Annotated in this window: 103 protein-coding genes (2 of these 103 cut by a window edge); 47 read left to right on the forward strand and 56 right to left on the reverse strand. The window is 71.4% G+C overall.

The features are described 5' to 3' along the window. On the reverse strand, positions 1–737 hold the 5' end (the start) of the coding sequence (locus AB0M35_RS12835; RefSeq protein WP_363744710.1) for a hypothetical protein. It extends 889 nt beyond the left edge of the window; the window shows 737 of its 1,626 coding nt (coding positions 1–737); the start codon lies at positions 735–737; its stop codon lies beyond the left edge, outside the window. A gap of 187 nt (positions 738–924) precedes the next feature. On the opposite strand from AB0M35_RS12835, the gene AB0M35_RS12840 reads away from it, so the two are divergent. After that, positions 925–1,965: a phosphatase domain-containing protein gene (locus AB0M35_RS12840; RefSeq protein WP_363744712.1), complete on the forward strand. Its 1,041-nt coding sequence runs from the start codon at positions 925–927 to the stop codon at positions 1,963–1,965. 71 nt (positions 1,966–2,036) lie between these two features. Here the strand turns inward: AB0M35_RS12840 and glgB are convergent, their stop codons facing one another. From glgB to glgA, 3 genes are all read right to left on the reverse strand, one after another. Further along, positions 2,037–4,139: a 1,4-alpha-glucan branching protein GlgB gene (glgB, locus tag AB0M35_RS12845; RefSeq protein WP_363744714.1), complete on the reverse strand. Its 2,103-nt coding sequence runs from the start codon at positions 4,137–4,139 to the stop codon at positions 2,037–2,039. Next, on the reverse strand, positions 4,127–6,223 hold the full coding sequence (locus tag AB0M35_RS12850) for a maltotransferase domain-containing protein (RefSeq protein ID WP_363744716.1): 2,097 nt from the start codon (positions 6,221–6,223) through the stop codon (positions 4,127–4,129). Before AB0M35_RS12850 ends, glgB begins: the two co-directional genes overlap by 13 nt. A gap of 198 nt (positions 6,224–6,421) precedes the next feature. Continuing rightward, positions 6,422–7,618, reverse strand: a complete 1,197-nt coding sequence (gene glgA, locus AB0M35_RS12855) for a glycogen synthase (protein WP_363744718.1) — start codon at positions 7,616–7,618, stop codon at positions 6,422–6,424. 71 nt (positions 7,619–7,689) lie between these two features. Here glgA and glgC point away from each other — a divergent pair, with 71 nt between their 5' ends. The 5 genes from glgC to AB0M35_RS12880 all read left to right on the forward strand — a co-directional run bounded on the left by glgC (position 7,690) and on the right by AB0M35_RS12880 (position 14,621). After that, positions 7,690–8,922: a glucose-1-phosphate adenylyltransferase gene (gene glgC, locus AB0M35_RS12860; RefSeq protein WP_363744720.1), complete on the forward strand. Its 1,233-nt coding sequence runs from the start codon at positions 7,690–7,692 to the stop codon at positions 8,920–8,922. Between the two features lie 109 nt (positions 8,923–9,031). Further along, positions 9,032–10,681 carry a phosphoglucomutase (alpha-D-glucose-1,6-bisphosphate-dependent) gene (gene pgm, locus AB0M35_RS12865; protein ID WP_363744722.1) on the forward strand — a complete coding sequence of 550 codons (1,650 nt, stop codon included), beginning with the start codon at positions 9,032–9,034 and terminating at the stop codon, positions 10,679–10,681. Between the two features lie 283 nt (positions 10,682–10,964). After that, on the forward strand, positions 10,965–12,185 hold the full coding sequence (locus tag AB0M35_RS12870; RefSeq protein WP_363744724.1) for a glycosyltransferase: 1,221 nt from the start codon (positions 10,965–10,967) through the stop codon (positions 12,183–12,185). Continuing rightward, positions 12,182–13,510 (forward strand): hypothetical protein, encoded by a 1,329-nt coding sequence (locus AB0M35_RS12875; protein WP_363744726.1) that lies wholly within the window; start codon positions 12,182–12,184, stop codon positions 13,508–13,510. Before AB0M35_RS12870 ends, AB0M35_RS12875 begins: the two co-directional genes overlap by 4 nt. Then, on the forward strand, positions 13,455–14,621 hold the full coding sequence (locus tag AB0M35_RS12880) for a polysaccharide pyruvyl transferase family protein (RefSeq protein ID WP_363744728.1): 1,167 nt from the start codon (positions 13,455–13,457) through the stop codon (positions 14,619–14,621). Before AB0M35_RS12875 ends, AB0M35_RS12880 begins: the two co-directional genes overlap by 56 nt. Here the strand turns inward: AB0M35_RS12880 and wecB are convergent. Next, complete coding sequence (gene wecB / locus AB0M35_RS12885) at positions 14,572–15,699, reverse strand: UDP-N-acetylglucosamine 2-epimerase (non-hydrolyzing) (RefSeq protein WP_363744730.1); 1,128 nt, start codon at positions 15,697–15,699, stop codon at positions 14,572–14,574. The genes AB0M35_RS12880 and wecB overlap by 50 nt on opposite strands. A 175-nt stretch (positions 15,700–15,874) precedes the next feature. Here wecB and AB0M35_RS12890 point away from each other — a divergent pair, with 175 nt between their 5' ends. Beyond that, complete coding sequence (locus AB0M35_RS12890; protein ID WP_363744732.1) at positions 15,875–18,043, forward strand: Gfo/Idh/MocA family oxidoreductase; 2,169 nt, start codon at positions 15,875–15,877, stop codon at positions 18,041–18,043. A gap of 79 nt (positions 18,044–18,122) precedes the next feature. Here the strand turns inward: AB0M35_RS12890 and AB0M35_RS12895 are convergent, their stop codons facing one another. The 3 genes from AB0M35_RS12895 to AB0M35_RS12905 all read right to left on the reverse strand — a co-directional run bounded on the left by AB0M35_RS12895 (position 18,123) and on the right by AB0M35_RS12905 (position 23,338). Further along, a complete protein-coding gene (locus AB0M35_RS12895) occupies positions 18,123–19,304 on the reverse strand; it encodes a glycosyltransferase family 4 protein (protein ID WP_363744734.1) in 1,182 nt (393 codons plus the stop codon). Continuing rightward, positions 19,301–21,361: a heparinase II/III family protein gene (locus AB0M35_RS12900; RefSeq protein WP_363744736.1), complete on the reverse strand. Its 2,061-nt coding sequence runs from the start codon at positions 21,359–21,361 to the stop codon at positions 19,301–19,303. The genes AB0M35_RS12895 and AB0M35_RS12900 overlap by 4 nt, the downstream gene beginning before the upstream one ends. A 99-nt stretch (positions 21,362–21,460) precedes the next feature. Beyond that, a complete protein-coding gene (locus AB0M35_RS12905) occupies positions 21,461–23,338 on the reverse strand; it encodes a polysaccharide biosynthesis protein (protein WP_363744738.1) in 1,878 nt (625 codons plus the stop codon). A 340-nt stretch (positions 23,339–23,678) separates the two neighbouring features. On the opposite strand from AB0M35_RS12905, the gene AB0M35_RS12910 reads away from it, so the two are divergent. Beyond that, positions 23,679–24,686 carry a glycosyltransferase gene (locus tag AB0M35_RS12910; protein ID WP_363744740.1) on the forward strand — a complete coding sequence of 336 codons (1,008 nt, stop codon included), beginning with the start codon at positions 23,679–23,681 and terminating at the stop codon, positions 24,684–24,686. 57 nt (positions 24,687–24,743) lie between these two features. Here the strand turns inward: AB0M35_RS12910 and AB0M35_RS12915 are convergent, their stop codons facing one another. The 4 genes from AB0M35_RS12915 to AB0M35_RS12930 form a co-directional block, all read right to left on the reverse strand. Continuing rightward, a complete protein-coding gene (locus tag AB0M35_RS12915; RefSeq protein ID WP_363744742.1) occupies positions 24,744–25,883 on the reverse strand; it encodes an aminotransferase class I/II-fold pyridoxal phosphate-dependent enzyme in 1,140 nt (379 codons plus the stop codon). After that, complete coding sequence (locus AB0M35_RS12920) at positions 25,880–26,503, reverse strand: sugar transferase (RefSeq protein WP_363744744.1); 624 nt, start codon at positions 26,501–26,503, stop codon at positions 25,880–25,882. The genes AB0M35_RS12915 and AB0M35_RS12920 overlap by 4 nt, the downstream gene beginning before the upstream one ends. Positions 26,504–26,701: 198 nt before the next feature. Next, the gene (locus AB0M35_RS12925; protein ID WP_363744746.1) at positions 26,702–27,124 is read right to left on the reverse strand and encodes a hypothetical protein; all 423 of its coding nucleotides are present in this window, start codon (positions 27,122–27,124) and stop codon (positions 26,702–26,704) included. 46 nt (positions 27,125–27,170) lie between these two features. Beyond that, entirely contained in the window at positions 27,171–29,597 is a 2,427-nt protein-coding gene (locus tag AB0M35_RS12930) for a Tex family protein (protein ID WP_363744748.1), read from the reverse strand. Between the two features lie 62 nt (positions 29,598–29,659). Here AB0M35_RS12930 and dgt point away from each other — a divergent pair, with 62 nt between their 5' ends. Beyond that, a complete protein-coding gene (dgt, locus tag AB0M35_RS12935; protein WP_363744749.1) occupies positions 29,660–31,171 on the forward strand; it encodes a dGTP triphosphohydrolase in 1,512 nt (503 codons plus the stop codon). Between the two features lie 9 nt (positions 31,172–31,180). Here dgt and AB0M35_RS12940 read toward each other — a convergent pair whose 3' ends face one another. From AB0M35_RS12940 to AB0M35_RS12965, 6 genes are all read right to left on the reverse strand, one after another. Further along, positions 31,181–31,864 (reverse strand): NeuD/PglB/VioB family sugar acetyltransferase, encoded by a 684-nt coding sequence (locus AB0M35_RS12940; protein WP_363744751.1) that lies wholly within the window; start codon positions 31,862–31,864, stop codon positions 31,181–31,183. 86 nt (positions 31,865–31,950) lie between these two features. Next, on the reverse strand, positions 31,951–33,102 hold the full coding sequence (locus AB0M35_RS12945) for an MBL fold metallo-hydrolase (protein ID WP_363744753.1): 1,152 nt from the start codon (positions 33,100–33,102) through the stop codon (positions 31,951–31,953). A 112-nt stretch (positions 33,103–33,214) separates the two neighbouring features. After that, complete coding sequence (locus AB0M35_RS12950; protein ID WP_363744755.1) at positions 33,215–34,399, reverse strand: zinc-dependent alcohol dehydrogenase; 1,185 nt, start codon at positions 34,397–34,399, stop codon at positions 33,215–33,217. Positions 34,400–34,801: 402 nt separating this feature from the next. Continuing rightward, positions 34,802–35,563: a succinate dehydrogenase/fumarate reductase iron-sulfur subunit gene (locus tag AB0M35_RS12955; RefSeq protein ID WP_363744757.1), complete on the reverse strand. Its 762-nt coding sequence runs from the start codon at positions 35,561–35,563 to the stop codon at positions 34,802–34,804. Next, positions 35,560–37,497, reverse strand: a complete 1,938-nt coding sequence (locus AB0M35_RS12960) for a fumarate reductase/succinate dehydrogenase flavoprotein subunit (protein WP_363744759.1) — start codon at positions 37,495–37,497, stop codon at positions 35,560–35,562. Before AB0M35_RS12960 ends, AB0M35_RS12955 begins: the two co-directional genes overlap by 4 nt. 2 nt (positions 37,498–37,499) lie before the next feature. After that, positions 37,500–38,192 carry a succinate dehydrogenase cytochrome b subunit gene (locus tag AB0M35_RS12965; protein ID WP_363744761.1) on the reverse strand — a complete coding sequence of 231 codons (693 nt, stop codon included), beginning with the start codon at positions 38,190–38,192 and terminating at the stop codon, positions 37,500–37,502. 77 nt (positions 38,193–38,269) lie between these two features. Between AB0M35_RS12965 and AB0M35_RS12970 the strand changes: the two genes are divergently transcribed. Next, positions 38,270–39,202, forward strand: a complete 933-nt coding sequence (locus AB0M35_RS12970) for a LysR family transcriptional regulator (protein WP_363744763.1) — start codon at positions 38,270–38,272, stop codon at positions 39,200–39,202. Between the two features lie 66 nt (positions 39,203–39,268). After that, a complete protein-coding gene (locus tag AB0M35_RS12975; protein WP_363744764.1) occupies positions 39,269–40,612 on the forward strand; it encodes an FAD-dependent monooxygenase in 1,344 nt (447 codons plus the stop codon). On the opposite strand, the gene hrpA is transcribed toward AB0M35_RS12975, so the two are convergent. Then, positions 40,579–44,637: an ATP-dependent RNA helicase HrpA gene (gene hrpA / locus AB0M35_RS12980; protein WP_363744766.1), complete on the reverse strand. Its 4,059-nt coding sequence runs from the start codon at positions 44,635–44,637 to the stop codon at positions 40,579–40,581. The two genes, AB0M35_RS12975 and hrpA, sit on opposite strands and share 34 nt — an antisense overlap. 141 nt (positions 44,638–44,778) lie before the next feature. Here hrpA and AB0M35_RS12985 point away from each other — a divergent pair, with 141 nt between their 5' ends. After that, positions 44,779–45,159 (forward strand): cytidine deaminase, encoded by a 381-nt coding sequence (locus tag AB0M35_RS12985; RefSeq protein ID WP_363744767.1) that lies wholly within the window; start codon positions 44,779–44,781, stop codon positions 45,157–45,159. Between the two features lie 124 nt (positions 45,160–45,283). Here AB0M35_RS12985 and AB0M35_RS12990 read toward each other — a convergent pair whose 3' ends face one another. From AB0M35_RS12990 to trmB, 4 genes are all read right to left on the reverse strand, one after another. Then, a complete protein-coding gene (locus tag AB0M35_RS12990) occupies positions 45,284–46,177 on the reverse strand; it encodes a hypothetical protein (protein ID WP_363744769.1) in 894 nt (297 codons plus the stop codon). A gap of 216 nt (positions 46,178–46,393) precedes the next feature. Then, positions 46,394–47,038: a hypothetical protein gene (locus AB0M35_RS12995; RefSeq protein ID WP_363744771.1), complete on the reverse strand. Its 645-nt coding sequence runs from the start codon at positions 47,036–47,038 to the stop codon at positions 46,394–46,396. Between the two features lie 138 nt (positions 47,039–47,176). Beyond that, the gene (locus tag AB0M35_RS13000; protein ID WP_363744773.1) at positions 47,177–49,681 is read right to left on the reverse strand and encodes a DUF3516 domain-containing protein; all 2,505 of its coding nucleotides are present in this window, start codon (positions 49,679–49,681) and stop codon (positions 47,177–47,179) included. Between the two features lie 138 nt (positions 49,682–49,819). After that, positions 49,820–50,461 carry a tRNA (guanosine(46)-N7)-methyltransferase TrmB gene (gene trmB, locus AB0M35_RS13005; RefSeq protein WP_363745209.1) on the reverse strand — a complete coding sequence of 214 codons (642 nt, stop codon included), beginning with the start codon at positions 50,459–50,461 and terminating at the stop codon, positions 49,820–49,822. 225 nt (positions 50,462–50,686) lie between these two features. On the opposite strand from trmB, the gene AB0M35_RS13010 reads away from it, so the two are divergent. Both AB0M35_RS13010 and AB0M35_RS13015 read left to right on the forward strand, forming a co-directional pair. After that, positions 50,687–51,280: a hypothetical protein gene (locus AB0M35_RS13010; protein WP_363745211.1), complete on the forward strand. Its 594-nt coding sequence runs from the start codon at positions 50,687–50,689 to the stop codon at positions 51,278–51,280. 363 nt (positions 51,281–51,643) lie between these two features. Continuing rightward, positions 51,644–52,312 (forward strand): class F sortase, encoded by a 669-nt coding sequence (locus AB0M35_RS13015; RefSeq protein ID WP_363744775.1) that lies wholly within the window; start codon positions 51,644–51,646, stop codon positions 52,310–52,312. Positions 52,313–52,352: 40 nt separating this feature from the next. Here the strand turns inward: AB0M35_RS13015 and AB0M35_RS13020 are convergent, their stop codons facing one another. The 3 genes from AB0M35_RS13020 to AB0M35_RS13030 all read right to left on the reverse strand — a co-directional run bounded on the left by AB0M35_RS13020 (position 52,353) and on the right by AB0M35_RS13030 (position 54,578). Beyond that, the gene (locus tag AB0M35_RS13020) at positions 52,353–52,664 is read right to left on the reverse strand and encodes an antibiotic biosynthesis monooxygenase (RefSeq protein ID WP_363744777.1); all 312 of its coding nucleotides are present in this window, start codon (positions 52,662–52,664) and stop codon (positions 52,353–52,355) included. 86 nt (positions 52,665–52,750) lie between these two features. Continuing rightward, a complete protein-coding gene (locus AB0M35_RS13025; RefSeq protein ID WP_363745213.1) occupies positions 52,751–53,548 on the reverse strand; it encodes an exodeoxyribonuclease III in 798 nt (265 codons plus the stop codon). 118 nt (positions 53,549–53,666) lie between these two features. Further along, positions 53,667–54,578: a PAC2 family protein gene (locus AB0M35_RS13030; protein WP_363744779.1), complete on the reverse strand. Its 912-nt coding sequence runs from the start codon at positions 54,576–54,578 to the stop codon at positions 53,667–53,669. Between the two features lie 191 nt (positions 54,579–54,769). On the opposite strand from AB0M35_RS13030, the gene AB0M35_RS13035 reads away from it, so the two are divergent. Then, on the forward strand, positions 54,770–55,540 hold the full coding sequence (locus tag AB0M35_RS13035) for an EcsC family protein (RefSeq protein WP_363744781.1): 771 nt from the start codon (positions 54,770–54,772) through the stop codon (positions 55,538–55,540). Here the strand turns inward: AB0M35_RS13035 and AB0M35_RS13040 are convergent. Next, positions 55,528–56,376: a GDSL-type esterase/lipase family protein gene (locus tag AB0M35_RS13040; protein ID WP_363744783.1), complete on the reverse strand. Its 849-nt coding sequence runs from the start codon at positions 56,374–56,376 to the stop codon at positions 55,528–55,530. The genes AB0M35_RS13035 and AB0M35_RS13040 overlap by 13 nt on opposite strands. A gap of 180 nt (positions 56,377–56,556) precedes the next feature. Here AB0M35_RS13040 and AB0M35_RS13045 point away from each other — a divergent pair, with 180 nt between their 5' ends. From AB0M35_RS13045 to AB0M35_RS13055, 3 genes are read left to right on the forward strand one after another with little or no spacing between them, the layout of a single operon-like run. Further along, positions 56,557–56,820 carry a DUF6343 family protein gene (locus AB0M35_RS13045; protein WP_363744785.1) on the forward strand — a complete coding sequence of 88 codons (264 nt, stop codon included), beginning with the start codon at positions 56,557–56,559 and terminating at the stop codon, positions 56,818–56,820. Between the two features lie 14 nt (positions 56,821–56,834). Next, positions 56,835–58,247 carry an NADP-dependent succinic semialdehyde dehydrogenase gene (locus tag AB0M35_RS13050; RefSeq protein WP_363744787.1) on the forward strand — a complete coding sequence of 471 codons (1,413 nt, stop codon included), beginning with the start codon at positions 56,835–56,837 and terminating at the stop codon, positions 58,245–58,247. 41 nt (positions 58,248–58,288) lie between these two features. Further along, positions 58,289–59,278 carry a TIGR03885 family FMN-dependent LLM class oxidoreductase gene (locus AB0M35_RS13055; protein WP_363744789.1) on the forward strand — a complete coding sequence of 330 codons (990 nt, stop codon included), beginning with the start codon at positions 58,289–58,291 and terminating at the stop codon, positions 59,276–59,278. Between the two features lie 101 nt (positions 59,279–59,379). On the opposite strand, the gene AB0M35_RS13060 is transcribed toward AB0M35_RS13055, so the two are convergent. Beyond that, positions 59,380–59,901, reverse strand: a complete 522-nt coding sequence (locus AB0M35_RS13060; protein ID WP_363744791.1) for a GNAT family N-acetyltransferase — start codon at positions 59,899–59,901, stop codon at positions 59,380–59,382. Positions 59,902–59,976: 75 nt separating this feature from the next. Next, positions 59,977–62,589, reverse strand: a complete 2,613-nt coding sequence (locus tag AB0M35_RS13065) for a glycoside hydrolase family 9 protein (protein WP_363744793.1) — start codon at positions 62,587–62,589, stop codon at positions 59,977–59,979. Between the two features lie 214 nt (positions 62,590–62,803). Here AB0M35_RS13065 and AB0M35_RS13070 point away from each other — a divergent pair, with 214 nt between their 5' ends. Both AB0M35_RS13070 and AB0M35_RS13075 read left to right on the forward strand, forming a co-directional pair. Next, positions 62,804–63,532, forward strand: coding sequence for a protein phosphatase 2C domain-containing protein (locus AB0M35_RS13070; protein WP_363744795.1), 729 nt, complete (start codon positions 62,804–62,806; stop codon positions 63,530–63,532). Between the two features lie 242 nt (positions 63,533–63,774). After that, positions 63,775–65,001 carry an epoxide hydrolase family protein gene (locus AB0M35_RS13075; RefSeq protein WP_363744797.1) on the forward strand — a complete coding sequence of 409 codons (1,227 nt, stop codon included), beginning with the start codon at positions 63,775–63,777 and terminating at the stop codon, positions 64,999–65,001. A 173-nt stretch (positions 65,002–65,174) separates the two neighbouring features. Here AB0M35_RS13075 and AB0M35_RS13080 read toward each other — a convergent pair whose 3' ends face one another. Beyond that, complete coding sequence (locus AB0M35_RS13080; protein ID WP_363744799.1) at positions 65,175–65,375, reverse strand: DUF397 domain-containing protein; 201 nt, start codon at positions 65,373–65,375, stop codon at positions 65,175–65,177. 43 nt (positions 65,376–65,418) lie between these two features. Next, the gene (locus AB0M35_RS13085) at positions 65,419–66,261 is read right to left on the reverse strand and encodes a helix-turn-helix transcriptional regulator (RefSeq protein ID WP_363744801.1); all 843 of its coding nucleotides are present in this window, start codon (positions 66,259–66,261) and stop codon (positions 65,419–65,421) included. A gap of 128 nt (positions 66,262–66,389) precedes the next feature. Between AB0M35_RS13085 and AB0M35_RS13090 the strand changes: the two genes are divergently transcribed. From AB0M35_RS13090 to AB0M35_RS13100, 3 genes are read left to right on the forward strand one after another with little or no spacing between them, the layout of a single operon-like run. Then, on the forward strand, positions 66,390–67,031 hold the full coding sequence (locus AB0M35_RS13090; protein WP_363745215.1) for a GPP34 family phosphoprotein: 642 nt from the start codon (positions 66,390–66,392) through the stop codon (positions 67,029–67,031). Positions 67,032–67,073: 42 nt separating this feature from the next. Then, positions 67,074–68,603: an APC family permease gene (locus AB0M35_RS13095; protein ID WP_363744803.1), complete on the forward strand. Its 1,530-nt coding sequence runs from the start codon at positions 67,074–67,076 to the stop codon at positions 68,601–68,603. Further along, entirely contained in the window at positions 68,600–69,199 is a 600-nt protein-coding gene (locus tag AB0M35_RS13100; protein ID WP_363744805.1) for a GNAT family N-acetyltransferase, read from the forward strand. The genes AB0M35_RS13095 and AB0M35_RS13100 overlap by 4 nt, the downstream gene beginning before the upstream one ends. A gap of 55 nt (positions 69,200–69,254) precedes the next feature. Here AB0M35_RS13100 and AB0M35_RS13105 read toward each other — a convergent pair whose 3' ends face one another. After that, the gene (locus AB0M35_RS13105) at positions 69,255–70,079 is read right to left on the reverse strand and encodes a SigB/SigF/SigG family RNA polymerase sigma factor (protein ID WP_363744807.1); all 825 of its coding nucleotides are present in this window, start codon (positions 70,077–70,079) and stop codon (positions 69,255–69,257) included. Between the two features lie 340 nt (positions 70,080–70,419). Between AB0M35_RS13105 and AB0M35_RS13110 the strand changes: the two genes are divergently transcribed. Next, positions 70,420–70,548, forward strand: a complete 129-nt coding sequence (locus tag AB0M35_RS13110; RefSeq protein WP_363744809.1) for a hypothetical protein — start codon at positions 70,420–70,422, stop codon at positions 70,546–70,548. Positions 70,549–70,602: 54 nt separating this feature from the next. Here AB0M35_RS13110 and AB0M35_RS13115 read toward each other — a convergent pair whose 3' ends face one another. The 5 genes from AB0M35_RS13115 to AB0M35_RS13135 form a co-directional block, all read right to left on the reverse strand. Then, positions 70,603–71,592: a pirin family protein gene (locus tag AB0M35_RS13115; protein ID WP_363744811.1), complete on the reverse strand. Its 990-nt coding sequence runs from the start codon at positions 71,590–71,592 to the stop codon at positions 70,603–70,605. An 11-nt stretch (positions 71,593–71,603) separates the two neighbouring features. After that, positions 71,604–72,080, reverse strand: coding sequence for a MarR family transcriptional regulator (locus AB0M35_RS13120; RefSeq protein ID WP_363744812.1), 477 nt, complete (start codon positions 72,078–72,080; stop codon positions 71,604–71,606). A 172-nt stretch (positions 72,081–72,252) separates the two neighbouring features. Further along, positions 72,253–72,840: a general stress protein gene (locus AB0M35_RS13125; RefSeq protein ID WP_363744814.1), complete on the reverse strand. Its 588-nt coding sequence runs from the start codon at positions 72,838–72,840 to the stop codon at positions 72,253–72,255. A 195-nt stretch (positions 72,841–73,035) separates the two neighbouring features. Beyond that, on the reverse strand, positions 73,036–74,421 hold the full coding sequence (locus AB0M35_RS13130) for a glycoside hydrolase family 6 protein (protein WP_363744815.1): 1,386 nt from the start codon (positions 74,419–74,421) through the stop codon (positions 73,036–73,038). A gap of 228 nt (positions 74,422–74,649) precedes the next feature. Then, a complete protein-coding gene (locus tag AB0M35_RS13135; RefSeq protein WP_363744817.1) occupies positions 74,650–76,767 on the reverse strand; it encodes a SpoIIE family protein phosphatase in 2,118 nt (705 codons plus the stop codon). A 189-nt stretch (positions 76,768–76,956) separates the two neighbouring features. On the opposite strand from AB0M35_RS13135, the gene AB0M35_RS13140 reads away from it, so the two are divergent. Continuing rightward, the gene (locus tag AB0M35_RS13140; protein ID WP_363744819.1) at positions 76,957–77,799 is read left to right on the forward strand and encodes a hypothetical protein; all 843 of its coding nucleotides are present in this window, start codon (positions 76,957–76,959) and stop codon (positions 77,797–77,799) included. 52 nt (positions 77,800–77,851) lie between these two features. Here AB0M35_RS13140 and AB0M35_RS13145 read toward each other — a convergent pair whose 3' ends face one another. From AB0M35_RS13145 to AB0M35_RS13170, 6 genes are all read right to left on the reverse strand, one after another. Next, positions 77,852–78,226, reverse strand: coding sequence for a DUF6401 family natural product biosynthesis protein (locus tag AB0M35_RS13145; RefSeq protein WP_363744821.1), 375 nt, complete (start codon positions 78,224–78,226; stop codon positions 77,852–77,854). A 254-nt stretch (positions 78,227–78,480) separates the two neighbouring features. Further along, the gene (locus AB0M35_RS13150) at positions 78,481–78,693 is read right to left on the reverse strand and encodes a hypothetical protein (RefSeq protein ID WP_363744823.1); all 213 of its coding nucleotides are present in this window, start codon (positions 78,691–78,693) and stop codon (positions 78,481–78,483) included. A gap of 114 nt (positions 78,694–78,807) precedes the next feature. Next, positions 78,808–79,065, reverse strand: a complete 258-nt coding sequence (locus tag AB0M35_RS13155; RefSeq protein ID WP_363744825.1) for a hypothetical protein — start codon at positions 79,063–79,065, stop codon at positions 78,808–78,810. A gap of 174 nt (positions 79,066–79,239) precedes the next feature. Then, positions 79,240–79,701 carry an SRPBCC family protein gene (locus AB0M35_RS13160; protein WP_363744827.1) on the reverse strand — a complete coding sequence of 154 codons (462 nt, stop codon included), beginning with the start codon at positions 79,699–79,701 and terminating at the stop codon, positions 79,240–79,242. Positions 79,702–79,750: 49 nt separating this feature from the next. After that, on the reverse strand, positions 79,751–80,167 hold the full coding sequence (locus tag AB0M35_RS13165) for a DUF2795 domain-containing protein (protein ID WP_363744829.1): 417 nt from the start codon (positions 80,165–80,167) through the stop codon (positions 79,751–79,753). A gap of 46 nt (positions 80,168–80,213) precedes the next feature. After that, positions 80,214–81,194, reverse strand: a complete 981-nt coding sequence (locus tag AB0M35_RS13170) for a YihY/virulence factor BrkB family protein (protein ID WP_363744831.1) — start codon at positions 81,192–81,194, stop codon at positions 80,214–80,216. A gap of 140 nt (positions 81,195–81,334) precedes the next feature. On the opposite strand from AB0M35_RS13170, the gene AB0M35_RS13175 reads away from it, so the two are divergent. After that, a complete protein-coding gene (locus AB0M35_RS13175; protein WP_363744833.1) occupies positions 81,335–81,736 on the forward strand; it encodes a ChaB family protein in 402 nt (133 codons plus the stop codon). Positions 81,737–81,816: 80 nt separating this feature from the next. Here the strand turns inward: AB0M35_RS13175 and AB0M35_RS13180 are convergent, their stop codons facing one another. Then, positions 81,817–83,250 carry an aldehyde dehydrogenase family protein gene (locus AB0M35_RS13180; protein WP_363744835.1) on the reverse strand — a complete coding sequence of 478 codons (1,434 nt, stop codon included), beginning with the start codon at positions 83,248–83,250 and terminating at the stop codon, positions 81,817–81,819. A 69-nt stretch (positions 83,251–83,319) separates the two neighbouring features. Between AB0M35_RS13180 and AB0M35_RS13185 the strand changes: the two genes are divergently transcribed. After that, entirely contained in the window at positions 83,320–84,933 is a 1,614-nt protein-coding gene (locus AB0M35_RS13185) for an NAD(P)/FAD-dependent oxidoreductase (RefSeq protein ID WP_363744837.1), read from the forward strand. A gap of 6 nt (positions 84,934–84,939) precedes the next feature. Here AB0M35_RS13185 and AB0M35_RS13190 read toward each other — a convergent pair whose 3' ends face one another. Both AB0M35_RS13190 and AB0M35_RS13195 read right to left on the reverse strand, forming a co-directional pair. Beyond that, positions 84,940–85,707: a polyprenol monophosphomannose synthase gene (locus AB0M35_RS13190; RefSeq protein ID WP_363744839.1), complete on the reverse strand. Its 768-nt coding sequence runs from the start codon at positions 85,705–85,707 to the stop codon at positions 84,940–84,942. A 131-nt stretch (positions 85,708–85,838) separates the two neighbouring features. After that, positions 85,839–86,285 carry an SRPBCC family protein gene (locus AB0M35_RS13195; protein ID WP_363744841.1) on the reverse strand — a complete coding sequence of 149 codons (447 nt, stop codon included), beginning with the start codon at positions 86,283–86,285 and terminating at the stop codon, positions 85,839–85,841. Between the two features lie 228 nt (positions 86,286–86,513). Between AB0M35_RS13195 and AB0M35_RS13200 the strand changes: the two genes are divergently transcribed. The 8 genes from AB0M35_RS13200 to AB0M35_RS13235 are packed head-to-tail and all read left to right on the forward strand — an operon-like array spanning position 86,514 to position 95,045. After that, complete coding sequence (locus AB0M35_RS13200) at positions 86,514–88,118, forward strand: HAD-IIIA family hydrolase (protein ID WP_363744843.1); 1,605 nt, start codon at positions 86,514–86,516, stop codon at positions 88,116–88,118. Beyond that, the gene (locus tag AB0M35_RS13205; RefSeq protein WP_363744845.1) at positions 88,115–89,086 is read left to right on the forward strand and encodes a glycosyltransferase; all 972 of its coding nucleotides are present in this window, start codon (positions 88,115–88,117) and stop codon (positions 89,084–89,086) included. The genes AB0M35_RS13200 and AB0M35_RS13205 overlap by 4 nt, the downstream gene beginning before the upstream one ends. Then, positions 89,077–90,294 carry a glycosyltransferase gene (locus tag AB0M35_RS13210; RefSeq protein WP_363744847.1) on the forward strand — a complete coding sequence of 406 codons (1,218 nt, stop codon included), beginning with the start codon at positions 89,077–89,079 and terminating at the stop codon, positions 90,292–90,294. Before AB0M35_RS13205 ends, AB0M35_RS13210 begins: the two co-directional genes overlap by 10 nt. Next, positions 90,291–90,998, forward strand: a complete 708-nt coding sequence (locus AB0M35_RS13215) for an SIS domain-containing protein (RefSeq protein ID WP_363745217.1) — start codon at positions 90,291–90,293, stop codon at positions 90,996–90,998. Before AB0M35_RS13210 ends, AB0M35_RS13215 begins: the two co-directional genes overlap by 4 nt. Before the next feature lie 10 nt (positions 90,999–91,008). After that, on the forward strand, positions 91,009–92,436 hold the full coding sequence (locus AB0M35_RS13220; protein ID WP_363744849.1) for a PfkB family carbohydrate kinase: 1,428 nt from the start codon (positions 91,009–91,011) through the stop codon (positions 92,434–92,436). Further along, a complete protein-coding gene (locus AB0M35_RS13225; RefSeq protein ID WP_363744851.1) occupies positions 92,433–93,128 on the forward strand; it encodes an SDR family oxidoreductase in 696 nt (231 codons plus the stop codon). The genes AB0M35_RS13220 and AB0M35_RS13225 overlap by 4 nt, the downstream gene beginning before the upstream one ends. Further along, entirely contained in the window at positions 93,125–94,078 is a 954-nt protein-coding gene (locus AB0M35_RS13230) for a glycosyltransferase family 9 protein (protein ID WP_363744853.1), read from the forward strand. Before AB0M35_RS13225 ends, AB0M35_RS13230 begins: the two co-directional genes overlap by 4 nt. Further along, positions 94,062–95,045 carry a DNA topoisomerase IB gene (locus tag AB0M35_RS13235; protein ID WP_363745219.1) on the forward strand — a complete coding sequence of 328 codons (984 nt, stop codon included), beginning with the start codon at positions 94,062–94,064 and terminating at the stop codon, positions 95,043–95,045. Before AB0M35_RS13230 ends, AB0M35_RS13235 begins: the two co-directional genes overlap by 17 nt. Before the next feature lie 42 nt (positions 95,046–95,087). Here AB0M35_RS13235 and AB0M35_RS13240 read toward each other — a convergent pair whose 3' ends face one another. Beyond that, the gene (locus AB0M35_RS13240; protein ID WP_363744855.1) at positions 95,088–95,843 is read right to left on the reverse strand and encodes a TetR/AcrR family transcriptional regulator; all 756 of its coding nucleotides are present in this window, start codon (positions 95,841–95,843) and stop codon (positions 95,088–95,090) included. Between the two features lie 95 nt (positions 95,844–95,938). On the opposite strand from AB0M35_RS13240, the gene AB0M35_RS13245 reads away from it, so the two are divergent. Then, complete coding sequence (locus AB0M35_RS13245) at positions 95,939–96,907, forward strand: ATP-binding cassette domain-containing protein (RefSeq protein ID WP_363744857.1); 969 nt, start codon at positions 95,939–95,941, stop codon at positions 96,905–96,907. Next, on the forward strand, positions 96,900–97,664 hold the full coding sequence (locus AB0M35_RS13250; protein ID WP_363744859.1) for an ABC transporter permease: 765 nt from the start codon (positions 96,900–96,902) through the stop codon (positions 97,662–97,664). The genes AB0M35_RS13245 and AB0M35_RS13250 overlap by 8 nt, the downstream gene beginning before the upstream one ends. Positions 97,665–97,759: 95 nt before the next feature. Here AB0M35_RS13250 and AB0M35_RS13255 read toward each other — a convergent pair whose 3' ends face one another. The 3 genes from AB0M35_RS13255 to AB0M35_RS13265 all read right to left on the reverse strand — a co-directional run bounded on the left by AB0M35_RS13255 (position 97,760) and on the right by AB0M35_RS13265 (position 100,988). Then, a complete protein-coding gene (locus AB0M35_RS13255) occupies positions 97,760–98,263 on the reverse strand; it encodes a hypothetical protein (RefSeq protein ID WP_363744861.1) in 504 nt (167 codons plus the stop codon). A 77-nt stretch (positions 98,264–98,340) separates the two neighbouring features. Further along, on the reverse strand, positions 98,341–99,972 hold the full coding sequence (locus AB0M35_RS13260) for a RecQ family ATP-dependent DNA helicase (RefSeq protein ID WP_363744863.1): 1,632 nt from the start codon (positions 99,970–99,972) through the stop codon (positions 98,341–98,343). A gap of 65 nt (positions 99,973–100,037) precedes the next feature. Further along, positions 100,038–100,988 carry a TIGR03557 family F420-dependent LLM class oxidoreductase gene (locus AB0M35_RS13265; RefSeq protein ID WP_363744865.1) on the reverse strand — a complete coding sequence of 317 codons (951 nt, stop codon included), beginning with the start codon at positions 100,986–100,988 and terminating at the stop codon, positions 100,038–100,040. 379 nt (positions 100,989–101,367) lie between these two features. Between AB0M35_RS13265 and AB0M35_RS13270 the strand changes: the two genes are divergently transcribed. Then, on the forward strand, positions 101,368–102,885 hold the full coding sequence (locus AB0M35_RS13270; RefSeq protein WP_363744867.1) for a glycoside hydrolase family 3 N-terminal domain-containing protein: 1,518 nt from the start codon (positions 101,368–101,370) through the stop codon (positions 102,883–102,885). On the opposite strand, the gene AB0M35_RS13275 is transcribed toward AB0M35_RS13270, so the two are convergent. Further along, positions 102,869–103,165 (reverse strand): GNAT family N-acetyltransferase, encoded by a 297-nt coding sequence (locus tag AB0M35_RS13275; RefSeq protein WP_363744869.1) that lies wholly within the window; start codon positions 103,163–103,165, stop codon positions 102,869–102,871. The genes AB0M35_RS13270 and AB0M35_RS13275 overlap by 17 nt on opposite strands. Before the next feature lie 61 nt (positions 103,166–103,226). Here AB0M35_RS13275 and AB0M35_RS13280 point away from each other — a divergent pair, with 61 nt between their 5' ends. The 7 genes from AB0M35_RS13280 to AB0M35_RS13310 all read left to right on the forward strand — a co-directional run bounded on the left by AB0M35_RS13280 (position 103,227) and on the right by AB0M35_RS13310 (position 107,469). Then, the gene (locus tag AB0M35_RS13280; protein ID WP_363745221.1) at positions 103,227–103,592 is read left to right on the forward strand and encodes a hypothetical protein; all 366 of its coding nucleotides are present in this window, start codon (positions 103,227–103,229) and stop codon (positions 103,590–103,592) included. A 60-nt stretch (positions 103,593–103,652) separates the two neighbouring features. Further along, a complete protein-coding gene (locus AB0M35_RS13285) occupies positions 103,653–104,474 on the forward strand; it encodes a DUF1206 domain-containing protein (protein WP_363744871.1) in 822 nt (273 codons plus the stop codon). Positions 104,475–104,579: 105 nt separating this feature from the next. After that, positions 104,580–105,776 carry a mechanosensitive ion channel domain-containing protein gene (locus tag AB0M35_RS13290; protein ID WP_363744873.1) on the forward strand — a complete coding sequence of 399 codons (1,197 nt, stop codon included), beginning with the start codon at positions 104,580–104,582 and terminating at the stop codon, positions 105,774–105,776. Between the two features lie 186 nt (positions 105,777–105,962). Then, positions 105,963–106,415: a phage holin family protein gene (locus AB0M35_RS13295; protein ID WP_363744875.1), complete on the forward strand. Its 453-nt coding sequence runs from the start codon at positions 105,963–105,965 to the stop codon at positions 106,413–106,415. Next, positions 106,412–106,732, forward strand: a complete 321-nt coding sequence (locus AB0M35_RS13300) for a DUF3618 domain-containing protein (protein WP_363744877.1) — start codon at positions 106,412–106,414, stop codon at positions 106,730–106,732. Before AB0M35_RS13295 ends, AB0M35_RS13300 begins: the two co-directional genes overlap by 4 nt. Continuing rightward, positions 106,729–107,001, forward strand: a complete 273-nt coding sequence (locus AB0M35_RS13305; RefSeq protein WP_363744879.1) for a DUF4235 domain-containing protein — start codon at positions 106,729–106,731, stop codon at positions 106,999–107,001. Before AB0M35_RS13300 ends, AB0M35_RS13305 begins: the two co-directional genes overlap by 4 nt. A gap of 264 nt (positions 107,002–107,265) precedes the next feature. Beyond that, positions 107,266–107,469, forward strand: coding sequence for a cold-shock protein (locus AB0M35_RS13310; protein WP_067306996.1), 204 nt, complete (start codon positions 107,266–107,268; stop codon positions 107,467–107,469). 191 nt (positions 107,470–107,660) lie between these two features. Here AB0M35_RS13310 and AB0M35_RS13315 read toward each other — a convergent pair whose 3' ends face one another. Both AB0M35_RS13315 and AB0M35_RS13320 read right to left on the reverse strand, forming a co-directional pair. Next, complete coding sequence (locus AB0M35_RS13315) at positions 107,661–107,855, reverse strand: hypothetical protein (protein ID WP_363745223.1); 195 nt, start codon at positions 107,853–107,855, stop codon at positions 107,661–107,663. Between the two features lie 56 nt (positions 107,856–107,911). Next, positions 107,912–108,895 carry an aldo/keto reductase gene (locus AB0M35_RS13320; protein ID WP_363744881.1) on the reverse strand — a complete coding sequence of 328 codons (984 nt, stop codon included), beginning with the start codon at positions 108,893–108,895 and terminating at the stop codon, positions 107,912–107,914. A gap of 235 nt (positions 108,896–109,130) precedes the next feature. On the opposite strand from AB0M35_RS13320, the gene AB0M35_RS13325 reads away from it, so the two are divergent. Beyond that, a complete protein-coding gene (locus AB0M35_RS13325) occupies positions 109,131–110,156 on the forward strand; it encodes an adenosine deaminase (RefSeq protein ID WP_363744883.1) in 1,026 nt (341 codons plus the stop codon). Between the two features lie 254 nt (positions 110,157–110,410). Here AB0M35_RS13325 and AB0M35_RS13330 read toward each other — a convergent pair whose 3' ends face one another. Beyond that, complete coding sequence (locus AB0M35_RS13330) at positions 110,411–111,805, reverse strand: HAMP domain-containing sensor histidine kinase (protein WP_363744885.1); 1,395 nt, start codon at positions 111,803–111,805, stop codon at positions 110,411–110,413. A gap of 29 nt (positions 111,806–111,834) precedes the next feature. After that, on the reverse strand, positions 111,835–112,524 hold the full coding sequence (locus tag AB0M35_RS13335; protein WP_363744887.1) for a response regulator transcription factor: 690 nt from the start codon (positions 112,522–112,524) through the stop codon (positions 111,835–111,837). A 74-nt stretch (positions 112,525–112,598) separates the two neighbouring features. Between AB0M35_RS13335 and AB0M35_RS13340 the strand changes: the two genes are divergently transcribed. After that, positions 112,599–113,519 carry an ADP-ribosylglycohydrolase family protein gene (locus AB0M35_RS13340; RefSeq protein WP_363744889.1) on the forward strand — a complete coding sequence of 307 codons (921 nt, stop codon included), beginning with the start codon at positions 112,599–112,601 and terminating at the stop codon, positions 113,517–113,519. Between the two features lie 6 nt (positions 113,520–113,525). Here the strand turns inward: AB0M35_RS13340 and AB0M35_RS13345 are convergent, their stop codons facing one another. Then, a protein-coding gene (locus AB0M35_RS13345; protein WP_363744891.1) for a DUF1775 domain-containing protein crosses the window boundary here: on the reverse strand, positions 113,526–113,876 show its 3' end. The gene runs 435 nt beyond the window's last position; 351 of the gene's 786 nt are visible here — the last part of the coding sequence; its start codon lies off the right edge, out of view; its stop codon occupies positions 113,526–113,528.

A 113,876-nucleotide genomic window follows, 5' to 3' on the forward strand; every position in this document is an offset into this window, starting at 1 on the left:
GGTGGGGCCACCAGGTTGTCGCGGATCATCGGGGCGATACCGACGCCGAAGCCTGCGATCAGCAGCAGACCGGCCCAGCCGAGCAGTTCCCGACGGAGTACCCAGAGCAGCGCCAGAGCCGCCACCGCCAGGTACGGCACGATCAGCCAGTCCGACCAGAGGGCCAGTCCGGCGAGCAACCCGAAGCCGCCGACCGCCCACCAGCGGTGCCGCAGCGTACCCCGGGCCAGTCCCACCACGATCAACAACATCGCCAGCACGGCGACCTTGACCTCCGGGCGACCACCGACCGTCGTCACCTGGTCCCGGATGACCCGCTCGGAGCCGAGCGCCAGCAGCCCGACGATCGTGGTGGCGAACCACGGTGAGCCGATCCGTCGGGTCAGCCGGTGGATCAGCCAGAGAAACAGCGCGTAGAGCGCGAGCACCGGCAGTCGCAGCGCCGGCCAACTCGGCCCGGTCACCGCGAGCAGGGGTGCGGCCAGGTAGGACTGCAACATGCCCATGTACCGCTGGCCGTAGAGGAAGACCGGATGTTCCCGGCCCTGCGCGATGTGCAGCGCGGCCAACCCGAAGGTCGCCTCGTCGCTGTTGGCCACCGGCACGGTGTTCAGCACCAGGTACAACCGGTAGCCGACCCCGAGGACGCCGAGGAGCAACGCGACGAGGGCGGGCCGGTCGAGCCGTGGCTGCCACCGTCCGCGCCGTCGCTGTGCTGTCGACCCTGCTCGTGGCACGACCTCGCCCCCGTCGCCGTCCCGACCGGAGTGTTTCACGGTCGGCAGCCGGCCCGGGTGCGGTTGCCCTTGATCGTCTTCATGCCACCGACTCCCGCCACGGCCGGTCGGGTCGCCCCAACGCAGACGATCAAGAAGCTCGGGTCTCGCGTGGCCGAGGTCGCCGGGGTGTGGCAGGGTTGCAGGCGTGCCACCCACACCCGCTGGCCAGTTGGCCGTACCAAACCTGCACCGGGCCGCGCGGATCGAGGACGCTGTGCACGCCCTGGTCGAGCGTCGACTGCGGCGGACGGGCTGGCGGACCAACATCATCGCCTACACCGGGTACGGCGCGCCCGGTTGGGTGCGGGTGATGTGCCGGGTGTTGCTGGGACGACCGGACACCCGCCAGCGGGGTCGGCTGGAGAAGGTCCGGGGCTGGCGAAGCTTCACCACCCTGCCGGCCAAGCATGTCACCGTGACCATCGAAACCGGCGGGGTGGTGCACGAGGCGCAGGCCGACCGCAGTGGCTTCATCGACACCACGGTCGAGGCGGAACTGCCACCGGGCTGGGGTTCGGTGCGGCTCAGCATGCCCGACGCCGAACCGGTCGAGGCGCCGGTGCGCATCCTGGATCCGGAGGTCCGCTTCGGCATCCTCTCCGACATCGACGACACGGTGATGGTGACCGCGCTGCCCCGCCCGCTGCTCGCCGCCTGGAACACCTTCGTCCTCGACGAGCACGCCCGAGCCGCGGTGCCCGGCATGGCCGTGCTGTACGAGCGGCTGGTCACCGCCCACCCCGGCGCGCCGGTGTTCTATCTGTCCACCGGCGCGTGGAACGTCGCCCCGACACTCACCCGCTTCCTGTCCCGGCATCTCTATCCGGCGGGGCCGCTGCTGCTCACCGACTGGGGGCCCACCCAGGACCGCTGGTTCCGCAGCGGCCGGGAACACAAGCGGGCCACCCTGGCCCGGCTGGCCAAGGAGTTTCCCGACGTACGCTGGCTGCTCGTCGGCGACGACGGCCAGCACGACCAGGAGATCTACCGCGAGTTCGCCGCCGCCCATCCGGACAACGTGGCGGGGGTGGCGATCCGCCGACTCTCACCCACCCAGGCGGTGCTCGCCGGCAGCCTGCCGGTGCCGCACGACCGGCCGACCGAGGGGCCGGTGGGGCAGAAGTGGCTCTCCGCCCCCGACGGCGCCGGTCTGTGGACCCTGCTGCGCGGCGCCGGCCTGGTCTGAGTCCGCCTGCTCTGATCCCGCTCTGAGCGGTCTGCTCTGGTACCCCGGCTGCTGTCGCCGGCGCTGCCCTTTCACGCCGGGCGCAGCCAGAGGGCGCCGAGCGGAGGGACGCGCAGCGCCACCGACGCGGGTTGGCCGTGCCAGGGCACGGGCTCGGCGTGGACGGCGCCGAGGTTGCCGACGCCGGAGCCGCCGTAGTGGTGGGCGTCGGTGTTGAGCACCTCCGTCCAGGTGCCGGCGGCCGGTAGCCCGATGCGGTAGTCCTCCAGGGGCAGGGCGGAGAAGTTGGCCACGCAGGCCAGGGTGGTGCCGTCGGGAGCGATCCGCACGAACGAGATCGTGTTGTTGGCGACGTCGTCACCGGCGAGCCAGCGGAAACCGGCGGGGGAAGTGTCCTGCGCCCACAGGGCGGGGGTGTCCCGGTAGACCCGGTTGAGGTCGCCGACGAGGCGTTGCACGCCGGCCCGCGCCGGATCGTGCAGCAGGTACCAGTCGAGGCCGCGTTCCTCGCTCCACTCCCGCTCGTCGGCCAGTTCGCAGCCCATGAACAGCAGTTGCTTGCCCGGGTGCGCCCACATGTACGCCAGCAGCACGCGTACGTTGGCCAGCCGTTGCCACTGGTCGCCGGGCATCTTGCCCAGCAGCGAGCCCTTGCCGTGCACCACCTCGTCGTGGCTGATCGGCAGCACGTAGTTCTCGCTCCAGGCGTACGCCAGAGAGAAGGTGAGCTGATGGTGGTGGTGCTGCCGGTAGATCGGGTCCTTCGAGGTGTAGAGCAGGGTGTCGTGCATCCAGCCCATGTTCCACTTGAAGCCGTAACCCAGCCCGTTGTCGTTGGTCGGTCGGGTCACCCCCGGCCAGGCGGTGGACTCCTCGGCGATCATCACCACGCCGGGGTGGTGTTTGTAGACCGTCGCGTTGGTCTCCTGCATGAACGCGATGGCCTCCAGGTTCTCCCGGCCGCCGTACTGGTTGGGCACCCACTGCCCGTCGGCGCGGGAGTAGTCCAGGTAGAGCATCGAGGCGACCGCGTCCACCCGCAGCCCGTCGACGTGGAACTCCTCCAGCCAGTAGAGCGCGTTGGCGACCAGGAAGTTGCGGACCTCGCGGCGGCCGAAGTCGAAGACGTACGTGCCCCAGTCGGGGTGCTCACCCCGGCGCGGGTCGGGGTGTTCGTAGAGCGGGGTGCCGTCGAAGCGGGCCAGGGCCCACTCGTCCTTGGGGAAGTGGGCCGGCACCCAGTCCAGGATCACCCCGATACCGGCGGCGTGCAGCCGGTCCACCAGGTGACGGAAGTCGTCCGGGTCGCCGAACCGGGACGTCGGGGCGAAGTAGCCGGTGACCTGGTAGCCCCAGGAGCCGCCGAACGGGTGCTCCATCACCGGCAGGAACTCCACGTGGGTGAAACCCAGCTCCACCACGTACGCGGCCAACTGCTCGGCCAGTTCCCGGTAACCGAGGCCCGGCCGCCACGAGCCGAGGTGCACCTCGTACACGCTCATCGGTTCCTGGTGCGGCTGCTGCTTCGCCCGCCGCGCCAGCCATTCCGCATCCGTCCACTCGTACGTCGACCGGTGCACCACCGAGGCGGTGGCCGGTGGCACCTCCGCGTACCCGGCGAGCGGGTCGGCCTTGTCCCGCCAGTAGCCGTCGGCGCCGAGGATCCGGTACTTGTACCGGGCCCCCACCTGCACCCCCGGTACGAAGATCTCCCACACGCCGGAGGCGCCCAGCGAGCGCATCGGCCAACCGTCGTCCGGCGCCCAGCCGGTGAAGTCACCCACCACGCGTACGCCCCGGGCGTTGGGCGCCCAGACCGCGAACGCCACCCCGCCGTCGAGTACGCGGGCGCCGAGCGCCTCCCAGAGCCGCTCGTGTCGCCCCTCGCCGATCAGGTGCAGGTCCAACTCGCCCACGGTCGGCGGGTGGCGGTACGGATCGTCGTGCGACTGCCCGTCCAGCTCTACCCGGTAGTCGAGCACCTCGCCGGGCACCGTCGCCTCGAACACGCCCACCTCGTGCACCCGGGTCATCGGGTAGCGGCGGTCGCCGACCAACAGACACACCTCGTCCGCGCCCCGCCGCAGGGTGCGGATCACCGTACGCCCGTTCGCCGGGTGGGCCCCGAGCACGGCGTGCGGGTCGTGGGTCTCCCCGGAGATCAGCTGGTCCATCGGGCGTCGTCCTTCGTCGCGGAGGCGGTGCCGCCGCGGGGACCGGCGGCAGTGGCGGGCACGGTGGTGGCGATCGGCGCAGGCGTGGCGGTGGCCGCCAGGGTCGGCGAGGGCGCGGCGTCGGGGCGCCGCAGGGTGAACACGTGGGCGGGTTGCAGGTACGGGTCGAGCCGCACCGCGTTGCGCTGCCCCCAGTCGTAGCCGGCGCCGGTCAGCTCGTCGTGCACGGTGAACCGGTCGTGCCAGTCCAGGCCCAGCGCCGGCATGTCGAGGGTGGTGTTGCCCCACTGCACGGTCTGCGAGTCGAACGAGCAGACCACCAGCACCGTGTTGCCGGTCGCCGGGTCGCGTTTGGACCAGCAGAGCAGCGCCGGATTGTCGATGTCGTGGAAGACCAGGTTGCGCAGCCGGTGCAGGGCCGGATTGTCCCGGCGCACCCGGTTCAGGGTGGCGATGAGCGGCGCCAGCGACCGCCCCTGCGCCTCGGCCTCGGCCCAGTCCCGGGGGCGCAGTTCGTACTTCTCGTTGTCCAGGTACTCCTCGGCGCCGGGGCGGGCGACGTGCTCGAACAGCTCGAAGCCGGCGTACATGCCCCAGGAGGGGGAGAGCAGCGCCGCCAGCACCGCCCGGATCTTGAACATCGGCGGCCCGCCGTGCTGCAGGCTCTCGTGCAGGATGTCCGGGGTGTTGGGCCAGAAGTTCGGGCGCATGTAGTCGGCCGCCGCCACCAGCTCCGCGCAGTACTCCCGCATCTCGATGGCCGAGGTGCGCCAGGTGAAGTACGTGTACGACTGGGTGAAGCCGACCTTGGCCAGCCCGTGCATCATCGCCGGCCGGGTGAACGCCTCGGCGAGAAAGAGCACGTCCGGGTCGGTCCGCTTGACCTCCCAGATCAGCCAGTGCCAGAAGTCGACCGGCTTGGTGTGCGGGTTGTCCACCCGGAAGATCTTCACGCCCTCGCCGACCCAGTGCCGCACCACCCGCAGCACCTCGGCGCGGATGCCCTCGGGGTCGTTGTCGAAGTTCAGCGGGTAGATGTCCTGGTACTTCTTCGGCGGGTTCTCGGCGTACGCGATCGAGCCGTCGGCGCGGGTGGTGAACCATTCCGGGTGCTCGGTCACCCAGGGGTGGTCCGGCGCGCACTGCAACGCCAGGTCCATCGCCACCTCCAGGCCGTGTTCGGCGGCGGCGACGACGAAGTCGCGGAAGTCCTGCGGCGTACCCAGGTCGGGGTGGATGGCGTCGTGCCCGCCCTCGGCGGCGCCGATCGCCCACGGCGAACCCACGTCGTGCGGCCCGGCGACCAGGCTGTTGTTGGGGCCCTTGCGGTTGACCCGGCCGATCGGGTGGATCGGCGGCAGGTAGAGCACGTCGAAACCCATCGCCGCCACCCCCGCCAGCCGCTCGGTGGCGGTGGCGAAGGTGCCGGAACGGGCCGGTGCGTCGACGGTGGCCGGGATCGCGCCCTCCGAGCGGGGGAAGAACTCGTACCAGGCGGAGTAGAGCGCCCGTTCGCGATCCACCCAGATGCGGTACGCCTCGCCGGTGGTGACCAGTTCCCGCACCGGGTACGCCCAGAGCAGCTCGGCCAGCTCCAGCGCCGGCTCCACCCGCTCCGGCAACGGCAACGTCGAGTCACCCAGGGCGGCCACGGCCTGCTCGATCCGGGCCCGCTTGGCCGCCGGCACCAGGTCGGCGGCGGCGGTCAGCCCGCGTACGCCCTCGGCGAGGTCATTGGCCAGGTCTTCCGTGCCCTGGCCGGCGGCGATCTTCTTGGTGACCGCGTTGTGCCAGGTCAGGTAGGGGTCGCTGAACGCCTCCACCGTGAAGATCCACTCGCCGACCGTGTCGGGTCTGATGGTGGCGTGCCAACGGTCATGGCCGGGCTCACCGGGGTGCATCCGGGTGAACGGGCGGGCCTGCCCGTCCGGGCCGAGCCAGACCACGTTGCAGCCGAGCGCGTCGTGCCCCTCGCGGTACGCGGTTGCCGCCACCGGCACCAGTTCCCCGACGACGGCGCGGGCCGGATAACGCCCGCAGGAGACGACGGGGGAGACGTCTTCGATCGGGAACCGTCCGCTCACCGCCTAAACCTACTGTGCGAGATCGCCTCGCGCTCGTCCGACCAGAAAACGAGATCTTGGACCCTTGATCCACACAGTTCCGGGGAAGTTGCTGCCTTCCGGACACCCTGACACCGCAACTTCGCCGAAACTGTGTGGATCATTCGATCCCGCCCAATCGAGAGGGCGCCGGTCAGGGGAGGGGTGGGTCGCCCCTCCTTACATCAGTGAGCGGTAGAGGGTGAGGGTGCGGGCGGCTATGGCGTCCCAGGAGAAGTGCTTGACCGCCCGGCGACGTCCGGCCCGGCCCAGGGCAGCGGCGCGCTCGGAGGAGGCCAGCAGCTCGTTCAGCCGCGCCGCCAGGTCGGCCTCGAAACGGGCCGGGTCGACCGGCGTACCGTCCAGCCCGGCCTGCTCGATCGGGACCAGCAGGCCGGTCTCACCGTCGGCGACCACCTCGGGGATGCCGCCGGTGGCGGTGGCCACCACTGCGGTTTCGCAGGCCATCGCCTCCAGGTTGACGATGCCCATCGGCTCGTACACCGACGGGCAGACGAAGATCGTGGCGTGGGTGAGCACCTGGATCACCTCGGGTTTGGGTAGCATCTCGGCCACCCAGATCACCCCGGACCGGCTCGCCCGCAGCTCGGCGACCAGACCCTCCACCTCGGCGGCGATCTCCGGCGTGTCCGGTGCGCCGGCCAGCAGCACGAGCTGCGTCTGCGGCGGCAGGGCGCGGGCGGCGCGCAGCAGGTGCGGCAGGCCCTTCTGTCGGGTGATCCGCCCGACGTAGACCACGCTGGGCAGGGCCGGGTCGATGCCGAGGCGCGCCAGCACGTCGGTGCCCGGGTCCGGGGCGTACTGCGCGGTGTCGATGCCGTTGTAGATCACGTGCACCCGGTCGGGATCCACCGAGGGGTACGCGGTCAGCACGTCCCGGCGCATCCCCGCGCTGACCGCCACGATCGCGTCGGCCGACTCGTAGGCGGTGCGTTCACACCACGAGGAGAGCGCGTAGCCGCCGCCGAGCTGCTCGGCCTTCCACGGTCGCAGCGGCTCCAGGCTGTGCGCGGTCACCACGTGCGGCACCCCGTACAGCAGCTTCGCGGTGTGCCCGGCCAGGTTGGCGTACCAGGTGTGGCTGTGCACCACGTCCGCACCGGCACACCCGGCGGCCATCTCCAGGTCCACCCCCATGGTCCGCAACGCCGGGTTCGCGCCGGCCAGGCCCGGCGGTTCGGCGTACGCCCGCACCCCCGGCTCGGTGCGCGGCGCGCCGAAGCAGTGCACCCGCACCTCGGCGAGTCGGCGCAGCTCACGGGCCAGGTACTCGACGTGCACCCCGGCGCCACCGTAGACCTCCGGTGGGTATTCCCGGGTGAGCAGGTCGACGCGCAGTCCGGTGGAGTCGGTCATGCCCGGCACCCTAGTGCAGAAGTGTGCCCGTACGAGTGGTGAAGCGGCACCGGGATGGATAGCGTCTGGGCATGGCTGCCAAGGTGCTCGCGATCGTCCTGGCCGGCGGAGAGGGCAAGCGCCTGATGCCGTTGACCACGGACCGGGCCAAGCCGGCCGTCCCGTTCGGCGGGATGTACCGCATGGTCGACTTCGTCCTCTCCAACCTGGCCAACGCCGGCTATCTGAAGATCGTCGTGCTGACCCAGTACAAGTCCCACTCCCTCGACCGGCACATCACCAAGACCTGGCGGATGTCGACGCTGCTCGGCAACTACGTCACGCCGGTGCCCGCGCAGCAACGCCGTGGCCCGTGGTGGTTCGCCGGCTCGGCCGACGCGATCTATCAGAGCTTCAACCTGATCTACGACGAGCAGCCCGACTACGTGATCGTCTTCGGCGCCGACCACATCTACCGGATGGATCCACGGCAGATGGTGGAGGAGCACATCGCCTCCGGTGCCAGCGTGACCGTGGCCGGCATCCGGCAGCCGTTGTCCACGGCCGACCAGTTCGGCGTCATCGAGGTCGGTGAGGACGGTCGCCGGATCCGGGCCTTCCGGGAGAAGCCCACCGACGCGGTCGGGCTGCCCGACGCCCCCGACGAGATCTACGCCTCGATGGGCAACTACGTCTTCACCACCCGGGCGCTGATCGACGCGGTCGAGCGCGACGCCGAGGACCGGTCCAGCAAGCACGACATGGGTGGCAGCATCATCCCGATGCTGGTCGAGCGGGGCGAGGCCAACGTCTACGACTTCCGCGACAACGAGGTGCCCGGCAGCACCGACCGGGACCGGGGCTACTGGCGCGACGTGGGGACGCTCGACTCCTTCTACGACGCCCACATGGATCTGATCAACGTCCATCCGGTGTTCAACCTCTACAACTTCGACTGGCCGATCTACACCGAGCAGCCGCCGTACCCGCCGGCCAAGTTCGTGCACCAGTGGGGCGAACGGGTCGGCCGCGCGGTCGCCTCGATGGTCTCGCCCGGCGCGGTGATCTCCGGTTCTCTGGTGGAGAACTCGATCGTCTCGCCGAAGGTGAAGGTGCACTCCTGGGCGCACGTGGACGGCTCGGTGTTGATGGAGGGCGTCGAGGTCGGCCGACATGCCGTGATCCGCCGGGCCATCCTGGACAAGAACGTCCAGGTTCCCGAGGGCGCCGAGATCGGCGTGGACCTGGAACGGGACCGACAGCGCTACACCGTCTCCGACAACGGCATCGTGGTCATCGGCAAAGGTCAGAAGGTGGAACCGTGAGCGCGAGGAGTGAGCTTGCGAGCCCCGCAGTCGCGAACGAAAGGCAGGCTCTGGTGAGTGCGAGGAGTGAGCTTGCGAGCCCCGCAGTCGCGAACGAAAGGCAGGCACCGTGAGTAGTCATCCCCGGGCCGGGCAGCCGGCCCAGCCCGCCGACCTGGTCGACGTGCCGCGACTGGTGACCGCCTACTACGCCGAGCATCCGGACCCGGCCGACCCGGCCCAGCAGGTCTCCTTCGGCACCTCCGGGCATCGGGGGTCGAGCCTGCGCAACGCCTTCAACTCCGACCACATCCTCGCCGTCACCCAGGCGCTCTGCGACTACCGCCGGGCCCACGGCGTCGACGGGCCACTCTTCCTCGGCCGGGACACCCACGCGCTGTCCGCGCCGGCCGCCGTGGACGCGCTGGAGGTGCTCGCCGCCAACGAGGTCACGGTGCTGCTGGACAGCCGCGACGGCTACACCCCCACTCCGGCGGTGTCGCACGCGATTCTCACCCACAACCGGGGCCGTACCGCCGGGCTCGCCGACGGCATCGTGATCACCCCGTCGCACAACCCGCCGGACGACGGCGGTTTCAAGTACAACCCCACCCACGGCGGTCCCGCCGACTCCGACGCCACGAAGTGGATCCAGGACCGGGCGAACGCGATCCTCGCCGCCGGGGGAAAGGAGGTGCGCCGCATCCCGTACGCGCGGGCCCGCGCCGTCGACACCACCGGCACGTACGACTTCCTCGGTGCGTATGTCGACGACCTGCCGGCGGCCATCGACATCGAGGCGATCCGCGCTGCCGGGGTCCGCATCGGCGCCGACCCGCTCGGCGGGGCCAGCGTCGCCTACTGGGGTGAGATCGCGCAGCGGCACCGCCTGGAGTTGACCGTGGTCAACCCGGCCGTCGACCCGACCTGGCGGTTCATGACCCTCGACGGGGACGGCAAGATCCGGATGGACTGCTCCTCGCCGAACGCGATGGCCTCGCTGATTGCGATGCGGGCCGAATACCAGGTGGCCACGGGCAACGACGCCGATGCCGACCGGCACGGCATCGTCACTCCCGACGCCGGGCTGATGAACCCGAACCACTACCTGGCGGTGGCGATCGCCCACCTGTTCCGTACCCGTGAGCAGTGGGGCCCGGACGCGGCGGTCGGCAAGACCCTGGTTTCCTCTTCCATGATCGACCGGGTGGCGGCCGACCTCGGGCGTCCGCTGCTGGAGGTGCCGGTGGGCTTCAAGTGGTTCGTGCCCGGGCTGCTCGACGGGACGGTCGGCTTCGGTGGTGAGGAGAGCGCGGGCGCCTCCTTCCTACGCCGCGACGGTGGCACGTGGACCACCGACAAGGACGGCATCCTGCTCTGCCTGCTCGCCTCCGAGATCATTGCGACGACCGGCCGGACGCCCAGCGAACACTGGGCGGAACTGGCCGAGCGGTTCGGTGCGCCCGCGTACGCCCGGATCGACGCGCCCGCCACCCGGGAGCAGAAGGCCGTGCTCGGCAAGCTCTCCCCGGAGCAGGTACGCGCCACCGAACTCGCCGGCGAGCCGATCACCGCCACCCTCACCACGGCCCCCGGCAACGGGGCACCGATCGGCGGGCTGAAGGTGACCACGGCCAGCGGCTGGTTCGCGGCCCGCCCCTCGGGCACGGAGGACGTCTACAAGGTCTACGCCGAGTCCTTTCAGGGCCCCGATCATTTGGCCCGACTCCAACAGGAGGCCCAGGATCTGGTGACCGAGGTGCTGAAAAAGGAAGGATGAATCGCTTTCGGTCAAGCCGATCTGCTCAACCGCCGCCCGACAATGCGAATTCGCGAAGGCATTTCGTCATGCGTGAATTGCGCGATATCGGGGAGGTGCGCTGTTAGGTTGGGTTGTCTTTCGGGCGCCGACCAGCGGAGGGCTTTCAATGGAACAAGAGCGCAGCCGCGTTCAGGTTCGACAGATACCTCGCCCGGTGCTCGCCGGTCGGCGCCGGTCGACAAGCCGGGCCGCCCGCGAGTCGGCCGGCGCTGGCGCCCATGAAGGACTCCGGATCGCTCTGGTGACCCACGGACTGCACCGCAACGGCGGGGTGGGCACCATCGTCAACTGGCTCTACGAGGGGCTCACCGCCACCGGGCGGCACACGGTGGACATCCACGACCTGGCCACGTCGGCGCGCGACGCGTCGAGTCGGCGGCTGCTGGCGCCCCGATCCTGGTGGCGACCGAGCCTGCGAGGCCGTCCGGACGCCCCACCACACGAGCGCTACTGGGGTGCCAACGCCGTCGAGTTGGAGTTCATGCGGTACCGCCCCCGACGTGAGTTGACCTCGGCACTGTCCGGATACGACTGTATCCAGGTCGTCTGCGGCACCCCCGCCTGGGCGGCGCCGGTGCTGTCGGCAGGTCCGCCGGTGGTGGTGCAGATGGCCACCCTGGCGCGGTGGGAACGGGGCTCGCACCCTCCGGCGCGCGGGCGGGCGGTGGGCGCGTGGCGGGCCGGCATGACCCGACTCACCGCGCGGATCGAACGCCGTACCCTCCGCGCGGTCGACGCGGTTCTGGTGGAGAACCAGGTGATCTTCGACTGGGTCGAGCAACTCGGTCAGCCCAATGTTCTGCTCGCGCCGCCCGGTGTGGACACCGACCGCTTCGTACCATCGCGGCACGGCTGGCGGGCCGACGGGCATCTGCTCACGGTCGGTCGGCTGGCAGAGCCCCGCAAGGGCCTCGATCGGATGGTCCGTGGCTACGCCGAGGCCCTGCGGACCCGATCCGACCTGCCCCCGCTGATCCTGGCGGGCAAGGGTCGGCCGGCGCCCTCGGTGTCGGCGCTCATCACCGAACTCGGGCTCGGCGGGCGGGTGCGGGTGCGATCCGACGTCCCGGCCGACGAGTTGGTGGGGCTCTACCAGGGCGCCTCCGTGTTCGTGCAGACCTCCTACGAGGAGGGGCTCGGCCTCGCGGCGGTGGAGGCGATGGCGTGTGGTGTCCCGACCGTGCTGACCGCCACGCACGGTGCGCGTGAGTGCGTGGCCGACGGGCTGACCGGCTGGCTGGTCCCACTGACGCCGACGGCCGAGGTCAGCCGGATGGTCGCGGCGCGCCTGCTCGACGTGCTGGACGGCTCCGGCGCCCGGATGGCGACGGCCGCCCGTACCCGTTGCGAGGCGATGTTCTCCCGGCAGGTCGCGCTGCGACGTTTCACCGACACGTACGACCGGCTCACCACCGACAGCGTCACCGACCTGCTCGACGAGCCCGCCCGGCCGGGGAAGTGACTGCGCCGGCCTCGACGAAGACCGTCACCCGTGCACGGCGCACCCCCGCCGGTCTGTTCGGCAGGCTGAAGAACCGGCGCGGGTTCGGCCGACGGGCCGTGGTCGCGTTGTCGGTGAACGGGCTGTCGAGCGTGGGCAACCTGATGGTCTCGATCTCCATCGCGCGCGGCGAATCGCTGTCGCGGTTGGGCCAGTTCGCCATCGCCTTCACGACCTACGTGATGGTCATCGGTCTGGTCCGTACGGCGATCACGGAGTCGGTCCTCGCCGCGCGGGCGGAGCCGGCCGCGAACGCCGCCGCCGACGGGGCGCGCCGGGCCTGCGCGATCGCCGTGCTGGTCGGCGCGGTGTCGGCGGTGATCGGGATCCTGCTCGGCTCGCCCTACCTCGCGATCGTCGGCTTGGCGCTGCCCGGGTTGGTGCTCTATGACTATGTCAAGGCGATCAGTCTCGGCATCGGCGAGAGCCGGGTCGCTCTGGTCCAGGAATGTCTCTGGACCGGCTGCGTGACGGCGGTCGTCGTCGCGGCCCTGGTCGCGCCGGTCGCGCCGGTCGCGATCTTCGCCGGTTGGGCGGTGGTCGGTGCCGGCACCGGAATCGTGGCTGCCCTGCGTCAGGGCTACGGCACGCTGCCCGGGTGGGGCCTCGACGGTCGGCAGACCCGGGTCGCCGCCACCTTCGCGGCCCAGTTCCTGCTCACCAAGGGATCGGCCCAACTGGCCCTCACCGGCCTGGCGGCGACGGCGGGCGTGGCCGTCGTCGGTGCCCTGAGCGCGGCCCGAACGATCTTCGGACCGGTGTCACTGCTGACGACCACGCTCTCCTCGCTGATCATTCCGTATCTGGCGCGGTCCCGGCCCACCACCGCGGGCACCCGGATCCGCACCGCCGGTCCCGTCATCGCCTTGACCGTCGGTCTGGTTTTTCCGCTGGTGCTCGTGGTGTGCCTGCTGCCGGACGAGGCCGGGCGGGCCGTGCTCGGTGACAACTGGAGCGCCGCCCGTCCGCTGCTGCCGCTGTTCGCTGTCGAAGCGCTGCTGGCGCCGGTCGCCCTGGTCGCGTTCGCCGGGCATCGGGTACAGGCGGCCAGCGCCCGGGCGCTGTTGATCGGCGGGGTACTCGGACCGATCCGGGTCGGGGCGATCGTCGCCGGTGGCGTCCTTTTCGGGGCCGGCGGGGCCGCCGCCACCATGGCCGTGATCGCTTTTCTGAGCGCCGGTTGTTGGTGGCTCAGCTATCTGTTGTTGGACGTGAGGAGCAATCAGCGCGATGAATCCGACCGTGGGAATGATCGGTCTCGGCGAAGCCGGGAACTTCGGCGATGACCTGATCATGATCGCCGGGGTGGCCGCGGCAGTCGCCGCCCGGCACGACGTCGAGGTTCGCTATCTGAGCCGTGGCAGAGCGATCGACTGGTCCGCCGTCTCGGCCCGACTGGGGATTGCGCTCGACCCCGTGCCGGTACGCCCGGGACGGGACCTGCCCGGCTCGCGTCGCAGCGAACTGAGCTTCCGGAGTTGCGCTGCGGTGCTGTTCGGTGGTGGTGGTCTGTTGCAGACCAGTCATCACCCGCACACCCCGTACAAGTGGCTGAGTTTCCTGCCTCGGCATCGGCCGGCAGTCCCGGTACTCGCCGTCGGACTGGGGCTGGGGCCGTTGAGCGACTACTGGCAGCGGCGACTACGCGAACTCGGCTCGCCGTTCGACGAGTGCTACCTACGGGACCCTGACTCGGTGTTGCTGGCCGAGCGGCAACTGGGCTGGCGCGTCCAGCGGTGCCGGGACTTCGTCGACCGCACCTTCCTCACCCAACTCGGTGTCCGGTCGAGCGAACCGGGCCGGTCGACGTCGCTGGGCGTGGCACTGCGCCGCTGGCCAGGGCTGGACGCCACCGCCACCGCTCGGCACGTCGGGCGGGTCGCCGAAGCCTGCGGCGTGGACGCGGTGCGGTTCTTCGTGTTGGAGGCGGGCGCCGGCGGACCGGATGTGCGCTTCACCGAGCAGGTGTGCCAGCAACTCGGTTCCCGCGACGCGACCGTTCTGCCGTACCGCGGCGTGGACCTGCTCGAATTCGCCACCGCGATGGCCGAATGCTCGATCGCGGTCTCGATGAAGCTGCATTCGAGCGCCCTGTGGGCGGCCCTGGACGTGCCGATGTTTCCCATCTCGTACGCGCCGAAGACCGCGGCCTTCTTCGGGCAGGCCTACGAAGGGCTGAAGGTCTACGAACGGGTGCTGGCTCCCGCTGTCGACGAGGACTGGGTCCCACGGGCCGCCGACGTGGTGGCCCCGTGGCTGCGGCGGGCTCTTTCCGGGCAGGTGCGTGTGACCCGTGCGGTGCTGACGAACGGTGACAAGCTGCGCCTGCAGACCTCGCGTACCGCGGTCAACGTCTACCGCCGGCTCGGTCGTTCGCTGACCGGCACGCGCAGCTGAGGAAACCGGCGATCACCTCGGCGATGCGCTCACCGGCCCGCCCGTCCCACAGCGGTGGTACCGGCCAGTCGCCGGCTCGCCGACCTGCCGTCAACAGTGCGCGTACCTCGTCGATCAGGCCCGCCCGGGTCACCAGTCGGTTCGTGCCGTGGGTGATGGTCACCGGGCGCTCCGTCTCGGCCCGCAGGGTCAGGCACGGCACACCGAGCACGGTCGTCTCTTCCTGGACGCCTCCGGAGTCGGTGACGACCGCCTGGGCGCCGCGGACGAGGCCGAGGAACTCCAGGTAGCCCAGAGGTTCGACGACCCGGATTCCGGGATGCGGGAAGAGACCCGCAGCGGCGAGTCGCTGCCGTCCGCGCGGATGCAGCGGCAGCACCACCTGGATCTGGTCGGCCACCCCGTGCATGGCCTTGGCCAGTTCGGCGGCGTCCGCCGGGTCGTCGACGTTCGCCGGCCGGTGCAGGGTGGCCACCACGTACCGCTCGGGTAGGCCCAACTGATCGCGGATGGTGGCCGCCTCGAAACGATCAAGATTGGCGAGCAGCGTGTCGATCATCGGGTTGCCGACGAAGAACACCTTCTCCGCGGCTATGCCCTCGTTGCCGAGGTGCACCAACGCGTCCGGGCTGGTGGCGAAGAGCAGGTCCGAGAGCCGGTCGGTGACCAGCCTGTTGACCTCCTCCGGCATGGACCGGTTGAAACTGCGCAGGCCCGCCTCCACGTGGGCCACCGCAATGGCAAGTTTGGTGGCGACCAGCGTCGCGGCCAATGTGGAGTTCACGTCGCCGTAGACGACCACCAGGTCAGGACGCACATCCTGGAAGTACGCCTCGAGCCGCACCATCATGTCGGCGGTCTGGCGGGCGTGGCTGCCTGACCCGACGGCCAGGTTCTCGTCCGGCTCGGGGAGCCCCAACTGCCGGAAGAAGACCTCGGACATGCGCTCGTCGTAGTGCTGTCCGGTGTGTACCAGACGCTGTGCGACGCCGTGACGGTCGAGCGCGCGGATCACCGGTGCCGCTTTCGGAAAGTTGGGACGGGCGCCCGTGATGTGCAGGACACTGACGGTAGACAAATATTCCTCGCACTAATCGACGGCAATTGTTCAATGGCGCGCCAATGATACAAGTTATCCGGTTTGATAACGGTATTCGCCGTACAGTTTGGAGTGACGGAGGCGTCGCTGCGTGCACCGCCTGAAGGGCTGGCTGTCGCCGACGCCAGGTGTTCACTCCCTGGAGGCAGGTCCCGTGAAGCAGGTCGTCCAGTCCGTGTCCGGTGGCGAGGTCAGGATCGTGGAGGTTCCGCGACCCGAGCCGGCCGCCACCGAGGTGCTCGTGGCCGTGCGTCGTTCCCTGCTCTCCGCCGGGACCGAACGCGCCGTTCGCGAGCTGGCGTCGGCGAGCCTGCTGAGCAAGGCGCGGGCGCGGCCGGACCTGGTCCGTCAGGTCGTGCACAAGGCACGCACCGACGGCGTCCGCACGACACTTGCTGCCGTGCGTGGCCGGCTGGACGAGGACATGCCCCTCGGGTACAGCGCGGCGGGTGTCGTCGTCACCGCCGGTGCCGCGACCGACGGCATTCGGCCGGGAACGCGGGTCGCCACGGCCTCGGCGGGGCACGCCGAGTATCAGGCGGTGCCCGGCCTGCTCGCGGTGCCCGTTCCTGACGCGGTGTCCGACCAGGCCGCCGCCTTCGGCGCGGTGGCGGCCATCGCCCTGCAGGGGCTACGGCAGGCCGAGGTGGGGGTGGGTGGCACGGTGGCCGTCGTCGGCCTCGGCCTGGTCGGGCAGCTGTCGGTGCGTCTGGCGCTGGCCTCGGGGCTTCGGGTCATCGGTGTCGACCTGCGCGGCTGGACGGCCGAACTGGCCACGAGTGGCGGTGCGACCGGCCTGGTCGAAGCGGGTGCGGCGACCACGGAAGAGATCATGGAGATGACCCGGGGGCGGGGCGTGGACGCGGTACTGATCACCGCGGCGACCCGCTCGTCAGGTCCGGTCACCCGCAGCGCCGAGATCGCCCGTGACCGCGCCCGGCTGGTGGTGGTGGGTGATGTCGGGCTGGAACTCGACCGGCGGACGTTCTACGAGCGGGAACTCGACCTGCGTTTCGCCCGCAGCTACGGTCCCGGTCGCTACGACCGGACGTACGAGGAGTGGGGCGTCGACTACCCGATCGGGCATGTGCGCTGGACGGCGCGCGGCAACATCGAGACATATCTCGACCTAGTCGCCAGCCGGCGCATCCAGGTCGACGACCTGGTCACGCACGTCTTCGAGGTGGAGCAGGCGAGCGCGGCGTACGAGGCGCTGGCCGCCGATCCGCGTTCGCTCGCGGTGCAACTGCGCTACGCGGCTGCCATCGAGCCCGCCGGTGAGACGGTGCTGATCCGTCCACGTCGCGGTTCGTCGCGTCCCCGGGCCGGGCTGATCGGGGCCGGGCTCTACGCCAGGGCCACCTTCCTGCCCGCACTCAAGGCGGCCGGGTGGGCGGCGGACCTCACCGCCGTCACCTCCGCCAAAGGTCTCACCGCCCGGCACCTCGCCGAGCGCAACGGCATCGCGTCGGTGACCGGGAGCGTGCCGGACCTGCTCGGCCGCGACGACGTCGACGTGGTGTTCATCCTCAGCCGGCACGACTCGCACGCCGACCTGGCCCGGCAGGCGCTGGACGCCGGCAAACACGTGTTCGTGGAGAAACCACTGGCGCTGACGCAGGACGAACTCGACGAGGTCTCGGCCGCCTATCACCGCAACTCCGGCCACCTGTTCGTCGGCTTCAACCGGCGGCACGCGCCGATGGTGAGCCACGCGAGGAGGATCCTGGCCGCCGGCGAGGGGCCGGTGACGGTCGCGTACCGGATCAACGCGGGGCGGTTGCCCGACTCGCACTGGTACCACGACCGGCGTCAGGGCGGTCGGATCCGCGGCGAGGTGTGCCACTTCGTCGACCTCGCGTCCTGGCTGGTGGGTCGGGAGCCGAGCGTCGTGCACGCGTACGGCAGCGGACGTGGTGAGCTGGGGCTCGAAGAGGACGTGAGCATCCTGCTCGGATATCCGGACGGGTCCACCGCGACGATCACGTACTGCACGCGCGGGAATCAGCAGACCTCGAAGGAGCGGGTGGAGATCCTCGGCCGCGGGCACACCGTGGTGATCGACGACTTCAGGCGCCTGGAGGTCGACGGCCGGGAGATCCGACGGGTGGCCGCGGGCAAGGGACACCAGCAACTTCTCGCCCAGGTCCGGCAGACCATCGTCGGGCAGCGTCCCGACGAGCGGGAGACCGAGGCGTCGTTCGCCACGACGCGGACCGTACTGGCCGTGATCGCGGCCCTGGCCGGCGGCCCCGGGCCTGGCTCGATCCCGCCCACGCGTACCGACGCCGAGGTCGGCGTGAGCGCCCGATTCGGCTCGTGACCTGCGAAGCCGGCCGCCGTGCGCAGACCCGGCGGCCGGCGTACGACAACCCGACAGGTGGGCGGGGGAGCGGGCGGGGTCAGCGTCCGCGCGGCTCGTCGACCAGCGGGGCGAGCAGCTGGCCGAGGGCGAGAGACATCGCGGTACGCGACTGGTGGGCCCGAATCCAACGCCGGCCGGACGCTCCCATTTTCGTCAGGTCGTCCGAGCCGGCCCGGACCAGCTGACCGAGACCGTGGGCGAGTTGGTCGGGCAGTGTCACGTAGCCACAGTTGGCGCCCATGACCAGATCGCCGACCACCCCCGGGCTGTTCGTGACGACGGGCAGCCCGGCGGCCAGATAGTCGAACACCTTGTTGGGGCTGACCGCGGACCGGAACAACTCGACGTCGGCGAGGACGTGCACGCCGATGTCCGCGGCGTGCAGCAGGTCGGGCAGCTCGGTCTTCGGAACGGGATCAAGAAACCGCAGGTTGCCGAGGTCGCTTGCCGCCTTTTGTAGCCGTGACTTCTCCACACCGGATCCGACGAGGACGACGTCGATCTCGGGCACCGCCCGGGCGGCGTCCAGGAGCAGGTCGAGTCCGTTGGCCGGGCCGTGCGCGCCGGTGTAGACGGCGGTGCGACGGGTGAACCCGTACCGCGACCGCAGGGTGTGGCGATCGGTGCTGGGCAGGAAGTCCTCCGGGTCGGCCGCGTTGGGAATGTAGGCGATCCGCTCGGGCGCGACCCCGGCGGCCTCGATGGCCTCCACCACGCCGGGTGCCATGACGACCACGCGGTCGGCCTGGCGGTAGAGGAACCTTTCCAGATGTGCCAGGGCCCGGTACGGCAGCGACGTCTCCGACAACGCACCCATGTCGGCGAGCACCTGCGGCCACAGATCCCGGACCTCCAGGACGAACGGGGTACGACGCAGGGCCGCCACCACCCATCCGGAGAGCCCGGCCAGCAGGTGCGGTGAGGAGGCGTACACCACGTCGGGGCGGGGTTGCCGCAGACCGGCGGCGGTGGCCGTCACCGCGTAGCTGGCCCAGTTGACGACGCGGCCGAGGCCGTTGTTGCGGTACGGCGTCACGGCGACCGGATGGAATCCCGGTTCCGCGCGCTGCGCAACACCACTGATCGGATTGCGCCGGCCGGCGATGATGACGTACTCCCAACCGGTCAGCCGGCCGAACAACTCGACGTGCCGGGTGCCGCCGGGGTAGCCGCGGGGTACGGCGAAATGGTTGAGCACGAGGATCTTGAGGTTTGTCATCGCGGCACTTCCATCCGCTGGACGTCCCCGGAGGCGAGGTCGGTGACGGCGAGGCAGGCGCCGCCGTGGTGCCAGGTCACCGCGAAGGCGAGGCCGTCGAGCGCGTGCGTGTCCGGCGGTGTGCCGGGGACCGCGCCGAGCGCCCAGACGGCGGTGTCGGCCTGGTCCTCGACCGTGATCCAGGTCGCCGGCTCCCAGGACCCGTAGGTACGGCTGTGCCAGCCCGCGAACGGTGTCGACCGACCGCGTGCCACGGTGTGCCCGGGCAGCCCGAGCAGGTCGACCTTGCTGCCGCCGGTGACGAGGGTGTTGCCGTCGATCGTCACGTCGGGGTGCAGCGGGATGGTGAGCGACCACGTTCTGCCGGCGGCCGGCGCGTCGGCGAACTCGACGATCGCCACGTACCCGTCGGCCACCACCACCGCGCGGCCGACGCGCACCGGTCGGGGGCCGCGCGCGTACGCGTCGTGCCAGCCGAACAGGATGGTGCGGTCCGCCAGGACGAGTGGCGCCCCGAGATGCCCGGATGCGGCGTTGAGCCAGCGGAACGCGCGGTGCGGCACGAGTTGGTCCTGGCCGTCGGGCCGGCGCACCGGGTGGGCGGCGGAGGTACGCAGCCCGTTGCGAACGTCCAGCGGCCCGTTGTAGGTGCCGGTGCCGGGGTCCGCGATCAGCCACCGGCCGTCGTGTTTGACCCAGACGGAGGTGAGGTCGGCATGCCCGTGCGACGGCCCGCCGGCCACCTTGAACCAGACCTGCCACGGGCCCCGGGTGACGTAGGCGATGCCGCCGGAGGCCACCGCACTCGGCCGACCCGTGGCGGCCTTCAAGCCCGGCCGACCGGTGGCGGCCCTTCGGCTCGGCAGACCGGTGGCGGCTGTCGTGATCGTGGCGGGGGCGGTGGTCACCGCCGGGGTGGGCGCGTACCACGCCAGTTCGTCGAAGTCGGCGTACCACTGCGCGGGCACCCGCTCGCCGCCGAGCGCCAGCCCGAGCGCGACCGAGCCGGCCACGTCGAGCGGGTCGCCGGACGACGCCAGGACGCGGCCCTCGTCCCAGTCGCCGTACTGCGGAAGGTCGCCGTCGAACACGCCGAGCCGCGCCAGGTGTCGGCTGGCCGAGTGCAGGTCACGTCGCAGGTGTGCCGGTGCGTTGCCGAGCAGCACCCGGACGACGAGCATCTCCAGGACGAACCGGTGGTACGACAGCGAGTCCTCGATCATCCGGCCGTCCGGGGCAAGGTGCCGACGCCACTGGGCGGCGAACATCCTCTCGCCGGTACGCGCCCACCACCCCGCCGGTCGTGCGGTGGGGAACATCCGCGCCAGCAGGATGAGCCCGAGCGCGTCGCCGAGCATGTGGTTGTTGCGCATACTGCTCAACGTGTACGGCAACTCGATCATCAGATGCCGGGCGCTGGCCAGCAACAGCCGCTCGGTGGCGGTCACCACCTCCGCCGGGAGCCGCTCGCCGACCAGCGTCAGGATCTGACTCCAGCCGATGGCACGTAGTGCGAGTTCGAGGCTTGAGTACCAGTTGACGCCCCGCTCCGGCGGGGACTGCTCGCACCAGGAGCGCAACAGCCCGGTGAGCCCGTCCAGCCACGGGCCGTCCGGGTCGAGGCGGGCCGCACGGGCGAGTACGACCAGGTCGCGGTGACGTCCCGCCTCCCAGCTGTACTTCACGTCGGACAGCCGTGCCTCGGAGCGGATGTCGATCCGCCACCACGGTCGGAGTGCCGGCCAGGGCTGTGCCGTCAGCGGGTCGGTGCACCAGGGTGCCGACACCCCGGTCGGTACCCGGTGGCCGAAGACCCGCAGCCCTTGTCGCAGTACGAGCCCGGCGTCGTCGAGGCAGCGCCGGTGTGCCTCATCGCTGCCCGGGATCAGGTTGGTCAGTGGCACCGGGACGGCGCGGTGGTGCCGAGGCACCCCGCCACGGAACAGCACATGGTGCAAGCCGCTCCGCTTGGACGCCTCGTACGCGGCGCGCAACGGCGCCGACCGGCCCAACGCCCGCAGGTCCGCGACGATGGTTCGGGTATCGGGTTTTTCCATCAGCTCCCCTGACGTGGACCAGCTGCGAACTTCCGGAACGAGACGAGTCACGGGAAGCGAGCCGGTTGGACGGGTCTCGGATGACAGGTGTGTCCACGGTCAGCGCGGTAGGGCCACGTCCGTCTGCTGCTCGGCGGCCGCCTCGCCGGGCAGATCGCCGCAGAGCCGGGCGAGTTGGTCGACGATCTTGTCAGGCTCGTCGAACGGATCCAGGCCGCTGATCTCCAACGGATCGAGCACGGGAACGGTCACGTGCGAGATCAGCGGATGCAACGGACGGTGATCGGTCTCGCCCTGACCCAGCAGATCTTCGTGCAACTTCTCGCCCGGTCGCAGCCCGGTGTAGACGATCGGCACCGGCGTGGTGGCCTGCGCGACCATCCGGCGGGCCAGGTCGTCGATGCGGACGGGCTCACCCATGTCCAGCACCAGGGCCTCCCCGTCGCGGCCGATGCTCGCCGCCTGGAGCACCAGGTGCACCGCTTCCTGCACCGTCATCAGGTACCGCGTCACGTCGGGATGGGTGACGGTCACCGGCTTCCCCGACTCGATCTGTCGCTGGAAGGCGGTGGTCACCGAGCCCCGGCTGCTGAGCACGTTGCCGAACCGCACACTGAGGAAGGTGCCCGGGTAGCTGGCCGCCGCGTGCGCGGTGAGCATCTCCGTGATGCGTTTCGAGTAGCCGAGCACGCTGATCGGCTTCGCGGCCTTGTCGGTGGAGATGTTGACGAAGCGTGCGACGTCGCGGCAGGCGTCGAGGAGCGCGACGGTGCCCCACACGTTGGTCTTGACCGCCTCACCGGGATGCCGTTGCAGCAGCGTCAGGTGTTTCAGCGCTGCGGCGTGGAAGACGATCTCGGGTCGGCGTTCCTGCATGATCCGGCGGATGCCTTCGTCGTCGCGCAGGTCGGCGAGGATGAGTTCGGGGCCGTCCAGCATCGCCTGCCCGGTGAGGGACAACTGGAGGCTGTGCAGGGCGGATTCGTCGCGGTCGAGCATCATCAGTTCGCCGGGGTTGGCGCGCATGATCTGCCGGCACAGTTCCGAGCCGATCGACCCGCCTGCGCCGGTGACCAGGATCCGACGTCCGGTGAGACCGTTGTCGTCCAGCGTCAGGTCGCCGACGACCTGCCGCCGGCCGAGCAGGTCGCTGCTCTGGACGTCCCGTACGTCGCTGACCGTGATCCGGTGGTCGACCAGTTCCCGAACCGAAGGAAGGATCTTGAAGGCGGCGCCGGTCTGGAGGGTCGCTTCCCGGATCTGACGGATCAGCGTGGCGTCGGCATTCGCCACCGCGAAGATCAGGGTGGTCGCACCGGTGCGGCGGATCGCGTCCGGCAGGTCGTGTTGGTTGCCCAGCACCGGCACCCCGGCGATGCGCAGGTCGCGCTTGTCCGGGTCGTCGTCGAGCGCCCCGACCGGTAGGTAGCGACCCTTCGGATCGCTGAGCATCGCGCGGATCAGCCCTTGCCCCGCCTCGCCGAGGCCGAAGAGCAGCACCGGGGTTGCCGAGCGGGCGTCGGGCCGTCGGGCGCGATCACGCCGATGCCGGTGCAGGAGGCGGAAGCTCAGCATCAGTAGCAGGGCCAGGCCGCCGCCGACCATGGGTGTGCTGGCGGGGATCGGACGGGTGTCGAGGAGCACGAGAGCGACCAGGACGATCGCCGCCGTGGTGGCGGTGGTGCCGGCGAGGCCCCGGACCTCTTCGATACTGCCGAGGGGCTGACGGCCGGCGTGGATGCGGCGGGTGGCGCTGATTCCGATGTGCAGTACGGCGGTGGCGGCTCCGAGCAGCACGGCGTTGGCGATCTGTTCGGGAGTGAGTGTCTGTTCGTACCGGGCCCAACTGGCGACCAGGAAACCCCCGACCCAGGCGAGGGCATCTACGCCGAGGAATCCGGCTGTCCGGCGACCAGCCCGTAGCCGCGCCCTGATCGTCGATTCCAGCTGCTGGCCACGCTGTATTTCCGGCGGCATGTACGACTCCCCTGTCCTGTCGTGGCCAGAGACGACCTGCGGCAGGTCGGGGGCCACGCACGTTCCCTAACTGCTTAGTCGAACGAGCACCCCTTGATCCTGGTTTTCGTATTTTTGGGTCCACTGTCCGATTCGTGAGTGAATTTCGCTGCTGTCAATGGACGGCGACGCGACCGCCCGCCCGGTGTCGGTCGGCTCGTCGCGCCGGGCGTGACCTGCCCGCCGGAGTAACCGCTGTCCGGCTCGTTCGTTCGTCCCGTCGACCGGTAGTTGCGCGGGCGCCGCAGAACGCCCGCGAAGAACGTCATGGACTTCGGCCGATCGATCGGGAGCCCCATTCGTGAACCTGGCCATCGACCTGTCCGGCGGGCCTTCCGGCGGTGCCGGACGTTTTCGGGAGCAGTGCCTGCGCTACCTGGCCGAGCCGGAGGCACCACCGGTGCGCGTACTTGCCGCTGACCGACGTGTTTCGGTGGGCTGGCTGCTCCGGCGGGAGTTGATCGTCCGGTCCAGCACCCGGGTCGTGGCGGCCAACAACATCGGCTTCGCGACCGGCGGCGGTGTCCGCGTCACGCTGGTCCGCAACGCGAACCACTTCCTCGCGCCCGACGAGTGGACCCGTACCAGGGGGCAACTCCCGCGGGGTTTCGCCGCCCAGATCGCATGGGTGCGCGCGAGCCTGCGGCGCGCCGATGTCATCGTGGCGCCAAGCTCATCGATGGCCGAGCGCGTCGTCCGCGCACTACCGCAGGTGCGGGACCGGATCGTGGTGCGTTTTCATCCGCTGCACCAGCCCGCGCGCACGGCCGGCAGTGGGGCGCAGCGATTCCTCCTCAGCCCGATCGTGGACTCACCGTTCAAGCGGATCCGGGGGCATCTGACCGAGCTGGCGCGGGTGCTGCCGCCCGGTGTGCGGGTGGTGTCCACCATGCTTCCCGACGCCGCGCCGCCGGAGCTTCGAGGCGACCCACGGTTCGAGTTCGTGGGGGTGTTGAGCCGCAGCCATCTTGCCGACTACTACGCCCGGTGTTGCGCGATCTACTACCCGACGACCGTCGAGTCTTTCGGATATCCGCTGGCCGAGGCCCGGTCGGCCGGCATCCCGGTGATCGCCCAGGACAGCGCGCACAACCGGGAGATCGCCGCCCGGGCCCTGCACCCCTTCGACCCGGGCCGGACCGCCAGCCTGCGCGACGCGGTCGAGGCGGCGATGGTCGCCACACCCACGCCCGATCCCGAGCCCTTCGCGCCGAAGTCCTACTTCGACTGGCTCTTCGACCACCGCACGCCGCCCGGCGACGCGGTCCAGGTCGGTCGGGACGTACCGGCGCGGGACGTACCGGCCTGACCAGCCGGCGGCAGGGGGTCTGCGTACCAGCTCAGCCGAGCGGTGGCGGCACGCCCGTCACGCCCCGGCCCGGGCGGTCAGAAAATCGTCGATCGTGCCGAGCACGTACGCGACCTGCCGCTCGGTGAGAGCGCTGCTGCTGGGCAGGGTCAGACCCTCGGCGAACAACGCGTCGGCGGCACCGGTGAGCAGGCTCTCCGAGCCCGCGTAGACCGGCTGCGCGTGCATGGGCTTCCACACCGGGCGGGTTTCGATCTCCTGCGCAGCCAGATGCGCGGCCAGGTCGGCCGCCCGCCAACCGGACTGCTCCGGGCGCACCCGGATGACCGTCAGCCAGCAGTTCGACTCGGTGTCCTCCGCGCCGACCAACTCGACGCCCGGTATCGGGGCGAAAAGCTTCGCGTACCGATCGCGCAGCTGCCGGCGGCGGCTGATCATGGCGTCCAACCGCGTCAACTGGGCCCGTCCAAGGGCGGCCAGCAGATTGCTGAGCCGGTAGTTGTAGCCGGTGTCCCGGTGCTCGTAGTGCACCGTGGGTTCCCGGGCCTGGGTGGACAGGTGCCGAGCCCTGGCCAACAACGCGATGTCGTCGGAGACGAGCATCCCGCCGCCGGAGGTAGTCATGATCTTGTTGCCGTTGAACGACAGTACCCCGGCCCGGCCGAACGAACCCGCCGCGTGGCCGTGGTGGGCTGCGCCCAGCGCCTCCGCCGCGTCCTCGACCACCGGCACGCCCATGTCCGCGCAGACCGGCAGCAGCGCGCTGTAGTCCACGCAACTGCCGAACATGTCGACCGGTACCACCGCGCCGAGGCGTTCACCGCCGGAGCGCAGCCGTCGCAACAGTTCGGCGACGAGCGCGACGTCCAGGTTGCCGGTGTGCTGGTCGCAGTCGACGAACACCGGCCGGGCCCCGGTGTACCGGACCGCGTTCGCGGTCGCGATGAAGGTCAGCGTGGGGACGACCACCGTGTCGCCCGGACCGACGCCGACCCCGAGCAGCGCCAGATGCAGGGCGGCGGTCCCCGAGTTGACCGCGACGGCACCCCGGGTACCGACCCGTGCGGCCACCTCCCGCTCGAAGGCGTCCAGATCCGGACCGACCGGTGCGACCCAGCCGGAGCGCAGCGCCGCGAGCACGTACGACTCCTCCAGCGGGCCGACGTCCGGTGCGGACAGGTGGATGGTGCGGGTCATCGTCGGCTCCCGAGGAACTCCGGTGCGGTCGCGTGGCCCTCGGCGGAGATCCCGTCCCGGCGCAGTGTCGTACCGACGGTGGCGACCAGAATCGACAGGTCGAGGCGGAGGTCACGGCGCTCGACGTACTCCACGTCGAGCGCGAGCTTGTCGTCCCAGTCGAGACAGTTGCGCCCGCGTACCTGAGCCAGGCCCGTGACGCCCGGCCGGACCTCGTGGCGCCGTGCCTGGGTGGGGGAGTACCGGCCCAGGTAGGCCGGCAGCAGTGGCCGGGGCCCGACGAGGCTCATGTCGCCGCGCAGCACGTTCCAGAGGGTGGGCAGTTCGTCCAGGCTGGTGGCGCGCAGCCAGCGACCGAGCGGAGTGAGTCGATCGGCGTCGCTCAGCAGGTCGCCCCGTGGCTCGCGCATCGAGCGGAACTTGACCAACTCGAACGGGCGCTCGTCGAGCCCGATGCGGCACTGCCGGAACAACACCGGTCGGCCCAGTCCGACGGCCACCGTCACCGCCACCGCCGCCATGAGGGGTGCGGTCAACAGCAGCAGCACTGCCGCCAGGACCACGTCGAACAGGCGCTTGCCCCGATCCTGCGAGCGAGGCGGACGAACTGGTGAAGCCACCGAGGATACGGACACAGTGCTGATCTCCGTCCGATAAGGGTCATTGTGCCGCAAAAGGGTTGTATCAACCCGGCTGCTCCCGTCGGGGACGAATGGCGACAGCAAGGCTGATCCCAGGCACAACAACGTGCGGAGAGATCGGAAGGATGCGCTTCACCGGCGCGTCGTACCGCGTTGCCGGTGTGTCGGACGGCTGGTTCAGGAGTCGGTGTCGAGCCGCCGTTGCAGCAGTGCCCGCAGCGGAACCGACTCGCCGTCGCGCCCGCCCTCGCCGACGATCAGGGGCGCCGGACTGGGCTGAGGATCGGCGCCGAGCAGCCGGGCGCGCAGCGTACGCGGCACGGTCAGCAGGTGAAATCGTCCGTCCACGTCGATGGCCCGGCTGCGCGCCCGGTCGACGTACCAACCGTGGAGCCGGGTCCGGTAGCGGGCGCGCCCGTCGGAGGACCGGGCGACGAGCCGGGTGGTGGCCAGCCCACGCCGTCGCGCCTCGGCGACGAAGTCGCTGACCAGCGTCGCCGCCTCGGCCTGCTCGGCGAGGCGGCGACGCTCAGCGGCAGCCGCGTGCGCCAGCACCGCGTGCTGTCGCACCTTCTGCCAGTCCGTACCGTCGTCGCCCACGACCTGACGGTACGCCCATCGACGACAACCGTGCCGGCGGGTCGACTCAGAGCAGCCCGGCGCGGCGCAGCGCGTCGGCCATCGCGCCGTCGGCGGGCGCCGATCCTCCGCCCCGACCCTGTCGTACCTGGCCGCGGCCCTGCCCGCCCTGGCCCTGACCACCGCGATCCTGCCCGCCCCGGCTCTGGCGGTCCTGCCCGCTCCGGTCCTGCCCGGCTCGGTCCTGCCCGGCTCGGCCCGACCCGCCGCGGCCCTGCCGGTCCTGGCCACCGCGCGCACCCGGCTCGGCGTCGTCGTCCAGCCGCAGGGTCAGCGAGATGCGCTTGCGGGGCACGTCCACGTCCAGCACCTTGACCCGGACCACGTCGCCGGATTTCACCACCTCGTGCGGGTCCTTGACGAAGGTGCGTGACATCGCCGACACGTGCACCAGACCGTCCTGGTGCACCCCGACGTCCACGAACGCGCCGAACGCGGCGACGTTGGTGACCACGCCCTCCAGCACCATCCCGGGCGTGAGGTCGCTGATCTTCTCGACGCCCTCGGCGAAGGTCGCCGTCTTGAACTCCGGGCGCGGGTCGCGGCCCGGCTTCTCCAACTCGGCGAGGATGTCGGTGACCGTGGGCAGACCGAAGGTGTCGTCGACGAAGTCGGTGGCGCGCAGCCCTCGCAGGATGGCGCTCTTGCCGATGATCGAGCGCAGGTCCTGACCCGTGGAGGTGAGGATCCGGCGCACCACCGGGTACGCCTCCGGGTGCACGCTGGAGGAGTCCAGCGGGTCGTCGCCGCCGGGGATGCGCAGGAAGCCGGCGCACTGCTCGAACGCCTTCGGGCCGAGCCGGGACACCTTCTTCAACTCGGCTCGGGTACGGAACGGGCCGTTGGCGTCCCGGTGCAGCACGATGTTCTCGGCCAGGCCGGCGCCGATGCCGGAGACCCGGGTGAGCAGGGGAGCCGACGCGGTGTTGACGTCCACGCCGACGGCGTTGACGCAGTCCTCCACGACGGCGTCCAGCGAGCGGGACAGCTTCACCTCGGACAGGTCGTGCTGGTACTGCCCGACGCCGATGGAACGCGGGTCGATCTTGACAAGCTCGGCGAGCGGGTCCTGCAGCCGGCGGGCGATGGAGACCGCACCGCGCAGCGAGACGTCCAGTCCGGGTAGTTCCTGCGCGGCGTACGCGGAGGCGGAGTAGACCGAGGCCCCCGCCTCGGAGACCACCAGCTTGGTCAGCTTCAACTCGGGGTGCCGCTTGATCAGGTCCGCGGCGAGCTTGTCGGTCTCCCGGCTGGCGGTGCCGTTGCCGATGGCGATCAGTTCGACTCCGTGCGCGGCGGCCAGCGTCGCCAGGGTGTGCAGGGACGCGTCCCACTGCCGGCGCGGCTCGTGCGGGTAGACGGTGTCGGTGGCGACCACCTTGCCGGTGGCGTCCACCACGGCCACCTTCACCCCGGTCCGCAGCCCCGGGTCCAATCCCATGGTGGGCCGGGCGCCGGCCGGCGCGGCGAGCAGCAGGTCACGCAGGTTGGTGGCGAAGACCCGGACGGCCTCCTCCTCGGCCGCCTGCCACAGCCGCATCCGCAGGTCCGCGCCGAGGTGGATGAGGATGCGGGTGCGCCATGCCCAGCGCACCGTGTCGGCGAGCCACTTGTCGGCCGGCCGCCCCTGGTCACTGACGCCGAACCGGCCGGCGATCGCGGCCTCGTACCGGGTCGGTCCGGTGACGACCGCGTCGGCGTCACTGTCGGTATCCGGGGCCATGGTCAGGTCGAGTACGCCCTCCTTCTCGCCCCGGAACATGGCGAGGATCCGGTGCGAGGGCAGCTTCGGGTACGGCTCGGCGAAGTCGAAGTAGTCGGCGAACTTCGCCCCGGCGCTCTCCTGCCCCTCGCGTACCCGGGACACCAGCCGGCCCCGCGACCACATCTGTTCGCGCAGCGTGCCGATCAGGTCGGCGTCCTCGGCGAACCGCTCGATCAGGATGGCCCGTGCCCCGTCCAGCGCGGCGGCGGCGTCGGCCACCCCCTTGTCGGTGTCGACGAATCCGGCCGCCACCGTGCGCGGGTCCTGCGTCGGGTCGCCGAGCAGCGTGTCAGCGAGGGGCTCCAGCCCGGCCTCGCGGGCGATCTGTGCCCGGGTCCGCCGCTTGGGCTTGTACGGCAGGTAGATGTCCTCCAGCCGGGACTTCGAGTCGGCGGCCATGATCTGCGCTTCGAGCGCCTCGTCCAGCTTGCCTTGGCTGCGGATCGACTCCAGCACCGCCGCCCGCCGCTCGTCCAGCTCACGCAGGTAACGCAGCCGCTCCTCCAGGGTGCGCAGCTGGGTGTCGTCGAGCAGCCCGGTGGCCTCCTTGCGGTACCGCGCGATGAACGGCACCGTGGCGCCGCCGTCGAGCAGCTCAACGGCCGCGCGTACCTGGTGCTCGGCCACGCCGAGCTCCCCGGCGATGCGCTGATGAACAGAGAGGGTCACGATGTCGCTCCGCCTTCTGGTGTGGGTTCCGTCGTGCATTCTGCCGGGCTACCGTGGCGATCATGGAAGCACCTGTGGAGCCTCGGGCGCGGCGACTGTTCGGCGGCAGCGCGCGTGCCCTCGGCGACCTGGCGACCAGCCCGTTCCGGGCCGATCGGGACCGCATCGTCAGCTCGCCGTTCTTCGCCCGACTGGGCGGAGTCACCCAGGTGGTGAGCCCGGGCGGATCCGGGCTGCTGGTGCACAACCGGCTCACCCACAGCCTCAAGGTCGCCCAGGTGGCCCGGGCGATCGCCGAGCACCTCACCGCCGACGGGTGGCAGCGCGACCTGGCGGAGAAGCTGGGCGGCTGCGACCCGGACGTGGTGGAGGGCGCCGCGCTCGCCCACGACCTCGGCCATCCGCCCTTCGGCCACCTGGGGGAGCGGGTGCTGGACCGGTTGGCCCGGCACCGGCTCGGCCTGCCCGACGGATTCGAGGGCAACGCCCAGTCGTACCGGATCGTCACCTCGACCGAGATCCGTGGCGCGGCGACCACCGGCCTGGACCTGACCGCGGCGGTGCGGGCGGCGATGCTGAAGTACCCGTGGACCCGGCTCGACCACCCCGACCCGCATCCGCGGCTGATGGACCCGCCGCCGCGCGGGGCCAGCCCACCGCCCGACGACCCGGACAGCGGCTCGGCGAAGTTCGGGGCGTACCGCACCGAGCTGGACGACCTGCGGCAGGCTCGGGCGCCGTTCGTCGGGCGGATCGCCGACTGGCAGCAGACCGTCGAGGCGTCGGTGATGGACATCGCCGACGACATCGCGTACGCCATCCATGACGTGGAGGACTTCTACCGGGTCGGGGTGCTCCAACAGGGCGCGGTGGCCGCCGAGCTGATGGCCTGGCAGCGCGAGGGTGGTCATCTGCGGGCCATCACCGACGCGGCGCTGGCCACCTCGGCCCGCCGGCCCGGTGCGGCGATCGAGCGACTGCGCCGGCAGCTGCACCGCAAGGACGGCTGGGTCGCTGACGACGACGCCTTCGCCTCGGCCGTCGAACACGTCCGGGAGGAACTGGTCGACGGGCTGCTCGCCGTGCCGTTCGACGGCTCGATCGAGGCGGAACAGTACGTGGCCCGCTTCTCCGCCCGGTGGACCACCCGGTTCGTCGACGCGATCACCCTCACCGAGAAGCCGTCCCTGCGCTCCGGGCACGTGCTGCTCGCCGCAGCGCAGTGGCACGAGGTGCAGGTGCTCAAGTTCGTGCACCACCGGTTCGTGCTGGCCCGCCCCGACCTGGCGTTGCACCAGCGCGGCCAGGCCCGGCTGCTCGGCACCCTGGTCGAGGCGCTGCTGGAATGGCTGCTCGACCCGGAGGAGGAGTCCCGGCTGCCTCGACGCCTGCACGACCTGGTCGAGTTGGCCGAGGCGGAACTGCATCCGCGTACCCCGGACCGGATCGGCAAGGCCCGGGGCCGCGCGATCGTGGACTTCGTGGCCCAACTGACCGACGGGCAGGCGGTGGCGATGCTCGACTCCCTCTCCGGCCGCTCCGGCGCACTGTGGACCGACGCGTTCGTGCTCTGAGGGCGGGACTCAACGAGCCGGTACGCCCTTGACGACGACGTCGGGCGGCACGTCGCGGACCACGCAGGCGCCGGCACCGACCGTCGCGCCGGCACCGACGCGCAGTCCGGGCAGCACCACGGCGCCCGCTCCGATCAGCGCGGCGGTACCGAGACGACAGTCGCCGGAGACGGCGGCGAGCGGGTGCAGCGACACATGGTCGCCGACCACACAGTCGTGGGCGAGGGTGGCGTTCTGGTTGACGTGCAGGTGCCGTCCGGCGGTGACGTTGGTGGTGATCCGTGCCCCGGCGAACACCACCAGGCCCTCGGCGCAGACGAGGTCGGCACCGACGGTGGCGTCCGGGTGCACGAGACTCGCCACGGGCAGGCCGAACGCGTCGATCCGGGTGGCCACGGTCCGCCGGACCCGCGGGTCGCCCAGGGCGAGCGTGACGTGGGTCTGCGGAGGCAGGTCCTTGAGAGCGGCGAGGGTGCCGAGGTACGGCAGGCCGGTCGCCTCCGCCCGCTTACGGTTGACTTCCGACGGGGCGTCGTCGACGAAGCCGACCGGCCGCCAGGCCAGCCGACCGACCGCCTCGTTGACCGCCGCCACCAGTTGGGCGATCTCCCGGCCATGGCCTCCGCAGCCGACGATGACAAGGTCCAGACTCGCCTGCGGAACCGCGACACCCGCGTAGCGGCGAACCTGCATGCTTCTCCTCCGAACGCCGACCGATCCGCGAACAGATTAGCCAATTTGCGCAGAAGGAGGAATTATCGCCCCGATCGTGGTGAGTCTCAGGCGATCGCCTGCCACCAGCCGTCGACCGGCGGCGGATCGTCGACCACCACCCGCTCGCCCGGGCGCGGCACGGCCAGCCGGACGTCGCGTGCCTTGGCCTCGGCCCAGAGCCGGTCCACCGGCTCGGACCAGTCGTGCAACGCGAGGTTGAACGTCGCCCAGTGCACCGGTACGAACAGCCCACCGCGCAGATCGACGTGGGCTTCGACCGCCTCCTCCGGAAACATGTGGATGCTCGGCCAGGCCCGGTCGTACGCGCCGATCTGCATGAGCGTCACGTCGAACGGGCCGTGTGCGGCACCGATCTCGGCGTAGCCGGCGAAGTAGCCGGAGTCGCCGGTGTAGTAGACCTTGCGCTGCCGACCGGCCACCGCCCAGGAACTCCACAGGGTGCCGTTGCGGCGCAGCCCCCGGCCGGAGAAGTGCTGGGCGGCGGTGCAGGTGATGTCCAGACCGGCCAGCCGGTGGGTCTGCGCCCAGTCCAGTTCGACGATCCGGTCGGCCGGCACTTCCCACCGGTCGAGATGGGCGCCGACGCCCAACGGCACCAGGAACGGCGCAGACTGGCGCGCCGTCAGTGCGCGCACCGTGGTCATGTCGAGGTGGTCGTAATGGTCGTGGGAGATCAGGATCGCGTCGAGGCGGGGTAGTTCGTCCAGGCGTACCGGCGGTTCGTGTAGTCGGCGTGGGCCGAGCGACGACGACGGCGAGCACCGCTCGCTCCACACCGGGTCGAGCAGCACCCGCCGTCCCTCGATCTCGATCAGCGTGGTGGCGTGGCCGTACCAGATCACGTTCAGCTCGCGTGCCGGGTCGATCGACGTCTCGGCGACCGGCCGGACCAGCGGCACGGGGGCGTTCGGCCGTCGCTTCTGCTTACCGAGGAGCAGCTCGCGGATCAGGTTGCGGTCCGGTGCGGGGGCCGTGATCGGGGTGCCCGGCCGGTTGTGGAAGACACCGTCGCGGAACTGCGGCGACCGGGCCGCCCGGGCTGCCCGGACACCGGCCAGCCGACCACCGAGCGCGGCCGGCACGTCCCGGGCCGCCCAGGCCAGACCGGCCAACCCGGCCAGGGCCGCGAGCCCCGCCATCGATCCACTGAGCCGTCGTCCGGTCCGCTGCCCGGTCGGCTCCTGTGACGCCCGCATGGCTCCCCCTCCGCTGATCCCGGCGTCCACGTTAGCCGTCGCTGTCCGCTTCAGCCGCCGTCACTGCGACGGTACGAATGGGCCCGCTGCCGGTGCGCCACCGCCGATGCGCTCACGGGGCGAGCACGACCTTGACGCAGCCGTCCTCCTTGCGCTGGAACATCTCGTACGCCTGCGGCGCCTGCGTCAGCGGCAGCCGGTGGGTCCGCAGGTCCTCCACGCCGAGCGGATCACCGTCGGCGGCGAGCAGCGGGATGATCTCGTCGGTCCAGCGTCGGACGTGACACTGGCCCATCCGTACCTGGATGCCCCGGTCGAACATCTCCATCAGCGGCAACGGATCCACCTCGCCGCCGTACACCCCGGAGATGGAGACGGTGCCACCACGCCGGGCGGCCTTCATCGCGGCCTTGAGCACGACGAGCCGGTCCACCCCGACCTTGTCGATCATCGGCCCGGCCAGCTTGTCCGGGAGCAACCCGGCGGCGGTCTGGGCGATCTTGCCCAGCGGTGCGCCGTGCGCCTCCATGCCGACGGCATCGATCACCGCGTCCGGCCCACGCCCGTCCACCAGGTCGATCAACGCACCGGGTACGTCGTCGAGTTGGCTGACGTCGAGCACCTCGATGCCGTGCCGACGGGCCATCGCCAGCCGCTCCGGCACCAGGTCGAGGCCGATCACCCGCTCGGCGCCGAGGTGCCGGCCGACCCGGGCACAGAGCTGGCCCACCGGGCCGAGGCCGAACACGGCCAGGGTGCCGCCGCGCGGGGTGTCGGCGTACTTCACGGCCTGCCAGGCGGTGGGCAGGATGTCGGACAGGTAGAGCCACCGCTCGTCCGGGCCGGTCTCCGGAACCTTGATCGGCCCGAACTCGGCGTGCGGCACCCGCAGGTACTCGGCCTGGCCGCCGGGCATGGAGCCGTACAGGGAGGTGTAGCCGAACAGTGCGGCGCCCTTGCCCTCGGCGGTGACCTGGGTGGTCTCGCACTGCGCGTACAACTGTCGGGAGCACATCCAGCATGAGCCGCAGGCGATGTTGAACGGCACCACCACCCGGTCGCCGGGCTTGAGCCGGGTCACCCCCGCGCCGACCTCCTCGACGATGCCCATCGGCTCGTGCCCCAGCACGTCGCCCGGCTTGAGGTACGGCCCGAGCACCTCGTAGAGGTGCAGGTCCGAGCCGCAGATCGCGGTGGAGGTGATCCGTACGATCGCGTCGGCCGGTTCCTCGATGCGCGGGTCCGGGACCTCCTCGACCCGTACGTCCCGCTTGCCCTGCCACGTCAGCGCCCGCATGCCCGCCTCCTCGTCGTCCGCATAGCGGACTGCTACCCCCACCGGCGGGCTTCAACCGGCCGGCTCACCTGGACCGGTCGAGGCGGCGCCGAGCCGGCGGTGCCGGGGTTACCGCGGTGGGTGGTCATCCCGGAGCGGATCAAGGGAGGTGGTCGAGAAGGAGTATCCGGCGATCGCAGACGCAAACCTCTTGATCGACGATGGGCGTCCGGCAGGAGGTGCGCCGGGCGGAGTCGACGACAGTGATGGAGCCCGATGGCGCAAGCGGCTCAGCTCGACAGCGTCCAAGCGGCGCAGCGTGCCTGTCCCGGCACCCGGCGGACGCGGTGGCTTGGGGCGGTGGTCCGGACGCGCGACGGCCGCCTCCGCCCGCAAATGGCGGAGGCGGCCGTCCACGGTGGGTCAGGTGCCGGGGGTGTCGCCTCGCTTGGAACTGGCGGTCAGGTAGTCGCGGTTGAGGCGGCCGATGGTGGACAGCGGGATGCCCTTGGGGCAGACGGCGGTGCACTCGCCGGCGTTGGTGCAGCCGCCGAAGCCGGCCTCGTCGTGCGCATCGACCATGCCGATGACCCGGGTGTAGCGCTCCGGCTGGCCCTGCGGCAGCAGCCCCAGCTGGGTGACCTTGGCGGCGGTGAACAGCATGCCGGAGCCGTTCGGGCAGGCCGCCACACAGGCGCCGCAGCCGATGCAGGCGGCCGACTCGAAGGCGGCGTCGGCGTTGGCCTTGGCCACCGGCACCGAGTGGGCCTCGGGCGCGCTGCCGGTGGGCGCGGTGATGTACCCGCCAGCCGCGATGATCTTGTCGAAGGCGTTGCGGTTGACCACCAGGTCCTTGATGACCGGGAAGGCGCGGGCCCGCCACGGCTCGATGTCGATCGTGTCACCGTCTTTGAACTGCCGCATGTGCAGCTGGCAGGCGGTGGTGCCGCGCTGCGGCCCGTGCGCGTTGCCGTTGATCATCAGGCCGCACATGCCGCAGATGCCCTCACGGCAGTCGTGGTCGAAGGCGACCGGCTCCTCGCCGGCGAGGATGAGCCGCTCGTTGAGCACGTCGAGCATCTCCAGGAACGACATGTCCGGGGAGACGTCCTCGACCTGATAGGTCACCATCCGACCCTTGTCCTGGGGACCGGACTGGCGCCAGATGCGCAGGGTCAGATTCACTTGTAGCTCCGCTGCGTGGGGTGGACGTATTCGAACTTCAGGTCTTCCTTGTGCAGCACCGAGGGCTCGCCGGTGGCGGTGAACTCCCAGGCGGCGACGTAGGCGAAGTTGTCGTCGTCGCGCTGCGCCTCGCCGTCGGGGGTCTGGTGCTCGGCCCGGAAGTGGCCGCCGCAGGACTCCTCGCGGTGCAGGGCGTCGATGCACATCAGCTCGGCCAGCTCGAAGAAGTCGGCCACCCGGCCGGCCTTCTCCAGCGACTGGTTGAGCCCGTCGGCGTCGCCGACGATCCGCACCCGCTGCCAGAACTGCTCGCGCAGCGCGCGGATCTCGTCGATCGCCTTGCGCAGCCCGGCGTCGGAGCGCTCCATGCCGCAGTGTTCCCACATGATCTGGCCCAGCTCGCGGTGGAACGAGTCCACCGTGCGGTCGCCGTTGACGGCGAGCAGCCGCTGGAGCCGGTCCTCCACGTCACGGCGCGCCTCGATCGCGGCCGGGTGGCTGCCGTCGATCTGCTCGAACGGGCCGGCGGCCAGGTAGTTGGCAATCGTGTTGGGCAGCACGAAGTACCCGTCGGCCAGCCCCTGCATCAGCGCCGAGGCGCCGAGCCGGTTCGCGCCGTGGTCGGAGAAGTTCGCCTCGCCGATCACGAACAGGCCGGGGATGGTGGACTGGAGGTCGTAGTCGACCCAGAGGCCACCCATCGTGTAGTGCACGGCGGGGTAGATCCGCATCGGGACCTGGTACGGGTCCTCACCGGTGATCCGCTCGTACATCTCGAAGAGGTTGCCGTACTTGGCCTCGATGGCCTTGCGGCCGAGCCGGTCGATGGCGTCGGCGAAGTCGAGGTAGACGCCGAGCTTGGTCGGGCCCACGCCGCGCCCCTCGTCGCAGACGTTCTTCGCGGCCCGCGAGGCGATGTCCCGGGGCACCAGGTTGCCGAAGGACGGGTAGATCCGCTCCAGGTAGTAGTCCCGCTCGTCCTCGGGGATGTCCCGTGGCGCGCGGTCGTCGCCCTTGGCCTTCGGTACCCAGACCCGGCCGTCGTTGCGCAGCGACTCACTCATCAGAGTCAGCTTCGACTGGTGGTCGCCGGAGACCGGGATGCAGGTCGGGTGGATCTGGGTGTAGCAGGGGTTGGCGAAGTACGCGCCCTTGCGGTGCGCCCGCCAGGTGGCGGTGACGTTGCAGCCCTTGGCGTTGGTGGAGAGGTAGAAGACGTTGCCGTAGCCGCCGGAGGCGAGCACCACCGCGTCGGCGAACTCGCTGGTGATCTCGCCGGTGACCAGGTCCCGGACCACGATGCCCCGGGCCTTGCCGTCGACGACGATCAGCTCCAGCATCTCGTGCCGGGAGTTCATCTCCACGTTGCCCAGGCCGATCTGCCGCTCCAACGCCTGGTACGCGCCGAGCAGCAGCTGCTGGCCCGTCTGGCCCCGGGCGTAGAAGGTGCGCTGCACCTGGGCGCCGCCGAACGAGCGGGTGTCGAGCAGGCCGCCGTACTCGCGGGCGAACGGCACGCCCTGTGCGACACACTGGTCGATGATGTTCGCCGAGACCTCGGCCAGCCGGTGCACGTTCGACTCCCGGGAGCGGAAGTCGCCGCCCTTGACCGTGTCGTAGAAGAGCCGGTGCACCGAGTCGCCGTCGTTGCGGTAGTTCTTGGCGGCGTTGATGCCACCCTGCGCGGCGATCGAGTGCGCCCGGCGCGGGCTGTCCTGGTAGCAGTACGACTTGACCCGGTAGCCCTGCTCGGCCAGCGTGGCGGCGGCCGAACCGCCGGCCAGGCCGGTGCCGACCACGATCACCGTCATCTTGCGCCGGTTGGCCGGGTTCACCAGCTTGGCCTCGAACCGACGGCGCTCCCAGCGGCTCTCGATCGGGCCGTCGGGAGCCCGGGTGTCGGCGACCGGGTCGCCCTCGATGTACAGATCCATGGTCAGGACACCAATCCGGTGAGTACGGCGAACGGGACCACGAGGTAGCCGGCGACGAGCGCCACGGCGAAGACCAGCGCCACCGCCCGCGCCCGCTGCTCGCCGCGCGGGGTCTGCTGGCCCAGGCTGCGCAGCGCACTGAACAAGCCGTGCCGCAGGTGGAAGCCGAGCGTGACGACCGCCAGGGTGTAGAAGAGCGTGACGTACCAGCGCTCCGGCGCGAAGCCGGCGACCACGTTGGCGTACGGCCGGGACGGGTCGCCGACCGGATTCAGCGTGCCGGTGGTCAGGTCCAACAGGTGGTAGATCACGAAGAGCAGGATGATCACGCCGCCCCAGCGCATGGTGCGGGCGGCATAGCTGCCCCGGACCTTCTTGCGGTGGGCGTAGCGCACCGGGCGGGCGGCGCGGGCGCGCAGGGCCAGCACCGTGGCGGCCCAGATGTGCCCGACCGCAGCGACCACGAGGCCGATGCGCATGAACCAGAGGAACCAGACGCCCGGCAGCACCGGCTTGCCGACCTCGCGCAGCCAGTGCGCGTACCCGTTGAACGACGAGTCGCCCGAGAAGACCTTCAGGTTGCCCAGCATGTGCGCGATGAGGAAGAACACCAGGAAGATGCCCGTCACCGCCATGACGGCCTTCAGGCCGACGTTGGAACGGATGGGCGACCGCGTTCGAGTCGTGACTACCACCCGACCGACGCTAGGAGCACTTTGATCAGTCGTCCAATGCATCGACACCGCAGGCTTGATAGCCATAAGCTATGTAGATGCAGCTCCATCAGCTCAAGTACTTCGTCGCAGTGGCTGAAGTACGACATTTCACCCAGGCGGCCGACGTCGTCGGCATAACCCAGCCTTCGTTGAGTAAGCAAATTCACGCCCTGGAGGACACCCTCGGCGCCCCGCTGTTCGAGCGGGTAAGGGGCAACATCACCCTCACTGCGGCCGGTGAGGTGCTGCTGCCCCTGGCCAAGCGGATCCTCGCCGACGTGGACACCGCCACCCGGGAGGTGCAGGAGCTGGTCGGCCTGCGGCGGGGCCGGGTCCGCCTCGGTGCCACCCCGAGCCTGGCCACCTCCCTCGCGCCGCCGGTGCTGCGCCGCTTCCGCGACGCCCACCCCACGGTCGACCTGAGGGTGGAGGAGGGCGGCTCGCAGGACCTGGTCCGCGACCTGCTCCGCGGCGACCTGGACCTAGCGTTGATCATCATGCCGGCCCAGGGCACCGATCCGGGGCTGCGCGCCGACCCGATCCTGACCGAGAGTCTGGTGGTCGCCTCGGTCGACCCGCTGCCGACCGCGTACCCGGGTGGTGACCTGCGCATCACCGACCTGCGCGACCAGCCGCTGGTGATGTTCCGCGAAGGCTACGACCTGCGCGACGCCACCCTCCAGGCGTGTCGGGCCGCCGGCTTCGAACCGACCCTGTCGGTCGACGGCGGCGAGATGGACGCCGTGCTCAGCTTCGTCGAGGCCGGGCTGGGCGTCGCCCTGGTTCCCGGCATCGTGGTGGCCCGCCGACCCGGCATCCGGGTCACCCGACTGGCCCCGCCCGGGGTGCGCCGCACCATCGCGGTGGCCCGCCGCCGCGACGTGGTACCCACCCACGCCGGGCGCGAACTGCGGCGCATCCTGCTCGACTACGTGCACACCGCCACCGCCGCCGACGAACTCCCGCCCGGAGTCGAGCCGCTGACCTGAGCGCGGCCCGGAATCGAGCACGAACGAAGCTGCCCCGCTCCGGAGCCCACCCATAGGCTGCCCCGCATGGCAGCCTCCGGTCGCGCCGTCGTCGTCGGAGCCAGTCTGGGCGGGTTGCTCGCCGCCCGGGCATTGGCGGACAGCTTCGCCGAGGTGATCCTGCTGGACCGGGACACACCGCCGACCGAGCCGGTGCACCGTCGGGGCGTCCCGCAGGGCCGGCACGTCCACGTCCTGCTCGACCGGGGTCGGCAGGCCCTGGAGAGCCTGTTCCCCGAACTCGGCGCCGAGCTGTACCGTCTCGGCGCCATGCCGGTCGACCTGCACGGTCAGGTGCACTGGTACAACGACGGCCACCGGATGCTCGCGGCCCGCTCCGACCTGACCGGCTTCGGCATGAGCCGACCGCTGCTCGAACAGGTGGTCCGGGAGCGGACCGGGAACCTTCCCGGCGTGACCGTGGTGCCCGACTGCGAGGTGACCGGGCTGCTCACGACGGCCGACCGCAGCCGGGTCACCGGGGTGCGACTCGCCCCGCGCGACGGCCGAGCACAGACCCTGACCGCCGATCTCGTGGTCGACGCCGGTGGCCGGGCCAGCCGCAGCCCGGTCTGGCTGGCCGAACTCGGATACCCGACGGTGGAACAGGAGCGGGTCGAGGTCGGGGTCACCTACGTGACCCGCCGTTACCGGCGGGAAGACGGCCAACTGGAGGAGAAACTCGGCGTACTCTCCAACGCGATGCCGGGACGCCCCCGCTACGGCGTGGTCGCACCGCAGGAAGGTGGGCGGTTCGCGGTCACCATGGCGGGCATCCTGGGCGAGGCGCCCCCGGTCGACGAAGCCGGATTCATCCGGTACGCCACCTCGCTGGCCGCCCCGCAGGTCGGGGAACTGGTCCAGCACGGGCAGCCGTTGGACGAGCCGGTGCTGATGCGCTTCCCGGCCAGCGTCCGGCGTCGCTACGAACGGCTGCCCCGGTTCCCGGACGGCTACCTGGTCTTCGCCGACGCGCTGTGCAGCCTCAACCCGGTCTACGGGCAGGGCATCACCGTCGCCGCCGTGCAGGCGTTGCTGCTGCGCCGCCTGCTCGCCCGAGGGCGCCACCGGTTGGCCCGGCGGTTCTTCCGGCGGGCGGCCCGGGTGATCGACGCGCCCTGGTCCATCGCCGTCGGCACCGATCTGCGCTTTCCCGGAGTCAACGGGCGGCGCACCCTGAAAGTCCGCTTCGTCAACGCCTACCTGGCCCGACTGCACGTCGCGGCCGCACACGACGCGGTGCTCGGCGCGGCCTTCCTGCGGGTGGTCAACCTGATCGACCCGCCGGCCCGGCTGCTCCGCCCGGACGTGCTGCTCCGGGTACTCCTCGGCGGGCGTCAACGCCCTTCGGCGTCGTCCATGGCGCGGTAGATGCGCTGCTCCGAAATCGGGTACGGGGTACCCAGGGCCTGCGCGAAGACGCTCACCCGCAGCTCCTCGATCATCCAACGGATCTGCCGCACCGCGACAGAACCGCGGCGGGCCGGGGGAAGCGCGGCGAGCATCTCGTCGTACTCCCGCTGAACCACCGCGATCCGGTCCTGCAACTGCTTGTCCCGGGGCGGATTGCCGGGCAGCCGGTCCATCCGCCGCTCGACAGCGGTCAGGTAGCGCAGCAGATCGGGCAGCCGCGCATAGCCGACCTCGGTGATGAAGCCGGCGTGCACCAGCCCGGTGAGCTGGTTGCGGATGTCGGCCAGGGCGGCGACCACGGCCAGGTTCTTCGTCGCGCCGAGGCGCTGCTGCACCACGTACGCGGCGGCGAGCACCGCCCGCACCCGCTCCATCACCTCCATCACGGTGTCCACCAGGTCGGCGCGGACCCTGTCCCGCAGCGCGGCGAAGCCCTCGGCGTCCCAGGCCGGCCCGCCGGCGTCGGCGACCAGCTTGTCGATCGCGGCACCCGTGGCGTCCTCGATCAGCGCCTGCACCCCGCCGTGCGGGTTGCGCGACAGGGCCAGCTTCGCCTCGTTGGACAACCGTCCGGCCAGGAACTTCGCCGGTGAGGGCACGGTCAGCCGCAGCAGCCGCCGGGTACCGGCCCAGTGCGCGGCCTCCTGCTCGGCCGGGGAGTCGAAGACCCGTACCCCGACCGTGGTCCCCTCGTCCACCAGCGCGGGGTACGCGGTCACCGCGTACCCCGCCCGGACCTGCTCGATGGTGCGCGGCAGGGTGCCGATCTCCCAGCCGGTCAGCCCGGTGCGGGCCACGTCCGGCGCGGCGGCGGCCACCACCTGACGTACCTCGGCCTTGAGTTGGCGTTGCAGGGCCGGCAGGTCCTTGCCCTCGGCGACCGGCTGGTCGTCGTCACCGAGCACCCGGAAGGTGACCCGCAGATGCGCCGGCAACTTGCCGACGTCCCAGGCCTCGCGGGGCACGGTCACCCCGGTCATCCGGCGCAGTTGCCGGGTCAGCGCCTCCAGCAGCGGCTCCTCGCCGGGGGTGATCGCAGCCAGCACGGCGCGGGCATAGTCCGGCACTGGTACGAAGTTGCGCCGCACCGGCTTGGGCAGCGAACGGATCAACGCGATGACGAGTTCCTCCCGCAGGCCCGGCACCTGCCAGTCGAAGCTCTCCGCGGGCACCTGGTTGAGCAGCGGCAACGGGATGTCGACGGTCACCCCGTCGGTCGGGGCGCCTGGCTCGAACGTGTACGTCAACGGCAGCTCGACACCTTCGGAGCGCCACTGGTCGGGGAAGTCGGCCTCGTCCACCCCGCCCCGACCGGCGTTGATCAGCAGCTCACGGGTGAAGGTGAGCAGGTCGGGCTGCTCCCGGCGGGTCTTCTTCCACCAGGTGTCGAAGTGCCGCCCGGAGACCACCTCGGCGGGAATCCGCTCGTCGTAGAACTGGAAGATCGTCTCGTCGTCGACCAGGATGTCCCGCCGTCGGGCCCGACTCTCCAACTCCTCCACCTCGGTGCGCAGCCGCTGGTTGTCGCGCCAGAACTGGTGGTGGGTGGACCAGTCGCCCTCGACCAGCGCGTGCCGGATGAACAGTTCCCGGCTGAGCACCGGATCGATCCGGCCGAAGTTCACCTTGCGCGAGGCGACCAGCGGTACACCGTAGAGCGTCACCTTCTCGTACGCCATCACCGCCGCCTGCTTCTTTTCCCAGTGCGGCTCGCTGTAGCTGCGTTTGACCAGGTGCTGGGCCAGCGGTTCGACCCACTCGGGTTCGATCCGCCCGTTAACCCGCCCCCAGAGCCGGGAGGTCTCCACCAGTTCGGCGGCCATCACCCAGCGCGGCGGCTTGCGGAACAGCGCCGAGCCGGGGAACAGCCCGAACTTCGCCCCCCGGGCACCCAGGTACTCGTGTTTCTGGGCGTCCTTGAGACCGACGTGCGACAGCAGGCCGGGCAGCAGCGACTGGTGCACCTTCGGCGTGTCGATCTCCTCCGGCAGGTCCGCGCCGGCCTGGCGGCGCCCACCTCCGCCGGCAGCGGCGTCGTCGGCGCCTCGCCGGCCGCGTCCCCGGCCGTCCGACTCGGCGGTACGCAACACCTGGCGCAACTGGCTGACGATGTCCTGCCACTCGCGTACCCGCAGGTAGTTGAGGTACTCGGCCTTGCACATCCGGCGGAACGCGCTGGAGGACAACTCCCGCTGCTGTTCGCGCAGATATCGCCACAGGTTCAGAAACGCCACGAAGTCGGACTCTTTGTCGGCGAACCGGGCGTGCGCCTGGTCGGCCTGAGCCTGTTTGTCGGCCGGTCGCTCGCGTGGGTCCTGGATCGACAACGCGGCGGCGATCACCATCACCTCGGTGGCGCAGCCGTTGCGCTCACCTTCCAGCACCATCCGCGCGAGCCGAGGGTCGACCGGAAGCTGGGCCAGCCGCCGGCCGAGCGGGGTGAGCCGCCGCGCCGGGTCGGTCTCGGTCGGGTCCAGGGCACCCAACTCGTGCAGCAGGTTGACCCCGTCGGTGATGTTGCGGCGGTCCGGCGGGTCGATGAACGGGAAGGCGGCGATGTCGCCCAGACCGATGGCGGTCATCTGAAGGATGACCGAGGCCAGATTGGTACGCAGGATCTCCGGGTCGGTGAACTCGGGCCGCGACTGGAAGTCCTGCTCGTCGTAGAGCCGGATGCAGATGCCGTCCGAGGTACGCCCGCAGCGGCCCTTGCGCTGGTTCGCGCTGGCCTGCGACACCGCCTCGATGGGCAGCCGTTGCACCTTCAGCCGCTGCGAGTAGCGGGAGATCCGGGCGGTACCGGGATCCACCACGTACTTGATGCCGGGCACGGTCAGCGAGGTCTCCGCGACGTTCGTCGCCAGCACCACCCGCCGGCCGCTGTGCGGGGCGAAGACCCGGTGCTGCTCGGCGACGCTCAGCCGGGCGTACAACGGCAGGATCTCGGTGCCGAGCAACGACCGCTTGTTCTGCACCAGCTTGCCCAGCGCGTCGGCGGTGTCGCGGATCTCCCGTTCGCCGCTGAGGAAGACCAGGATGTCGCCGGGGCCCTCGGCGGCCAGTTCCTCGACCGCGTCGCCGATGGCCTGGATCTGGTCGCGGACGTTCTCCTCGTCGGCGTTGTCCTCGTCGGTGTCCACCACCTCGACCAGCGGCCGGTAGCGCACCTCGACCGGGTACGTCCGCCCGGACACCTCGACCACCGGCGCCGGTACGCCCTCGGGATGCTCGTCGGTCGGCGGACCGGCGAAGTGCCGGGCGAACCGGTCGGTCTCGATCGTCGCCGAGGTGATGATCACCTTGAGATCGGGCCGACGGGGTAGCAGCTGCTTGAGATAGCCGAGAATGAAGTCGATGTTGAGGCTGCGCTCGTGCGCCTCGTCGATGATCAGCGTGTCGTACTGGCGCAGCATCCGGTCGGTCTGCAACTCGGCCAGCAGAATGCCGTCGGTCATCAGTTTGACCAGGCTCTGCTCGCTGACCTGGTCGGCGAAGCGCACCTTGAAGCCGACGACGTCGCCCAGTTCGGTGCCCAACTCCTCGGCGATCCGGTCGGCGACCGTACGCGCGGCCAGCCGACGGGGCTGCGTGTGCCCGATCAGCCCGCTGATCCCGCGCCCCAACTCCAAGCAGATCTTCGGCAGCTGGGTGGTCTTGCCCGACCCGGTCTCGCCGGCCACGATCACCACCTGGTGGTCCCGGATCGCGGTGGCGATGTCGTCCTTGCGCTCGCTGACCGGCAGCGCCGCCGGGAAGGTGATCTTCGGTAGCGCGGCCCGTCGCCGTTCCAGCCGATCTTCCGCCGCGGCCACCTCGGCCGCGATCTCGGCCAACGCCGGCTCACGCCGCTGCGGGTCACGCAGCCTGCGCACCCCGTCCAGCCGTCGCCGCAGGTGGCGTTGGTCGCGGAACATCAACGGGGCGAGGCGGCGCTGCAACGCGCGGATCGGATCGGTCGCGGCAGGTGAGACTGGATTCTGCATGTCGTGCCCAAGGATAGGCAGCCCGCTGCCGACCCGCCTCCGGGTTACCCCGTCGTCTCGCCAGCACTGTCGGCATACTCCACCCTGACGGCGGCGGTCTATGGTTGAGCGTCGAGCCGGGAGCGGAACGCGGGGACGCCGATGACGATGCGTGACACCGATCGGGCGCTGGTGCAGGCCGCCAGCGCGGTGGCGAAGCTGCGTTGTCGCAGCGCTGCCCACACTCTCGCCACGGCGGCCCGTACCGCCGACGGTCGGGTCGTCTCCGCTGTCAACGTGGTGCACACCACCGCAGGAGCCTGCCCCGAGGTGGTTGCGCTCGGTGCCGCCGTCACCCAGGGGGTGGGGGAACTGGAGACCATCGTTACGGTCGGCGACCGCGGCCGGTCCCTGGTCACCCCCTGTGAGCCATGCCGTCAGCTGCTGGGTGACCTGCTTCCGTCGCTGCGAGTGATCGCTGGCCCGATCGACGACCCTCGGGTCGTACCGATCGCCGAGCTGGCCGCAACCAACCCCCGCTAATTCCTCCTCCCACCCGTACCTCAGGGTGTGTGCAACTTCGGGGAAAATGCGGCCTCCGATAGCGCCGAGGCGACATCTTCCCCGAAGTTGCCCGGCGGGGGCGGTGGGTCGGCGTGGGCGTGGGTCAGCGGGTGCGGGTGCGGATTGCTTGGCGGAGTTCGGTGAGAAAGCCGTCGAAGTCTTCGCGGAGCCGTTGCGCCGTCACGTGTAACACGATCCAGTCCTCGCCGAGCAGGCGGTTGAGTCGGCGCCGGTCGCGGTGGAACTGCTCCGGGTTGTCGTGCCAGAGGCCGTCGTACTCGACCGCGATCTTCAGCTCCGGCCAGGCCAGGTCGACGCGCGCGACGAATCTACCGTCCCGCTGCACCACGAACTGGGTGACCGGCTGGGGGACGCCGGCCAGCACGATGCGCACCCGCAGCCGTGACTCCTGAGCCGACTCCGCGCCGGGGTCTGCCAACTGCGCCACCCGAAGCATGCGCTTCCAGCCCCGGGCACCGCGACGACGGTGTGCCAGGTCCCGCAGTTGGTCGGTGCGCACCAGCCGTCGGCCGAGCAACCGGTCCACCACGACCACGGCCTCTTCCACACCGAGCCATTGGGCCAGATCCCAGCAGGTCCGCAGCGGCGTGGTGACCGGCATCCCGGCGTGCGACAGGACCTCGAACCCGGCGACCTCGGCGGTGTGCACCGCGAGACCGGCGACCGGCCCGAAGCGTTGCCCGGCGGGCACCAGGATGTCCAGCGGGTCGGCGTCCTCGATGAACCCGGCACCGAACAGCGCTGCGGCGCTGCGCCCGGCGATTGCCGCGCCGGGCGGAAGCAGCCAGCGTGCCGCAGCCTGGCAACGGGTGCGGTGCGAGATGGTGAGCTGGGCGTCGGCGTACACGTCCCGGAAGACCGGGCGCCACGCCCTGCTACGCAGTTCACCCCGGGTCAGCAGCCCTCGGGCCACGGCCCGGGAACCTCGGAAGACGCGCCCACGTAGTTGCGGCGGGCGCCGAGCGGAAGTGGCCATGTCGTCCACTCTGGATGAGCGAAACCCAGTCCCGACACCCCCTGTGGATAACCCGTTCCCTCCCGCATCTTCACCACCACCACCGACGCGCAGCGGAGTGCAACTTCGGGGAAGATGTCGCCTCGGCGCGATCGGAGGCAGCATCTTCCCCGAAGTTGCACGGCGGGGCGGCGGGGTTGGGGTTAGGCGGCGGCGGCGGGGCGGCGGGGGTTGGGGTTAGGCGGCGGCGGACCAGATGGCGCGGAAGGCGGCGGCCTCGCCGGCGAGCCAGCGTTCGATCTCGTCGGACTTGGCGCCCTCGGGCATCCGGTGGGTGAGGCCCCGGCGTACGTCGACCAGGATCGGTTCGGCGTGCGGTAGCACGGCATCCATGTGCCGGGACATCAGGTGCAGGGTGGCGAGTGCGGCCTCGTCGCTGGGCGGGGTCTCGTCGAAGTGCAGCCGGACCGCCTCGGCGCGGCCATCGGCATGGCGTACGCCGAAGTGGGGATTGATCTTGACGGGCAGGTCGCCGAGCAGGGCGAGGGCGTCGCGGGTCTGGGCGAGATCCACCGAACGCGGCTCGCCCAGGGAGTGCAGCCAGGCCGTCGCGCCCGGCACCAGCGCCTGGTAGAGCGGGCGCCACCGGGGCTTGACCACGTCGATCACCTGCGCGAGATGGGTGCCGCCGGTGTGGAAGGCGATGTCGGCCTTGAGTGCCTTGACGAACTGGCCGTGCGGGTTGAAGCCGGAGCGGCTCGCCCGCTGTCGACGCAGACCGCCGACGAAGTTGGCCTTGGTCGGGCCGGTGCGGCCGACATACCTGGTGAAACCGAGGAGGGTGGCGTACGGCGTGAGGGGGGCGGAGATGGGCGCTGTCACGAGCATCCTCCCAGGTCAGGAACTCGATTAGTACATACATTCTAATCGACGGAGCTGACATCGCCCAGGGAAGATAAGGGGCCACCCGGACACTCCGGGTGGCCCCTTGAAAAGTTTCCGGCCGGGCGCCGGCCGACCTCAGAGCTGACCGACGTCGGTGATCCGGATGACCGCCGTGCCCGCCTCGTCCGAGGCGGCCAGGTCGACCTCGGCGCTGACACCCCAGTCGTGGTCGCCGTCGGGGTCGTCGAGGATCTGCCGTACCGTCCAGCGTTCCCGGCCCTGCTCGATCATGAGAAGTGCCGGGCCACGGGCGTTCGGCCCGGTGCCGATCTCCCCGTACGTCTCGAAGTAGGGCTCAAGCGCCTCGGCCCAGGCGTCGGCGTCCCATCCGGTGGCTGCGTCCAGTTCGCCGAGCGCGTCCCAGTGCCGTAGCGCGGCCAACTCGACCCGGCGGAACAGGGCGTTGCGTACGAGTACCCGGAAGGCTCGGGCGTTGCGGGTCACGGCCGTGGGGCGGTCCTCCAGGGCGGCGGCGACGTCCGGCAGGTCGGTCGGGTTGCGCAGCCGCTCCCACTCGTCGATCAGGCTGGAGTCGACCTGGCGGACCAGTTCGCCGAGCCACTCGATCAGGTCGATCAGCTCGTCGGTCTTGGCTTCCTCGGGCACGGTCTGTCGCAGCGTCTTGTACGCGTCGGCCAGGTACCGCAGCACCAGGCCCTCCGAGCGGGACAGCCCGTAGAACTGCACGAACTCGGTGAAGGTCATCGCCCGCTCGTACATGTCGCGGACCACCGACTTGGGGGAGAGTTGGTGGTCGGCGACCCACGGGTGGCCCTGCCGGTACATCTCGTACGCGTTGTTCAGCAACTCGGCCAGCGGCTTGGGCCAGGTCACCTCGTCGAGCAGTTCGAGGCGGGCCTCGTACTCGATGCCCTCGGCCTTCATCGCGGCGACCGCCTCGCCGCGCGCCTTGAACTGCTGCGCGGAGAGCACCTGGCGCGGGTCGTCGAGGATCGACTCGATTACGCTCAGCACGTCCAGGGCGTACGACGGGGACTCGCTGTCCAGAAGTTCGATGGTGGCCAGGGCCAGCGGCGACAGCGGCTGGTTGAGCGCGAAGTCGAGTTGCAGGTCGACGGTGAGTCGGACCCGCCGGCCGGTCTCGTCCGGCTCGGGCAACTCCTCGACCACGCCACCGGCCCGCAGCGCGCGGTAGATGGCGATGGCCCGCCGGATGTGCCGGCGCTGGGTCGCGGCGTCCTCGTGGTTGTCGGTGAGCAGGTGCCGCATGGCGGCGAACGCGTCACCGGGACGGCCGATGACGTTGAGCAGCATCGAGTGGCTGACCTGGAAGCTGGAGGTCAGCGGCTCCGGCTCGGCTTCGACCAGCCGCTGGAAGGTCGGCTCACCCCAGCCGATGGAACCCTCCGGCGGCTTCTTGCGCACCACCTTGCGTCGCTTCTTCGGATCGTCACCGGCCTTGGCGAGGGCCTTCTCGTTCTCGATCACGTGCTCGGGGGCCTGCACCACGACCCGACCGATGGTGTCGAAGCCGGCCCGGCCGGCGCGGCCGGCGATCTGGTGGAACTCGCGGGCCTTGAGCAGTCGGGTACGCACCCCGTCGTACTTGGACAGGCCGGTGAACAGCACCGTACGGATCGGCACGTTGATGCCGACGCCGAGGGTGTCCGTACCGCAGATGACCTTGAGTAGTCCGGCCTGGGCCAGGGTTTCCACCAACCGGCGGTACTTGGGCAGCATCCCGGCGTGGTGTACGCCGATGCCGTGGCGGACCAGCCGCGACAGCGTCTTGCCGAAGCCGGAGGTGAATCGGAAGCTCCCGATCGCCTGCGCGATCATGTCCTTCTCGGCGCGGGTGCAGACGTTGACGCTCATCAGCGCCTGGGCGCGCTCCAGGGCGGCGGCCTGGGTGAAGTGCACGACGTAGACCGGGGCCTGCTTGGTCTCCAGCAGTTCCTCCAGCGTCTCGTGCAGCGGCGTCATCGCGTACGAGAAGATCAGCGGGACGGGCCGCTCGGCCGAGCGGACGACGGCGGTCGGCCGGCTGGTGCGCCGGGTCAGGTCGTCGACGAACCGGGTGGTGTCGCCCAGCGTGGCCGACATCAGGACGAACTGCGCCTGCGGCAGTTCGATCAGCGGCACCTGCCAGGCCCAGCCCCGGTCCGGCTCGGCGTAGAAGTGGAACTCGTCCATGATCACCTGGCCGACGTCGGCCCGGGAGCCCTCGCGCAGCGCCAGGTTGGCCAGGATCTCCGCGGTGCAGCAGATGATCGGGGCGTCGGCGTTGACGCTGGCGTCGCCGGTGAGCATGCCGACGTTCTCGGCGCCGAAGACCTCGCAGAGTGCGAAGAACTTCTCCGACACCAGGGCCTTGATCGGCGCGGTGTAGAAGGTCGTCCGGTCGTCGGCCAGGGCGGCGAAGTGCGCGGCGATCGCGACCAGGCTCTTACCCGAGCCGGTCGGCGTATTCATGATCACGTTGGCCCCGGAGACGATCTCGATGACCGCCTCCTCCTGATGGGGATAGAGGTCAAGGCCGCGCTCGGACGCCCAACTGGCGAACGCGTCGTAGAGGGTGTCGGGGTCGGCGGTCTTCGGCAGCGCGGCGGTGAGTGTCATGGCCGGTCCATGGTGCCTGGATCATGCCCTCCGACGCCAACGGGGTGCCCGGTTTCGTCGGGTCGACGGTTGACAAGGGCCCCTGTACCACGCCCGGCGTTTAGCAGGGGCCCTTCCTTACCGTCTCATCACCGCCGGTCAGCGGCGGCGGTAGATCAGGTCGGCGATCGGGCGGCCGACGCGCAGCGCCCGCCGTTCGAACCGGGTCACCGGCCGGTGGGCAGGCCGAGGCGCATAACCGTCGTGCAGGTTGACCAGGCCCGGATCGGCGTCCAGGGTGACCCGCATCGCCTCGGCGTACTCCGCCCAGTCGGTGGCGCAGTGCAGCGTGCCGCCGACGGCCAGTCGGGAGCGCAGCAACGCGACGTGCGTCGGCTGGATCAGGCGCCGTTTGTGGTGCCGGGACTTGGGCCACGGGTCCGGGAAGAAGACGTGCACCGCGTCCAGCGAGTCCGGCGGGAGTCCCTTCATCAACTCCACGGCGTCGCCCTCGGCGACCCGGACATTGCCCAGTTCACGCCGGTGGAGCAGGTCCAGCAGGTTGGCGATTCCGGGCGTGTGCACCTCGACTGCCAGATAGTCTCGATCCGGGTCGGCGGCGGCCATCTCGACGGTCGTGTCGCCCATGCCGGACCCGATCTCCAGCACCAGCGGAGCCCGGCGACCGAAGAGCCCGGCAGCATCGAACGGCACGGCAGGATCGGACGACACGGCATCGCAGACGCGTAGGCCGTACACCGGCCAAAGCTGTTGCAGCGCCGTCGTCTGCCGGTCGCTCATTCGGCCGCGTCGCGGGTGGAAGGTACGGATCGCCCGCGCCGGGTGCGGCGCGGCGCCTGCGGAGATCGGTTCGGTGGAGGTCACAGCGAACCGAGCTTACGCGAGCACGATGCCGGATCGGATGTGATGTACGACCGGGGGTGAGACCATCATCCCGTACGGCAGACCGGGTGTCCGGCGGCGCCCGGCGACTGCTCTGTCGCGCCGGGAGGGGGCCTCGTGTCAGTGACCCGCACTCGTCCGGCGTTGTCGGTCGCCACGTTCGCGGCCCCGGCGCTCGCCCTCGCGACCGTCGCCCCGCTGCTCGCCGTCGCCCTGATGGGGGCCCCGACACCGGCCCGGGCCGCAGGCCCGGCCGCCACCACCCACGCCGTGCGAGCCGCGCTGCCGATCGCTGCGCCGCAGCCGCCCGGCCCCCACGTCTTCATCGAGGTCAGCCCGAGCACGGTTGAACCGGGGCACCTGGTCGGCCTGCGGGCCAGTTGCCAGGACAACTCCGTCGGCGCCATCGCCGTCTCGGACGCCTTCGGCCGGGTCGCCGTACAGCCGCAACGCGGGCTGCTGACCGGCACCGCACAGGTGAAGGACCGGGTGCTGCCCGGCAGCTACCGGGTCAAGCTGGAGTGCCGGGGCGGGGAGAGCGCCTCGACGATGCTCCAGGTGGTACGCACCGTCAAACCCAGCCGGGGACCGGCCACCGGGTTCGGCGGTGGCGCCGGAACCACGCCCGGCCTGCTGTTGCCCGGAGGGCTCGCGCTGACCGTCAGCGGGATGATCCTCTGGGCCGTGGCCGCCCGGCGACGCCGCACCGGCCGGTGAGCTGCCATGGCCGCCGCCCGAGCACCCCGCCCCACCGGCTCCGGCCGTACCGCCCGACCGGTCGACTCGGCGCGGGGGACAGGGACCGGACGGAGCATGCGTCCGGCTGGTAGCCCGCCGCGCCCCGGGCCTCGCCCCGAGGTGTTCGTGCCACCCGCCGGCAACACGGCACGACGTCCGGCCGGCCCCGCCGCATCTCCGGATCTCTTCGTACCGCCGGCCGCCGCGCCGCCCACCGGCCACCCGGCACGCGGCTCCGCGAGACCGGTCGCGGGCCATCCGACACGCGGCTCCGCGAGACCGCCCACCGGCCACCCGGCACGCGGTTCCGCCGGCCCGGCCCGCCGGACCGGTTCCGCCGGTGTGCCCCCGGCCGGCGGTCGGGTTCGCCGGGCCACACGGTCCGGTCGGAGTCCCTGGTCGCTGCCGCTGGCCGTGGTGCTCGTACTGCTCGGGATCTTCGTCACCGGTGCCGGGCTCGGGCGCAGCGTCGGCGATCCGCTGGAGTGGGCCACCGCCGCCGGTAGCGGCGACGAGGCACCGGGTCGCGGTGCGACCGCCGCGCGTGACGCACCCCGGCCGGTGAGCCTCACCGTCGCGGCGGTCGACATCTCCGCGCCGGTGAAGCCGGTCGGCGACGCGCCGGACGGCACGATCGCCGTACCGCCGTTGAGTCGGCACGAGGAAACCGGCTGGTACGACCGGGGGCCGGTGCCCGGCGAGCCCGGTCCCGCCGTCATCGTCGGCCACGTGGACACCAAGAGCGGCCCCTCGGTCTTCTACGACCTGCACAAGCTCCGTGTCGGCGACACGGTCGAGGTGAAGCGGGAGGACGGTTCGGTGGCGGTGTTCACCGTCGACTCCGTCGAACACTTCCCCAAGGACCAACTGCCGGCCGATCGGGTGTACGGCCACGACGGCCCGCCGGGCCTGCGGCTGATCACCTGCGGCGGTCAGTGGGTCGGTGGCCCGACCGGCTACGCCGACAACGTCATCGCCTTCGCCACCCACACCGCGACCCGCCCCGCCTGAGCAACGCCAAGCCTCACAAGGTGGTCAGGCGTGCCGTGGTTCAGGGAACCTGCTGGACGACCTCGAATTCGAGCAGGGTGGCGCCGGAGGCGACCGGTGGGCGCTGCTCGGCGCCGGGCGGGGCGGCGTGGGCGGCGCGGGCGGGCCCGGCGGCCCAGTCCTGGTAGGCCTGCTCGCTCTCCCAGCGGGTGTACACGAAGTATCGACTCTCGCCGGCGACCGGGCGCAGCAGCTCGAAACCGAGGAAACCGGGCGAATTCTGCACGGCGTGCGCCCGTGCGGCGAACCGCTTCTCCAGTTCCTCGCCGGCGCCCGGTGGTACGTCGATCGCGTTGATCTTCACAACTGCCATGCCCTCACCCTAGAGCCGTGCCCAGATCCCGGTACGGCGATGCCCGTCGGAAGTGGGTTCTCGCACCAGGATCGGGTGTGTTTCCCTCAGAAGGCTTCGACGACCGGGGTGGGGTCGGCGTCGACGACGACGGGGGCGTGATCGGAGGGCAACTTGCCCTTGCGGGCCTCCCGGTCCACGTACGCCGAGCGAACCGTACGGGCGAACGGCGCCGAGGCGTACACCAGGTCGATCCGCATGCCCTTGTTCTGGTGGAACATGCCGGCCCGGTAGTCCCAGTACGTGAACGGATGCGGCCCCTTCATCGGGGTGGGCACCACGTCGACGAGGCCGAGGTCCCGCAGCGCCGCCAAGGCGGCCCGTTCGGCCGGTGTGACGTGGGTCGACGTGGCGAACAGGGCGGGATCCCACACGTCGTCGTCGGTCGGGGCCACGTTGAAGTCGCCGCAGACCGCCAGGGCCGTGGCGTCGGTCAACTCGGCGTCCAGTGTGTCCCGCAGGGCAGCCAGCCAGGCCAGCTTGTAGGCGTAGTGCGGGTCGTCGGGAGTGCGTCCGTTCGGCACGTACACCGACCAGACGCGGACCCCGTCGCAGGTGGCGGCGATGGCTCGGGCCTCGGGCTCGGGAAAGCCCGGCTCGCCGGGAAAACCGACCGTGACATCGGCCAGGCCGATCCGGGACAGGATGGCCACCCCGTTCCACCGGCCGTCGCTGTGGCTGGCCACGGTGTAACCCAGGGCGCCCACCTCGGCCACCGGGAAGGCCCCGTCGGGGCACTTGGTCTCCTGGAGGCAGACCACGTCCGGCTCGGTGCCGGCCAACCAGTCGAGCAGCCGGGGCAGGCGGGCCTTCACCGAGTTCACGTTCCAGGTCGCCAGGCGCATGGTGTCAGCCTGCCGCATCCCGCCCCACCCTGCTTGCCGCCACCCGGCCACCCGCGAGGTTGTTAATAAGGGGCCCCTGCTCTGCACCAGGCGTTAACAAGGTGCCCTTCCTTGCATCTCATTCGTTGTTGGGGCGGGTTTGTTCGGCCAGGAAGCGTTCCAGTTCGGCGCCGAGTTCCTCCGCCGTGGGCAGGGGGCCGTTCTCCGCCGCGAGCAGGTTCTGACCGCTACGACCACGGGCGTACGCGTCGTACTGCTCCTCGAGTGCCTGGACCAGGGTGACGGCCTCCTCGCTCTGCGCCACCTGACGGTCGATCTCCACCCGGACCGCCTCGGCGGCCGAACGCAGCCCGTCGCGGGGCAGCAGTAGTCCGGTGCTGCGGGACACCGAGGCGAGCAGCACCTCGGCGGCGGCCGGGTACTCCGCCTGCGCCACGTAGTGCGGCACGTGTGCGGCGAAACCCAGCGCGTCCCGGCCGGCCTCACCCAGGCGGAACTCCAGCAGGTGGCCCACGCTGCCGGGCACCTGGACCCGTTGCAGCCACGGCTCGTAGCCGACGATCAGTTCACGGCGGGTGGCGTGCGCGGTCACTCCGGCAGGCCGGGTGTGCGGCACCGCCATCGGGATCGCGTTGAGCCCGACGGTGAGGCGTACGTCCAGCCGGGCGGCCAGCCCGGCGACGGCGGCGGTGAACCGCTCCCACTGCAGATCCGGCTCCGCCCCGGTGAGCAGCAGGAACGGCGTCTCGTCGTCGTCGTGCAGCAGGTGCAGCACCAACTCCGGAGTGTCATAGCTCTCCCAGTGATCCTCCACGAAGGTCATCACCGGACGGCGGGAGCGGTAGTCGAAGAGTTGGTCCAGGTCGAAGCGGGCGATCGGACGGGACTCCAGCGAGGTCAGCAACTGCTCGCGGGCCAGCCGACTGGCATTGCCGGCGTCGACGAATCCGGTGAGTGCCTGGATCAGGACCGGTTGCCCGAGGTTGGGCAGATCGTCGGTGAGTTCATAGAGCTCGTGTGGATCGAGCACCGGTGTGGCCTCCCTGATTGCGCGTAACGGGTTGCCCGGGTTGGCGGCCTCCCGATCGCCAGAACGTACCCGCCATCCTGACGCATTCCTGCCGCGCCGGTCCGCGCGGCCTGGATTCGTCCCAACCCTGCCCGAATAAGACGTTGCGAGCCGGGGGTACATATAAGTCGGCACCGTAGAAGGGAGAGGCGATGAGCGACCCGGCACCGGCCGACGGCCAGCCCGGTATCCCGGCGGCGTCGAACCCCCGACCCGCGGACGAGGCCACCGAGGCGCCACCGGTCAACCTCTGGGACCGGATGCGCCGGGACCCGCAGTACGCCCCGGAGCATCTCGCCCTGGAGGCGGTGCGTCGACTCGGTCCGGAGGCGGCCAGATGGGTCCGGCAGGCCCGGGTGGAGCAGCCCGCCGCCACCGCCGAATCCCTCGCCGAGCAGGCGGTACGCCGGTTCGTCAACCAGGCTCGGCTCTCCGGTGCCGTCTCGGGCGCCGCCGGGCTGCCCGGCGCGGTGCTCGATGTCGGCGTGCTCGCCTGGACCCAGGCCCGCATGGTGCTGCACATCGCCGCCGCCTACGGCGCGGATCCGGCGCACCCGGACCGCGCCACCGACCTGTTGGTCCTGCAGAAGGTGCACAAGGTGGCGGCGAGCGCCCGGCTGGCCCTGGGGGTGGCGGCCGGCCGGGAGCGGGCCGGGGCCCTGTTCGGCGGTGGCGGCCAGACGACGATCGGCCGGGCGATGCTTCGGCTCGGGGTCCGGCTCGCCCAGATGGCCGGGGTGCGGGCCGCGAAGCGGATTTTCGCCAAGGTCGTGCCGGGCGCCGCCATCATCCTGGGCACCTGGGCGAACTCCTCGGCCACCAAGAACCTCGCCGAACGCTCCCGCGCCCATTACCGTCAGCACGGCCACCCGCACATCCCGGCGCCTCGCCGTTCCCCTGAAGACGACGATCAGTCGGCGTAGCCGGAGGACCGCCAGGTCACCTCGGCGAGTCGGGACTGGCCGGCCGTGTTGGGGTGGAAGTAGTCCAACACGTTCACCAGGTCCAGGTCGAACTTGACCCGATGCACCGCGCCGCCGTCGTATCGACACCGGGAGCCGTACGCGCGGCAGGCGGCCGACAGTTGTCTGTTGTAGGCGGAGATCCGCTCCTTGAACGCTGTCCGTCGGGCCCGGTCGGCCGGTGCCGTCGAGGTCGGGTCGGCCAGCAGCGCCGGACAGACGCCGCGTCGCCAGGCCCGTGCCGCGCGTGAGTCGTCGTGGCCGACCTCCCAGAGCCGGTACAGGTTGGGGATGCTGACGACCAGCACGCGGGCCTTGGGGCGACCTTCGCGCAGCACCCGCAGCCCTCGGTCGATCTCGGCCCGGAATTCGGCCACCGGGGTCATCGTGTCGATCGTGCCCCGGCAGGCGTCGTTGGCCCCGATCAGCACCGTCACGTAGTCGGCGCGGTCGCGTACCGCCGCCTCCGCCTGGCCGGCCAGCGCGGCGGCCCGGGCTCCCGGACGGGCGTGGTTGTACGCCTTGTCCCGCAGTTTGGGGTTGCGGTCGAGCAGCCGGCGGTAGTGGCTGTCGACCCGCAGTCCCGACCCGGTCGACCAGGAGTTGCGCTCGCAGGAGGTGAGGACGAGGCAGGAGCCGAAGCCGGTGCTGATGGAGTCGCCGAGGGCGGCGACCACCTTGGGTGAGCCGGGCGGGGGAGTGCCGGTCGGTCGGGGGGTCGGCTCTCCGCCCGCCTCGCAGGCCAATGCGACCAACGCGAGCAGGCAGACGGCGGCGGTTGTCCAGCGTCCAGGCACGATTTCCCCAGCCTCATAGCGTGCAGCGACGGCATGGTGACTGTACGCGCGGGCCGGGAGGCGTTCATGCCGTCTTGTCGGAGATGTGGCAGAGCCCTGTCGCCGTGCCGACGAGCGTGCTAAGCGGCGCGCAATCCGTCGGCGACGGTTAGTCCGGGTGGTGGGGGGTAGGTGGGGGTGATGACGAGATCACAGCCCCGGCGTGCCCGCGGCACGGTCGGCCACGCGTACAGCGCGCTCAACCTGCGGCTCGTGCTGGCCAGCTTCGGGCTCGTCACCATGGTCGTTTTCGCGGTACTGGCGTTCCGTGCCGACCTGGCCTGGCTCGGCGTCGTCTGCGCGATCTTCGCGGTGGTCGCGGTCGTCGACCTGGCCGTCATCCAACGCCGCCGTGCCGCCCGCCGCCGTGAGGAGCCCGGTGTGCGGCACTCGCTCTTCGAGTGACGGGAGAAGCCCTGATGACCATCGCCACCACCAACCCCGTTACCGGCCAGGTGCTCAAGACGTACGAGCCGATGTCGGGCGAGCAGCTCAGCGGTGCGATCGAACGGGCCGATCTGGCGTACCGGCAGTTGCGCGGCACCACCATCGACCAGCGTGGGCGCTGGCTGAACGCGGCGGCGGACCTGCTGGAGGCGGAACGCGACGACATCGCCCGGCTGATGACCACCGAGATGGGCAAGACGTACGCCGCCGCCAAGGCCGAGGTCACCAAGTGCGCCGCCGCCTGCCGCTTCTACGCCGCCCATGCCGCCGAGTTCCTCGCCGACACCCCGGCCGCCGCCAAGGCGGTCTCCGCGACCCGGGCGTTCGTCCGCTACCAGCCGATCGGGCCGGTGCTCGCGGTCATGCCCTGGAACTTTCCGCTCTGGCAGGTCGTACGCTTCGCCGCCCCGGCCCTGATGGCCGGCAACACCGGGCTGCTCAAGCACGCCTCCAACGTGCCGCAGACGGCGCTGCTGCTGGAGGACGTGATCCGCCGTGCCGGCTTCCCCGAGGGCGCCTTCACCACCCTGCTGGTCGGCTCCGAGGCGGTCGAGCAGATCCTGGCCGACCCCCGGGTACGCGCCGCGACGCTGACCGGAAGCGAGCCCGCCGGCCGGTCCATCGCCCAGATCGCCGGCCGCGAGTTGAAGAAGACGGTGCTGGAACTGGGCGGCAGCGACCCGTTCGTGGTGATGCCCTCGGCCGACGTGGAACTGGCCGCCGAGGTGGCCACCACCGCGCGCTGCCAGAACAACGGTCAGTCCTGCATCGCGGCCAAGCGCTTCATCGTGCACACCGACGTCTACGAGGCCTTCGCCGAGGCGTTCGCGCACCGGATGTCGGCGCTGCGCGTCGGCGACCCGATGGACGACGACACCGATGTCGGGCCGTTGGCCAGTGAGCGGGGCCGCGACGAGGTCGACGCCCAGGTCCGCGACGCGGTCGACAAGGGAGCCACGGTGCTCTGCGGTGGGGAGAAGCCCGCCGGTGAGGGCTGGTTCTACCCGCCGACGGTGGTCACCGACCTCGATCCGACCATGCGGATGTGGGCCGAGGAGGTGTTCGGGCCGGTCGCCGGGCTGTACCGGGTGTCGTCGTACGACGAGGCGGTCGAGGTGGCCAACGGCACCGCCTTCGGGCTCGGCTCGAACGCCTGGACCCGGGACCCGCAGGAGCAGGAGCGCTTCGCCACCGACCTGGTGGCCGGGGCCGTCTTCATCAACGGCATGACCACGTCCTATCCCGAACTGCCCTTCGGTGGGGTGAAGAACTCCGGGTACGGCCGGGAGTTGTCCGCCCAGGGCATGCACGAGTTCTGCAACATCAAGACGGTCTGGATCGGGGAGGGCGTGGCCGGCGCCGGGGCCGGCGCCCACGCCGAGTAGCCCGGCTTACTTTCCTGCCGGCCTGGGTAGGGAAGCCGGGCATGACGGCGATCGGTTTCCACGCTTCCCACGAGCAGATCCATCCGCGCGCCCTGCTGGAGGCGGTGTGCCACGCCGAGCAGGTCGGCTTCGACGCCGCCATGTGCTCCGACCACTTCGCACCGTGGAGCGAGCGGCAGGGGCATTCCGGGTTCGCCTGGTCGTGGCTCGGTGCCGCACTACAGGCCACCGGGCTGTCGTTCGGTGTGGTCAACGCGCCGGGCCAGCGTTACCACCCGGCGATCATCGCGCAGGCGATCGGCACTCTGGCCGCGATGTACCCGGGCCGGTTCTGGGCCGCGCTGGGCTCCGGCGAGGCCGCCAACGAGCACGTCACCGGCGACGCCTGGCCCCGCAAGGACGTCCGTAACGCCCGGCTGCGCGAGTGCGTCGAGGTCATCCGGGCGCTGCTGGCCGGCGAGGAGGTCAGCCACGACGGCCTGGTCCGGGTCGACCGGGCCCGGCTCTGGACCCGCCCCGAGCAGCCGCCGGCGCTGGTCGGCGCCGCGGTCAGCGTCGAGACCGCCCGCTGGTGCGCCGAGTGGGCGGACGGGTTGATCACCGTGAACGCCTCGACCGAGCACCTGCGCCGCATCATCGACGCCTACCGGGAGGCCGGTGGTCGCGGGCCGGTGCACCTCCAGGTGCATCTGAGCTGGGCGAGCACGCAGGCCGAGGCCGAGGCGATCGCGTACGACCAATGGCGCAGCAACGTCTTCGCCCCGCCGGTCTGCTGGGACCTGGACACCCCCGAGCACTTCGACGTGGTCTCCGCGCAGGTGCCGATGGCCCGCCTGGCCGAGGTCGTCAACATCTCCGCCGACCTCGCCCGACACACCGCCTGGCTGGAGGATTACATCGACCTGGGCTTCGACCAGATCGCACTGCACCACGTCGGCCAGGACCAGCGCGGTTTCTTGGACGCCTTCGGCGACCAAGTCCTCCCCAAACTGCCCCACACCCCCCGACAGCTCCCCCCTGTCTCACGTTGATCATGAGGTTAGCTGTGCTTGGGAGATCGACAACTGCCGCTAACCTCATGATCAACGCGTGAGGGGTGGGGGTGGGGGTGGGTGGGGGGTGGGGGTGGGGGTTAGGGGTGGCGGGTTAGGAGTTGGCCGGGCCATGGGGGGTGGCCGGGGCGGTCCAGGGTGAAGCGGTCGGTGGGGGTGAAGCCCTGACGTTCGTACCAGCGCACCAGGGCGCCGTCGTCACCGGCGTAGCAGTCCACCCGCAGCAGGGTGACGCCGCATTGCCGGGCGAGGTCGGCGGCGTGCGCCAGCAGCCGGCCACCGATCCCCGATCCGGCGTACGCCCGGTCGGTGACCAGCAGGTTCACATAGAGTTCGGGTTCGGTGGCCGGTGGCACGTAGTCGTTGGCCGTGCCCACCACCAGCGCGCCGACCGGCCGTTCGTCCACCTGCGCCAGCCACAGCCCGCCGCCGCTGCCCCAGCCGTCGGCCTGGGCGATGCGGCGCGGGTCGGTCGAGGCCGGCTCGCTGCCCCACTGCCCGGTATGTCCTCGCGCAACCAGCCAGGCGGTGGCGTCATCGAGCAGCCGCAGCACCGCCGGCACGTCCGCCGGCCCTCCGGGGCGCAAAAGGAGATCGTCCACGGCCCCATCCTGCTATCCCCTCGTGGGGGTGGGGCCGGGTGGGGCGCCGGTCGCCGACGGCGCCCCACCCGGGGATCAGGAGACGGTGCAGGCCGCGCCGTTCACCGTGATCAGGTACGGGCCAGGGTTGGCACCGCTACCGGTGGTGGCGTTGAAGCCGAACATCGCCGTGCCGCCGGGGGCGATCCGGCCGTTGTACGACTCGTTCTTCGCGGTCATCGTGGCACCGGACTGCTTCACGTCGGCCATCCACGCCTCGCGCACCTTGGCGTCACCGGTGAACGCGAACTTGGCGGTCCAACCGTTCAGCGTGGTGGTGCCGGTGTTGCGGATGGTCAGCTGGCCGGTGAAGCCGGTGCCGCCCTGCCAGGAGCCGTAGTTGGTGTACGTCACCGAGCAGCTGGGTGCCGGCACCGCCGCCGAGTCGCCCTGGTCGGCGAGGAACGAGGCGATCCAGGACAGCGCGGAGTTCCAGTTGATCGCCACCTCGTTGGTCGAGTAGGAGGCGATGTCGTCGACGTAGCAGAACATCGGGGCGCAGCCGGCGAGCAGCTGCTCCACGAACGGGTCCTGCAGGTCGGCGTTGGGACCGCCGGCCAGCGAACCGGCGGGCGGCTTCGGCATGCTCGGGTCGAGCTGGTAACCGAAGATGCGGCTGTGCTGGTTCTGCGCCGCGTGCTCGCCCCAACCGGTCACGAACGAGATGTTCAGCGCGTTGCGGCCGAAGATGTAGTCCATCGTCTGCACGGCGCCGTCGCGGTACTTCGCCTGCCCGGTCAGGTCGAAGGCGGTGGCCATCACGATCGCGTTGTTGATCACGTTGCTGTTGCCGCCCCAGAAGTAGCTGCTGGGCTCACCGGGCATCGGCAGCCCGTACGCCTGCTGGGCGATCTCGGCGAGGTAGCCGTCGGCGGCGTCGGTGACCGACTTGCGGATGCGGGTCACCTCGGCGGTCGGCAGCCCGCTGGGCACGGTGGCCAGGTCGAGGCGGCCCAGTGCGGCCACGCTCTGCCAGCCGAAGCCACGGGCGTCGAACACGTCACCGGTGTGGTGCGGCGAGGCGGTCAGGTCGGCCAGGTAGGTGGCCCCGCCGGTGGTCAGGTACAGCTCGGCCGCCGCCCAGTAGAACTCGTCGGTGACGTTGCTGTCGTCGTACGCGCCGCCGCCGTTGCCGTCCGTCGGGCTGGCGTACCGGGTCGGGTTTGCCTTCGCCGCGGCGTAGGCGGTCTTCGCCGCGGTGCCGCAACGCTGCGCGAACGCCGCGTCGTACGGGGCGAACAGTCGGGCGCACTGGGCCGCGACGGCGGCCAGGTTCAGCGTGGCGGCAGTGGACGGCGGGTGCAGTTCCCGCAGCTCGTCGTCATCCTCGGGCTGCAACGGCAGCCCGGTCCAGTTCTGGTCGTGGATCTTGTGGTGGGCCATCCCGGCCAGCGGCTTGCCGGCCGGCACCTGCATGCGCAGCAGGAACTCCAGCTCCCAGCGGGCCTCGTCGAGGACGTCCGGTACCCCGTTGTCCCGCTCGGGCAGCCGCAGCGTGCCGTCGCCGAGAGCGGCGCCGAACCCGGCGGTGGCGGCGTTCTTGGTCCGCTCGAAGGTGCTCAGCAACTGGTGGGTGGCGATGCCGCCGTTGACCACGTACTTGCCGTGGTCGCCCGCGTCGTACCAGCCGCCACGTACGTCGAGCCGGTAGTCGCAGACGCCGGGCTGGCAGGGTACGTCGGTGTCGCCCTGGTTGGGTGCGACGCCCAGGTGGCCGGCCGGGCGGGCGTACTCCTCGCCGACCAGGTCACCGTCGATGGCGATGCCGCTGCGCTGGATGTAGAAGAACTGCAACGCGTCGGAGCGCAACTGCTCGTAGAGCGTGCCGGAGATGTCGAACGGGTGGCTGACCTCGCCGTCCACGGTCAGCGTCACGCCCTGCCCCGGGGTGCGGTACGACGAGAAGTCGACCGAGTGGACGTTCTGGGCCGACGCCGGGTCGACTCCGCGCGGGGTGGTGGTGCCGCTGGCCAGCACCGCACCGGAGGCGGACTTCAGCTGCCAGGGCAGCGCCTCGGTGGTGTCGGTGACCACGGTCGCGTTCTTCGGCCCGTGCGGCAGGTAGCCGACCTGGTTGACGCGCACCCGCGGGCCGGTGTCCGGCTCGTACGGCTCGGGAGGGTTACCACCGCGCAGCGAGACGTTGTCCAGGCAGACCGTCTGCTCCTGGGCGGCGCCACCGACCTGGAAGATCAGCTGGGCGCGGCTGTCGTCGGTCGGGGCGACGAAGGTCCGCTCGACGCGTTGCAGGGTGGGCGTGGCGGCCGCGATGACCGAGTAGTAGCCGGTGTAGGGCGCGCTACCGAGTTGCAGCACGGCGGTCACCGAACTGCCCGGAGTCGAGCGGACGTCGAAGCCGAGGGTGTACTCGGCACCGGCGATCAGCGGAACGCCGTCGTGACCGATGCCGGCGTCCCACGGGTTGGCCAGACCGCCGGCGACAGTGGTGCAGAGCTGGCCGTCGGTCACGCCGAGCGGGCCGGTGCCGAAGGAGAACCAGGGCGACGAGCCGTTGCTGAAATCGCCGTTGTTGATTTGTTCGGGGGCGTCTGCCGGGGGGTCGGCGTACGCGGTGCCGGCGGTGGTGCCGGCCAGCGCCACGGCGGTTGCCGCAGCGAGTACCGCGAGACGACGTCGGGGTGGCGTCACGGGGGATCCTTCCGACGAACGGGACGGGCGAATGGTGGCAAGAAATCTGGGAGCGCTCCCAGGTATCGGGCATGTTTCCAGGCACGGCCGACCGTGTCAATCGATCGCATCCGATCCTCTTCGGGGTCGGTCAGCAGTGAGATTCGGCGCGCCACGCCCGGTCGTCCCGATCTCCTAGAGACAACCGCGCCCTTCGCCTGGCAGGCTGCGTGCCATGACCCTGAAGCTACGTTCTGCCGGAACGAGCGACTGTGGGCTGATCCGCAGCGGTAACCAGGACGCCCTGCACGCCGGTGCCTGGCTGGTCGCGGTCGCCGACGGCATGGGCGGCATGGCCGCGGGTGACCTGGCCAGTTCGATCGCCATCGAGGCGATGGCGCCGCTGGACGTGGAGACCCCCGAGGACGCGTTGGTCGCCGCGTTGCAGAGCGGCATCCAACTGGCCAGCGGCCGGATCCGCCAGGCGGTCGTCGAGGATCCGCAGCGGCAGGGGATGGGTACCACGCTGACCGCGTTGCTGTTCGCGCGTACCGGCAGCTGCCTGGCGTTGGCGCACGTGGGCGACTCCCGGGCGTACCTGTTCCGTGAGGGCGTGCTCAAGCAGATCACCCGGGACGACACCTTCGTGCAGATGCTCGTCGACCAGGGGCTGATCACCCCCGACCAGGCCGGCAGCCATCCCCGCCGGGCCGTGGTCACCCAGGCCTTGCAGGGCGACGAGGTCTCACCGACGTACGCGACGATGCTGCCCTGGGCCGGCGACCGCTGGTTGCTCTGCAGCGACGGGTTGTCCAACGTCGTGAGCGCCGACACCCTGACCGAGGTGCTGGCCGACTACCCGGACCGTCAGGAGTGCGCGCGGCGGCTGATCGATCTGGCGCTGCGCGCCGGTGGGCCGGACAACGTCACGGTCGTCGTCGCGGACGTGGTCGACGAGGGCTGAGCCGGCCAAAGGGCGGTACCGCTTTCGGTATCTCGCCGAACACCGTGAGCGGGCACGGACGGGACGTTGCTCCGAGGGCGCTCGCCGTCACGGCGGTGAGACCTAGTGTTGGGCTGAGGCGGCCTGGTTCTCGACAACCGACCTGGCCGAGACAGCCGTCGTCTGCGGGATGCGCGCACGCGAAGGGCGACGGTCGGCAATCCCACCTGCGTGATCCTGATCGACGGGGACAGGAGACCTGCATGGCTGTCAAGACCGAAGCGCCGGTACGCACCGAGCAGATCCGGCCGTTCACGGTGCAGATTCCCGAGGCGGAGCTCGACGCGTTGCGCAGGCGCATCGCGGCCACCCGCTGGCCGGAGAAGGAGACCGTCGACGACCAGTCGCAGGGCGTGCCGCTGGCCACCATCCAGGCACTCGCGCGTTACTGGGAGAACGAGTACGACTGGCGCAAGGTCGAGGCGAGACTGAACGACCTGCCGCAGTTCCTGACCGAGATCGACGGCCTGGACATCCACTTCATCCACGTCCGGTCCCGGCACGAGGATGCGCTACCGCTCATCGTCACGCACGGCTGGCCCGGGTCCGTGATCGAGCAGCTGAAGATCATCGGGCCGCTCACCGATCCGACGGCGTACGGCGCATCCGAGTCTGATGCCTTCCACCTGGTGATCCCGTCGTTGCCCGGCCACGGCTTCTCCGGCAAGCCGTCGGTGCCGGGGTGGGGACCCGAGCATGTCGCCCGCGCCTGGACGCAACTGATGAGGCGGCTCGGCTACACCCGGTTCGTCGCCCAGGGCGGCGACTGGGGCGCGATCATCACCGACCTGATGGGGATGCAGGCGCCGGCGGAGTTGCTCGGCATCCACACCAACATGCCCGGCGCGGTGCCACCCGACCTCGACGCGTTGTTCCAGTCCGACATCTCCGGGGCGACCAACGCGCTCGGCTCCCTGCCGGCCGGTCTCAGTGCCGAGGAGAGGCACGCCAGCGAGCAGTTGGACTTCGTGTGGAAGCACGTCGCGTACGCCCTGATGATGGCGACCCGACCGCAGACGCTCACCGCGCTGGCGGATTCACCGGTGGGCCTGGCGGCGTTTCTGCTCGACCACGACGCCCGTAGCCTGGACCTGATCTCGCAGGCGTTCGCCGGGCGTCAGGTCGGCCTCACCCGCGACGACGTCCTGGACAACATCACGCTCTACTGGCTGACGAACACGGCGGTCTCCGCGTCCCGCCTGTACGCGGAGAACCCGCTTTCCTTCTTCGCCACCAAGGGGGTCTCCGTACCGGCTGCGGTGAGCGCCTTTCCCGACGAGCTGTACCAGGCCCCGCGCAGCTGGGTCGAGCGTGCGTATCCGAATCTCGTCTACTACCACCGGCTGGACAAGGGCGGGCACTTCGCCGCCTGGGAGCAGCCGGAGATCTTCGCCGAGGAACTCCGCGCCGGTTTCCGGTCGCTGCGCTAGCGATGTCATGAGCGCCGGCGGCGTCGCGGCGAGAGGTCCAGGCGCACGTCGAGGGAACCGCCCGAGTCAAACGCCATCGACGTGGCGCACGGCCGACTTCGGACAGCGGCAGTACCCCACAGAAGGGGTACTGCCGCTGTCCGAAGTCGGTATGCGTCTCGGCGTGGAACGGGTCAGCGATCGTCGGCGTCGTGCAGGCCGACGATGAAGGCGTTCCAGGCCGACGGTGGAAACGTCAGCACCGGCCCGCCGCGATCCTTGCTGTCCCGCACCGCGACCTGACCGTCGAGTGTGGCGACCTCCACGCAGTTGCCGTTACCCACACTGCGGGTGCTGGTGCGCCACTTCGCTCGGGACGGGTCGAGCGCGGTCATCGCGATCCCTTCATCGATACTGAGGGTGATCGCGCCTGCGCGATCACGTAAAGTAGCGAGAGGCTTCTTTGAGACGGATCAGGGACGCCGCAGGATCCAGCGCCAACCGCCGCAGCCTTTCGTGTACAAGGCTATACGAGCGCACCTGCGCGACCTCCTCCAGTGCCAGGCCTGTCGTGAGATTTTCCAGGTAGACCACAGCGGCGTCGGCGGCGTCGGCGAACGTGAGGATCACGTACGGCGAGTTCAGGGCGGGGTGCCCGCCCGCCTCGAACGGAAGTACCTGGATAGTGACGTTCGGTAACTGAGCGACATCCTCCAGATGGGACAGTTGTCCCGCCATCACGGCTCGATCGCTGACAGGGCGTAACAGGACGGCCTCGTTCAACACCACCGACAACTCGACCGGAGGGTCGCTGCGCAGCACGTCCTGCCGGCGTAGCCGGGCGGCGACCTTGCGGTCGAGGTCCTCCTCGCCGGCGGTCAGGCGGTAGACCTCCCGGGCGTACGCCTCGGTCTGGAACAGACCGGGTACCGCCTCGGCCTCGTACGTGCGCAGGGTGGCGGCCTCGGCCTCCAGGCCGACGTAGAACTCGAACCACTCCGGCAGTACGTCGCTGTAGTGCTGCCACCAGCCGCGTTGCTGGGCACCACGGGCGATCTCGATGAGTGCCTCGGCGTCGTTTCCGGTCACCTGGTAAAGCGCCAGCGCGGCGCGGACGTCGCGTGGCTTGATGCCGATCTGGGCGTTCTCGATGCGGGACAGGTTGCTCTTGGACATGTCCAGTTGCCGGGCGGCGACATCCAGGGTCATTCCGGTGCGTTCGCGCAATTGGCGTAGTTCCCGGGCGATGCGGCGGCGGCGGACAGTGGGGCTCGCGGTCACCCTCCGAGTCTGTCATGGGAAAAGTCGCAGGTCGGTCCAGCACGGAGTGCAACTGTCGAATCCGGGAGTTGCATTGCAGTTGCCCTGGGTGCATCCTTGCCCGGAGCCAGCGATCACAATGGACGGCGATTCGGGGAGGACGTTTGCTCATCGCCGACGAGTTCTTCCTGATCGCTCACAACGACGTCCGAGGCAGGGCGAAGCTGCATCCGGCGGCTACCGGCCTCGGACTGGCCGGCGGGCTGCTCGGTGAGCTGGTCCTCTATGGACACATCACCGTCACCAACGGCCAGGTCAACGTGATCGACCGCCGCCCGCCCGCCGACGCGTTGGCGCACACCGTGCTGGACCAGTTGATCGGTGAGGCACAGCACCAGTCGGTACGCACCTGGCTCAGCTTCCTCGCCCAGAGCGCGGTGACCTCGGTGGGAGAGCGGCTAGCCCGCGCCGGCGTGCTACGCCGGCAGGAGAGCCGGCGGCTGCTGCGCACCACCGTCAGCTACGTACCGATCGATCCCAACGTGGCCGCCTGGCCGGCCACCCGGCTGCGCGCGGTGCTGGAACGCGCCGACCCGCCCAGCGTGCCCGACGCGCTGCTGCTCGGTCTGGTCGCCTCCGCCGGGTTGACCCGGGAGGTGCTGTGGAGCGCCGGCCCCCGTGCCCATCACCGGCTCAATCTGATCATCCCCGCATTGCCGGCGCCGCTGAAGGAACTCGTGGCGCACACCGAGGCCGCGGTGGGCGCGGCCGTGCTGCGCGGCATTCCCTGAGCCGGCCTCCCTACACCCCCTCATTCTGAACCGGAGCAGTTCATGTCCTCCACCGTGACATCCCAGCGACCGAGCAACGTCTCCGAGGCGTTAGCCCGTGGCCGGCTCGGCGTACCCTCCGTGGTCTTCTTCGTCCTCTCCGCGGCAGCCCCGCTGACCGTGGTCGCCGGGGTGGTCACCACCGGCTACGGGGTCATCGGAGTGCTCGGCATTCCGCTGGCCTTCCTGGCGGTCGCCGCCGTGCTGGCCGTGTTCTCCGCCGGATACGTGGCGATGGCCCGCAGGATGGCCAACGCCGGCGCCTTCTACGCCTATGTCGCGCGGGGCCTGGGCCGTCCCGCCGGGGTGGGCGCGGCCTGGGTCGCGTTGCTCGCCTACAACGCGTTGCAGGTCGGCCTCTACGGCACCATCGGCGCGGCGGCCACGCCGGTGCTGGACCGGCTGTTCGGCATCACACCGCAGTGGTGGCTCGTGGCGCTGGTGGCCTGGGCGATGGTGGGGGCGCTCGGCCTGCTCAGGGTGGACATCAACGGCATGGTGCTGGCCGGGCTGCTCTGCGCCGAGATCGCCATCATCGTGCTGTTCGACCTGGGCCAGTTGAGTAACCCGGCCGCCGAAGGCGTCAGCTTCGCGGCCTTCTCGCCGGACAACTTCTTCGTGCCGGGCGTCGGCGCGGTCCTGGTGCTGGCGATCCTCGGCTTCGTCGGCTTCGAGGCCTCGGTGGTGTTCAGCGAGGAGAGCAAGGACCCGAAGCGGACCGTGCCGATGGCCACCTACCTGTCCGTGGCGATCATCGGTGTGGTCTACGCGCTCTCCTCGTGGAGCATGACCGTCGCCGTGGGGCCCGACCGCATCGTCGAGGAGGCCGGTACCCAGAGCATCGACCTGATCTTCAACCTCGCCGGGGCGCACCTGGGTGACACGGTGCTCACCATCGGGCAGGCGCTCTTCCTGACCTCGGTGCTGGCCGCCATGATCTCGTTCCACAACACCACCGCCCGCTACGCCTTCGCGCTCGGCCGGGAGCGGGTGCTGCCGGCGGTGTTCGGACGTACCTCGCCGGTCACCGGCGCGCCCCGGGCCGCCTCGCTGGCGCAGAGCGCGCTGGGCCTGGCGGTGATCCTGCTGTACGCGGTCAACGGCTGGGATCCGGTGCTTCAGCTGTTCTTCTGGCTGGGCACCAGCGGCGGATTCGGTGTGCTGCTGCTGATCGCGACGACCGCGATCGCGATCATCATGTATTTCGCGCGCAGTGGTGAGCAGGAGACCCTGTGGCGTCGGCTGATCGCCCCCGCCATCGCCGCCGTCGCGCTGATCGCGATCATCGTGCTGGCCGTGCAGAACTTCGCCAACCTGCTCGGCGTGGCGCCCGACTCGCCGCTGCGCTGGATCTTCCCGGCGGTCTACCCGGTGGCCGCCGTACTTGGTGTGCTCTGGGGCGTGGTGCTGCGTCGCAGCCGCCCCGACACGTACGCCCGGATCGGGCTGGGTGCGGAGAGCACCGCGGCGGTCGTGGGGCTGCCATCCATGGGCGACGAACCGCCGCGCCACACGGCGGAGGCGCGGCGATGAGCCGGGCGTACATCGAGCGGCTCGGCCCGGCCGACGCCAGGTGGGTGGCCGAACGGATCGCCGAGTCGTTCCTGGTGCTGGACGCGACCCGGTGGCTGGTGCCGGACGAGGCCAAGCGGGAAGCGGTGCTGGCCGACCAGTTCGAGATCGTGGTGGCACACGCCCTGCGGCACGGGCTGGTGTTCGGCACCGCGGGCCGTACCGGCGTGGCCGTGTGGCTGCCGTCGATCGGTGATCCGCTGCCCGTGCCGGAGGACTACGACGACCGGCTGGCCGCCGCGTGCGGGGAGTGGACGCCTCGTTTCGCGCACCTCGACGAGTTGTTCGCCGCGAACCATCCGCACTCCGACCACCATCACCTGGCGTTGCTGGCCGTGCGACCGGACCGTCAGGGCAAGGGCATCGGGAGCGCGTTGCTGCGACACCACCACGCCTGGCTGGACGCCAACGGCGTACCGGCCTACCTGGAGGCGAGCAGCGAGACCAGCCGGGACCTGTACGCGCGACACGGCTACCAGGTCTCCGAGCCGTTCCACCTGCCGGACGGCACGCCGTTCTGGCCGATGTGGCGGGAGCCGGTCACCGACCCGCTATGACCGTGGACACGACGGTGGCCGGGCCCGCCGGCCCGGCCACCGTCGCCACCCCCTCCTAGTACGTCCCGTCGAGCTGCCCCCGCAGCTTCGTCAGTGCCCGGGCCAGCAGCCGGGACACGTGCATCTGCGACACGCCGATCTGCTCGGCGATCTGCGACTGGGTCAGGTTTCCGTAGAAGCGCAGCGTCAGGATCTTCTGCTCGCGCTCGTCCAGCGTGGCCAGTGCCGGCCCCAACGCCACCCGCAACTCGGCCAGCTCGAACTCGCTGTCCTCGCCGCCGAGCATGTCGCCGAGTTCGGTCGCCCGGTCGCCGTCGCCGGTCGGCGTGGACAGCGACACCGCGTTGTACGCGCGGGCGCCCTCCAGGCCCTCCAGGACCTCTTCCTCGGTCAGCTTGAGGTGGGCGGCGATGTCGGCCACCGTCGGCGAGCGGCCCAGGGTTTGCAGCAGTGAGCTGTTGGCGTCCGAGATGGCCAGGCGTAGCTCCTGCAACCGCCGGGGCACCCGGATGTCCCAGGTGCGGTCGCGGAAGTGGCGCTTCAGTTCGCCGATGATGGTGGGGATCGCGTAGCCGGCGAAGTCGACGCCTCGCGTGGGGTCGAACTTGTCGATGGCCTTGATGAGGCCGACCGCCGCGGTCTGGGCCAGGTCGTCGGTCGGCTCACCCCGCCCGCTGTAGCGGTGTGCGAGGTGGTTGGCCAGCGGCAGCCATGCCTCGATGGCCCGGTCGCGCAGCGCGGCGCGGGACGGATGCCCGGCGGGCAGCGCGGCCATCGCGTTCAGCAGGTCGGTGGCGCTGTCGGTGAGTGCTCGCGGGTCCAGCTTCGTAGCCGCGGTTGCCGGCGCGGTCGCCGCTTCGCTGATCGTTGGCGCGGTCATGGTGGTCCTCCCTGCACCTCGTCCGCGGATAAAAGACGTGACGCTTCGGTTGGGCGCTGTTGGTACGTTCGGGAGTCACCATAGCCTGATAGTGCCGCAGAAATCTAGCCGAAAGTACGATGTCTTTAAGTGATTTAACATCTGATACTAGTGCAAATCGCCCACCACTGAGGAACTTCACCTCGTGGTGAACAGCCGTAGGTCGCTGCTATCCACGCGAGGTCGGCGGCTGGCGCGTGCGTGGGCTCGCGATTGGGTGGGGCGGTGAAGGTTTCCGGCGGCCCAGACGGGTAACTCAGGGCCGGATCGGCATTCACCCCTACCTCGAGGAGGCCGCACCATGCCCGGCGAGACGACGAGCGCCGTGACCGAGCACCGCGAGCAGGCGGTGGAGGGGGAGCGGGGAGCGCTGTTGGCCGTACTGGTGATGGTGCTACTCGGCGTGGCCGGCATCTTCGCCGTTTCCTGACCAGCGGGGGCGCCCCGGTCGCATCGGGCGCCCCCACCCCTGTCGGAGGTCGGGTCAGGGCCGCGAACCCTGGCCGTCGGTGTGCGGCAGCCGCTCCGCCGGGATCACCCCGAGTCGACCGGCCTGGTAGTCCTCGAAGGCCTGGATCAGCTCGTCACGGCTGTTCATCACGAACGGGCCGTACTGTGCCACCGGCTCCCGGATCGGCTGACCACCCATGATGTAGAGATCCAGCGTCGGAGTGCGGCTGTCCTGCCGGGCGTTGGCCTTGAACCGCAACGCGTCGCCCGGGCCGTGCACCGCCAGCTGCCCGGTCCGTACGCCCCGCCCGTTGGCGCCGACCGTGCCGCGCCCGCCCAGCACGTAGACCAGGGCGTTGAAGTCGGGCCGCCAGGGCAGGTCGACCTGCGCCCCCGGCTCGACCGTCACGTGGGCGACGGTGATCGGGGTGTACGTCGAGCCCGGTCCACGGTGCCCGGCGATCTCACCGGCGATCACCCGGATCAACGCGCCGCCGTCCGGCGTGGTGAGCAGAGCGGCCTCGTTGCCGCGGATGTCCTGGTATTTCGGCGGGCTCATCTTTGCCACCTTGGGCAGGTTGACCCAGAGTTGGGTGCCGTGGAACAGGCCGCCGCTGACGACCAGGTGCTCCGGCGGCGCCTCGATGTGCAACAGGCCGCTGCCTGCCGTCATCCACTGGGTGTCGCCGTTGGTGATCGTGCCGCCACCGCCATGGGTGTCCTGGTGTTCGAAGATCCCGTCGATGATGTAGGTGACGGTCTCGAACCCCCGGTGCGGATGCCAACTGGTGCCCTTCGGCTCGCCTGGGGCGTACTCCACCTCGCCCATCTGGTCGAGGTGCAGGAACGGGTCCAGCTCGCTGGTCGGTACCCCGGCGAAGGCCCGGCGCACCGGGAAGCCCTCGCCCTCGAAGCCGCTGGGTGCGGTGGTCAGCCGACGGACCGGGCGGATGACAGTGGTGGACTCGTCGAGCCTGGGCAGCCGGGGCAGGACGAGGACGTTGTCGACGGTGATCGCGGGCATCGAAGGCTCCTTCAACGGTCGCTGTGAGCGGGGCTGGCGGTTCCGTGCAGCCGCTGGCCGAGTCGGGTGAAAATCCTGGTCAGGAAGGCGATCTCGGCGTCGTCGAGGTCGTCCATCAGGTGCATGCGTACCGAGTGCAGGTGGTGCGGGGCCGCCTCGCGCAGGGCCAGCAGGCCGGCGGCGGTGAGCACCGCCTCGCTGCCCCGCCCGTCCTGCGGACACGGCTGTCGGGCCACCAGGCCACGCCGTTGCATCGACGAGATCTGGTAGGTCAATCGGCTGGGGGAGAAGACCAGCCGGCCGGCCAGCTCGCCCATCCGCAGGCGTTGCCCGGGAGCCTCGCTGAGCAGCACGAGCACGTGGTAGTCGGCGAGGCTCAGCCCGCTGGTGTCGCGCAGGTCGTCCTCCAGTCGGGTGAGCAGCCGCTGACTGGCCTCGATGTACGCCCGCCAGGCGGTGAGGCGGTCGTTGCTCAGGCTCTCGGTCATGGCCCCAAGGTAGCACGCTATTAAAATTTGAACAACATCGGTTGGTCCCTGGTCATCCCATGGTCAAGCGGAATCCAAGGAAAGGTGTTGAAGGTTTGAATGAGCCCCCGACCGCGCCCTGCCGGGGCGGTCGGGGGCGGTCGGACGCGGCCGCGTCCGTCGACGGGAGTACTCAACCCGCGGTCTGCGGGGCACGCCCACCCAGGTGCAGCCGGCCCAACAGTTGACGGGCCTGTTCGGCCACGTCCGCGTCGACGATCACGGCGTACTGGTTGGCGCGCAGCGAACTCGCGGAGGTGAAGTCCCGCTTGCCGCCCGTCATCGCGTGCGCGACAGCACCGAACACCGCGCCCCAGATGGCCCCGATGACCAGGCCGGCCAGGATCACCGCGATCCAGTTGCCGATGGTGAAGATGCCGAACAGCAGGCCGATGAACAGACCGAACCAGGCACCCGTGCCGGCGCCGATCAATCCCGCACGCGCGGTGGTCATCCGCCCCAGTACGGTCTCCACCAGGGTCAGGTCGGTGCCCACGATCGCGCTGCGCTCCACCGGGAACCGGTTGTCGGCCAGATGGTCCACCACCCGTTGGGCGGAGGGATAGTCCGGGTAGGCCCCGATCGTCACGGTCGGCTGGCCGACCTGCGGACCGTGTCCGTCGCCGCTGGGTGCCGCGGTCCGGCCACCCGGGCCCGACGGGAGGGTGCCGCCGCCGGTCACGCCCGGCTGCCAGGCCGGGGGATTCGACTGTGTGGTCATGGGTCTCCTCCTTCGTCGTCGAACGCGTTCCCGCCGGACGGCAGCGGTAACGCGCTCGCGCCGGCCGGCTGGCGGCACCGGCGCCGGAGGTGACCGGGGACCCGGATCCGTCGCCAGGAGGCCGACGGAGGTGAAAAGGGCGTAGGCCCCTCGCCGGTGCCCGAAGGCGGTGGCGAGGGGCCTACGCGGTTGCGATCAGGTGCAGTTGGTGCCGTTGAGGGCGAAACCGCTCGGTGCCGGCAGGCTACTGCCGCTGTAGGTGCCCTGGAAGCCGACGCTGAGCGTGCCGCCGCTGGGCAGGCTGCCGTTCCAGTCGGCGTTGCGGACCGAGATCCGGTCGCCGGACTGGCTCCACACGCCGTTCCAGCCGTTGCTCAGCCGCACCCCGGAGCCGGCCGTGAAGGCCAGGGTCCAGCCGTTCACCGCGCCACCGCGGTTGGTCACCCGGATCTCGGCGGTGAAGCCACCGGTCCAGGTGTTCGGGGTGAACGTCACCGTGCAACCTCCGCCCGGCGGCGGGGTGGTCGGCGGCGGGGTGGTCGGCGGCGGGGTGGTGGGCGGCGGGGGCGTGGTGGGGCCGGGCGTGGTGGGCGCGGGCGTGGTGGGCAGCGGCCCGGCCGCGATCGCCAGGTCGTACGCCCGCTGCGGCACGAACTGGCCGGCGGCGGCGATGCAGCCGTCAGCCTCGCCGGGCAGCTTCACCCAGAGGAAGGCGTCGATCGCCGAGTCGCCCGTGTTGGTGGTGCTCGGCGTGCCGATCGCCCGCCCCGGCGGGTCGCACCACTCCGAGCCGGCAGGCCCGTTGCCGTTGCGGCTGGTGTCGATGACCGCCTTCAGGCGGGAGATCCCGGTGGCCGCGATGATCGACTTGGCGTACGAGACCTCACCGGCGGTGCTCCGGTAGTTCGACACGTTCACCGAGATGCCGTCGGCGCTGTTGGCGATGTCCGCAGCGAGCAGCCGGTTGGCGGCCTCGCCGGCAGAGAGCCAGCCGCCGTGGCCGATGTCGTAGTAGACCTTCGCCGCCGAGGAGGCGCGCTTGAGGGCCTTGCCGGCGTACGCCATCGAGGCCCGGACCTCGGCCTGCTGGTTGCCGTCCATGCAGCTGGTCATGATGGGGAGCACGTCCGGCTCCAGGATGATGGTGGCCGGTCGGCCCTGCAGGCCGGCTGCCACCTGGTCCACCCACTGGCGGTAGGCGCTGTGGTTGGGCGCGCCGCCACCGCTGTGGTTGCTGCAGTCGCGGTTGGGGATGTTGTAGACCACCAGGATCGGGATCTTGCCCGCTGCCGCGGCGGCGCCGACGAACTGGCTCACCTCCCCCTGCACGGTCGAGGTGTTGGTGGTGGTGTACCAGCGGGGCTGCGGCACGCTGGCGATCCGGTCCCGGATCACGGCGGCCCGGGAGTCGTTCGGGTTGGCCGCCACCCAGCGGGCGGCGCTGGTCTGCGGGTCCACGTAGAAGGCGGAATCGGCAGCCGCGGCGGGTGCCGCCAACAGCGCGCCCACGCCGACGGTGGCAGCGACGGTGAGTGCCGTCGTCACCGCGCCGACCACGGCGAACGTGCTTCGGGGTCTCATGGTCTGCTCCTCGGATACATCGAAAAAGTTGCGTGGAAGCGCTCCCACATGTCCGCCAAGGTACGGGCCCGTTGCGAAATTGTGAAGACCTTCCGGAAGCATCGATGTCTTTCGGTGTGCGCCATGGCCTGGCCCGCCACCCGGATCGCGACCGCGGCCTGGCCCGGGGTACATAAGATCACCGGATGACTGCGGACCGGACAGGCGTCGTGGTGGAGTTGGCCTGAGCTACTGCGGCGGGGTCAGGATCTCGAACCAGACCGTCGATCCCCGCACGGTGGGATCGGTGCCCCAGGCGTCGCTCAACTCCTCGATCAGGCCCAGCCCACGGCCCCGGCTGCTCAGCGTGTCCGTCCGGGTCCGGGTGACGGTGCCGCGTGAGCCCGAGTCGGCCACCGACACGAGCAGGCGCTCCGGGCTGAGATCGATCTCCACCCGGGCCGCCGTGCCGGCGTGCAGCAGGGCGTTGGTGGTCAACTCGCTGGTGCACAGCACCGCCGCACCGATCACCGACTCGGCCACCCCCCACTCGGTGAGTTGGGCGGTCATCCAGTGCCGCACCCGGCTCGGCGCCGTCGGCTCGGCCGGTACCTCCATCCGGGCCGACCGGCTCGGCCGCAGCGCGTACTCGACGGCCAGCACGGCCACGTCGTCCTCGGTGGCACCGGGTACCGCGGCGGTGGCGGCGGCGCACAGCGCCCGGGGATCACCGCTGTGTGCCCCGGCCACCGACTCGGCCAGCCGGGCCAAGCCGCGCGAAAGCCCCTGGCGCCGCCGTTCCACCACGCCGTCGCTGAACAACAGCAACGTGTCGCCGGGCGGGAAGGCGACCGTGCAGGTCGCCGGGCGGTAGCCGACGCCCAGCGGCGCGCCGACCGGCACCTGCACGTACTCGGCTCTCGGTTCGCCGCCGGACGAGCAGCGCCGGATCAGCGGCGCCGGGTGCCCCGCGCTGGCCAGGGTGAGCAGTTCACGGGCGACGTCGATGACCCCGAACGCCACGGTGACGAACAGTTCGTGCGTGCCGGCCTCGGCACCCAGGCTGCTGACCAGACGGTCGAGCCCGATGAGCACCTGATCGGGGCGCGGGTCGTTGAGGGCCAGCGCCCGCAGGGCGGCGCGTACCTGACCCATCCGGGCGGCGGCCTGCACGTCGTGTCCGGCGACGTCACCGAGCACCACGCCCAGGTCACCGGTGGGCAGCACGAAGGCGTCGTAGAAGTCGCCACCCGCGGCGTTGCCGTCGACACCCGGGTCGTAGCGCGCCGCGATCCGTAGCCGGGGCAGGCCCGGCAGGTTCTCCGGCAGCATGCTGCGCTGCAACAGCTGGGCGGTACCGTGCTGGGTCTCGAAGCGGCGGGCCCGCTCGGTGGCCTGACCGACCAACTCGGCCGACGCCGCCAGCAACGCCCGCTCCTGCGCCGACCAGGGGTGCGCGGACCGATAGCCGACGGTGAGGGCGCCGCGTACCACGGCGGCGCTCAGCGGCACCGCTGCCAGGGCCCGGATCTTCTGGTCGTGGCGGTCGGCGGCGACCTCGCGCAGCGGCTCGCCGTCGTCGGTGTAGCCGGCCAACCCGGTGCGGGCGCTGGCCACCGCCGGGGCCTGCCAGTCCGCCGGCCCGCGCCGCCACAGCGGGGGGAGCCGTTCGTCGGCCTCGTCGACCAGTTCGCCCCGTACCCGCCGGGCCATCCGCCAACCGCCACCGTCGTCGACGGTGAAGCAGACCCGGTCGGCGTCGAACGAGGTGATCGCGTAACGCAGCGCGACCCGGGCGACGTCGTCCAGGGTGAGGGTGCCGGACAGTGCCGCGGCGAGCTCGCTGAGCCCCTGCAACTGGCGGATCGCCGGGTTGGTTTCGGTGATCACGGACAGCACCCCGACGATCCGACCACGGCTGTCCCGGACCGGGGAACAGGCCCGGACGTACACGGCCTGGTGTTGCGCGGTGGCCCGGCGCAGCGGCAGCGTCACCTCCCGCTCCAGGAACGGTTCGCCGGTGCGGTAGGTGTGCTCGACGACGTCACCGATGCCCGGCATCGGCCACACCTCGGCGAAGACCTGCGGCGCGGGCTGCCCGAGGGCCTGGGGATGCTTGTCGCCGATCAGGTCCGCGTACGCGTCGTTGTAGAGCAGGAAGAACTCGTCGCCCAGGTGCAGCGCCATCGGTGCGGGCGAGGCGAGCACGATCTCGGCGGCGGCCCGCACAGCCAGGTCCCAGTACTCCGGGGGGCCGAGCCTGCTGTCACTCCACCGGTGCCGGTCGACCATGCCGGTGACGCCGGGCACCCGCGCGCTCGGGACGGGGCCTGTTGGCGTGGGGACTCGCCCGACCGTTCCTGGCATGACAGCAGCCTAGTCCGGCCATCCGAACAGTGTTTCGATCATGCGTCGCGGTACCCGGTCCTCAGGACGTAAGTCCAGGTCAGGGCAGGTGTGTGGCGATCTGTCGAGAAAAAGGAGGCGATCGACGCGGCGTGCTGCCCGAGGGAAGGGGTAAGCGCGCGGGGCAGACCATGCGACAGGAGGGACATCATGCCGGAAACCTTCGCGGCCAGGCAGGTCGACATCGGCAACGCCGTGGCCGACATGTGGAGGTCGGTGCTGCTGTTCGTACCGAGGGCCATCGCGTTCATCGCGATCCTGGTGGTCGGATGGCTCATCGCCAGAGCCGTGCTCAAGATCGTCGATGCGGCCCTGGAACGGGTGGGGTTCGACCGGGCGGTCGAACGGGGTGGCATCAAGCGGGCACTGGAGCGAACGAAGTACGACGCCAGTGACATCCTGGCGAAGTTGGCGTACTACGCCGTTCTGCTGTTCACATTGCAGTTCGCGTTCGGCGTCTGGGGGCCCAACGCGATCAGCAACCTGATCTCGGGTGTGGTGGCCTGGCTGCCGCGCGCGTTCGTCGCGATCGTCATCGTGGTGATCGCCTTCGCGATCGCGAACGCCGTACGGGACATCGTCAGCGGGTTCCTGGGCGGCCTGTCGTACGGCAAGGTGCTGGCCGACCTGACAGCCTTCTTCGTGATCGCCCTGGGTGTGATCGCGGCGCTGAACCAGGTGGGCATCGCCACCACCGTGACCACGCCGGTGCTCGTCGCGGTACTCGCCACGGTGGCCGGCATCCTGATCATCGGCGTCGGTGGCGGTCTCGTCCGGCCGATGCAGAACCGCTGGGAGGACTGGCTGCGCCGGATCGCCGATGAGTCGCGGGCCGTTCGTGAACAGCGGCAGGGCGCTGCTGCCGGTCGCGGTGACACCCAGCGGCAGATGGCCGACCGGGCCGGTGCCGAGCGGAGTCAGGCGATGGCCGGTGGCCGGGCGACCCACCAGTCCGGCTCCGCGAGCGAGCAGACCCAGCAGTTTCGGACCTGAGGACGGCAGCGAACCGCAACGGGTGTCCGTCGACGGCGGGCACCCGTTGCCGTCACAGCGGCGGCGGCTGCGGGGCCGGGGTGTCGAGGGCGGCGGTCAACGCGCAGACGGCGAGCAGGCGCACCAGCACCCAGTCGGCCTCCGACCAGTCGACCGGGTCCGTTGGCGGCTGCCAGCCGTGTTCGCCGGCTGCGGCGCGTACGCCCTCGGCGTAGCCGGCGAGGGCGGCGGCGGTCAGCGGGCGCTGGTCACCGTGCAGGCTGGCGCGTACCGCGGCGGCGTGCTGGTCGACGACCGCGAGCAGCCCGGGCAGCTGGCTGGCGGCGGCCAACCCGTCGAGCCCGACGGCGTTGGCGAGCCCCACGAGGGTGGTTCGCGTCGCGTCGACAGCAGTGGAGGCGGGAACCTGGTCCGGGGGCACGCGCATGGGGAACGAATCTAACCAACCTGGACCGGCCGCGTCCTCGTCCACTCGGCTGGCCGGCGCATCCACCACTGGTCGCCGCCGGTTGTCCGGGCGTTCCAAGTCGGTGCGGACCGGGCACGGGACGCCGCCGCAGACGGTGCGTCCGGCCCCAGGAAGGGACGAAGCGGACCAGCGGCGACACCCCGGGCCGTCGGCCAGGGTGACCGATCACACAGCCCCCGACGACCCGGGTGGCCGGGCCTTCGGGGGGCGATTCAGTCGGACGAGCGGGCGTCAGCGGGACGCCGGCGGGCGGCGTCGTCGGCGATGATCACAGTGGCCACCATCAGCGCGACGCAGAGGCTGAACAGCCAGGAGCTGTCTGCGACCAACCGGGCGGAGACGGGTGCCTGCACGGCGGCGAGGAGGAAGCCGAGCCATGCCAGGCGGCGCTGACGCGTGGTGAGGAAGCCGGAGCCCTGATGCATTCCGAAAGTCTTGCGCGCATCGACGGCATTGCCGTCAGCCGAACGGCCGATTCTGGCCGAGCTGTCCGAATTTCCGACCGTCCGGCCGGAGTCTCCGCCCCGGCGGAGCGGGCATCACATGTTGTCGGGTCCGGTCCGGCCGGTGGTCGACGGGCGGTAACCCCGCTCCGGGTCCGTCGGCTCCAGGTTGCTGCCGGGCACGGCCCGGCCGCGATCGGCTGGCTCTGGGCCGTGCCCGAAGGCGGCCTCCTCACCGGCGTCGTTGGCGGTCACGTCCTCGGCCTGCCCGTCGAGCGTGTTGCGGGCCACGGCCCGGTCCAACTCCTCCAGCGAGAGCCGCTCCTCTTTGCGCCACGTCCTGTCGTCCGTCATGCCTTCAGCGGTACCCCCGCCCGGTCGCCGCAAACGGGAGCCACCCACCCGCCACCCGCGCCGACGTCCGCCGCACGCAACAAAACGGTGCCCAGCCTGCACGGCGACCGCCGGTGTGCTGCGCACGGCGACAGCCGCCGGTGGTGACACCGGCGGCCGTCGACGAGATCATGCTCAGGGCTGCGGCCGGTCGACCTTGCCGCGCCAGGCGCCGGTCTCCTGGCCGCGCCGCTCGATGAACTGCTTGAATCGTTGCAGGTCACCCTTGGCCCGCCGGTCGACCACGCCGAGCTTGTCACCGGCCTGCTCGATGACACCGTGCGGGTCGAACTCCAGTTGCAGGCTGACCCGGCTGCTCTGCTCGTCGAGTCGGTGGAAGGTCACCACACCGGCGTGCTGGGTGCCGCCGGTCGAGCGCCAGGCCACCCGCTCGTCAGGCAACTGCTCGGTGATCTCGGCGTCGAACTCCCGCTTGACCCCGGCGATCTCGACGGTCCAGTGGGTCATCGTGTCGGAGATCTGGTGTACGGACTCCACGCCCTCCATGAAGTGGGGGAACTCCTCGAACTGAGTCCACTGGTCGTACGCCGTCCGCACCGGGACGGCCACGTCGACATGTTCGGTAACGCCACTCATCAGCATTCCTCCCTGCGCCGGCGGGGGTGGCGGACCGGGGCGGCCCGCCTCACCAGCGCGTCGTCTCGTTCTTGTGCCCCAGCGCTGCCCACACCTCGGACACCGTCTGGTACCGGATGCCGTCCGGCAGGCGCTCCAACGCGGCGAGCACGTCGTCGGGTGCCTCGTTCTCCCGCGCGTTGGCGAGCAACGTGTCCCGGTCACCGGGCAGGGCGGTCATCGTGATGAACCGCCCGAGCCGACTCCGTGCCTCGACGTCCTCGGAGGTCATTCCCTGTGGGGTGCCGCTGCGCAGGTCACCGGCCGGCGCAGTGGTCGCCTCCGGCTGGTCCTCGCCTGCGGGCTCCGGCACCCGGGACTCGTCGACCCGCGAGCCACCGGTCCCCGGCCCCTGTACCAGGCCGCTGACCTCCTGGCTCATCTGCTCGTCGACTCTCGGTGCGTGCTTGCTGCTGCCGCGATCCATGTCTTCTGCGCTACCCGGCGGGGCGGGTGGTAAACCCGGCAACCAGTCACGAACCGGCCGGTGATCGTGGCGGCAGTACCGGTTCCGTGGGGTCGCCGGCGCCGGACTGGATCACCCGGCCACGCTGAAGCTCGGCGTTGATCTGGACCCCGAGCATCAGCGCCGAGTTGGACAGGTAGAGCCAGACCAGGAACGCGATGACCGCGCCGAGACTGCCGTAGGTGGCGTCGTACGAGCCGAAGTTCGCCACGTACAGGCCGAAGCCGAAGGACGACAGCATCCAGGCGAGCAAGGCCACCGCGCCGCCGGGGGTGAGCCAGCGGAACCGGGGCTGGCGTACGTTCGGCGCGGCCCAGAACAGCAGGGACAGCAGCAGCATGGCGATCATCGCCAGGGCCGGCCACTTGGCCACGGCCCACGCCGTGCGGGCCGCACCGCCGGCGCCGAGCAGATCACCGACCGCGTCCGCGACCGGGCCGCTGACGATCAGACCGGCGGCGACCGTGGCGAGCAGGACCAGCGACAACGCGGCGAGCCCGAGCTGCATCGGGCGCAACCGCCACACCGGCCGTCCCTCGGTCACACCGTAGATCGCGTTCGAGGCGCGGGTGAACGACGCGATGAAGTTCGAGGCCGACCAGAGGGCGCCGAACAGGCCGAAGCTCAGCAGGACCCCGGCCGAACTGTTCTGGTCCACCACTGCCCGGACCGCACCGACGAAGCCCTCGTTGCCCACCACTGAGCCGGCACCGACGCCACGGGCCAGATCCAGCACGGTGTCGACGGTGCGTTCGCCGTCGGAAACGAGACCGACCAGGGCGACCACCACGACGGTGGACGGAAACAGCGCGAGTACCCCGTAGTAGGTGAGCGCGGCAGCCCAGTCCGTGCAGTTGTCCCGCAGGTAGTTACGGCCGCTGCGGATCAGCACGCCGCGCCAGGTCGACCAGTGCAACTGGCGGATCCGGCGGGGCAGCGGCGAGGTGGGGACTTCGGCCGGCGGGATGTCCGGGTTGGTCGTCGTCATCACCGCTCCCTCGCAGTAGCCGACCCGTTCGGGTGGCCCGGCCGGTACCCGGCGGCGAGTGTCGGCAAACCGGCCGCCGGTTAGCCGGCGGCACCTGCGGGAACGCCACCAGGAACGTTCGCCGACGACAGGAGGACGAGATGCCCGGGCGCGAGGTACTGCCCAGCACGCTGCGGCGCTCCCCGGAGAAGGCCCAGCGCACCTGGGAGAAGACGCACGATTCCGCGGTGGAGACCTACGGCGAGGGGGAGCGGGCGCACCGTACCGCCTTCGCCGCCGTGAAGCACCGGTTCGAGAAGGTGGGCGACCACTGGGAACCCAAGGGGCGCACGGGCCCCAGTGATCAGCAGGCCGCAGGCGGCGGCCCGGAGCGCCGGGCACCCACCGCCGGTGGCGTGGACGCGAACGCTCCCAAGGAACACCTCATGGAGGTGGCCCGGAAGCTGGACGTGCGGGGCCGGTCGAGCATGACCAAGCCGGAACTGGTCAAGGCCATCGAGAAGGCCAACGACCGGCAGACCCGCAAGGCCCGCGGCGACTGAGGTCGTGCAGGCCCCGGACCGAGCCGCATCGAGGGGTCCCGGTCGAAGTCAGGCGTACGGCCTGCGACCGGGACCGCCGCTCACCAGTGCCCGCCGCCGGGCGCCTCGATGTGCACCGCCTTGGTGGCGGTGAACTCGTCGAGCAGTTCCGGTCCGTAGCCGAACCCCTCGCCGCTGCCCCGACGCGGATGGGCGGCACCGGCCGGGGCGCCGCCGAAGACCGCGTTCACCTTCACGGTGCCCACCGGCAACTCCCGCCAGGCCCGCTGGGCGTGGCTCATCGATCCGGTCAGTACCGTGGCGGCCAGCCCGTACGGCGAGTCGGCGGCACACCGCAGCGCCTCGCTGAACGAGTCGACCACCACCACCGGTGCGACCGGCCCGAAGGTCTCCTCACGGACCAGGGTCAGGTCGTGCCGGCAGTTGTCGACCACGGTGGCGGGATAGAAGGCACCGGGACCTTCCGGCAGGGTGCCGCCGGCGCGGATCCGGGCACCGTCGGCCGCCGCCGCGGTGACCTGCCCGTGCACCTGGTCACGGTGGCGCCGGTCGACCAGCGGACCGAGTTCGGTGGCCGGGTCCCGCCCCGGCCCGACACGCAGCGCCGCGGCCCGCTCGACCAGCGCGTCGACGAAGTCCTCGGCGACGTCCCGGTGTGCGTAGATCCGTTCCACCGCGACACAGATCTGCCCCGCGTTGGCGAACGCGCCCTGTGCCGCCTGGGCGGCGGCCCAGATCGGGTCGACGTCGGCGTCGACGATCATCGGGTCACTGCCGCCGTTCTCCAACAGCACCTTGGCGCCCCCGGCAGCGGCGGCCGCCGCGATGGCCCGGCCGGTGGCGGTGGAGCCGACGTGCGCCACCACATCCACCTCGGCGGCGGCCAGCGCCGCGCCCGTGGCGGGCCCACCGGTGAGCAGCGACAGCACCCCGGCCGGCAGCGCGGCGTCGAACGCCCGAGCCAACAGCCAACCCGTGGCCGGAGTACGTTCGCTCGGCTTGTGCAGCACCACGTTGCCGGTGACCAGTGCCGCGCCGAGCAGCCCGCAGGCCACGGCCACCGGATCGTTCCACGGAGTGATGACGGCGACCACGCCGCGCGGCTCGGGGGCCATGAAGTCGATGGCGGCGGTATCGCCGTGCAGGGTACGGCCACCTCGCGCGGGGGCCAGTTCGGCGTACTGGCGCAGGGTGGCGATGCCGGCATCGACCCCGGCGCGGGCGTCACCGAGGGGCTTGCCCATCTCGGCGGTGGTCGCCTGGGCGAGTTCGTCGGCGGCCTCGGCCACCGCGTCGGCGGCGCGGTGCAGGGCCGCCGCCCGCTCCGCCGGTGCCGTCGCCGCCCATTCCGCCGCCACCCCACGGGCCGCCGCCACGGCTTTGCCGACCTCGTCGGCCGTCGCCATCGGTGCGGTGGTCACCCGGCTGCCGTCGGCCGGGTCGCACACCACCAGTTCGCCGTCGTCCCCGCCCCCCCCCCACACCCCACCGATCAACTGCGCAACCGTGTACATGGGCGGTGGATGCCCCGGGCCGGGGCCGGCAAACGTTTCGCCCAGTTGTCTGCGGGGTAGCGTTCCTGGATGATTTCGCCGGGTTCCACCGGTTCCGAGCAGGCGGACGCCGTCGTCATCGGAGCAGGACACAACGGGCTGGTCGCCGCCAACCTCCTCACCGACGCCGGCTGGGACGTGCTGGTGCTGGAAGCGACCCAGGTGCCCGGCGGGGCGGTGCGCTCGGCCCAGGTCACCGCGCCGGGCTACCTGAGCGACCTCTACAGCTCCTTCTACCCGCTCGGCTACGTCTCGCCGGTGCTGCGCGCCCTGGAGTTGCAGCGTCACGGGCTGGTCTGGCGGCACGCCCCGGACGTGCTGGCGCACCTGTTCCCCGACGGGCGGGCGGCACTGCTCAACCGCGATCCGGCGGTCACCGCAGCTTCTCTGGAAGAGTTCGCACCCGGTGACGGGCAACGGTGGCTGACCGCGTACGACCAGTGGCAGCAGGTCGCCGAACCGATGATCGACGTGATCACCACGCCGTTCCCGCCGGTACGAGGTGGGCTGGACCTGCTGCGTCGACTGCACGTCAGCGGCTCGCTGCGGCTGGCTCGGCGGATGGTGCTGCCGGTACGCCGGCTCGGCGCGGAACTGTTCTCCGGCGTGGGCGGCACCGCGCTGCTGGCCGGCTGCGCCCTGCACACCGACCTGTCCCCCGAGGAGGCCGGCTCCGGCGTGTACGGCTGGCTGCTGGCGATGCTCGGGCAGCAGGTCGGCTGGCCGGTGCCGGTCGGTGGGGCACAGAAGATCACCGACGCGCTGGTGGCCCGGCTGACCGAGCGGGGTGGCCGGATCCTCTACGGCGCCCGGGCGGACCGGGTGCTGACCGCCCGGGGCCGGGCGGTGGGCGTACGCACCGTCGGCGGAAGGCTCTGGCGGGCCCGCCGGGCAGTGCTGGCCGACGTGCCCGCGCCCGCGCTCTACCTGGATCTGGTCGGCGCTGCGGCGCTGCCGCCCCGACTGGTGGCGGATCTGGAGCACTTCCGCTGGGACGGCTCGACGCTGAAGGTCGACTGGGCGTTGTCCGGCCCGGTGCCGTGGCGCGACCAGCGGCTGTCCACCGCCGGCACCGTGCACCTCGGCGCGGACCTCGACGGGCTGACCGGGTACGCCGCCGCACTGGCCCGCGGCGAACTGCCGCGCGACCCCTTCCTGCTGCTCGGGCAGATGTCGGTGGCCGATCCGAGCCACTCCCCGCCGGGCACCGAGTCCCTCTGGTCGTACACCCATCTGCCGTTTCGCCGCGACTGGCGGGCCGACGAACTCATGACGCACGTCGAGCGGATGGAGGCGGTGCTGGAGGCCGCCGCCCCCGGCTTCCGGGAACTGGTCGTCGGTCGGCACGTGGCCGGGCCGGCCGAGTTGGAGCAGGCCAACCCGAGCCTGGTCGGCGGGGCCCTGGGGGGCGGCACCGCCGCGCCGTACCAGCAACTGTTCCTGCGTCCGGTCCCCGGGCTGGGCCGTGCGGACACCCCCGTCGACCGGCTGTTCCTGGCCAGTTCGTCGGCCCACCCCGGAGGCGGGGTGCACGGCGCGCCCGGCGCGAACGCCGCCCGGGCCGCACTGGCCCGCGACGGCGTCCTACGCGGAGAGCTCTACCGCCGGGCGGTACGCACCGCGCATCGCGCGATCTACCGCTGACCGGGCTCAGCGCTCGATGTGGCGATGCCGGGTACGCAGCTTGAACGGCATCAGCGCGCTCTCGATCTTGGTGGCGGTGGTCATCTTCGAGGCCCCGTCACGCCGCTCCTCGAACCGGATCGGCACCTCGAGGATGGTGTGCCCCAGCTTCGTGGCCAGGTAGTGCATCTCCACCTGGAAGCTGTAGCCGTTGGACTGGACCCGTTCCAGCCCGATGTCGCGCAGCGCGTCGGCCCGCCAGATCTTGAAGCCGGCGGTCAGGTCCCGGATCCGCACCCGCAGCAGGGTGTGCACATAGAGGTTGGCCCAGCCGCTGAGAGCCCGGCGGTACAGCGGCCAGTTCTCGTCCAACTCGCCACCGGGGACGTACCGCGACCCGATCACCACGCCGGCCTGGGTGGACAGCAGGGCACCGAGCATGCCGGGCAGCGCCTCCGGCGGGTGCGACAGGTCGGCGTCCATCTGGGCCACGTACTCCGCGCCACCGTCGAGGGCACGGCTGATCCCGTCCACGTAGGCCCGCCCGAGGCCCTCCTTGCCCGGCCGGTGCACCACCTCGATCCGTTCGGGGTGCTCGATGGCCAGCTTGTCGGCGACCTCACCGGTGCCGTCCGGCGAGTTGTCGTCGGCGACCAGCACCTTCAGGCCGGGTAGCGGCAGAGCGAGGAGTCGCTCGACCAGCGTCGGCAGGTTGCCGGCCTCGTTGTAGGTCGGCACCACGACAGTCAGGCGCGCGTCCCGCCACGGCGAGGGTAACTGGACGGGTTCGATCATGGGGGACATCCTCGGTCTGCGAACAGGGTCCTTCAGAGAGTAGCCACTTGCCCCTTCCGGGGTGAAATGGCTCCCCCGCCCGGTGTGGCCCGCTCTGCCGCACGGGATCGGTCGAGGCACGGAAGGGCCGGTCAGTCCGGGCTCTTCTGCCGGCGCGCGATGTCCGAGAGCCGGTTGAGGGTCTCCTTGTTGCGCAGGTGCAGCACCAGGTCGTTGAGTTTGGTGCGTACCCAGCGCAGCGGGCCGGCGGCGAAGTCCTCGCCGAGCAGCACCCGGGTCGCGTCCGGGCCGACCGGTTCGAGGGTGAACACCACGACCGCCTCACCGGCGGGCCAGAGCTTCACCCGCAGCACGAGCTTGCGTTCCGGCTCGCACTCCAGCACGAGGGAGGAGTCCTCCAGGGAGAACGGCCAGGGTCCGGCGCGGTGGTGCAGCCGGGTGCCGACCGCGGGCCAGGCGTCGTCCACGTTTCGCATGTGGGCGGTGCCGACCACCCAGTCGCTGTAGGTCCACCCGTCCGCGAGGACCGCCCAGACCTGCCGGACCGGGGCCTCGATCACCCTCTGCACGATCGCCACTGGTTGTCCGTACCCACGAGGCCACGCCGGCTAACGGCACGGCCGGGTTAGCTTCTCCGGGGCGACGGGTAAGGCCACCGCTGGCGGCGCCCGCGAGGCCGCCGACGCGCGGCACCGTCCGCCGCGTCGCAGTCGACGTTTACTCCTCGGGGCGCCGGGAACCCGCCGCCCGTGCGAGGGGACCGTGGGGATCCGGATAAGCGCAGGTCAGCCGAGGTGCTGGCCGGCGTGGAACGGGCCGGTTGCCCGACCGTGCTGTTCGACGCGGTGCTGCTGGACCGCGACGGCACCCTGATCGAGGACGTGCCGTACAACGGTGATCCGGACAAGGTGCGGGCCATGCCCGGCGCCCGCGCGGCGCTGGACCGGCTGCGCTCCGCCGGCCTGAAAGTCGCCGTGGTGACCAACCAGTCCGGACTGGCCCGGGGCCTGTTCACCGAGGCGCAACTGGATCGGGTGCACCGCCGGATCGAGGAGCTGCTGGGGCCGTTCGACAGCTGGCAGGTGTGCCCGCACGACGACGGCGACGGCTGCGCCTGCCGCAAGCCGGCGCCGGGCCTGGTGTACGCCGCCGCCGAGGCGCTGAGCACCGTGCCGGCCCGCTGCGCCCTGATCGGTGACATCGGACGCGACGTCACGGCGGCGCTGGCCGCCGGTGCGGCGGGCATCCTGGTACCGACGCCGGTCACCCGGCCCGAGGAGATCGCCGGGGCGCCCTGGGTGGCCGACGACCTGCCGTCGGCGGTCGCGGAGATCCTGCGGCGCCAGGAGGCGCTGCAATCGACGAGCACCGCCGGCCGCGCCGCCAGGGGCCGGACCGTGCTGGTGGTGCGCTCGGACTCGGCGGGCGACCTGCTGGTGACCGGGCCGGGGATCCGGGCGGTCGCCGCCGGGGCGGACCGGGTGGTGCTGCTCTGCGGTCCGCGCGGCCGGGCCGCCGCCGACCTGCTGCCCGGCGTCGACGAGGTGGTGGAGCACCGGCTGCCGTGGATCGACCCCGCACCCGATCCCGTCGACCCGACGGAGATGACCGCGCTGGTGGCCCGGCTCGCCGCCGTGGACGCCGACGAGGCGGTCATCTTCACCTCCTTCCACCAGTCACCGCTGCCGTTGGCGCTGCTGCTGCGGATGGCCGGCGTCGCGCGGATCGCCGCGATCAGCGACGACTACCCCGGTTCGCTGCTCGACGTGCGGCACCGGGTACCGGCCGGCGTCCCGGAGGCCGAGCGCGCCCTGTCGCTCGCCGCTGCGGCGGGCTACCCACTACCGCCCGGCGACGAGCCGAGACTGCGGTTGCGGCCGGCGCCGCCGCCCCCACCCGAGGCCGGCGAGCCGGGGTACGTGGTGCTGCACCCCGGATCGGCGGCACAGGCCCGAGGATGCCCGCCGGAGCTGGCCGAACGGATCGCCCGGGAACTGGTCGACGCCGGTCACCGGGTGGTGGTCACCGGCGGTCCGCAGGAACGCGACCTCACCGCCCGGGTCGCCGGTGCACACGCCGTGGACCTCGGCGGCCGGACCGGGCTGGTCGAGCTGTCCGCGGTGGTCGCGGCGGCCGGCGCGGTCGTGGTGGGCAACACCGGCCCGGCGCACCTGGCCGCCGCCCACGAGGTGCCGGTGGTCAGCCTCTTCGCCCCCACCGTCCCGTTCGGTCAGTGGGGACCCTGGCGGGTGCCGACGGTACGCCTCGGCGACGCCACGGCCGCCTGCCGTGACACCCGGGCCGCGCGCTGCCCGGTACCCGGGCACCCCTGCCTCAGCCGGGTCGAACCCGATGCGGTCCTCACCGCCCTGCGGTTGCTGGCCGTGCCGAGCGGCGGGAGCGGCCGGTGAACATCCTGCTCTGGCACGTGCACGGCTCCTGGACCACCTCCTTCGTGCACGGCAAACATCGCTACCTGGTCCCGGCCACTCCGGACCGGGGGCCGTACGGCCTGGGCCGCGCCCGCACCTACACCTGGCCGGACAGCGCGACCGAGGTGAGCCCGGAACAGTTGCGCGGCGCCGAGGTGGACGTGGTCATCCTGCAACGCCCCGAGGAACTGGACCTGGCGGCCGAGTGGCTGGGCCGCCGCCCCGGCCGGGACGTGCCGGCGATCTACGTGGAGCACAACACCCCCAAGGACGGCGACGTCCCGCACAGCCGCCACCCCATGGCCGACCGGGACGACCTGCTGATCGCGCACGTGACCGCGTTCAACGAGCTTTTCTGGGACACCGGGGCGACCCGGACCACGGTCGTCGACCACGGCATCGTGCCGCCGGCGGTGGAGTACACCGGTGAACTGGACCGGCTGGCCGTGGTGATCAACGAGCCGGTACGCCGGTGGCGGGTCACCGGCACCGATCTGCTGCCCCGGTTCGCCGAGATCGCCCCGCTGGACGTCTTCGGCATGAAGGTGGCCGGGCTGGCCGACCATCTCGGGCTGCCCGCCGACCGGCTGACCAGCCACGACGACGTGCCGCAGCACCGGATGCACGCCGAGTTGGCGCGGCGCCGGGCGTACCTGCACCTGTGCCGGTGGACCTCGCTCGGGCTGAGCCTGATCGAGGCGATGAGCATCGGCATGCCGGTGGTCGCATTGGCCACCACCGAGGCGGCGATGGCGGTGCCACCGGACGCCGGTGCGCTCTCCACCCGGGTCGACACCCTGCTGGCGGCGGCCGGCCGCTTCGTCGCGCAGCCGCAGCAGGCCCGCCGGGCGGGCCGCGCGGCCCGTACCGCCGCCCGGGAGCGCTACGGCCTCGACCGATTCCTCGCCGACTGGGACCGGCTGCTGGAGGAGGAAGTATGCGGATAGCGATGATCTCGGAGCACGCCAGCCCGCTCGCCATCCTGGGCGGTGAGGACGCCGGCGGCCAGAACACGCACGTCGCGGAGCTGTCCGCCGCGCTCGCCGCCGCCGGACACGACGTACGGGTCTACACCCGGCGCGACGCGGTCGACCTGCCGGTGACCGTACGCAGTCCGGACGGCTACGACGTGGTGCACGTGCCGGCCGGGCCGGCCGAACCGGTGGCCAAGGACGCGCTGCTGCCCCACATGCGACCGTTCGGTGCGTGGCTGGTGGACCGCTGGCGCGGTGGCGACTGGACGCCCGAGGTGATCCACGCGCACTTCTGGATGAGTGGACTGGCCGCACTCCAGGCCGGCCAGCAGACCGGGATACCGGTGGTGCAGACCTACCACGCGCTCGGCACGGTCAAGCGTCGCTACCAGGGTGTGCAGGACACCAGCCCGGCCCGCCGCATCGGCTACGAACTCCAGCTCGGCCGCTGCGTCGACCGGGTCATCGCGCAGTGCCGGGACGAGGTCGGTGAGTTGGTCCGGATGGGGGTGCCCCGCTCGGCGATGACCGTCATCCCGTCCGGGGTGAACCTGGGCACGTTCGCCCCGCTGGGGCCGGCCGCCGAGCGGGAACCGGGCCGTGCCCGGATCCTCACCGTCGGACGACTGGTGGAGCGCAAGGGGTTCCAGACCGTGGTACGGGCCATGGCACACGTACCCGACGCGGAGTGCGTGGTGGTGGGCGGGCCGCCGGCCGGGTTGCTGGAGGCCGACCCGTACGCCCGGCGGCTGCGGGCCCTGGCCGGCAGCTGCGAGGTGGCCGACCGGGTCCGGCTGGTGGGCGCGGTGCCCCGGGAGGAGATGGGCCGCTGGTACCGGTCGGCGGACATCCTCGTCGCCGCACCCTGGTACGAGCCGTTCGGCCTGACTCCGCTGGAGGCGATGGCGTGCGGGGTGCCCGTGGTGGCCACCGCCGTCGGCGGCCTGCGGGACACCGTGGTCGACGGGGTCACCGGGGATCTGGTGCCGGCCCGGGATCCCCGGGCGCTCGGCGAGGCGCTGCGGCGACTGCTCGACGACCGGATCCGCCGGTTCGCGTACGCGGGCGCAGCCCGGGCCCGGGCCCGGCAGCACTACTCGTGGACCGTCACCGCCGAGCGGCTCGCCGAGGTCTATGCCGAGGTGGCCGCCGTACGTCGGCCGACCCGGGTGGTGGCCTGATGCCGGCGGCCACCCTGCTCGAACGGCACCTGGCGAACCTGGCCGCGGCGCTGCCGCCGTACCAGCGGTGCGAGCCGCTGCTTGCCAGGTGGGGTGCGACGTTGGCCCAACGGCTCATCGACGGTGGTCGGCTACTGGTGGCCGGCAACGGTGGCAGCGCCGCCGAGGCGCAGCACCTGACCGCCGAGTTGGTCGGCAAGTTGCGCGACGACCGTCAGCCGCTGTCCGCGATCGCCCTGCACGCCGAGACCTCGGCGCTGACCGCGATCGGCAACGACTACGGCTACGACGAGGTCTTCGCCCGCCAGGTCCGCGCCCACGGCCGGCCCGACGACGTACTGCTGCTGTTGTCCACCAGCGGCGGCAGCGGCAACCTGCTCGCCGCAGCCCGGGCGGGGCGGGAGGCCGGGCTGCGGTGCTGGGCGTTGACCGGCCCGGTCCCGAATCCCCTCGCCGACGCCTGCCACGAGGTGCTCGCCGTGGAGTCGCCGGACAGTCAGGTCGTGCAGGAGCTGCACCTGGTTTCCAGCCATCTGCTCTGCGAGTACGTGGAACAGGCGATGCCGGCCTGTGCGGGGAGCACGACACCGCGCTACGTCGAGCCGGAGGTGCCGGCGGCCTCGGGTGCGCCGGCGGTGGGCCCGGTGCGGGCGGGTGTCGAAGTGGTGCTGGACGGCGGCGCCGGACGGCCGGTCGAGGCGTGAGGAGACGAGCGTGACAGGACCCGTGGTGGTGCTCGGCGACACCCTGCTCGACCGCGACGTCGAGGGCGTGGTCAACCGGCTCTGTCCGGATTCACCGGTGCCGGTGCTCGACGAGATCGCACACGTCGACCGGCCGGGCGGCGCCGGGCTGGCCGCCGTCTTCGCCGCAGCGCAGGGCGCCGAGGTGGTCCTGGTCACCGCGCTGGCCGACGACGCCGGTGCGGCCCGCCTCGGTGTGCTGCTGGCCGCCGCCGGTGTGCAGGTGTATCCGTTGCGGCTGACCGGGGCCACGCCGGAGAAGATCCGACTGCGGGCGGGTGGACGGGTGCTGCTGCGACACGACCGGGGTGGTGGCGCCGCTGAGCCGGGCGAGCCGGCGGAGGCCGTGCTGCGGGCGATCGACCGGGCTTCGGTGGTGCTGGTCAGCGACTACGGCCGGGGGGTGGCACGCCAGCCGGCGTTGCGGGCGGCCCTGGCGGCGACCCGGGCGCCGGTGGTCTGGGATCCGCACCCGCGCGGACCGGCGGCGGTGCCCGGGGTGCACCTGGCGACGCCGAACGAGGCGGAGGTGCGGGAACTGGTGGAGGCGCCGGCCGGGGCGACCCGGCTGGCCACCGCCGCCGAGGGTGCCGAGCGGCTGCGGCAGCGGTGGCGGGCGGGCGCGGTCGCGGTGACGCTGGGCGCCGACGGTGCCCTGCTCAGTCATGCCGGCTCGACCCCGTTGATGGTGCCCGCACCGGTCGCCGCCGAGGGGGACACCTGCGGCGCCGGGGACCGGTTCGCCGCCACCGCCAGCCTCGCCCTGGCCGGTGGGGCACTCGTCTCCGAGGCGGTGCGCGAGGCGGTGACCGAGGCGTCGGCGTACGTGGCGGACGGGGGCGTGGCCACGGCGCTGCCACCGCCGGTACGGCGGGCCCCGCAGCCGGTGCACGCGGCCGCTGCCGGGGACCGGGTCGGGGTGGCCGCGGCCGCCGCCGTGGTGACCCGGGTCCGGGCCGCCGGTGGCACGGTCGTCGCCACCGGCGGCTGTTTCGACCTGCTGCACGCCGGTCATCTGGCCACTCTCCAGGCCGCCCGGCAGCTCGGTGACTGCCTGGTGGTGTGCCTGAACTCCGACGCCAGCGTCAGTGGGCTGAAGGGGCCGGAGCGGCCGGTCATCGGGCAGACCGACCGCAGTCGGCTGCTGGCCGCGTTGAGCTGCGTCGACGCGGTCGTGATCTTCGAGGAGTCGACCCCGGCGGCGGCGCTGTCCTGGCTGCGACCGGACATCTGGGTCAAGGGCGGGGACTACGCGACCGGTGGTGCCGACGGTGAGGCGCTGCCCGAGGCGGAGATCCTGCGCCGCTGGGGCGGTCACAGCGTGGTGGTGCCCTATCTGGACGGCCGCTCGACCACCGGACTGATCGCCGCGACCCGGGCCACCGGAGCACTGGCATGAGCGCGCCGGGAACCGGCCGGACGGTGCTGGTCACCGGCGGATCCAGCGGCCTGGGCGCGGCGGTGGTCGCGGCGGTGGCCCGATCCGGCGGCCGACCGCTGGTGCTCGACCGGCAGGCACCGGCCGACGGTGTGCCGTGGATCGAGTGCGACCTCGCCGACACCCGGGGTGCGGAGGAGGCCACCCGTCGGCTCGTCGAGCGCACCGGTGGACTCGACGCGGTGGTCACGGCGGCGGGCATCGACGTGCCCGGCCGGCTGGCCGACGTGCCCGGCGAGACGTGGGATCGGATCGTCGCCGTGGACCTGCTGGCCACCGCCGCGGTGATCCGGGCGGCGTTGCCGTTCCTGGAGGCGTCCCGGGGCCACATCGTCACGGTGGCCTCCACCCTCGGGGTGAAGGCGGTCAGCGACGCGACGGCGTACTGCGCGGCGAAGTTCGGCGTGGTCGGGTTCACCCGGGCACTCGCCGCCGAGCTGGCCGGGGCGGTGGGGGTGACCCTGCTGGTGCCGGGCGGGATGCGTACCGCCTTCTTCGACGACCGGGATGCGCAGTACCGCCCGGGGCCGGACGCGATCCTCAACGAGCCGGCCGACACCGCCGCCGCGATCATGTTCGCGCTGTCCCAGCCCGCCGGCTGCGCGGTCCGCGAGCTGGTCGTCTGCGCCGAGCGGGAGACCTCGTACCCGTGATTGTGGCCCTGCGTGCCCTGGGCGTCGGTGACCTCGCCACGGCGGTGCCGGCGTTGCGGGCGTTGCGGGCGGCGTATCCCGATCGGGAGCTGGCGCTGGCCGCGCCGGCCTGGCTCGGTCCGCTGGTCGAGCTGGTCGGTGGGGTCGACCGGCTGTTGCCGACCGCCGGACTGCACCGGCTGGAGCGGCCTCAGGCGGTGGTCGAGGTCGCGGTGAACCTGCACGGCCGGGGACCGGACTCGCATCGGCTGCTGGCCGGCGTCGGTCCCGGCCGGTTGCTCGCCTTCGCCAGCCCCGACGCCAGGCATCTCGACGGGCCGGCATGGGACGACGACGAGCACGAGGTGGCACGTTGGTGTCGTCTGCTGTCCGCCTACGGCATCGCGGCCGACCCGACGGACCTGGACCTGCGCCGGCCGGCACCCTCGAATCTGCCCACCGGCGTGACGGTGCTGCATCCCGGGTCGAAGGTGCCGGCCAAGCGATGGCCACCCGAGCGGTACGCGGCGTTGGCCCGCATCCTGACCGTGCAGGGGCACCGGGTCGTGTTGACCGGCAGCGGGCGGGAGCGTGAGACCGTCGTACGGGTCGCGGCCGAGGCGGGCCTGCCGCCCGACGCGGTGTTCGCCGGGCGTACCGACATTGCCGGGTTGGCGGCGCTGGTCGCGGACGCCCGCCTGGTGGTCAGCGGGGATACCGGGGTGGCCCACCTGGCCACCGGCTACCGCACCGCCTCGGTGGTGCTCTTCGGCCCGGTCCCGCCCACTCGATGGGGGCCGCCGCTGGAGCGGCGGCGGCACCGGGTGCTCTGGGCCGGCCCAGGGGCATGGCCGGACTGGGACGGGGTAGGTAGTCACCCCACGATGGCCGCGCTCGGTCTCGACCAGGTACTGGTGGCCGTCGACGAGGTGGAACGGGCGGTGCGTGCGGACCGTGCGGTTGCGGCGTAGCGATCCGGGCCGGCCGGGGTACGGACGTCGCCGGCGCGGCCAGGGTTGGTCGTACCTGGGGCCGGACGGCGCTGTGGTGCGCGATCCCGACGAGCTGGCCCGGTTGCGGGCGCTGGTCATCCCGCCGGCCTGGCGTGAGGTCTGGATCTCGCCGCACCCCAACGGGCACATCCAGGCCACCGGGATCGACGCCGCCGGCCGTAAGCAGTACCTCTACCACCCGGTCTGGCGGCAGCGTCAGGATCAGGCGAAGTTCGACCACGTGTTGGAGGTGGCCCGCCGGCTGCCGGTGCTGCGGGCGCGGGTCGGTCACGACCTGGCCGGGCGAGGGCTGCGCCGGGAGCGGGTGCTGGCGACGGTGACCCGCCTGCTGGACATGGGCACCTTCCGGGTCGGCGGCGACCAGTACGCCGTCGGGGACGATCCGACCTTCGGAGTGGCCACCCTGCGTCCCGAGCACGCCCGGTTGCGGCAGGGCTGTGTGGTCTTCGAGTTCCCCGCCAAGGGCGGCATCGAGCAGGTGCGGCTGGTCTCCGACCCCGAGCTGTGCCAGGTGCTGACCAACCTGCGTCGGCGCCGCCGCGCGGCCCAGCGGCTGTTCGGTTACTGGGATGGGCGGGACTGGCGTGATGTGCGCGCCGACGAGGTCAACGACTACCTGCGCGAGGCCAGCGGTGGGGAGATGACCGCGAAGGACTTCCGGACCTGGCACGCGACGGTACGGGCGGCGACCGAACTGGCCGCACTCGGTTCACCAAGTTCGGTGACGGCTCGGCGACGGGCGGTCGCGGGGGTGATGCGGGAGGTCGCGGAACTGCTGGGCAACACCCCGACGGTGGCCCGTACGTCGTACGTGGACCCGCGGGTGGTCGACCTGTTCCACGACGGTGTGCTGGTGTCGGTGGAAGGGCACGCGTCCCGCGACCAGGCCGAGCGGGCGGTGTTGACGCTGCTGGAGGGGGCCTGAGGGTGGATCAGCCTCGGGGCGAGCCCGAGGCGCGGGTGCGGATCAGCCTCGGGCCGGGCCCGAGGCGCGGCTGCGGATCAGCATCTCGACGCCGTCGAGCATCCGTTCGAGGCCGAAGCGCCACTCCTCGTCGGGGTGCTCCTCGTCGTCGAACGTCTCGGCCAGCAGTTCGTGGATGGCCGGGTACGGGCCGGGCGCGGTGAGCACGGCGAGGTTGCGCCAGTAGCGCAGGCCGACCTCGTCGGGGGTCTGCCCGGACCGGGCGGCAGCCTCGGCGAGATCCAGACTGATCATGGCCCAGCTGCGTGCGTACCCGCTGACCAGCATGATGGTGGAGATCCGCTCGGTGGCACGCAGCCCGGTTCCGCGTAGGGCGAGGAGCCCGTACTCGAACCAGCGGACCTGGTTCGGGTTGATCGGCGGACCGCTGATTGCCACGTGTCGCATCCAGGGCTGTCGGCGCAACGCGACGAGGTTGCCCTCACCCCAGCGAGCCAGGGCCGGTCGCCAGCCCTCGTCGGGGGCGCGGGGTGGTGGCGGCGGGCCGAATGCGGTGTCGACCATGAGATCGAGCAGGTCGTGTTTGGTCGGCACGTACCGGTACAGCGACATGGTCGACACGCCCAGCTCGCTGGCGACCCGGCTCATCGACACCGCCGGCAGCCCCTCGGCCTGGGCGACCTGGATCCCGGTGGCGACCACCTGCTCCAGGCTGAGGCTGCGCTTCGGGCCGCGACTCGATCGGTCGCGCAGCCCCCACGCGAGCGCGATGTTCTCGGGCAGTTCGACGTCGTCCACTCCACCTCCCTGCCAACGACCTTGACCGTCATCCTAGCTTCTGCGTATGGTCTACGCAGTAAAGCGTATGCCATACGCAGTTGATGGGAGTGATCATGACGCATGGACCGCCGGCAGTGGAACTGGAAGACCTGCGCAAGACCTACGGCCACCTCGTGGTGCTGGATCGGCTGACCATGCGGGTGGCCGCCGGTGGCGTGCACGCGCTGCTCGGGCCCAACGGGGCCGGCAAGACCACCACGGTGCGGATCCTGGCCACCCTGACCCGGCCGGATTCGGGGACCGCCCGGGTCGCCGGTCACGACGTGCTGCGCCGACAGCGGCAGGTCCGCCGGGCGATCAGCCTCGCCGGCCAGCACGCGGCACTCGACGACGGGCAGACCGGAGTGGAGAACCTGACCATGCTGGCCCGGCTGACCGGTCTCTCCGGGCCAGCCGCCCGCCGGCGTGCCGCCGCCCTGCTGGAACGCTTCGACCTGGTCGAGGCCGCCGGCCGGCGGGTGCGGACCTACTCCGGCGGCATGCGACGCCGGCTCGACCTGGCGGCCAGCCTGGTCGGCACACCATCGGTGATCTTTCTGGACGAGCCGACCACCGGCCTGGACCCGCGCAGCCGGCAGGGCCTGTGGGAGGTGATCGGCGAACTGGCCCAGGCCGGGGTCACCGTGCTGCTGACCACGCAGTACCTGGAGGAGGCGGACCGGCTCGCCGACCGGATCACGGTGCTGCACCAGGGCCGGCTCGCCGCCGAGGGCACGGCCACCGAACTCAAGCAGCGCTTCGGCGCCCAGCGGCTGGAACTGGTCTGGCGCGACGCGGCGGGATTCGGGCAGGCGACGCAGCGGCTCGGCGACCGGGTCACCCACCGCGACCCGGCCCGGCTGGCACTGGCGGTGACCACCGACGGCAGCGCGCCGGACGTGCGCCGACTGCTCGACGAGATCGACCCGGACCGGCACGGGGTGGTCCGGTTCAATGTCCGGGAGGCGACCCTGGACGACGTCTTCCTGACCCTCACCGGCCAACCGGTGACGGTCGCACCGCAGGAGGTGGCGAATGTCTGAGCTGGCTATCCGGGGTACGCAGACCGCGGTGATGATCGGCCGCTGCGTCCGGCTCTCCCGGCGCAACATCGACGCACTGCTCACCTCGCTGGTGCTGCCGGTGCTGCTGATGCTGCTCTTCGTCTACCTCTTCGGCGGGGCGATCGAGACCGGTTCGGCCTACGTGACCTACGTCGTGCCCGGCGTACTGCTGCTGTGCGCCGGTTTCGGCGCGGCGGGCACCGCGGTGAGCGTGACCACCGACCTGACCGAGGGAATGATCGAGCGGCTGCGCACGATGGACGTCGGCGCCACGTCGATCCTCGCCGGCCACGTGGTGGCGAGCGTGGCCCGCAACCTGGTCTCCACCACGCTGGTGCTGGCAGTGGCCGTCGCCATCGGATTCCGGCCGGCCGTCGAGCCGCTGCGCTGGCTGGCCGCCGCCGGGCTGCTGGTGCTGTTCGTGCTGGCGGTGTCCTGGGTGTCGGCGGCGTTCGGCCTGCTGGCCCGTACTCCGGAGGCGGCCAACGGCTACACCTTCATGGTGATGTTCCTGCCCTACCCGAGCAGCGCGTTCGTGCCGGTGGAGACGATGCCCGGTTGGCTGCGCGGCTTCGCGGCGCACCAGCCGGTCACGCCGGTCATCGAGTCCCTGCGCGGGCTACTGCTCAACACGCCGGTCGGATCGGCACCGGCCCGCGCGGCGGCCTGGTCCCTCGGCATCCTGGCCGTCGGGGTGCTGCTCTCCGCGGTGCTGTTCCGCCGTCGCGTCGCCTGACCGCCGTCGCGGTCGGCGGTGGCCCGCAGGTCCGCCGGTGGATGATCCCGGACATGCGGATGGCGGCGCCGTCCGGCGCCGCCATCCGCAATGGATCAGTCGTTGAGGACCTGCGCCAGCCGGTCGCGGAAGCGTCGCTCCGACGCGCTGACCACGCTGCCGCCCAGGCCGAGCACTCCGCCGCTGCTGGCCGCGCCGACGACCTGCTCGGCGATCTCCACCAGCCAGTGCCGGTACGCGCCGGCCTCGCCCTCGTCGACCTTGGCCGCCAACAACGCCATGGCCTCCTTCGCCCGGGCCAGCACGTCCTCGGCGTAGGCGCGGGGGTCAGCGGGCGCGATGGCGGGCAACTCCTCGCCGGCCTCCGGGTCGCCGACCCGGGTCACCAGCTCACCGGCCACCGCCGCCACCAGCGGGCTGGCGGACTCCCGGCCGGCGGAGATGCTCTCCAGGCCGGCGGCGCTCTCGGCCATGGTGGCCTTGGTGCCGTCGGACTCGGCGGCGCTCGCCGCGGTGAGCACCGACTGCGGAAGACCGACGAGCAGCCCCCACTCCTCGTCGGTGAAACCGAAACCGGTGTACGCCGGTTCTTCGATCACAGCTGTGCCCCTCCCGCTCGTCGTCGGTCTCCTCGCCGGTGCGTACCCGTGCGGGTGCGGCCCACGGCTGGCCCAGGTTAGTCCAGCGACAGCAGCCCCTGTTCGGACACCACGCTGACCGACAGCGTCTTGTACCCGACCTCGTCGAACAGCACCGTCATCCGGCCCTCCTCGTAGCTGAGCACCAGACCCGCACCCCACTCCGGATGCCGTACCTGGCTGTGCACCGGGAACGGGCCCACCGCGCCGTCGTCGGCGACACTCGTGCCGGCGTGACAGTTGTCGCAGTGCCCACAGATCGCGGTCATCTGTTCGCCGAAGTACGCGAGCAGGGTCTGCCCCCGGCAGGCGCTGGTCTCGGCGAAGGCCCGCATCATGTCGGTGCGCGAGCGGGTCAGGTTCTGTTGCCGCTCGGCCTCGGCCAGGGCGGCGTCGGCGGCCGCCACCGGGGTGGGGGAGTAGCGGGGTGCGCCGATCCGCTGCCCCGCGCGGGGTTGGGCGGCACCCACCTGCTCCAGCAGCGCGAGGTACTGGCCGAGCTTGCGTGGTCCCAACCCGGTGCTCTCGCGTAGTTCCTTGCGGGTGCTCGGTCCACGGCGCAACAGCGCCGCCAGGTCACGCAACTCGGTGGCGTCCGGCAGGCCACCGCTGAAGTACCGCTGCAACCCGATGTCCTCGGCCTGCCAGAGCAGCAGTACGCGGGCGGGCTGGCCGTCGCGCCCGGCACGACCGATCTCCTGGAAGTAGCTGTCCGGTGAGTCGGGCAGCGCCATGTGCACCACCCAGGCGATGTTGGGCTTGTCGATACCCATGCCGAACGCCGAGGTCGCCACCATGATCGGCACCTGGTCGGCGAGGAACGCCTCGTGCAGCCGGGTGCGGGCGCCGCCGGGCATCCCGCCGTGGTAGTACTGCGCCGGGAAGCCCGTCTCGGTGAGGCGGGCGGCCAGGTCCTCAGCGGCCCGGCGGGTCGGCACGTAGATGATGCCCGGCCGCTCGTCCTGCTCCAGCAGCGCGATCAGCCGCCGCCACCGGTAGTCCTCGGTCGGGCAGTGCGCCACCTCGAAGAAGAGGTTGGGCCGGTCCAGCCCGGACACCACGATCTCCGGGTCGCGTAGCCGTAGCCGGGCGACGATGTCCTCGCGTACCGGTGGGGAAGCGGTGGCGGTCAGCGCCACCACCGGCGGACGGCCGATGCCCTCGATGAGCTGGCCCAGTGCCAGGTAGTCCGGTCGGAAGTCGTGCCCCCAGGCGGAGATGCAGTGTGCCTCGTCGATGGCGACCAGGGCCGGTTTCAGCTCGCGCACCTCGGCCAGCCGTTGCGGGTTGGCCAGTTGTTCCGGCGTGATGAAGAGGAACTCGGCCCGTCCGTCGCGGATCTCGGCGATCGCCTCGGCCTGCTGGCTGGGCGCCTCGTCCGAACTGATCCGCACCGCGCGCAGTTCCGGTCGCCGGCGTTCGTTGAGCGCGGCTATCTGGTCCTGTTGCAGGGCGAGCAGCGGCGAGATCACCACGGTGGGGCCGGGGATCAGGCTGGCCGGGATCTGGTAGATCGCCGACTTGCCGGCGCCGGTGGGCAGGACCACCAGGGCGTCGCGGCGCTTCATCACCGCCCGCATGGCGGCGAGCTGGTTGGGCCGCAGGGTGCTCCAACCGAACAGGCTGCGAGCCGCGCGGCGCAACGACATCGGGTGCGTGGTCAGTTTCATCGAGGGCCGCAGGTACCCGGGCGGCAGCGTCGCGAAACCGGGCCCGGCCTGCCTTCCGGCGACGGTCAGCCCAGCCTCGGCAGCACCTCGCGCTGGTACAGGTCGAGCAGCCCCTGCCAGTGCGGTCCGGTGTTGGCGACGTAGACCTCGTCGAAACCCGCCTTCGCGTACGCGTCGATCCGCGCCAGGTGCGCGTCGGCGTCGCGGCCGCAGACGAAACTCTCGCGCAACGCCTGCGGGTCGACCAGTTGGGCGGCCTGCTCGAAGTGTCGGGGCGAGGGCAGCACCTGCAACAGTTCACCGGGGATCGCCTCGGTCGGCCAGCGCTCGTAGGCCAGTCGTACGCCCTCCTGCTCGGTCGGCGCGTAGGCGGCCTTGAAGCCGCCCTGGCACGGCTTGTCGCCGCCGCCGTTGTCGCGGAACCGGCGCACCAGGTCGGCGTCGGGCATCGTGTTGACGAAGCCGTCGCCGATGCGGGCGGCGAGGTCGATCGCCTTGGGGCCGAAGGCGGAGACGTAGACCGGTGGCGGGGTCTCGGGCCGCGTGTAGATGCGGGCGTGTTCGACCCGGTAGTGGCGTCCGTGGTGGTTGACGAACTTGCCACGCCACAGTTCCCGCATCACCTCGACCGCCTCCTCCAGCATCTGCAACCGGATGTCGGCCTGCGGCCACGGGTCGCCGAGGATGTGCTCGTTGAGCGCCTCACCGGAGCCGACACCGAGGATGAAGCGCCCCTCGTGCAGCACCGCACTGGTCGCCGCCGCCTGGGCCAGCACGGCGGGGTGGATGCGTGTGGTCGGGCAGGTCACCGCAGTGGTGACGGGCAGCCGGCATGCCTGGCTCAGGGCACCGATCATCGACCAGACGAAGGGACTCTGACCCTGCGCGTCGATCCAGGGGTGGTAGTGGTCGGAGATCCACAATCCGGCGAATCCGGCCCGTTCGGCGGCCCGTGCCTGGGCCAGCAGTTCCGCGGGCGAATACTCCTCGGTGGACAGGAAATAGCCGATCTTCATGGGCTGCCCCTCGCCGTGTCGGTGTCCCGGCAGGCGGTACCCCACGGCGGGCGGGTCACACCCGGCGGCGGGTCAGCGCCGGAACATCGCCCGGATCGCGAGGAACAGCAGCAGGCCGCCGACCACCAGGCCGAGCAGGCGTACGCCGGGAATGTCGGCCGGGCTCGTGGCGTCGGCCAGCAGCAGGTCCATCTCCGCACTCTCTCGGGACAGCGCTCCCAAGGCAACTGTAAGGTTTATTGACTATTCGTTGGCGTGGTGTGACCATGTCTGCACCGTCGGGTGGCGGGACCGCAGCGGAGAAGACGAGGTCGACAACCGGCATGAGCGACAAATCAGCAGGGCAGTGCGGGCACGCGGCGAGCGGAGGAGAGCGGGCATGAGCGCGTCCAACGGAAACCTGGCGGCGCTGGCGCTCGCGGTCCTGCAACCCGGTTTCGTCGGGACCGTCCCGCCCGACTGGGTCCGTCGCCGGCTCGGTGACGGGCTCGGGTCGGTGGTCCTGTTCAGCCGCAATGTCGTCGACGCGGAGCAGGTCGGCGCGCTGACCGCGGCGTTGCGGGCGGAGCGGCCGGACGTCATCGTCGCGATCGACGAGGAGGCCGGCGACGTCACCCGGATCGAGTCGGTCCGGGGCAGCTCCCGGCCGGGCAACCTCGCCCTCGGCATGGTGGACGACCCGGCACTCACCGAGGAGGTGGCCCGTGACCTCGGCGCCGAACTCGCCGACGCCGGAGTGACCCTGAACTACGCGCCGGACGCCGACGTCAACTCCAACCCGGACAATCCGGTGATCGGTGTCCGCTCGTTCGGTGCCGAGGCGGCGCTGGTGGCCCGGCACACCACTGCCTGGGTACGCGGCCTGCAATCCAGCGGCGTCGCCGCCTGCGCCAAGCACTTCCCGGGCCACGGCGACACCCACGTCGACTCGCACCACGATCTGCCCCGGATCACCGCCGACCGGGCCCGGCTGGACGCCGTCGAACTGGCCCCCTTCCGCGCCGCCGTCGCCGCCGGCGTGCAGGCGGTGATGACCGGGCATCTGCTGGTGCCGGCGCTGGATCCGCAGCTGCCGGCCACCTTGAGCGGGCGCATCCTCGGTGGCCTGCTACGGGAGGAGATGGGCTTCAACGGGGTGGTGGTGACCGACGGGATCGAGATGCAGGCGGTGGCGGGCCGGTACGGCCTCGCCGGGGCGGTGGTACGAGCGCTCGCCGCCGGTGCCGACGCGATCTGTGTGGGTGGCGAGCACGCCGACGAGGAAACCGTTCATCACCTGCGGGACGCCATCGTCGCCGCGGTCGTCGGCGGGGAACTGCCGGAGGAACGGTTGACCGAGGCCGCCAAGCGCGTCGGTCAGCTCGCCGCCTGGACGGTGGCGGCCCGGGCGGCCCGGCCCGGGTTGGTTGGTGGCCCGGCCGACGGTGCGGGTTCGGCGGTCGGACTGGCTGCGGCGCGCCGGGCGGTCCGGGTCACCAGCACCGGCGGGGACGTCGTACTGCCACTGGTCGGCGCCGCGCACGTGGTGGAGTTCGAACCTCCGCACAACATCGCGATCGGCGCGGACACCCCGTGGGGGGTGGCGGCTCCCTTGGCCGAACTGGTGCCAGGCACCACCGGAGTCCGCTACACCGAGGGTGCGACGCCGACCGACCCGGGTGCTGCCGCCGTCGGCCGTCCCCTGGTCCTGGTCGTGCGGGACCTGCACCGGCACAGCTGGATGCGCGCCGCCGTCGACCGGGCGCTGGCCACCAGACCCGACGCGGTGGTGGTGGAGCTGGGGGTTCCCGCGCTGGTCACCGGTGAGGTGCACATCGCCACCCATGGCGCCACCCGGGCCGCGGGTCGGGCCGCGGCCGAGTTGCTCAGCGGCGCCGCCGTCATGCCAGGCTGGTGACCAGGTCGGCGTACTCGGGGTGGCGTTTGAGGAACGCGGCCATGAAGGGGCACTGTGGCACCACCCGCTGGCCCTGGGCGCGGACCTGGTCCAGCGTGCCGCGCATCAACGCCGAGCCGACGCCCATGTTCTGGAACGCCGGGTCCACCTCGGTGTGGGTGAAGACCAGTACCTCCTTGCGGGGCAGGTACGCGGTGAACCCGGCCAGTGCGTTGTCGACCAGGATCTCGTAGCGGTGTTTGGCGGGGTTCTCCTCGACCAGCATGCTCACGTCGCCCATTGTCCACCGGCCGGCGGGACACCGATGGTGTTCGCCGGCGTCTCGTACGCTGGGCGGTGTGATGAACCGACCCCCCGCCGGTAAGACTCCGCGTATCCCCGTCCGCAAGCTCGCCGGTCTGCTGGCCGGCCTCGCACTGGGCACGGCACTGCTGACCGGTTGCAGCTCGGAAGGCGCGAGCACCGACTGCGGGCTGGACGCCTGCACGGTGACCTTCGACCGTGGTGTCGAGGCCAACGCCAACATTCTCGGTGTCGAGGCCAAGCTGGTCGGCGTCCAGAACGACCAGGTCACCCTCGACATCGCCGGTGAGCAGTTGACGCTGACCGTCGGCCAGCAGGCCGCCGACGTCGGCGGCCTCGCGGTCACCCTGGACAGCGTCACCGATTCGCAGGTCGCGGTCCGAATCGCCCGCAACCCGGGCTGACGGTCACCACGGGCGGCGGCACCACGTTTGGAAATCTTCGCGTCCGGAGATTGAGGGCCCATGTCTCTCACCCGGAACGCCGAAGCCACCGCCGCCCGTACGGCCGACAGCAGGTGGCTGGAACTCCTCGCCCGGGCCGGCTTCATCGGTTACGGGATCGTGCATCTGTTGTTCGGTTGGCTGGCGCTACAGATCGCGTTCGGCAACTCCGCCGACGACGGCGACCAGTCCGGCGCGCTGCGTACCCTCGCGGCGCAACCCATGGGCAAGTTCCTCGTCATCGCGATCGCCGTCGGCATGCTGGCCATGGCGATCTGGCAGGCCCTGGAGGCGGCCGTCGGGCACCACGCCGCACGGGGCAACGACCGGACCAAGGAACGGGTCATCTCCGCCGCCCGGACGGTCATCTACCTCTGGCTGGCCTGGACGGCCTGGAAGGTCTTCTCCAACGCCAACTCCGACAGCGCCTCCCAGCAGGAGGAGCTCACCGCGCGGATGATGGAGTCCACCGGTGGCCGCTGGCTGGTCGGTCTCGCCGGCCTGGTGCTCGCCGGGATCGGCGTCGGCATGGTCGTCTACGGGGCCAAGAAGAAGTTCATGAAGCGGCTGAAGACCGGCGAGATGAACGCCCGGACCACCCAGCTCGCCCGCCGTCTCGGCATGGCCGGCTACATCTCCCGGGGCAGCGCCTTCGCGGTCACCGGTCTGCTGGTCGTGCTGGCCGCGGTCAACTACGACCCGGAGAAGGCCCGAGGGCTCGACGCCGCCCTGCGCACCCTGCGCGACCAGCCCTTCGGCACCATCCTGCTGATCCTGATCGGCCTGGGCATCGCCGCCTTCGGCGTCTACTGCTTCCTCCAGTCCCGCTACCGCAAGGTCTGATTCCTCCGGCCGGCCATCGCCCTCAGCGGTGGCCGGCGACGGCGATCCGAGGCAACATAGCCCCTTTGTGCGGATCTTGCCGTCAGCCCGGAGGGAGAGGAACACGTGCACAGCTACCTGGTTACGGTCGTCGCCGCGCTCGCCGCGGCGGCGACCGCCGTCGTCGTCGTCGAGGTGGTGCATCGGCTCATCAAACGGTGGGGGCGCCGCTCGGTGCTGCTGACCGAGTTGGCCGAGCACGCGCACCGGGCCGCCCAGGTGGCCGCGACGGTGCTCGCCGTGCAGTTCGCCATCCGGTTCAGCACCGGGTACGCCGTCGGCACCGCCTGGCGGCAGGTGACGCTGCACCTGCTGGTGCTCGTGGTCATCGCCACCAGTGCCTGGCTGGTCGCCTCCCTGCTGGTGGTGGTCGAGGACACCGCACTGGCCCGGTTCCGCGTCGACGTGCCGGACAACCGGCACGCCCGCCGGGTGCGCACCCAGGTCGTCATGCTCCGTCGGGTCACCATCGTGGTGATCGTGATCCTCACCCTCGGCGTGATGCTGATGACCTTCCCCGCCGTACGCGGTATCGGTGCCGGCGTACTGACCAGCGCCGGTGTGGTCGGTATCGTCGCCGCGCTGGCCGCGCAGAGCCTGCTCGGCAACCTCTTCGCCGGGCTGCAACTGGCCTTCAGCGACGCGGTGCGCCTCGACGACGTGGTGGTGGTCGAGGGGGAGTGGGGCCGGATCGAGGAGCTGACGCTCAGCTACGTGGTGGTGCAGATCTGGGACGACCGGCGGCTGATCCTGCCCACCTCCTACTTCACCAGCACCCCGTTCCAGAACTGGACCCGCACCGAGGCCGCCGTGCTCGGCACGGCCGAGTTCGAGGTCGACTGGTCGGTTCCGGTGCAGGCCATGCGGGAGGAGTTGCGCCGCCTGGTGGAGAGCACCGAGCTGTGGGACGGCCGGGTCTGCGTACTCCAGGTGACGGACGCTACCGGCGGCATGATCAAGATTCGCGCGCTGGTGAGCGCCGCCAGCGCCGGCGCACTGTGGGACCTGCGCTGTCTGGTCCGGGAACACCTGGTGGCGTGGGTACGCGACCAGCGCCCCACCGCGATGCCCCGACTGCGTGCCGAGGTCGGCGACGGTGCCGGCACCCTGCCCTGGCAGTGGGTACGCCCCTCGCGGGCGCCGCGCCGTCGCGCCGAGGCCGAGGTGCCGGACGACGCGCGCCTCTTCGGCGGCAGCGACGACGGCCAGGCCCGTAGTGAGGCGTTCATCGGTCCCGACGAACCCGCGCCGGCGCACCGCTGAGCTTTGGATCGGCCGGAAACTGGTGGGGCCGTCGCCGTTTGGCGGCGGGTTTTCCGGGGACCTGCTGCGGGACGCTTCTGTCCCGTCCCGGTGGCTGCGTCGGGCGGCGAGTCGACCACCTGCGGGCAGGATTGACCGGCGGCGAGTTCGGGCATACAGCGCGGTGATGAACGAGAGGGGGACAGCATGGCTGACGTGGCGAATGTCCGGACATCCCACAACGGGAGGACGCCCCACAACGGGAGCGAACCGTCCACCGCCGAGCTGGTCCAGCGGGCGGCTGAGCAGGTGTCCCGCCTGGTACGCGACGAACTCACGCTCGCCCGCGCCGAGCTGACGCAGAAGGGCAAGCACGCCGGCATCGGGGTCGGCCTGCTTGCCGGCGGCGGCGCGTTCGCGTTCTTCGGTCTCGGTGCGCTGATCACCGCCGTGATCCTGCTGCTGGCCCTGGTGCTGCCGGCGTGGGCCGCCGCGCTGATCGTGGCGGTGGCCGTGTTGCTGATCGCCGGCGTGCTCGCCCTGATCGGACGACGGCAGGTCAAGCGGGCGGTGCCACCGGTGCCCCAGGCGACCGTACGCAGTCTGCGTGCCGACGTCGACGTGGTCAGCGCCGCTGTCAAGGACAGGGGACGGGCATGACGCGCAACGGCACCGGCGACACCGAGGCGCTGCGAGCGGAGATCCGGCGTACCCGGGTCGAGTTGGGCGAGACCATGGAGGCGCTGGCCGCCAAGGCCGACGTCAAGAAGCGGCTGAAGTCCTCTGCGGACCAGGCCCGGGAGCGGGTGCGGGGTCAGGCCGCGATGACCGTCGCCCGGGTCCGCGCGCAGACCGGCCTGAGCCGAGAGGTGGCGGCGGACGGGGCCCGCAGCGGTCCGGCGCCCTTTGTGGCGCTGGCTGCCGGGGCGGTCGTCGCCGCGGTGATTCTGGCCATCATCCAGGGGAGGCGGCGATGAGCAAGAGGATGGGCAAGGTCGCCTACCGGCCGGTCGGTGTGCTCATGGGCATCGCCGCCGGTGCGATCGCCGGCAGCATCTTCCGCCAGGTGTGGAAGATGACCGCTGGAGACGGCGAGGCTCCCAACGCGACCGACGAGGACCGGCGGTGGGGTGAGATCCTCGCGGCCGCGGCCCTGCAGGGCGCCATCTTCGCCGTCGTCCGAGCCGCTGTGGACCGAGGCGGAGCGGTGGGCGTACGCCGGCTGACCGGCAGTTGGCCCGACTAGGCCGGCTCGGCGAGAGGTCCTTTCGGCTCGTGTACAGCCGCCATCGCAGTGGTGCCGACGTATCCGTCAGGTCACATGTCGGAGAATTTCGTCGGGTAGGCTGTGCAGAGTTTTTGTGTACGTGGTTTGCTGTTCCACGCTGTTGAGAGATGGCGTGGGTTGAGAGAAGTCTCCTTCACCGGGGGCCGCCTCAGGCGCCGCTGCTCGAAAACGGCCAACCGGCCGCACGGCGTGCTTGGCCGCCAGTTTTAGAAGGAGATACACATGGCGCAGGGAACCGTGAAGTGGTTCAACGCTGACAAGGGCTTCGGCTTCATCACCGTCGACGGCGGGGGTGCAGACGTCTTCGTCCACTTCTCGGCCATCCAGTCCAGCGGCTACCGCTCGCTGGAGGAGAACCAGCGGGTGGAGTTCGAGATCGCCCAGGGCCAGAAGGGTCCGCAGGCCGAGCAGGTCCGCCCCCTCTGACAACACCGATCGGCGGCTGCCGGCCAGTGGCGAGGCCGCCCCACACATCGGTGTGAAGCCCCGCGTTCCGACAGGACGCGGGGCTTTTCATGTCCGCCGCAGCGGGACGGTGCCGACCAGTCCCGTCGACTGTCGCAAGAGGTCGGACGGGACCGGCCGGTGCCCGACCGGCGTCGGACACCGGCCGCCGGTCAGCGGCGGTTGCGGGCGCGGACGCCGAGCCAGAGCAGGACCACGCCGGCCAGCATCAGTACCGGACCGATCAGGGCCCAGATCCGGTGGCCGGCCATCACGCTGCCCTCGACGTAGCCCAGCCCCTGCACCGTGCAGGCCGCGCCGAGGACCACGCCCAGCAGGCCGAGCGTGAGTCGGAACCACCCGCTCATCGCGACTTCCCTGTCGTCGGGTCGACCGGCGGCGACACCGTCGGTGGTTGCTTCGTTCACCATCGGTGATGCACCTGCGGGCGGATCAGCTCGTCGTAGACCGCGGTCACCTCGGTCAGCTCCGATGTCGACAGTGGTGGCTGACCGGCTGCGGCGACGTTGGCGCGGGCCTGTGCCGCGTCCCGGGCGCCGGGGATGACCACGGTGACCCCGGGCTGGTCGAGTACCCAGCGCAGCGCGAACTGGGCCATCGTCCGGTCGGTGCCGACCAGCGGGGCGAGCCGGCGTACGGCGGCCAGGCCGGTGGAGAAGTCGACGCCGGAGAACGTCTCGCCGACGTCGAACGCCTCGCCGTGCCGGTTGTACGAGCGATGGTCGTCGGCGGCGAAGGTGGTGTGCTCGTCGTAGCGACCGGAGAGCAGCCCGCTGGCCAGCGGCACGCGGGCGATGATGCCCACCCCGGCGCTCGCGGCGGCCGGCAGTACCCGCTCCAGCGGCTTGTGGCGCAGCGCGTTGAGGATGATCTGAACGCTGGCCACTGCGGGGCGGGCGATCGCGGTCAGCGCCTCGTCGCAGGTCTCCACGCTGACCCCGTACGCGGCGATGCGTTTCTCGTCGACCAGGGTGTCGAGGGCGTCGAAGACCGCGTCGTCGGCGAAGACCACCGTCGGCGGGCAGTGCAGCTGCACCAGATCCAGGGTGTCCACCCCGAGGTTCGCCCGGGACCGGTCGGTCCACTTGCGGAAGTTGTCCAGGGTGTACGCCTCGGGTGTCTGCGGCACGCGACGACCCATCTTGGTCGCCACGGTCAGCGTGGCGTCCGGGCGGGCGGCCCGGAACCGGCCGATCAGCTGCTCGCTGCGCCCGTCGCCGTACACGTCGGCCGTGTCCAGGAAATTGACGCCGGCCTCGACGGCGGCGCTGAGCACGGCCATCGCGTCGTCCTCGCTGACCGTGCCCCAGTCGGCGCCGAGCTGCCAGGCGCCGAGGCCGACCACGCCGGCCTGCCGCCCCAGCCGGGGGAAGGTGCGTTGCTCCATGGGGCGAGCCTAGTGGCCGTGCCCGCATCGGGCCGGGTCGGGCCGCAATCCAACAATACGTACGTACGGTTTGCGCCTTGCCGGGTGTCGCCGGCTGAGCTGGACCCGCCTGGAAGACTGGCCGGGTGCACCGGTACCGCTCGATCCGTTACGAATCCTCCAGCGCCCAGGTGCACGTTTCGTCCTGTCGGATTTTCGTCGTCGCCCGTACCGGCGCCCGTGCCCAGGAGAACCCGTGACCGATCTACGTACCTTCATCGCCGGACTGCCCAAGGTGGAGCTGCACGTGCACCACGTCGGCTCCGCGTCTCCCCGGATCGTGGCCGAACTGGCCGCCCGGCACGAGGGGCGCAGCCCGGTTCCGGCGGATCCGCAACTGCTGGCCGACTACTTCGTGTTCCGCGACTTCGCACACTTCATCGAGCTCTACCTCAGCGTCGTGGACCTGATCCGGGACCAGGAGGACGTCTGGATCCTCACCCACGAGGTGGCCCGGGAGCTGGCTCGCCAGCAGGTCCGCTATGCCGAGCTGACCGTGACGCCGTACTCGCACGTGCGCCGCGGCATCCCCGCTCCGGCGTTCTGCGAGGCCATCGAGGACGCCCGCAAGCGGGCCGCCGCCGACTTCGGCATCGAGCTGCGCTGGTGCTTCGACATTCCGGGCGAGGCGGGGCTGGCGGCTGCCGAGGAGACGCTGCGGATCAGCCTCGACCAGCGTCCCGAGGGGCTGGTCAGCTTCGGCCTGGGTGGGCCCGAGATCGGGGTGCCGCGCCCGCAGTTCAAGCCCTACTTCGACCAGGCCCGGGCGGCGGGGTTGCACTCGGTACCGCACGCCGGGGAGACCACCGGTCCGCAGACCGTCTGGGACGCGCTGCGCGAGCTGGGTGCCGAGCGCATCGGCCACGGCATCTCCGCGGCACAGGATCCGCAACTGCTCGAACACCTCGCCGAGCGGCAGATCCCGATGGAGGTGTGCCCGACCTCCAACGTACGGACCCGGGCCGTGTCGCGCATCGAGGAGCACCCACTGCCCCGCCTGGTCGAGGCCGGGCTGCTGGTGACCATCAACTCCGACGACCCGCCGATGTTCGGCACCACCCTCGACGACGAGTACGCGGTGGCCGCCCGGTTGCTGAACGCCGGCCCGGCACAGGTGGCGGACCTGGCCCGCAACGCGGTGAGCGCGTCCTTCCTCGACGACACCGGCAAGCGTCGGATCATCAGCGAGATCGACGCCTACGTCTCCGCTGCCGCTGGTTGATCGAGCCGGCAAGTACGACTCAAGTGGCGCGCGGCGGGAGGAGGTGTGGGGGGACCATGTCTCCCGCCGCGCGCACGGCTCCACCGGCCCGGTGCGCTGGGAGCGGAGGGCCGGTGGAACTGCTGGGTTCGAAAGGAATCCTGACAGTAGGCGGCCGACCCTGGTCCCGGGTTAATCCGGATCTAAGGAAGACTTGCGCCGGGGCACAGCCCGTTAACGTCGGCGAATCGTGGCGCTCGGGCGTCCGCTCCGGTTCAGGTGTCGGTCGGGCGCTGTCGGGGCCACCGGCGTCCGCTGCTCTTCTGCTCCCGGGCCATCCGACCCACCAGGCCGAACCGGCTTACCTGACGCGGCGTCGCCTCCGGATCGGCGAGCAGCATCACCACGCTCGCGCCGCCCAGCCGGGCCCGGTCGATGCTCACCGAACCGTTGGCCTGCAACGCCACCCGCTTGGCGATGTCCAGCCCCAGCCCGGTGGAACCCTGGTCGCTGGCGCCGCGGCGCAGGGCCCGGTCCGCATCGACGATGCCCGGTCCGGCGTCGTCGATGCGGATGGCCACGTACCCGTCGCGCCGGGAGACCGCCACCTCGAACGCGGTGCCCTGCGGGGTGTAGCGGAACACGTTGCCGATCACCGCGTCCAGCGCGGCGGCCAGCTCTGCCCGGGGCACCGGCGCGGGGATCCGCAACTGGGCGCCGATAACCCGGTGCGGGCGGTTCTGATCGCCCGCCAGGGCCGCCCAGAAAACCATCCGGTCCCGGACCACCTCGCTGACATCGCACATGGCCGGGCCCGCCTCGGTGGCCACCGCCTTGCGGGTGGTCTTGATCAGCGTGTCGATCTCACCTTCCAGGGTGACGATCGCCTGCCGGATCCGCCGGATCCCCCGCCGGTGGTCGAGCTCCGCCTGGCTGAACGAGCCCACGCTGGTGTCGTCGGGTTCCAGCGCCTCGGCGTCCAGCCGAAGCACGGTCAGCGGGGTCCGTAGCCGGTGCGACAGGTCCGCCACGAGCTCCCGCTCCTCGGTGCGGGCCGCGACGAAACGTTCGGCCATCCGGTTGAAGGCGTGGCCTGCCTCGGCCAGCTCGCGCGGGCCGCTCGGCTCGACGCGTACGCCCAGGTCGCCGTCGCCCACCGCGAGGGCCGCCTTGACCAGATCCCGGGTGGCGTCCACGGCCCGCGCGGCGACCCGGTCCACCACCAGCACCGCCGCGCCCACCAGAGCGACGGCCACGCCGGCGAGCAGCAGCCACCTGCCACCGGCGTCCCCGCCGAGCGCGGACTCCGGGATGAAGACCTCCACCACGGCGGTCCGGTCGGCCAGCACCACCGGATCCAGTCGCAACACGCCACCGTCGACGTCCAGCACCACCGAACGCTGCTCGGCACGGGCCTGCGCCAACTGGTCGGCGTCGGCTCGCCCGGACGAGGAGACGCCGGCCATGCCGTGCACCACCGGTCGGGTCGCCGGATCGTCGCCACTGGCCTCGACCGCGCGGGCCACCACGTCCGGTTCGGCGCTCACCGCGAGTGCCCCGGTCACCAGCGCGCTGCGCCGGGCCGCGTCGGCGACCGCCTCCTCTCGGGCCTGCCCGCCGAGGGCCAGCCCGAGCGGGATCAGGAAGGCGAGCGCCAGCAGGGCGCCCATGCCGGCCGTCAACAGGGCCAGCGACCGCCTCAGTCCGGCGCCACCAGCCGGAAGCCCACCCCCCGCACGGTGCGCAGGTAGCGCGGCTTCGCCGCGGACTCGCCCATTTTGCGCCGTAGCCAGTACAGGTGAACGTCGATGGTCTGATCCTCGCCGACCGACGGTTGCCGCCATACCTCCTCCAAGAGCTCCCGCCGGGACACTACCCGGCCTGGGCGCGCGGCGAGATAAGCCAGCAGGTCGAATTCCTTTCGGGTCAGCGCCAGCGCCTCCCCGTCGAGCTGCGCGCTGCGTTCGCCGAGGTCGACGCGCAGGCCGCCCACGCTGAGCACGACCGGCTGCTCCGCCCGACTGGCCCGCCCCACCCGGCGCAGCACACTGGTGATCCGGGCGTCCAGGTGCGCGCCGGTGAACGGCTTGACCATGTAGTCGTCGGCCCCGGCGCGCAACAGCCTGACCACGGACTGTTCGTCGTCGCGGGCGGTGGCGATGATGATCGGCACGTCGGTGATGCCGCGCAGCATCCGTAGGGCGTCCGAACCGTCCAGATCCGGCAACCCCAGATCGAGTACGACGAGGTCAGGTGTTTCCGCGGCGACCCGGCGCAGCGCGTCCAGGGCGGTGCCCACCGCGTGTACCGCGTGGCCCCGATCGGTGAGGGAACGAAGCATCGCGCCGCGTACGACGTGATCGTCTTCGACCAGGAGGACGGTGGCCACCCCAGCACGGTACTCGGCGCGGCAGACGACACGTCATTGCGGCCCGCCGCGGAACCCGCCAAGCTGGTGCAACGATGACGTTCACCCTTTACCCGGACACCCGACTGACGCTGGCCCGGGACAGTCTCGCCGGCCTGTCGGTCGGTGACGCCCTCGGATCCCAGTTCTTCGTACCCGGCCGGCAGTCGACCGACCTGGCCGCCGGACTGCTCCCGCCACCGCCGTGGCAGTGGACCGACGACACCGAGATGGCCTGCTCGGTAGTGGCCGCCCTCGGGGAGGCGGGCAGCATCGACCGCGACGCCCTGGCCCTCGCGTTCGCCGAGCGCTGCGAACCGTACCGGGGCTACGGCCCGGGTGCGGTGCGCATCCTGCGGCTGATCCGTACCGGCACCCCGTGGCCGGTCGCCGCCGCGTCCGCCTTCGACGGGCAGGGCTCCTGCGGCAACGGCGCGGCGATGCGGGTCGGGCCGCTCGGTGCGTACTTCGCCGACTCGACCAGCCGGGCCGCCGCGCAGGCACGGGCGTCGGCCGAGGTGACCCATGCCCACCCGGAGGGGGTCGCCGGAGCGGTCGCGGTGGCCGTGGCCGCCTCGCTGGCCGCGCGGGCCCGCCTGGACGGCGACCGGCCCACCCCGGCCCGGCTGCTCGCCGGGGTGGCCGCCGCGCTGGACCCGGCGACCGAGGTGCACCGAGGCGTACGCCGGGCGGGCGGACTGCTCGGCCGTCCGCTGCCCGAGATCGTGGCGGCGCTCGGCAACGGTGCCCGGGTCACCGCGCAGGACACCGTCGCCTTCACCCTGTGGGTGGCGGCCACCCACCTGGACGACTATCCGGCGGCCGTGCGGGCCTGCGTCGAGGCGGGTGGGGACGTGGACACCACCGCCGCCATCGTCGGCGCGGTGGTGGCCGGGTACACCGGAGTGGGCACCCCGGGTGGGGTGCCCACCGACTGGCTGGCGGCTCGGGAGCCGCTACCGGACTGGGCCGGCTGACCTCGCTCAGCGCGCGGCGCCAGCCGGCTGCTCGTCGAGCACCGAGCGGTCGATCTCCTCGGTGTTGCCGCGGCGCCGCCGGCTGACCAGCCAGCCCAGCACGGCACCGCCGCCGAGACCGGCGAGCAGGCCGGCGGCGAGCAGGCTGTTGGCGTTCAGGCCGCTGTCGGTGGCGGCCGGGGCCGGCGGGGTGTCGACCGGCGCGCCGCCCGGAGCCGCACCGTGCCCCCCACCATGAGCGCCCGGGTAGGCCGGATCGCCCGGGGTCAGGGTCAGCGGCGGCAGCGGGCGCTGACCGGGGCCGTCGCCCCAGTGCACCTGGAGGCCGTCGGCGTAGGTCTGGATCAGTTCGAAGGT

This window comes from Micromonospora sp. NPDC051196 (assembly GCF_040682415.1).
Lineage (GTDB): Bacteria > Actinomycetota > Actinomycetes > Mycobacteriales > Micromonosporaceae > Micromonospora.

Coding starts and splice junctions, on each gene's coding strand:
- glgB (WP_363744714.1), bottom strand. CDS start 4,139: ATGGACCAGCTGATCTCCGGGGAGACCCACGACCCGCACGCCGTGCTC.
- glgA (WP_363744718.1), bottom strand. CDS start 7,618: ATGACCGACTCCACCGGACTGCGCGTCGACCTGCTCACCCGGGAATAC.
- glgC (WP_363744720.1), top strand. CDS start 7,690: ATGGCTGCCAAGGTGCTCGCGATCGTCCTGGCCGGCGGAGAGGGCAAG.
- AB0M35_RS12880 (WP_363744728.1), top strand. CDS start 13,455: ATGAATCCGACCGTGGGAATGATCGGTCTCGGCGAAGCCGGGAACTTC.
- AB0M35_RS12895 (WP_363744734.1), bottom strand. CDS start 19,304: ATGACAAACCTCAAGATCCTCGTGCTCAACCATTTCGCCGTACCCCGC.
- AB0M35_RS12900 (WP_363744736.1), bottom strand. CDS start 21,361: ATGGAAAAACCCGATACCCGAACCATCGTCGCGGACCTGCGGGCGTTG.
- AB0M35_RS12905 (WP_363744738.1), bottom strand. CDS start 23,338: ATGCCGCCGGAAATACAGCGTGGCCAGCAGCTGGAATCGACGATCAGG.
- AB0M35_RS12915 (WP_363744742.1), bottom strand. CDS start 25,883: ATGACCCGCACCATCCACCTGTCCGCACCGGACGTCGGCCCGCTGGAG.
- dgt (WP_363744749.1), top strand. CDS start 29,660: ATGGAAGCACCTGTGGAGCCTCGGGCGCGGCGACTGTTCGGCGGCAGC.
- AB0M35_RS12940 (WP_363744751.1), bottom strand. CDS start 31,864: ATGCAGGTTCGCCGCTACGCGGGTGTCGCGGTTCCGCAGGCGAGTCTG.
- AB0M35_RS12945 (WP_363744753.1), bottom strand. CDS start 33,102: ATGCGGGCGTCACAGGAGCCGACCGGGCAGCGGACCGGACGACGGCTC.
- AB0M35_RS12950 (WP_363744755.1), bottom strand. CDS start 34,399: ATGCGGGCGCTGACGTGGCAGGGCAAGCGGGACGTACGGGTCGAGGAG.
- AB0M35_RS12960 (WP_363744759.1), bottom strand. CDS start 37,497: ATGGATCTGTACATCGAGGGCGACCCGGTCGCCGACACCCGGGCTCCC.
- AB0M35_RS12970 (WP_363744763.1), top strand. CDS start 38,270: ATGCAGCTCCATCAGCTCAAGTACTTCGTCGCAGTGGCTGAAGTACGA.
- AB0M35_RS12975 (WP_363744764.1), top strand. CDS start 39,269: ATGGCAGCCTCCGGTCGCGCCGTCGTCGTCGGAGCCAGTCTGGGCGGG.
- hrpA (WP_363744766.1), bottom strand. CDS start 44,637: ATGCAGAATCCAGTCTCACCTGCCGCGACCGATCCGATCCGCGCGTTG.
- AB0M35_RS12985 (WP_363744767.1), top strand. CDS start 44,779: ATGACGATGCGTGACACCGATCGGGCGCTGGTGCAGGCCGCCAGCGCG.
- AB0M35_RS12990 (WP_363744769.1), bottom strand. CDS start 46,177: ATGGCCACTTCCGCTCGGCGCCCGCCGCAACTACGTGGGCGCGTCTTC.
- AB0M35_RS13000 (WP_363744773.1), bottom strand. CDS start 49,681: ATGACACTCACCGCCGCGCTGCCGAAGACCGCCGACCCCGACACCCTC.
- trmB (WP_363745209.1), bottom strand. CDS start 50,461: ATGAGCGACCGGCAGACGACGGCGCTGCAACAGCTTTGGCCGGTGTAC.
- AB0M35_RS13020 (WP_363744777.1), bottom strand. CDS start 52,664: ATGGCAGTTGTGAAGATCAACGCGATCGACGTACCACCGGGCGCCGGC.
- AB0M35_RS13025 (WP_363745213.1), bottom strand. CDS start 53,548: ATGCGCCTGGCGACCTGGAACGTGAACTCGGTGAAGGCCCGCCTGCCC.
- AB0M35_RS13035 (WP_363744781.1), top strand. CDS start 54,770: ATGAGCGACCCGGCACCGGCCGACGGCCAGCCCGGTATCCCGGCGGCG.
- AB0M35_RS13045 (WP_363744785.1), top strand. CDS start 56,557: ATGACGAGATCACAGCCCCGGCGTGCCCGCGGCACGGTCGGCCACGCG.
- AB0M35_RS13050 (WP_363744787.1), top strand. CDS start 56,835: ATGACCATCGCCACCACCAACCCCGTTACCGGCCAGGTGCTCAAGACG.
- AB0M35_RS13055 (WP_363744789.1), top strand. CDS start 58,289: ATGACGGCGATCGGTTTCCACGCTTCCCACGAGCAGATCCATCCGCGC.
- AB0M35_RS13070 (WP_363744795.1), top strand. CDS start 62,804: ATGACCCTGAAGCTACGTTCTGCCGGAACGAGCGACTGTGGGCTGATC.
- AB0M35_RS13075 (WP_363744797.1), top strand. CDS start 63,775: ATGGCTGTCAAGACCGAAGCGCCGGTACGCACCGAGCAGATCCGGCCG.
- AB0M35_RS13080 (WP_363744799.1), bottom strand. CDS start 65,375: ATGACCGCGCTCGACCCGTCCCGAGCGAAGTGGCGCACCAGCACCCGC.
- AB0M35_RS13095 (WP_363744803.1), top strand. CDS start 67,074: ATGTCCTCCACCGTGACATCCCAGCGACCGAGCAACGTCTCCGAGGCG.
- AB0M35_RS13100 (WP_363744805.1), top strand. CDS start 68,600: ATGAGCCGGGCGTACATCGAGCGGCTCGGCCCGGCCGACGCCAGGTGG.
- AB0M35_RS13105 (WP_363744807.1), bottom strand. CDS start 70,079: ATGACCGCGCCAACGATCAGCGAAGCGGCGACCGCGCCGGCAACCGCG.
- AB0M35_RS13110 (WP_363744809.1), top strand. CDS start 70,420: ATGCCCGGCGAGACGACGAGCGCCGTGACCGAGCACCGCGAGCAGGCG.
- AB0M35_RS13115 (WP_363744811.1), bottom strand. CDS start 71,592: ATGCCCGCGATCACCGTCGACAACGTCCTCGTCCTGCCCCGGCTGCCC.
- AB0M35_RS13120 (WP_363744812.1), bottom strand. CDS start 72,080: ATGACCGAGAGCCTGAGCAACGACCGCCTCACCGCCTGGCGGGCGTAC.
- AB0M35_RS13125 (WP_363744814.1), bottom strand. CDS start 72,840: ATGACCACACAGTCGAATCCCCCGGCCTGGCAGCCGGGCGTGACCGGC.
- AB0M35_RS13130 (WP_363744815.1), bottom strand. CDS start 74,421: ATGAGACCCCGAAGCACGTTCGCCGTGGTCGGCGCGGTGACGACGGCA.
- AB0M35_RS13135 (WP_363744817.1), bottom strand. CDS start 76,767: ATGCCAGGAACGGTCGGGCGAGTCCCCACGCCAACAGGCCCCGTCCCG.
- AB0M35_RS13140 (WP_363744819.1), top strand. CDS start 76,957: ATGCCGGAAACCTTCGCGGCCAGGCAGGTCGACATCGGCAACGCCGTG.
- AB0M35_RS13145 (WP_363744821.1), bottom strand. CDS start 78,226: ATGCGCGTGCCCCCGGACCAGGTTCCCGCCTCCACTGCTGTCGACGCG.
- AB0M35_RS13150 (WP_363744823.1), bottom strand. CDS start 78,693: ATGCATCAGGGCTCCGGCTTCCTCACCACGCGTCAGCGCCGCCTGGCA.
- AB0M35_RS13155 (WP_363744825.1), bottom strand. CDS start 79,065: ATGACGGACGACAGGACGTGGCGCAAAGAGGAGCGGCTCTCGCTGGAG.
- AB0M35_RS13160 (WP_363744827.1), bottom strand. CDS start 79,701: ATGAGTGGCGTTACCGAACATGTCGACGTGGCCGTCCCGGTGCGGACG.
- AB0M35_RS13165 (WP_363744829.1), bottom strand. CDS start 80,167: ATGGATCGCGGCAGCAGCAAGCACGCACCGAGAGTCGACGAGCAGATG.
- AB0M35_RS13170 (WP_363744831.1), bottom strand. CDS start 81,194: ATGACGACGACCAACCCGGACATCCCGCCGGCCGAAGTCCCCACCTCG.
- AB0M35_RS13175 (WP_363744833.1), top strand. CDS start 81,335: ATGCCCGGGCGCGAGGTACTGCCCAGCACGCTGCGGCGCTCCCCGGAG.
- AB0M35_RS13180 (WP_363744835.1), bottom strand. CDS start 83,250: ATGTACACGGTTGCGCAGTTGATCGGTGGGGTGTGGGGGGGGGGCGGG.
- AB0M35_RS13185 (WP_363744837.1), top strand. CDS start 83,320: ATGATTTCGCCGGGTTCCACCGGTTCCGAGCAGGCGGACGCCGTCGTC.
- AB0M35_RS13190 (WP_363744839.1), bottom strand. CDS start 85,707: ATGATCGAACCCGTCCAGTTACCCTCGCCGTGGCGGGACGCGCGCCTG.
- AB0M35_RS13210 (WP_363744847.1), top strand. CDS start 89,077: ATGCGGATAGCGATGATCTCGGAGCACGCCAGCCCGCTCGCCATCCTG.
- AB0M35_RS13225 (WP_363744851.1), top strand. CDS start 92,433: ATGAGCGCGCCGGGAACCGGCCGGACGGTGCTGGTCACCGGCGGATCC.
- AB0M35_RS13245 (WP_363744857.1), top strand. CDS start 95,939: ATGACGCATGGACCGCCGGCAGTGGAACTGGAAGACCTGCGCAAGACC.
- AB0M35_RS13250 (WP_363744859.1), top strand. CDS start 96,900: ATGTCTGAGCTGGCTATCCGGGGTACGCAGACCGCGGTGATGATCGGC.
- AB0M35_RS13260 (WP_363744863.1), bottom strand. CDS start 99,972: ATGAAACTGACCACGCACCCGATGTCGTTGCGCCGCGCGGCTCGCAGC.
- AB0M35_RS13265 (WP_363744865.1), bottom strand. CDS start 100,988: ATGAAGATCGGCTATTTCCTGTCCACCGAGGAGTATTCGCCCGCGGAA.
- AB0M35_RS13270 (WP_363744867.1), top strand. CDS start 101,368: ATGAGCGCGTCCAACGGAAACCTGGCGGCGCTGGCGCTCGCGGTCCTG.
- AB0M35_RS13275 (WP_363744869.1), bottom strand. CDS start 103,165: ATGGGCGACGTGAGCATGCTGGTCGAGGAGAACCCCGCCAAACACCGC.
- AB0M35_RS13280 (WP_363745221.1), top strand. CDS start 103,227: ATGAACCGACCCCCCGCCGGTAAGACTCCGCGTATCCCCGTCCGCAAG.
- AB0M35_RS13285 (WP_363744871.1), top strand. CDS start 103,653: ATGTCTCTCACCCGGAACGCCGAAGCCACCGCCGCCCGTACGGCCGAC.
- AB0M35_RS13295 (WP_363744875.1), top strand. CDS start 105,963: ATGGCTGACGTGGCGAATGTCCGGACATCCCACAACGGGAGGACGCCC.
- AB0M35_RS13300 (WP_363744877.1), top strand. CDS start 106,412: ATGACGCGCAACGGCACCGGCGACACCGAGGCGCTGCGAGCGGAGATC.
- AB0M35_RS13305 (WP_363744879.1), top strand. CDS start 106,729: ATGAGCAAGAGGATGGGCAAGGTCGCCTACCGGCCGGTCGGTGTGCTC.
- AB0M35_RS13310 (WP_067306996.1), top strand. CDS start 107,266: ATGGCGCAGGGAACCGTGAAGTGGTTCAACGCTGACAAGGGCTTCGGC.
- AB0M35_RS13315 (WP_363745223.1), bottom strand. CDS start 107,855: ATGAGCGGGTGGTTCCGACTCACGCTCGGCCTGCTGGGCGTGGTCCTC.
- AB0M35_RS13320 (WP_363744881.1), bottom strand. CDS start 108,895: ATGGAGCAACGCACCTTCCCCCGGCTGGGGCGGCAGGCCGGCGTGGTC.
- AB0M35_RS13330 (WP_363744885.1), bottom strand. CDS start 111,805: ATGGGCGCCCTGCTGGCGCTCGCCTTCCTGATCCCGCTCGGGCTGGCC.
- AB0M35_RS13340 (WP_363744889.1), top strand. CDS start 112,599: ATGACGTTCACCCTTTACCCGGACACCCGACTGACGCTGGCCCGGGAC.